Annotated in this window: 89 protein-coding genes and 2 pseudogenes (1 of these 91 running past the window's edge); 29 read left to right on the plus strand and 62 right to left on the minus strand. The window is 73.2% G+C overall.

The annotated features are described in order from the left end of the window. From ACOTKD_RS20280 to ACOTKD_RS20335, 12 genes are all read right to left on the minus strand, one after another. Positions 1-796 carry the 5' portion of an alpha/beta fold hydrolase gene (locus tag ACOTKD_RS20280; RefSeq protein WP_424890381.1) on the minus strand. The gene continues 74 nt to the left of window position 1, outside the view, so the window shows 796 of its 870 coding nt (coding positions 1-796); it begins with the start codon at positions 794-796; its stop codon lies beyond the left edge, outside the window. Next, positions 786-1787: an NAD(P)H-dependent flavin oxidoreductase gene (locus ACOTKD_RS20285; protein WP_424890382.1), complete on the minus strand. Its 1002-nt coding sequence runs from the start codon at positions 1785-1787 to the stop codon at positions 786-788. Before ACOTKD_RS20285 ends, ACOTKD_RS20280 begins: the two co-directional genes overlap by 11 nt. After that, positions 1787-2614 carry a hypothetical protein gene (locus ACOTKD_RS20290; protein WP_424890383.1) on the minus strand — a complete coding sequence of 276 codons (828 nt, stop codon included), beginning with the start codon at positions 2612-2614 and terminating at the stop codon, positions 1787-1789. The genes ACOTKD_RS20285 and ACOTKD_RS20290 overlap by 1 nt, the downstream gene beginning before the upstream one ends. Then, positions 2611-2859, minus strand: coding sequence for an acyl carrier protein (locus ACOTKD_RS20295; RefSeq protein WP_424890384.1), 249 nt, complete (start codon positions 2857-2859; stop codon positions 2611-2613). Before ACOTKD_RS20295 ends, ACOTKD_RS20290 begins: the two co-directional genes overlap by 4 nt. Further along, on the minus strand, positions 2856-3734 hold the full coding sequence (locus tag ACOTKD_RS20300; protein WP_424890385.1) for a diiron oxygenase: 879 nt from the start codon (positions 3732-3734) through the stop codon (positions 2856-2858). Before ACOTKD_RS20300 ends, ACOTKD_RS20295 begins: the two co-directional genes overlap by 4 nt. A gap of 42 nt (positions 3735-3776) precedes the next feature. Next, positions 3777-4706: a hypothetical protein gene (locus ACOTKD_RS20305; protein WP_424890386.1), complete on the minus strand. Its 930-nt coding sequence runs from the start codon at positions 4704-4706 to the stop codon at positions 3777-3779. A 261-nt stretch (positions 4707-4967) separates the two neighbouring features. Continuing rightward, the gene (locus tag ACOTKD_RS20310; RefSeq protein ID WP_424890387.1) at positions 4968-5543 is read right to left on the minus strand and encodes a hypothetical protein; all 576 of its coding nucleotides are present in this window, start codon (positions 5541-5543) and stop codon (positions 4968-4970) included. Further along, positions 5543-6661: an ROK family glucokinase gene (locus ACOTKD_RS20315; protein ID WP_424890388.1), complete on the minus strand. Its 1119-nt coding sequence runs from the start codon at positions 6659-6661 to the stop codon at positions 5543-5545. The genes ACOTKD_RS20310 and ACOTKD_RS20315 overlap by 1 nt, the downstream gene beginning before the upstream one ends. A gap of 202 nt (positions 6662-6863) precedes the next feature. Then, entirely contained in the window at positions 6864-7727 is an 864-nt protein-coding gene (locus ACOTKD_RS20320) for an ATP-binding cassette domain-containing protein (RefSeq protein WP_424890389.1), read from the minus strand. Beyond that, positions 7724-8776, minus strand: a complete 1053-nt coding sequence (locus ACOTKD_RS20325; RefSeq protein WP_302865807.1) for an ABC transporter permease — start codon at positions 8774-8776, stop codon at positions 7724-7726. The genes ACOTKD_RS20320 and ACOTKD_RS20325 overlap by 4 nt, the downstream gene beginning before the upstream one ends. Next, a complete protein-coding gene (locus tag ACOTKD_RS20330) occupies positions 8773-9753 on the minus strand; it encodes a sugar ABC transporter substrate-binding protein (protein ID WP_424890390.1) in 981 nt (326 codons plus the stop codon). The genes ACOTKD_RS20325 and ACOTKD_RS20330 overlap by 4 nt, the downstream gene beginning before the upstream one ends. 281 nt (positions 9754-10034) lie before the next feature. After that, complete coding sequence (locus ACOTKD_RS20335; protein ID WP_424890502.1) at positions 10035-10754, minus strand: GntR family transcriptional regulator; 720 nt, start codon at positions 10752-10754, stop codon at positions 10035-10037. Between the two features lie 255 nt (positions 10755-11009). Here ACOTKD_RS20335 and ACOTKD_RS20340 point away from each other — a divergent pair, with 255 nt between their 5' ends. Both ACOTKD_RS20340 and ACOTKD_RS20345 read left to right on the plus strand, forming a co-directional pair. Next, a complete protein-coding gene (locus ACOTKD_RS20340) occupies positions 11010-11639 on the plus strand; it encodes a LysE family translocator (RefSeq protein WP_424890391.1) in 630 nt (209 codons plus the stop codon). A 124-nt stretch (positions 11640-11763) separates the two neighbouring features. Then, on the plus strand, positions 11764-12441 hold the full coding sequence (locus ACOTKD_RS20345; RefSeq protein ID WP_424890392.1) for a DUF6875 domain-containing protein: 678 nt from the start codon (positions 11764-11766) through the stop codon (positions 12439-12441). 84 nt (positions 12442-12525) lie between these two features. On the opposite strand, the gene ACOTKD_RS20350 is transcribed toward ACOTKD_RS20345, so the two are convergent. The 3 genes from ACOTKD_RS20350 to ACOTKD_RS20360 form a co-directional block, all read right to left on the minus strand. Continuing rightward, on the minus strand, positions 12526-13731 hold the full coding sequence (locus ACOTKD_RS20350) for a cytochrome P450 family protein (RefSeq protein WP_424890393.1): 1206 nt from the start codon (positions 13729-13731) through the stop codon (positions 12526-12528). A 148-nt stretch (positions 13732-13879) separates the two neighbouring features. Beyond that, positions 13880-15676 carry a coagulation factor 5/8 type domain-containing protein gene (locus tag ACOTKD_RS20355; RefSeq protein WP_424890394.1) on the minus strand — a complete coding sequence of 599 codons (1797 nt, stop codon included), beginning with the start codon at positions 15674-15676 and terminating at the stop codon, positions 13880-13882. Between the two features lie 143 nt (positions 15677-15819). Next, positions 15820-16275: a ribonuclease domain-containing protein gene (locus ACOTKD_RS20360; RefSeq protein ID WP_424890395.1), complete on the minus strand. Its 456-nt coding sequence runs from the start codon at positions 16273-16275 to the stop codon at positions 15820-15822. 171 nt (positions 16276-16446) lie between these two features. On the opposite strand from ACOTKD_RS20360, the gene ACOTKD_RS20365 reads away from it, so the two are divergent. From ACOTKD_RS20365 to ACOTKD_RS20380, 4 genes are all read left to right on the plus strand, one after another. Continuing rightward, positions 16447-17073, plus strand: a complete 627-nt coding sequence (locus ACOTKD_RS20365) for a helix-turn-helix domain-containing protein (RefSeq protein ID WP_424890396.1) — start codon at positions 16447-16449, stop codon at positions 17071-17073. Further along, positions 17070-17288, plus strand: coding sequence for a DUF6126 family protein (locus tag ACOTKD_RS20370; protein ID WP_424890397.1), 219 nt, complete (start codon positions 17070-17072; stop codon positions 17286-17288). The genes ACOTKD_RS20365 and ACOTKD_RS20370 overlap by 4 nt, the downstream gene beginning before the upstream one ends. A gap of 118 nt (positions 17289-17406) precedes the next feature. Next, positions 17407-18066, plus strand: a complete 660-nt coding sequence (locus ACOTKD_RS20375) for a transcriptional regulator (protein ID WP_424890398.1) — start codon at positions 17407-17409, stop codon at positions 18064-18066. A 178-nt stretch (positions 18067-18244) separates the two neighbouring features. After that, on the plus strand, positions 18245-18619 hold the full coding sequence (locus tag ACOTKD_RS20380) for a GNAT family N-acetyltransferase (protein WP_424890399.1): 375 nt from the start codon (positions 18245-18247) through the stop codon (positions 18617-18619). On the opposite strand, the gene alc is transcribed toward ACOTKD_RS20380, so the two are convergent. Together alc and allB are read right to left on the minus strand one after the other, a co-directional pair. Then, a complete protein-coding gene (gene alc / locus ACOTKD_RS20385; protein ID WP_424890400.1) occupies positions 18600-19748 on the minus strand; it encodes an allantoicase in 1149 nt (382 codons plus the stop codon). The genes ACOTKD_RS20380 and alc overlap by 20 nt on opposite strands. After that, on the minus strand, positions 19745-21091 hold the full coding sequence (gene allB / locus ACOTKD_RS20390) for an allantoinase AllB (protein WP_424890401.1): 1347 nt from the start codon (positions 21089-21091) through the stop codon (positions 19745-19747). The genes alc and allB overlap by 4 nt, the downstream gene beginning before the upstream one ends. A 154-nt stretch (positions 21092-21245) precedes the next feature. Between allB and ACOTKD_RS20395 the strand changes: the two genes are divergently transcribed. Next, positions 21246-22037: an IclR family transcriptional regulator gene (locus tag ACOTKD_RS20395; protein ID WP_106675468.1), complete on the plus strand. Its 792-nt coding sequence runs from the start codon at positions 21246-21248 to the stop codon at positions 22035-22037. A gap of 271 nt (positions 22038-22308) precedes the next feature. On the opposite strand, the gene ACOTKD_RS20400 is transcribed toward ACOTKD_RS20395, so the two are convergent. Further along, the gene (locus ACOTKD_RS20400; RefSeq protein WP_424890402.1) at positions 22309-22659 is read right to left on the minus strand and encodes a DUF5955 family protein; all 351 of its coding nucleotides are present in this window, start codon (positions 22657-22659) and stop codon (positions 22309-22311) included. Between the two features lie 154 nt (positions 22660-22813). Here ACOTKD_RS20400 and ACOTKD_RS20405 point away from each other — a divergent pair, with 154 nt between their 5' ends. After that, complete coding sequence (locus ACOTKD_RS20405) at positions 22814-23452, plus strand: nucleotidyltransferase family protein (RefSeq protein ID WP_424890403.1); 639 nt, start codon at positions 22814-22816, stop codon at positions 23450-23452. 107 nt (positions 23453-23559) lie between these two features. Then, on the plus strand, positions 23560-25179 hold the full coding sequence (gene aceB, locus ACOTKD_RS20410) for a malate synthase A (RefSeq protein ID WP_424890404.1): 1620 nt from the start codon (positions 23560-23562) through the stop codon (positions 25177-25179). Positions 25180-25181: 2 nt separating this feature from the next. Here aceB and ACOTKD_RS20415 read toward each other — a convergent pair. The 8 genes and pseudogenes from ACOTKD_RS20415 to ACOTKD_RS20450 form a co-directional block, all read right to left on the minus strand. After that, positions 25182-26712, minus strand: a pseudogene (locus tag ACOTKD_RS20415) (YfcC family protein). 69 nt (positions 26713-26781) lie between these two features. After that, positions 26782-28182 carry a nucleobase:cation symporter-2 family protein gene (locus tag ACOTKD_RS20420; RefSeq protein WP_424890405.1) on the minus strand — a complete coding sequence of 467 codons (1401 nt, stop codon included), beginning with the start codon at positions 28180-28182 and terminating at the stop codon, positions 26782-26784. Positions 28183-28572: 390 nt separating this feature from the next. Continuing rightward, complete coding sequence (locus tag ACOTKD_RS20425; protein ID WP_424890406.1) at positions 28573-29979, minus strand: 8-oxoguanine deaminase; 1407 nt, start codon at positions 29977-29979, stop codon at positions 28573-28575. A 20-nt stretch (positions 29980-29999) separates the two neighbouring features. Then, positions 30000-30902: a factor-independent urate hydroxylase gene (gene pucL, locus ACOTKD_RS20430; protein ID WP_424890407.1), complete on the minus strand. Its 903-nt coding sequence runs from the start codon at positions 30900-30902 to the stop codon at positions 30000-30002. An 8-nt stretch (positions 30903-30910) separates the two neighbouring features. Then, positions 30911-31246 (minus strand): hydroxyisourate hydrolase, encoded by a 336-nt coding sequence (gene uraH / locus ACOTKD_RS20435; protein ID WP_424890409.1) that lies wholly within the window; start codon positions 31244-31246, stop codon positions 30911-30913. Continuing rightward, on the minus strand, positions 31243-31782 hold the full coding sequence (uraD, locus tag ACOTKD_RS20440) for a 2-oxo-4-hydroxy-4-carboxy-5-ureidoimidazoline decarboxylase (protein WP_424890410.1): 540 nt from the start codon (positions 31780-31782) through the stop codon (positions 31243-31245). The genes uraH and uraD overlap by 4 nt, the downstream gene beginning before the upstream one ends. A 101-nt stretch (positions 31783-31883) precedes the next feature. Then, positions 31884-32204, minus strand: a complete 321-nt coding sequence (locus tag ACOTKD_RS20445) for a helix-turn-helix domain-containing protein (protein WP_424890503.1) — start codon at positions 32202-32204, stop codon at positions 31884-31886. Between the two features lie 56 nt (positions 32205-32260). Further along, the gene (locus ACOTKD_RS20450) at positions 32261-32527 is read right to left on the minus strand and encodes a hypothetical protein (protein ID WP_424890411.1); all 267 of its coding nucleotides are present in this window, start codon (positions 32525-32527) and stop codon (positions 32261-32263) included. 97 nt (positions 32528-32624) lie between these two features. Between ACOTKD_RS20450 and ACOTKD_RS20455 the strand changes: the two genes are divergently transcribed. The 4 genes from ACOTKD_RS20455 (at position 32625) to ACOTKD_RS20470 (ending at position 37199) form a co-directional block, all read left to right on the plus strand. Beyond that, entirely contained in the window at positions 32625-33455 is an 831-nt protein-coding gene (locus ACOTKD_RS20455) for a TIM barrel protein (RefSeq protein WP_424890412.1), read from the plus strand. A 250-nt stretch (positions 33456-33705) separates the two neighbouring features. Beyond that, positions 33706-34620, plus strand: a complete 915-nt coding sequence (locus tag ACOTKD_RS20460) for a 2-hydroxy-3-oxopropionate reductase (RefSeq protein WP_424890413.1) — start codon at positions 33706-33708, stop codon at positions 34618-34620. Beyond that, complete coding sequence (gene gcl, locus ACOTKD_RS20465; RefSeq protein WP_424890414.1) at positions 34617-36350, plus strand: glyoxylate carboligase; 1734 nt, start codon at positions 34617-34619, stop codon at positions 36348-36350. Before ACOTKD_RS20460 ends, gcl begins: the two co-directional genes overlap by 4 nt. 153 nt (positions 36351-36503) lie before the next feature. Beyond that, on the plus strand, positions 36504-37199 hold the full coding sequence (locus tag ACOTKD_RS20470; RefSeq protein ID WP_424890415.1) for a hypothetical protein: 696 nt from the start codon (positions 36504-36506) through the stop codon (positions 37197-37199). A 166-nt stretch (positions 37200-37365) separates the two neighbouring features. Here ACOTKD_RS20470 and ACOTKD_RS20475 read toward each other — a convergent pair whose 3' ends face one another. Continuing rightward, positions 37366-39009, minus strand: coding sequence for an AMP-binding protein (locus tag ACOTKD_RS20475; protein ID WP_424890416.1), 1644 nt, complete (start codon positions 39007-39009; stop codon positions 37366-37368). Then, the gene (locus ACOTKD_RS20480; protein ID WP_424890417.1) at positions 39006-40808 is read right to left on the minus strand and encodes an AMP-binding protein; all 1803 of its coding nucleotides are present in this window, start codon (positions 40806-40808) and stop codon (positions 39006-39008) included. The genes ACOTKD_RS20475 and ACOTKD_RS20480 overlap by 4 nt, the downstream gene beginning before the upstream one ends. A gap of 146 nt (positions 40809-40954) precedes the next feature. On the opposite strand from ACOTKD_RS20480, the gene ACOTKD_RS20485 reads away from it, so the two are divergent. From ACOTKD_RS20485 to lysA, 3 genes are all read left to right on the plus strand, one after another. Then, a complete protein-coding gene (locus tag ACOTKD_RS20485; RefSeq protein ID WP_424890418.1) occupies positions 40955-41797 on the plus strand; it encodes a response regulator transcription factor in 843 nt (280 codons plus the stop codon). Positions 41798-41994: 197 nt separating this feature from the next. After that, the gene (locus ACOTKD_RS20490) at positions 41995-42399 is read left to right on the plus strand and encodes an SAV_915 family protein (protein WP_424890419.1); all 405 of its coding nucleotides are present in this window, start codon (positions 41995-41997) and stop codon (positions 42397-42399) included. A 424-nt stretch (positions 42400-42823) separates the two neighbouring features. Beyond that, complete coding sequence (gene lysA, locus ACOTKD_RS20495) at positions 42824-44161, plus strand: diaminopimelate decarboxylase (RefSeq protein ID WP_424890504.1); 1338 nt, start codon at positions 42824-42826, stop codon at positions 44159-44161. A 24-nt stretch (positions 44162-44185) separates the two neighbouring features. Here lysA and ACOTKD_RS20500 read toward each other — a convergent pair whose 3' ends face one another. From ACOTKD_RS20500 to fabF, 6 genes are all read right to left on the minus strand, one after another. Continuing rightward, positions 44186-45631 carry a class I adenylate-forming enzyme family protein gene (locus ACOTKD_RS20500; protein WP_424890420.1) on the minus strand — a complete coding sequence of 482 codons (1446 nt, stop codon included), beginning with the start codon at positions 45629-45631 and terminating at the stop codon, positions 44186-44188. Then, positions 45624-46664 carry an agmatinase gene (gene speB, locus ACOTKD_RS20505; protein WP_424890421.1) on the minus strand — a complete coding sequence of 347 codons (1041 nt, stop codon included), beginning with the start codon at positions 46662-46664 and terminating at the stop codon, positions 45624-45626. The genes ACOTKD_RS20500 and speB overlap by 8 nt, the downstream gene beginning before the upstream one ends. Position 46665: 1 nt before the next feature. Beyond that, complete coding sequence (gene fabI / locus ACOTKD_RS20510; protein ID WP_424890422.1) at positions 46666-47436, minus strand: enoyl-ACP reductase FabI; 771 nt, start codon at positions 47434-47436, stop codon at positions 46666-46668. 464 nt (positions 47437-47900) lie between these two features. Continuing rightward, positions 47901-50486: a class III lanthionine synthetase LanKC gene (gene lanKC / locus ACOTKD_RS20515; protein ID WP_424890423.1), complete on the minus strand. Its 2586-nt coding sequence runs from the start codon at positions 50484-50486 to the stop codon at positions 47901-47903. Continuing rightward, positions 50483-51196 (minus strand): GNAT family N-acetyltransferase, encoded by a 714-nt coding sequence (locus tag ACOTKD_RS20520; RefSeq protein WP_424890424.1) that lies wholly within the window; start codon positions 51194-51196, stop codon positions 50483-50485. The genes lanKC and ACOTKD_RS20520 overlap by 4 nt, the downstream gene beginning before the upstream one ends. Next, entirely contained in the window at positions 51193-52491 is a 1299-nt protein-coding gene (fabF, locus tag ACOTKD_RS20525; protein ID WP_424890425.1) for a beta-ketoacyl-ACP synthase II, read from the minus strand. The genes ACOTKD_RS20520 and fabF overlap by 4 nt, the downstream gene beginning before the upstream one ends. A 252-nt stretch (positions 52492-52743) precedes the next feature. Here fabF and ACOTKD_RS20530 point away from each other — a divergent pair, with 252 nt between their 5' ends. Further along, positions 52744-53691 carry a ribonucleotide-diphosphate reductase subunit beta gene (locus ACOTKD_RS20530; protein WP_424890426.1) on the plus strand — a complete coding sequence of 316 codons (948 nt, stop codon included), beginning with the start codon at positions 52744-52746 and terminating at the stop codon, positions 53689-53691. Between the two features lie 85 nt (positions 53692-53776). Beyond that, positions 53777-54016 carry an acyl carrier protein gene (locus tag ACOTKD_RS20535; RefSeq protein WP_424890427.1) on the plus strand — a complete coding sequence of 80 codons (240 nt, stop codon included), beginning with the start codon at positions 53777-53779 and terminating at the stop codon, positions 54014-54016. A gap of 320 nt (positions 54017-54336) precedes the next feature. Here ACOTKD_RS20535 and ACOTKD_RS20540 read toward each other — a convergent pair. From ACOTKD_RS20540 to ACOTKD_RS20560, 5 genes and pseudogenes are all read right to left on the minus strand, one after another. After that, positions 54337-55617, minus strand: a pseudogene (locus tag ACOTKD_RS20540) (MFS transporter); the annotation flags it as partial. After that, positions 55614-56516 carry an ACP S-malonyltransferase gene (locus tag ACOTKD_RS20545; RefSeq protein WP_424890428.1) on the minus strand — a complete coding sequence of 301 codons (903 nt, stop codon included), beginning with the start codon at positions 56514-56516 and terminating at the stop codon, positions 55614-55616. The pseudogene ACOTKD_RS20540 and the gene ACOTKD_RS20545, both read right to left, overlap by 4 nt. Positions 56517-56536: 20 nt before the next feature. After that, positions 56537-58246 carry a thiamine pyrophosphate-binding protein gene (locus tag ACOTKD_RS20550; protein ID WP_424890429.1) on the minus strand — a complete coding sequence of 570 codons (1710 nt, stop codon included), beginning with the start codon at positions 58244-58246 and terminating at the stop codon, positions 56537-56539. After that, on the minus strand, positions 58243-59484 hold the full coding sequence (locus ACOTKD_RS20555) for an aldehyde dehydrogenase family protein (RefSeq protein WP_424890430.1): 1242 nt from the start codon (positions 59482-59484) through the stop codon (positions 58243-58245). The genes ACOTKD_RS20550 and ACOTKD_RS20555 overlap by 4 nt, the downstream gene beginning before the upstream one ends. 84 nt (positions 59485-59568) lie before the next feature. Further along, positions 59569-60804: an MFS transporter gene (locus ACOTKD_RS20560; protein ID WP_424890431.1), complete on the minus strand. Its 1236-nt coding sequence runs from the start codon at positions 60802-60804 to the stop codon at positions 59569-59571. Between the two features lie 152 nt (positions 60805-60956). Between ACOTKD_RS20560 and ACOTKD_RS20565 the strand changes: the two genes are divergently transcribed. After that, the gene (locus ACOTKD_RS20565; protein WP_424890432.1) at positions 60957-62234 is read left to right on the plus strand and encodes a helix-turn-helix domain-containing protein; all 1278 of its coding nucleotides are present in this window, start codon (positions 60957-60959) and stop codon (positions 62232-62234) included. Here ACOTKD_RS20565 and ACOTKD_RS20570 read toward each other — a convergent pair. The 7 genes from ACOTKD_RS20570 to fabG form a co-directional block, all read right to left on the minus strand. After that, positions 62224-62904 (minus strand): 4'-phosphopantetheinyl transferase superfamily protein, encoded by a 681-nt coding sequence (locus ACOTKD_RS20570; protein WP_424890433.1) that lies wholly within the window; start codon positions 62902-62904, stop codon positions 62224-62226. The genes ACOTKD_RS20565 and ACOTKD_RS20570 overlap by 11 nt on opposite strands. A 238-nt stretch (positions 62905-63142) precedes the next feature. After that, positions 63143-65032 carry an FAD/NAD(P)-binding protein gene (locus tag ACOTKD_RS20575; protein ID WP_424890434.1) on the minus strand — a complete coding sequence of 630 codons (1890 nt, stop codon included), beginning with the start codon at positions 65030-65032 and terminating at the stop codon, positions 63143-63145. A 57-nt stretch (positions 65033-65089) separates the two neighbouring features. Then, positions 65090-66289 carry a macrolide family glycosyltransferase gene (locus tag ACOTKD_RS20580; protein WP_424890435.1) on the minus strand — a complete coding sequence of 400 codons (1200 nt, stop codon included), beginning with the start codon at positions 66287-66289 and terminating at the stop codon, positions 65090-65092. Further along, complete coding sequence (gene rfbB, locus ACOTKD_RS20585) at positions 66265-67281, minus strand: dTDP-glucose 4,6-dehydratase (protein ID WP_424890436.1); 1017 nt, start codon at positions 67279-67281, stop codon at positions 66265-66267. The genes ACOTKD_RS20580 and rfbB overlap by 25 nt, the downstream gene beginning before the upstream one ends. A 73-nt stretch (positions 67282-67354) precedes the next feature. Next, on the minus strand, positions 67355-68116 hold the full coding sequence (locus tag ACOTKD_RS20590) for an NAD-dependent epimerase/dehydratase family protein (RefSeq protein ID WP_424890437.1): 762 nt from the start codon (positions 68114-68116) through the stop codon (positions 67355-67357). 26 nt (positions 68117-68142) lie between these two features. After that, a complete protein-coding gene (locus tag ACOTKD_RS20595) occupies positions 68143-69210 on the minus strand; it encodes a glucose-1-phosphate thymidylyltransferase (protein WP_424890438.1) in 1068 nt (355 codons plus the stop codon). Positions 69211-69271: 61 nt separating this feature from the next. Next, a complete protein-coding gene (fabG, locus tag ACOTKD_RS20600; protein ID WP_424890439.1) occupies positions 69272-69976 on the minus strand; it encodes a 3-oxoacyl-ACP reductase FabG in 705 nt (234 codons plus the stop codon). A gap of 239 nt (positions 69977-70215) precedes the next feature. Here fabG and ACOTKD_RS20605 point away from each other — a divergent pair, with 239 nt between their 5' ends. From ACOTKD_RS20605 to ACOTKD_RS20620, 4 genes are all read left to right on the plus strand, one after another. Then, a complete protein-coding gene (locus tag ACOTKD_RS20605) occupies positions 70216-70419 on the plus strand; it encodes a DUF5708 family protein (protein WP_398384458.1) in 204 nt (67 codons plus the stop codon). A gap of 107 nt (positions 70420-70526) precedes the next feature. Beyond that, the gene (locus tag ACOTKD_RS20610; RefSeq protein WP_424890440.1) at positions 70527-71159 is read left to right on the plus strand and encodes a hypothetical protein; all 633 of its coding nucleotides are present in this window, start codon (positions 70527-70529) and stop codon (positions 71157-71159) included. After that, a complete protein-coding gene (locus tag ACOTKD_RS20615) occupies positions 71152-72288 on the plus strand; it encodes a beta-ketoacyl synthase N-terminal-like domain-containing protein (RefSeq protein WP_424890441.1) in 1137 nt (378 codons plus the stop codon). Before ACOTKD_RS20610 ends, ACOTKD_RS20615 begins: the two co-directional genes overlap by 8 nt. A gap of 119 nt (positions 72289-72407) precedes the next feature. Continuing rightward, positions 72408-73598 (plus strand): magnesium and cobalt transport protein CorA, encoded by a 1191-nt coding sequence (locus tag ACOTKD_RS20620; protein ID WP_424890442.1) that lies wholly within the window; start codon positions 72408-72410, stop codon positions 73596-73598. Between the two features lie 48 nt (positions 73599-73646). Here the strand turns inward: ACOTKD_RS20620 and ACOTKD_RS20625 are convergent, their stop codons facing one another. From ACOTKD_RS20625 to ACOTKD_RS20665, 9 genes are all read right to left on the minus strand, one after another. Further along, complete coding sequence (locus ACOTKD_RS20625) at positions 73647-74900, minus strand: CynX/NimT family MFS transporter (protein ID WP_424890443.1); 1254 nt, start codon at positions 74898-74900, stop codon at positions 73647-73649. 41 nt (positions 74901-74941) lie between these two features. Beyond that, the gene (locus tag ACOTKD_RS20630; protein ID WP_424890444.1) at positions 74942-75730 is read right to left on the minus strand and encodes an MBL fold metallo-hydrolase; all 789 of its coding nucleotides are present in this window, start codon (positions 75728-75730) and stop codon (positions 74942-74944) included. 28 nt (positions 75731-75758) lie between these two features. Next, positions 75759-77216, minus strand: a complete 1458-nt coding sequence (locus tag ACOTKD_RS20635) for a catalase (RefSeq protein ID WP_424890445.1) — start codon at positions 77214-77216, stop codon at positions 75759-75761. A 113-nt stretch (positions 77217-77329) separates the two neighbouring features. After that, the gene (locus ACOTKD_RS20640; protein WP_424890446.1) at positions 77330-78148 is read right to left on the minus strand and encodes a class I SAM-dependent methyltransferase; all 819 of its coding nucleotides are present in this window, start codon (positions 78146-78148) and stop codon (positions 77330-77332) included. A gap of 35 nt (positions 78149-78183) precedes the next feature. Next, positions 78184-78654, minus strand: a complete 471-nt coding sequence (locus tag ACOTKD_RS20645; protein ID WP_424890447.1) for a MaoC family dehydratase — start codon at positions 78652-78654, stop codon at positions 78184-78186. Next, complete coding sequence (locus tag ACOTKD_RS20650) at positions 78654-78893, minus strand: phosphopantetheine-binding protein (RefSeq protein WP_030367940.1); 240 nt, start codon at positions 78891-78893, stop codon at positions 78654-78656. The genes ACOTKD_RS20645 and ACOTKD_RS20650 overlap by 1 nt, the downstream gene beginning before the upstream one ends. After that, on the minus strand, positions 78865-79353 hold the full coding sequence (locus tag ACOTKD_RS20655) for a holo-ACP synthase (RefSeq protein ID WP_424890448.1): 489 nt from the start codon (positions 79351-79353) through the stop codon (positions 78865-78867). The genes ACOTKD_RS20650 and ACOTKD_RS20655 overlap by 29 nt, the downstream gene beginning before the upstream one ends. Continuing rightward, on the minus strand, positions 79350-80183 hold the full coding sequence (locus tag ACOTKD_RS20660) for an aminoacyl--tRNA ligase-related protein (RefSeq protein ID WP_424890449.1): 834 nt from the start codon (positions 80181-80183) through the stop codon (positions 79350-79352). The genes ACOTKD_RS20655 and ACOTKD_RS20660 overlap by 4 nt, the downstream gene beginning before the upstream one ends. After that, a complete protein-coding gene (locus ACOTKD_RS20665; RefSeq protein WP_424890450.1) occupies positions 80180-81100 on the minus strand; it encodes a diiron oxygenase in 921 nt (306 codons plus the stop codon). The genes ACOTKD_RS20660 and ACOTKD_RS20665 overlap by 4 nt, the downstream gene beginning before the upstream one ends. 468 nt (positions 81101-81568) lie before the next feature. Here ACOTKD_RS20665 and ACOTKD_RS20670 point away from each other — a divergent pair, with 468 nt between their 5' ends. Together ACOTKD_RS20670 and ACOTKD_RS20675 are read left to right on the plus strand one after the other, a co-directional pair. Further along, on the plus strand, positions 81569-82540 hold the full coding sequence (locus ACOTKD_RS20670) for a LysR family transcriptional regulator (RefSeq protein WP_424890451.1): 972 nt from the start codon (positions 81569-81571) through the stop codon (positions 82538-82540). Between the two features lie 121 nt (positions 82541-82661). Beyond that, positions 82662-82949, plus strand: a complete 288-nt coding sequence (locus tag ACOTKD_RS20675) for a DUF2180 family protein (RefSeq protein ID WP_424890452.1) — start codon at positions 82662-82664, stop codon at positions 82947-82949. Here ACOTKD_RS20675 and ACOTKD_RS20680 read toward each other — a convergent pair. The 4 genes from ACOTKD_RS20680 to ACOTKD_RS20695 all read right to left on the minus strand — a co-directional run bounded on the left by ACOTKD_RS20680 (position 82942) and on the right by ACOTKD_RS20695 (position 89195). Beyond that, positions 82942-85815 carry an NHLP bacteriocin export ABC transporter permease/ATPase subunit gene (locus tag ACOTKD_RS20680; RefSeq protein ID WP_424890453.1) on the minus strand — a complete coding sequence of 958 codons (2874 nt, stop codon included), beginning with the start codon at positions 85813-85815 and terminating at the stop codon, positions 82942-82944. The genes ACOTKD_RS20675 and ACOTKD_RS20680 overlap by 8 nt on opposite strands. A 1-nt stretch (position 85816) precedes the next feature. Continuing rightward, positions 85817-87931: an NHLP family bacteriocin export ABC transporter peptidase/permease/ATPase subunit gene (locus ACOTKD_RS20685; RefSeq protein ID WP_424890505.1), complete on the minus strand. Its 2115-nt coding sequence runs from the start codon at positions 87929-87931 to the stop codon at positions 85817-85819. Positions 87932-88011: 80 nt separating this feature from the next. Further along, on the minus strand, positions 88012-88818 hold the full coding sequence (locus tag ACOTKD_RS20690) for a hypothetical protein (RefSeq protein ID WP_424890454.1): 807 nt from the start codon (positions 88816-88818) through the stop codon (positions 88012-88014). Between the two features lie 158 nt (positions 88819-88976). Continuing rightward, on the minus strand, positions 88977-89195 hold the full coding sequence (locus ACOTKD_RS20695) for a hypothetical protein (protein WP_424890455.1): 219 nt from the start codon (positions 89193-89195) through the stop codon (positions 88977-88979). Positions 89196-89688: 493 nt separating this feature from the next. Between ACOTKD_RS20695 and ACOTKD_RS20700 the strand changes: the two genes are divergently transcribed. Then, positions 89689-90585, plus strand: a complete 897-nt coding sequence (locus ACOTKD_RS20700) for an NAD(P)-dependent oxidoreductase (protein WP_424890456.1) — start codon at positions 89689-89691, stop codon at positions 90583-90585. On the opposite strand, the gene ACOTKD_RS20705 is transcribed toward ACOTKD_RS20700, so the two are convergent. Together ACOTKD_RS20705 and mgtA are read right to left on the minus strand one after the other, a co-directional pair. Continuing rightward, positions 90572-91366 (minus strand): MgtC/SapB family protein, encoded by a 795-nt coding sequence (locus tag ACOTKD_RS20705; protein ID WP_424890457.1) that lies wholly within the window; start codon positions 91364-91366, stop codon positions 90572-90574. The two genes, ACOTKD_RS20700 and ACOTKD_RS20705, sit on opposite strands and share 14 nt — an antisense overlap. A gap of 35 nt (positions 91367-91401) precedes the next feature. Beyond that, complete coding sequence (gene mgtA / locus ACOTKD_RS20710; protein ID WP_424890458.1) at positions 91402-94173, minus strand: magnesium-translocating P-type ATPase; 2772 nt, start codon at positions 94171-94173, stop codon at positions 91402-91404. A 489-nt stretch (positions 94174-94662) separates the two neighbouring features. Between mgtA and ACOTKD_RS20715 the strand changes: the two genes are divergently transcribed. After that, positions 94663-95661 (plus strand): endonuclease/exonuclease/phosphatase family protein, encoded by a 999-nt coding sequence (locus ACOTKD_RS20715; protein WP_424890459.1) that lies wholly within the window; start codon positions 94663-94665, stop codon positions 95659-95661. A 9-nt stretch (positions 95662-95670) separates the two neighbouring features. Here ACOTKD_RS20715 and ACOTKD_RS20720 read toward each other — a convergent pair whose 3' ends face one another. Beyond that, positions 95671-96060, minus strand: a complete 390-nt coding sequence (locus ACOTKD_RS20720) for a DUF6415 family natural product biosynthesis protein (protein WP_424890460.1) — start codon at positions 96058-96060, stop codon at positions 95671-95673. A gap of 198 nt (positions 96061-96258) precedes the next feature. Here ACOTKD_RS20720 and ACOTKD_RS20725 point away from each other — a divergent pair, with 198 nt between their 5' ends. Next, entirely contained in the window at positions 96259-97536 is a 1278-nt protein-coding gene (locus ACOTKD_RS20725; protein ID WP_424890461.1) for a hypothetical protein, read from the plus strand. Between the two features lie 14 nt (positions 97537-97550). Continuing rightward, positions 97551-98090, plus strand: a complete 540-nt coding sequence (locus ACOTKD_RS20730) for a GNAT family N-acetyltransferase (protein ID WP_424890462.1) — start codon at positions 97551-97553, stop codon at positions 98088-98090. Positions 98091-98158: the final 68 nt, after the last annotated feature.

Genomic DNA, 98158 nt, shown 5'->3' on the forward strand with positions numbered 1-98158 from the left:
GCACGTGGCCGGCCTTCGGCATGATCGCGCAGCGGCCGTTCGGGAACAGCGCGGCGAGCTCGTGGCCCGCCGTCGGGCCGAGCAGGATGTCGTCGTCGCCCAGGGCGATCAGCGTCGGCGCCTGGATGCGGGTCAGCAGCTCGGAGCTGGGGTCGCCCTGCTGGGCCAGCGTCAGGCCGTTGTTGAGCTCCTCGGGCGTCGACATGGCCAGGAAGCTCTCCCGGAGGCCGAGGAAGCCCGGGACGCCGTACTCCTCGATCATCGCCGTGCTGACGAACTCGGGGTACATGTGGCTGAACAGCACGGGGATGTCGTGGCTGTTCAGCGTCCGCAGCCAGGCGCGCTGGAGCATCCGGTGGCGCCGCATCTGCGGGCCGACGACCGGTCCGGCCAGCACCAGACCCCGGACCCGGTCCGGGTACGCGAGGGCCACGTCGCGGGCGAGCTGGGTGGAGGCCGACGAGGCGAGCAGATACGTCGAGCCGATCTCCAGGGCGTCGAGCAGCCCGACCAGGTCCGCGGCGTGCTCCTCCCAGGTCGGCTCCTCCTCCAGGCGCGTGGAGCGGCCGTGGTTGCACAGGTCGTAGCTCACTACGCGGTGGTGCTTGGCGAGTACGTCGGTGTAGTCCCGCCAGAACGGGGCGGTGAAGAAGAAGTTGTTGAGCGTCGTGATGGCAAGGCCCTCACCTGCGGACTCGCAGTAGAGCTCGACGCCCTCCCTGGTGCGGATCAGCGGGGCGTCCTCGCGGTAGCTCAGGTCGTGGTAGTACTCGTCGTGCACTGCGTCAGCCGACATAACCTTCCGCCTTCTCTTGGGTGTTGACGATCTCGGCCCCCGAAAGGACCCGTGCGTATGCGGCGACGACATCGGCCGCCGAGACTTCTTCGGAGATCTCGCCGCAGGACCGGCCGCAGTACAGCGCCATCTCCTCGATGCGGCCGCTGGTCGCCTCGGTGGGCACCGCCGCGCTGAAGCGCGGCACCAGGTACGGCTTTCCTTCGACCATCGTCTTGCCGATGAACTTCGCGGGCTGCTCCGGGTCGGCGGTGACGGGCGTGGCGAGCACGCGGTGCCGCCGGCCCGGCCACCCGATCGTGTACACATCGGTGATCACGGTGTCGGTCTCGTCCGCAACGGTCACCGCCGACTTGAAGCGGGCGTGGGCCCGCGATTCGTGGGCGACGACGAAGGCGGTGCCGAGCAGCACCCCGTCGGCGCCGACGGCCAGTGCCCGTGCGGCCTCCTCGGGCGAGCCGATGCCGCCCGAGGCGACCAGACAGGCGTCGGGCGCCAGTGTCCGCAGTGCGCCCACCAGGTCGTCACGCCGCGACGTACCGAGCAGGTGACCGCCCGCCTCGGTTCCCTGCGCCACCACCACGGCGCCCCGCGCGGCCGCACGGACACCGTCCTCGACGGTCCCGACCTGCACCACCAGCTGCCGGCCCGCCGCGGTGACCCGGTCGAACACCGCGTCGCCGGGCATGCCGAAGAAGGACAGGTGCACACGGTCCGGCGTCTCGTCGAGCACCTGCGCCACTTGCCGGTCGAGCTCGTCCGGCCCGACCACTTCCGGGATCAGGTTCACGCCGACGGGCCGGTCGGTGCCCGAGGTCAGCCGGGCCAGCATGGCCGACAGCAGGCCGCCGGACAGCTTGTAGCCGCCGGCGCAGCCCGCGGCGCCCGCGTCGGACACCGCGCAGGCCAGCTCCGACCCCGCGACACCGCCCATGCCCGACTGCAGCAGACTCACGTCGAGGCCGAGCACTCCGGCCACCGTGGATCGCATCAGGTCAGGCTCTCGACTGCGGACGCGGCGGCGTCGGCGCTGCCGAACCGCTCGGTCAGGGCGTGCACCCAGCGCTCCAGGCCGAAGGCGAGGCAGCTGGTGTGCGCCGTGTCCTCGCCGGCCAGGATGCCGCACCGCTCGCCGAAGAAGTTCCGGTGGTAGTTGACCGAGCCGATCGCCAGGCCGCCCACGACGAACTCCTCCTTCACGGGGAACAGCCGCTGCATCTTCGCCTTGCCGCTGTTCTTGTCGAAGAACGGGTCGGTGGCGACCTCGAGACGGACGTCCAGGCCGAGTTCGGCGCACAGGGCCGTCACGGCGTCCTTGGCGCGGAGCAGGTGGTTCTTCGCCGCGTCCTCCGGCGCCACGCAGACGATCTCCCGCATGGAGAAGCCGAGCAGCCGCTGCAGGCCCTCGTAGTGGGTCTCGTTGCGGAAGCAGGTGCCGACCGTGGTCCGCATCGTCCCCTCGGCGGGCAGCGTGGCCCCCGCCAGGTCGGCGTAGATCGCGTAGCAGGACGCCGAGGGCAGCGCGAACGCGGTCGGCTCCATCACCTCGGCCGGTATCCGCTCGACCGGCCGCTCCGTCTCCTTCAGCAGGCCGCCGAGGCGTTCCGGGTCGAGCCGGGTCGCCGCGAGGCCCAGGTGCGGGAAGTTGTCGTAGTAGTCGAAGGAGTCGAGGTCCTTGCAGCGCATCAGGAACGGGTACCGGAACTCCGGCGCGTCCCAGCCGTCGGCCAGGCGCCGGAACACCGCGTCGATCGCCCGCAGCACCCGCAGCTGGCCGCCGTCGAGAACTCCCAGGCCGTTGTCGGTCACTGTGGTCATCGGGCTGCTTCCTCCTTGAAGAACCGGGCGTTCAGCGCGCTGAGGGTGCGGAAGTCGTTGAGGTCCAGGTCCTCCGGATCGATCGGCTCTCCGGTCAGCTCCTCCAGCAGGAAGATGAACTCGACGAAGGCCAGCGAGTTGATGGCGCGGCTGTCGATGAGGTCCAGATCGTCGGACAGCTGGTCGAGGTTGGGGTTGCGGCCGACGATGAACTCCCGGACCGCCTTCATCGGTTCGGTCGTCACTTGATCAGCTCCCGGCCCACGCCCGCCTTCGACAGGAACTTCCTCGTCCGCTTCAGCACCTGCTCGTGCGCCTCCAGGCGGGCGGGGTGTTCCATCGCCCGCCGCCGCAGCGCGAGCGCGTCCGGGATGTTCGCGTCGCGGTAGGCGGCCGGGTTGTAGAGGGTGCCGATGCTGTACTGCAAGTAGTTCTCGAGGTACTCGGCGACCAGCGGCACCTCGTCCGGGTCGCGCTCGGCGACCTGGCCGAGCAGGTTGGTGAAGATCATCCGCCCGAACGCGACGTGCCGGCTCTCGTCCTGGTGGTGCACCCGGTTGATCTCGCGGGCGATGTCCGGCAGCGACTGGTCGGTCGCCATGTTCGCGTTGTAGTAGTCGACGATCTCCTCGAAGATCAGGATGCGCGCGAACACGATCAGTTCACGGGCCACCTTCGAGAGGTGGTCCACCGAGTCGGCCTGCAGCGTCGGCTGCGCCGGGTACAGCTTGCCGCCGTAGCGCAGGCAGAACTGCGCGAAGAACCACATGTGCTCGTTTTCCTCACCGATGAAGTGGTGCAGGAACTCCGAGACGTCCGCATAGGTCCGGTCGTGGATGCGCATCACGACTTCACTCAGCAACTCGCGGATGCCGTGGATGTTGAGACTGAAGAAGTTGATCGCCTCGTATTTGGTCAGCGCGATCTGCTGCTCGCGGGACAGCTCGTCCCACATCGGGGTGCCGGCCAGCGTGGTCAGGTTCTCGCTCATCCACGGCAGGTCCGGCTCAAGGGTTTCGGGCCAGTCGAACATCACATACGGGTTGTAGTAGCCGGATTCGGCCAGGTTCTCCAGCCGGTTCAAGTCCAGCACAACCGGCTCGATTTCTCGTACCGCCATTTCACTCACCCTTCCGAAACGAAGTGGTGCAAAAATTCAGCTTCAACGCAGCGATCGGATGTCCGCACGCACCTGGACCGGCAGCTGCGAGCCGCATTCGTGATAAGCGAAGGACGCATTGCCGGAAGCGGTGGACGGAATCACCTTGTTGTAGACCGACCCGAGGCACAGTTCCTGGAAGTCCCCGGTGTCCGGCGACAGGCGTGCCGCCAGCTGCGCCTTGGCGATGTCGACGGTCTTGAGAGCGCCGTCCTCGTCCTCGACCTCCACGCACGCGTGCGGCAGGTCGAGCGCACCGCCGAGCACGCCGCAGAACCAGCCCCGTTTCGCCTCGGCCCGGTACCCGGCCGCACGGAAGCGCTCGGCGAGGAGCAGGCTCGCCGCGATGCAGCTCGTCGCGCCCAGATCGTGCACCAGCTCGTAGTCGGCCTGCATGGCGACGGGGATCATCTGCCAGCGGTAGCCGGCGTCGAGGTACTCACGGGTCAGCCGCCGCAACTCGGTGGAGACCAAGGGGGTTCGCGCGCCGACCGTGGTGACCGTCGCCGCGTACGCGGCCGATCCCGCGCTCGCCTCCGGCGCCGCCCCGCCCTCGACGCGCCCGCCGAACCGGGCGGCATCGGGCGCTTCGAAACGCCAGGCTGCCACCCCTTCGCAGGCGACACAGTCCAACCGGACCTGGAAGTCCCATGACTTCTCGCGCAGCAGATCGCCGACCGGACGGCCGGCGAAGCGGAACAGCATACGAAATGCCAGCTCCGGCTGCGTATTCGTTCTACCCGAATACATGCCGAGGTTGTACAGGTCGCTCACGTCGAAGTAGCGCACGCCCGACCGGAGCTCGAACGGCAGACCCGCATCGGCAAGCCTGTCGATCTCCGCCGGACCGCACCTCAGCATTTCCTGTGCCGTCGATTCGGACTGAGTCTTGTCGGAATACTGGGCGGGTATGAACTCGATGGAATTCGCCACCGCTTCCCAGGGTGTATCCGGGGTGACAGTTTGACGCAGCACAGACTATCCCTCCAGGAAAAACGACCTCGCCGCCGACTCCCGGTCCGAATCCGCGGAACTATCCAGACGCTAGCCGCCGGAGGATGCCGCGCGGAATGGTGTTTTCACATGCGCGCTCATGCGTTTCGCATACCGGGACGGGAGAAGCGGGTACGGGTCGCCCGAAGCCGGAGGAGACGGCGGCGGCGCTTGGAGGGCGGGCCGGTTCCCGAAGGGCGATCAGGGCGTGGTCGTGGACACCACGAAGACCCGCGGGTACTTCGGGTCGTCGAGGTTGGCGGTGATCTCCAGGTTGGGCTTGGGCTTGTCCTGCTCGACGGTGGTGCCCGCCCAGTGGTGGCCCTCGCCCAGGTTCCAGCCGACCTCGGCGGCCTCGTCCTCGTCGATGGTGACCTCGCCGGCCTCCAGATCGGCGGGGCTGGAGCCCACGTCGGAGAGCCACTTGTCGAACTTCTCGCGCGTGGTGGTGAACTGCAGGAAGAGCGAGCTCGCCTTCCACGCGTTGGTCTCGTAGGAGGCGACGTCCTCCGCGTAGGGCGGGACGGTCACCTCGTAGAGGCGGCGCTGGAGCCGGGTCGGCCAGCCCTCCTCCAGGCCGGAGGCGGCGGCCTGCTCCTTCTTGGACTCGCTGCCGCCGCGGCTCTGCATCGCGGAGATGTAGAGGTAGCCGGCGGGGATCGCGACGAGCAGGAAGACGATCACGGCCTTGAGGCAGCGGCGGCCGAAGCCGCCGCCCGCCGGCGAGAGGCCGGGCGGCAGGGCCGTGCGCTCGGCGGGGTGCTCCGTGGTGGTCATCAAGCGCGGCCCGCCCTCGCGTAGCGCTCGTAGCGCTCGACGCGGCGCCGGTTGGCGCGGCGGAAGCGGCGGGCGACGAGCCGGGCCAGGTCCGCGGCGCCGACCATGCCGGCCTCGGGGCCGAGCTGGGCCTTGACGATGCGCGCCTCGGGGCGGTAGCCGCGGCCGGTCAGGTGACGGCGGAAGGCGTCCCGGGCGGGGGCGATCAGCAGGTCGTCGGCGGCGCTGACGCCGCCGCCGATGACGAAGCAGGAGGGGTCGAGGGCGGCGGCGAGGTTGGCGATGCCGACGCCGAGCCACTGGCCGATGTCCTGCAGCAGCTCGACGCACATGGCGTCGCCGGAGCGGGCCAGCTCGGTGATGAGGGGGCCGGTGATCTCGTGGATGTTGCCGCCGACGCGGTCGATGATCCCGTACGCGACGGGGGACTCGGCGGCGGCCAGCTCGCGGGCCTCGCGCACGAGGGCGTTGCCGGAGCTGTACTGCTCCCAGCAGCCGCGGTTGCCGCAGGGGCAGCGGTGGCCGCCGGGGACGACCTGCATATGGCCGAATTCGCCGGCGACGCCGAACTTGCCGCGCTTGACCTGGCCGTCCTCCAGGATCGCGCCGCCGATGCCCGTACCGAGGGTGATCATGACGAGGTGGTCCTCGCCCCGGCCGGCGCCGAAGCGCCACTCGGCCCAGGCGGCGGTGTTGGCGTCGTTGTCGACCATGACGGGGACGGCGAGGCGGCCGGCGAGGCGGTCGCGCAGCGGCTCGTTGCGCCAGGACAGGTGCGGGGCGAACAGGACGCGGTTGCGGTCGGCGTCGACCCAGCCGGCCGCGCCGATGCCCACGGCGTGCACGTCGTGCCGGTCGGAGAGGTCGAGGACGAGCTCGACGATGGTGTCCTCGACGACCTTGGGGCTCTTGGACTTGTCCGGCGTCTCGGTGCGGACCTTCTCCAGGATGGTGCCGTCGGCGTCGACGACGCCCGCCATGACCTTGGTGCCGCCGATGTCGATGCCGACGGTGGGGACGCGCGGGGCGGTCAGGTGCGAGCGGCGCTCGCGCGTGCCGACGGTGCGCAGCACGGTGGCTCTGGCGGCGCCCCGGTGGAGCTCGCGGTACATGCTCATGACGCCACCGCCACGGCGTGGAGCTGGGCGGATGTACGGTCGCTCCGGCTGCGTACTCGCAAGAGTCGTCGTCCCTGCGGTGGTCTCGGGAGGCGTCTGCCTCGTGGATACGGTCGTGGCCGATTGTGCCTCAAGGAAGCGTTCCGTACCGCATCGCCGGTGGCGGGCCCACCCCTGGCGGGCCCGCCTGTTGAGATCTCCGTCACTCTCCGCCGGAGCCGACGTGCCTGCCGCCGATCACGTCCGGGGCGGGGGCCCGCTCCAGCTCGTGGCTGAGCTGGTCGAGCTCGCTGCCGCCCGCCATCTGGCGGGTGAGCTCGTCCAGGGCGATCTCCGACTTGGCGTGGCTGCCGGCCATCGCGCCGCGCTTCAGCAGCACGAAGCGGTCACCGACCAGATACGCGTGGTGCGGATTGTGGGTGATCAACACCACGCCCAGGCCGGCGTCGCGCGCGGCCGCCACGTACTTCAGGACGACGCCGGACTGCTTGACGCCGAGCGCCGCGGTCGGCTCGTCGAGGACGAGCACCTTCGCGCCGAAGTGGACGGCCCGGGCGATGGCGACGCACTGGCGCTCGCCGCCGGAGAGCGTGCCGATGGGCTGGTCGACGTCGCGCAGGTCGATGCCCATGCGCAGCAGCTCGCTGCGCGTGGTCTCGCGCATCTGCTCGACGTCGAGCCGCTTGAAGGGGCCGGCGCCCTTCGTCGGCTCGGAGCCGAGGAAGAAGTTCCGCCAGACCGGCATCAGGGGGACGACCGCGAGGTCCTGGTAGACCGTGGCGATGCCGCGGTCGAGGGCCTCGCGGGGGGAGGCCAGCTTCGTCTCCTCGCCCTCGATCTCGAAGGTGCCGGCGTCGTGCTGGTGCAGCCCGGCGATGATCTTGATGAGGGTGGACTTGCCGGCGCCGTTGTCGCCCAGGACACAGGTGATCTCGCCCGCGTGGACCTCCAGGGAGACCCCTTCGAGGGCGCGGATGTTCCCGTAGAACTTGCTGACGCCGGTCAGCCGGACCAGAGCGGCCGCCTCCCGGCCCGCTTCCTGCCCGGCCTCTGCACTCGCACTCACTTGCTGGCCTCCGCACGCTTACGGACCCAGGCGTTGAGCAGCGTCGCGAGCAGCAGCATCGCGCCCAGGAAGAACTTGAACCAGTCCGGGTTCCACTGCGCGTAGACGATGCCCTTGCTGGCCATGCCGAAGATGAACGCGCCGACCGCGGAGCCGATGGCCGACCCGTAGCCGCCGGTCATCAGGCAGCCGCCGATGACGGCCGCGATGATGTAGAGGAGCTCGTTGCCGACGCCCTCGCCGGACTGCACCACGTCGTACGACATCAGCAGGTGCTGGCCCGAGATCCAGGCGCAGAACGCCACGGCCATGTAGAGGCCGATCTTGGTGCGCCGGACGGGGACGCCGACGGCGCGGGCCGCGTCCGCGCCGCCGCCGACCGCGAAGATCCAGTTGCCCACGCGGGTGCGGAGCAGGACCCAGGTCGCCAGGGCCACGAGGCCGAGCCACCACAGGATGGTGACCTGGACGTCCACGCCGCCGATGGTGAAGTGGGAGGCGAAGACCGCCCGGGCCGACTCGAAGCCCTCCATGTCACCGATCGTCTTGGTGGAGACGGTGCCGCTGATGAGCTTGGTGAAGCCGAGGTTGAGCCCGGTGAGCATCAGGAACGTGGCGAGCGTGATGATGAAGCTGGGGAGCTTGGTCCGGGTGAAGACGAAGCCGTTGAAGAAGCCGACCGCCAGGGTGGCCAGGAGCGACACCCCCACGCCGACCCAGACGTTCGCCGTCATCTGGTAGCTGAACATCGACGAGATCAGCGCCGAGGTGGTGACCATGACGCCGGCCGACAGGTCGAACTCGCCGCCGATCATCAGCAGCGCCACCGGCACCGCCATGATGCCGATCGTGGAGGACGCGTAGAGCACCGTGGACAGGCTGGAGGCCTGCAGGAAGCTGTCGGCGACGAACGAGAAGAAGACGAAGACGGCGGCGGCGCCGACGACCGCGCCCAGCTCGGGGCGGCCGAGGAGGCGGCGCAGGTACGAGCGGTGCACCAGCCGTTCGTCGGGGGCGTCCTGGACGGGGGCCGTTGCGGGGGCGCTCATCGGGTGCCCCGCTTGGTGTACTCGGCGAGCGTCTTGGCGTCGTCCTTGGTGACGATCTGCGGGCCGGTCAGGACCGGGCGGCCGCCGCCGAGCATGTCGCGGTTGTAGCGGTAGAGCCACAGCAGGTCGACGGCCTCGTAGCCCTGCAGGTACGGGTCCTGGTCGACGGCGAAGCCGAGCTTGCCGGCCTGCAGGGCCTCGGCGACCTTGGCGTTGAGGTCGAAGGTGTCGACCTCGGCCTTGCTGCCGGCCTGCTCGGCGGCCTTGACCGCGGTGGGCGCGAAGGGGGCGCCGAGGGTGACGACGGCGTCGATGTCCTTGTCGGACTGCAGCTTCGCCTCGATCGAGGACTGCACGTTCGGCATGTTGGTGCCCTCGACGTAGAGGTTCTGCACCTCGCCCTTGAAGGACTTCTTCACGCCGTCGCAGCGCTGCTCGTGGCCGACGTTGCCCTGCTCGTGCAGGACGCACACGGCCTTCTTCCTGCCGCGCTCGTTGAGCTGCTCGCCGACGGCCTCGCCGGCGATGACCTCGTCCTGGCCGATGTGGGTGAGGGCGCCGAACTCCTTGGACTTGTCGGAGCCCGAGTTCACGGTGATCACCGGGATCCCGGCCTTGCGCGCCTTCTCGACCACGTCCTTCATGGCGTCGGGCTTGGCGAGCGTGACGATCAGGCCGTCGACCTTCTGGTCGATCATGGCCTGGACGTTCTGCGCCTGCTTGTTGCCCTCGACGTCATGGGCGTAGAGGAATTTGATGTTGTCCTTCGCGGCCGCCTGCTTGGCACCGCTCTGGACGATGTCCCAGAAGGTGTCGCCATCGCCCGAGTGGGTGACCATCGCGAAGGTCCAGCGCGGCGTGTCGACCGCGGCGCGGCCCTGGGCGGCCTTGGCGGCCCGCTCCTCCGCGCGCTTGCCGCCGGTAGCGCTGCATCCCGCCAAGGTGGCGCCGAGCACCGCTGCCAGCACGGCGCTCACCGCACGTACGCCTGTCCGAACCCTTGCCACGAGGAGTTGCCCTTCTCACTGTCTGTCACGGTGCGGCCGGTCCCGTTCCACGGGCCCGGCCGCCCAAGTATCCGTCACCATCCGTCACCGCCGACCGCGGGGGCTTCGGGGATCCTGCCGAGGGCTGCTGCATGTGGGTGGAGTTCTAGTGGCGGGCGCCCCACCACGTCAAGACTTTGTCCGAACATTCTGACGGCCTGACGTACGGGCTCACCCGCCCGCCTTCCCCGATGCCTTCCCCGAAGTCTTCCCTAGGGGCGGACCAGCAGCTGGAACTCGAAGGAGTAGCGCGACGCCCGGTAGACGTGCGAGCCGAACTCGACGGCGCGCCCCGTGTCGTCGTACGTCGTCCGCTCCATCGTCAGCAGCGGCGCGCCCTCGGGCTCGGCCAGCCGCGCGCCCTCCTCGGCGGTGGCGGCGCGGGCGCCGACCGTCTGGCGGGCGCTGTGCAGCGTGATGCCCGCGGCGCGGATGAGCCGGTACAGGCCGGTCTCCTCGAGCCGTGCCGGATCGGCGTCGATGAGGCCCACGGGGAGGTGGTTGCGCAGGTGGGCCATGGGCTCGCCGTGCGCGAGGCGCAGCCGCTCGACGAACAGCACCTCGCTGCCCTCGGGGACGCCGAGGGCGGCGGCGACACGGGCCGTGGCGGGCTCCGTCTCGTGGCGCAGCACCCGGGTGGCGGGGTGCTGGCCGGCCGCTTCGAGGTCGTCGTAGAGGCTGCTGAGCTCCAGGGGTCGCCTGACCTGGCTGTGCAGCACCTGGGTACCGACGCCGCGGCGGCGGACGAGCAGGCCCTTGTCCACCAGCGACTGGATGGCCTGCCGGACGGTGGGCCGGGACAGCCCGAGCCGCGCGGCGAGGTCGATCTCGTTGCCGAGCAGGCTGCCGGGGGCGAGCCTGCCCTGTTCGATCGCCGCTTCGAGCTGCTGGGAAAGCTGGTAGTAGAGGGGGACGGGGCTGCTGCGGTCCAGGCTGAACTGGAGGGGTGGATGGTTCGCCACGCAGGGAGCCTAGCTTCGTGACCGGATGACGGGAAGTTCGTAGGTCAGATTGTCCGGACATGCAACGGTGCGTATGCGCGTTACCGATACGAGTGACCGCGCCGTCAACCGCGTGCCCCCGACATGCGTCTTGTGCAATACAGATGGCAGGACTGACATCTCAACACATCTACTGATTTCACCCGCGCCGCGTGCGCGGGCGGGTGAGGGGAGACGGGCGACGCCGTGGAAGAGCTGGCACTGGGGGTGGCGCTCGGCTTCAGCGCGGGGATCAGCCCGGGCCCGCTGCTCGCGCTGGTGCTGTCAGGGACCCTGCGCGGGGGGCTCGGCGTCGGGCTGCGGGTGGCGGCCGTCCCGCTGCTCACCGACCTGCCCGTGATCGTGCTGTCCGTGACCGTGCTCGCCGTGCTGCCCGAACGGGCGATCGCGGCGGGCGGCGTGCTGGGCGGGCTCTTCCTCGCCTGGCTGGCCGTCACGACGCTGCGCGAGGCCCGGACGGCCGAGGTGCCCGAGGCCCGCGACAGCGCGGAGGCCCGGCTCCAGGCGCGGCGGACGCTGTGGCAGGGCGCGCTCGTCAACCTCCTCAGCCCGCACCCGTGGATGTTCTGGCTCACGACGGGGGCGCCCCTGCTCGTGGCCGCCTGGCGCGACAGCCCGCCCGGGGCGGGTGGCTTCCTCCTCGGCTTCTACGGGCTGCTGGTCGGCAGCAAGGCCGCGCTCGCGGTCGTGGTCTCCCGGGCCCGGCACCGGATCAGCACCCGCGGCTACCGGATGCTGCTCGGCGGCGCCGGCGTACTGCTCCTGGCGGCCTCCGCCCTCCTCCTGGCGGAGTTCGGCTCGGCACTGACGGCGTAGTCGTTCTGGTCACGACGACTGTCCGGTAACGCCACAATCAAGGTATTTTGCCCATTTCCCTCAACCCCACTCGCGTTCCTGCGGTTTTTCCGGTCATCAGACACCGTGACCGGGGGGACCACCCATGAACCACGGAAAGGCAGCGGCGGACCTCGACCGCATCCGGCTGTACGACCAGCAGGAGGCCGCCGCCCACGAACTGCTCCGGCCCGTCGCCGACTGGATATCCGGGCACGTCGCCCGGCCCCATCCCGACCTCGGCCGCCGCGGCGCGGTCTGCCCGTTCGTCCCGCTCGCGCAGCGGCTCGGACTGGTCCGCTTCGCCCTCGCCGATCCGCCCGTGCGCGACGAGGAGGGGCTCGTGGCCGCCGTCGCCGCGCTCAAGGCGCACTGGCTGGCCATGGAGCCGCGCAGCGGCCAGCACACCATCGACAAGACCATCGTCCTCGTCCTGCCCGGGGCGGCCGCGGCGGCCGTCGTCCGCGTCCACGACCGCCTCAAGCCGGAGTTCGTGGCCGACGGGCTGATGCTCGGGGAGTTCTACCCCGGGCACCCGGGGCCGGGGCTGCACAACCCCGGCTTCCGCCCGCTGCACAGCGACGTCCCGCTGCTCGTCGCCCGCAGCATGGTCGGCAACGACCTGCCGTTCCTCACCGAGCGGCGCTACCCGCCGGCCCGGCGCGCGGGCTTCGTCGAGTCCTTCCTGCGGCACCAGACGGGCGCGGGCACCGTCACCAGGGAGCGGGCCCGCGCCGAGCTCGAACACGCCCGCGACGAGCTGGGGCACCCGGAGCCGGAGTGAGCCGCCCGGAAGGTGCGGGGGCCCGCGGACGGGCAGCCGGACCGGAGCCGGCCGGCGGCCTGCCGGAGCCGGGGCCGGACCGGCTCAGAATCGGACCGGCAGGTGGTGCGGGCCCCGGATGAGGAGGCCGTCGCGCCAGGTGAGGGCGTCCGGGTGGACGTCCAGGGCGAGCTCCGGGCAGCGCTCCAGCAGGGAGCCGATGGCGATCCGGGCCTCCAGCCGGGCCAGCGGCGCGCCGAGGCAGTAGTGGATGCCGTGGCCGAAGGCCACGTGGCCGCGGGCGTCGCGCCGGATGTCGAACCGTCCGGCGTCCGGGAAGCGGGCCGGATCGCGGTCGGCGTCGGCCAGCACGGGCAGCACGAGCTCGCCCCCGCCGGGTATGAGCGTGCCGCCGATCTCGATCGGCTCGGTGGTGAAGCGGTACGTGGGGGTCTCCAGCGGCCCGTCGTAGCGCAGCATCTCCTCGACGGCGTTGTCCAGCAGGCCGGGGTCGGCGCGCAGGGCGGCCAGCTGGCCGGGGTGCTGCAGGAGGGCGAGGACGCCGTTCGAGATCAGATTCACCGTGGTCTCGTGGCCGGCGACCAGGAGCAGCCACGCGGTGCCGAGGAGCTCCTCGGGCGAGAGCCGGTCGCCGTCCTCGTCCGCGGTGCTGATCAGGGCGCTCATCAGATCGTCACCGGGCTCCTGCCGCTTGGCGGCAATGAGGGTGGTCAGGTAGGCGGTGACCTCGCGGGAGACGACCGCCTTCTCCTCGGCCGGCCCCGCGCCGAGGCTGGTGTTCGACCAGTGACGGAAGGCCGCGCGGTCGAGGGACGGCACGCCGAGCAGGTCGCAGATGACGCTCATGGGCAGCGGGAAGGACAGGGCCTCGACCAGGTCGGCGCGGCGGCCGGGCGCGGCCAGCATGGCGTCGAGCAGCTCGTCCGTCATCCGCTGCACCTGTGGCGCCATCTCCTCGACGCGCCGCGGCGTGAACTCCTTGGCGACGAGCTTGCGCAGCCGGGTGTGGTCCGGTGCGTCCTGGACCAGCATGTTCGGCCCGGCGGAGGCCCGGATCAGGCTGATGTCCGAGGAGGCCTTCGCCCACTCCTTCGTCAGCCGGGGGTCGTTGAGCGCGGCGCGCACCTCGTCGTAGCCGACGACGAGCCAGGCCTCGGCGCCCTCGGGCATGCGCACCCGGTGCACCGGGCCTCTCTCGCGCAGTCCGGCGTAGACGCGGTGCGGGTGCCGGGTGAACTCCTCCCCCATTGCCGCGAGATCGACGACTGCACCTGCTCCGGCCACTGCCATGGCGTTCCCCCTCGCTCCGGAAAGATCATGATGATTGACGGAGAGTGATCGACTCAAGGGCGATTTCCGGACAGCAGTTCGGAACGGACGTCCGCGGCATCGCCGCTCTTGGGCACCACTGCCCCGGTCGCCGCTGTCCGGCCGTCCCTCACGGCCAGGAACGGAGCGTGGCGACCCTGGTCCCGGCGTCGGCCGGGCCGCCGCTGCCGCCGGCGACGTGGCGGTAGGCGCAGTCGCCGGCGAGCGAGACGGCGACCATGCTGTGCAGCCGCACGCCGGGACGGCGCGGCGCCTCGAAGGCGTGGTCGGTCGCGAGGCCGGTCGCGGAGGTGAAGTGGCAGTAGCTGCCCAGGCCCCAGGCCTCGTGCCGGGTCACGGACGGGGCGACCCGGTAGGCGGGCCTGCCCGCGCTGCCGCCCTCGCTCCAGGCGGCGCGGCCGGGCGGGTCGTAGGGCAGCTCGTTCTGGAAGAAGTACGTACGGCCGCCGTCGCCGTTCCAGAGGACCTGGTCCCGTTGGTAGTGCTCCGCGAAGAGCCCGTACATGGTGACGTCCCGGCCGTCGACGACGAGCCCGTCGGCCGCCGGGTTGACGGCCCATCCGACGCCGCTGCCGTGGTCGGCCCGCCACAGCCACAGGTTGTCGCCGATGACGTCCGCGCTGTGCACCACGAGGCTCCTGACGGCCCGTGCGGGGCCGGCGCCGCCCACGCGGAAGGAGACGTCGTGCAGCGAGACGGGGTCGGCGGCGTGGCGCCGCCGGGCGCCGGGCGGTCCGATCTCCATCAGCGCGGGCGAGGCCGCCGGGCCCGCGTCGGCCAGCAGGCCCGCGATGCGCACGCCGTCGACGTCGGCGACGGTCAGGGCGGCGGTGCCGCGGTCCGGGACGAGCGTGGCGAGCCCCAGGCCGAGGACGACGGTGCCGGGGCGGGTGACGCGCAGCGGCCGGTCCAGGTGGTGCACCCCGGGCGTGATCAGCAGGTCCTTGCCGGCCGCGAGCGCCTGGTTGACGCGGGCGGCGGGGGTGCCGGGCCGGACGACGAAGAAGCGGCCGAGCGGGCGGGAGCCGCCGGGTGGCACGGCCCCGCCGGACCACGTGGTGCCCTGCGCGGCCCTGCGGAGGGCGGGGACGAAGACGCGGTAGGCGCCCGACCGGTCGACGTAGAGGAAGGGCTTCTCGCGTACGACGGGGGTGCGGTCGACGCTCGTGCGGGGCGGGTCGGGGAAGGTCGTCGGCGGGGCGTTGCGGACCCCGGCGAACACCATGTTCCAGGTGGCGCCCGACCAGCCGCCGCGCAGTTCGCTGTTGCGCGTGAGCCACTGCTGCTGGGTTCCGGACAGCACCTTCCCGTCGATCAGCGAGTCGGCGATGAAGCCGCCGCTGGACCAGCCGCCGTCGTCCAGGCGGAGGTCGCCGCGCAGGTGCACGCGGCGGTACGGGGCGGCCTGGGAGACGGCCCAGCGGTCGGCGCCGGAGGCGGGGGTCACGGAGAGGTTCTCGGCCGCGCGCCAGAAGTTCTGCGTGGCGTTGCCCTTCAGCCAGTCGGCCTCGGCGTGCACCGCGCCCCTGACGGTGACGTCGTCGGGGTGCAGGCCCAGGCCCGCGACCTGGGTGTAGAAGCCGACGTTGACGTCCGCGTCGTAGGTGCCCGGTTTGAAGAGCAGCGCCTCGCGGCCGGGGCCGAACTGGGCGCTCTCCTGGCGCCGGAAGACCGCGTCCAGTGTGCGCTGGATCCGCTCGCGGGGCATCGACGGGTCGAAGACGTGGACCCCCGGTCCGAGGTCGGGGGCGCCGGGCGCGGCCGGTGCGGCGAGCGGTGCGGGCGGTCGCTCCGGGGCGCAGCCGAGGGCGAGGCCGACGGTGGCCGCGGCGGCGAGGGCGGCGGCGCCGAGGCGGGCTCGGCGCCCCGCGGGCCGGTGCCCCGGCAAGGGCCGGGTTCTGGACAAGGGCCGGTCTCCTCACGCGTCGGTCGGCTGCCCGGTGATCGGCTGCCCGATGACCGGATCAACTCGTTTCCGAGCGTGAGGAGACGCTTGGCGGGCGGATTCCGCCCGGATGGCGCTTGGGTGACGATCGATCAGGCGATCGGTCAGCAGGTGAAGTCGATCAGGTTGAACGTCGCGTAGTGGTCGCCGGTGTAGTAGTCCTCGTGGTCGCCCTGACCGGCGACGATGCGGCGGGCGCCGCGGTCGGGCGAGCCGGGGGTGATGACCGTGTACTCGTGGTAGTAGCCCGAGGACTGCTTGGGCAGGACGCCCTCGCGGTTGGAGAAGACGGTGCCGTCCTTCGGGTACGGGAAGGGGCCGCCCTCGTCGATCAGGCGCAGGGTGTCGCCGGCCTGGGAGGGCAGACCGGACTTGCAGACGCTGCCGGTGGCCTTCTTGACGGCCGGGGCGTGGGCGGTGGCGGCGACGGGCGCCGCCTGGGCGGTGAGGGGCGCGGCGACGGCCGTGCCGCCGGCGAACAGGGCCGAGGTCAGCGCGGCGAGGACGGCCGTGCGGGCGAAGCGCGAAGAACGCGCCGGGCGATGGGGGGTTGCCTTCATGACGCCAGCATGACGCGCGTAGCTCATGTCATGTCAATGACAATCCTGACTGTTTTCCTGGTGTTAACCGGGGGCGCGTTCCAGCCAGACGGAACCTTTGCTTCAGCAGGGGTTTTTGCCTCGCAGGCAAAACTTTTGCCTTTAGGGCAGGCCCGGCCCTATACCGGAAGCATGACACCGCTGCCCGACGAGCCCGCGGCCGACCTGCCCACGGTGGCTCCCCGCCTGCGTGACCTGCGCACGCGCAGCGGGCTGACCCTGGAGGCCGCCGCCGGCCGCGTCGGCCTGTCCCCCGCCCACCTGTCCCGGCTGGAGACCGGCCGGCGGACGCCGTCGCTGCCGATGCTGCTCGCCCTGGCCCGCACCTACGGAACGACGGTATCCGACCTGCTGGGCGAGGCGGCGCCGGAGCGCGACCCCATCGTGCGCGCGAGCCACATGGAGCCGCAGCTCGCCGGGGGCTGGACGTACTGGCGGGCCGGCGGCTCGGGCCGCGCCATGCAGGCCCTGCGGCTGCACGTGCCGCCGGAAGCCGGCGGCCAGGCCGAGCTGGTCCGCGTCCACCCGGGCGAGGAGTGGCTGTACGTCACGGGCGGGCGACTGCGCCTCACGCTGGGCGGGAGCACGCACCTCCTGGACCCCGGGGACGCCGCCCACTTCGACTCGCTCACCCCGCACCGCATCGCCGCCGCGTCGCGCGGCGGGGCCGACCTGCTGTTCATGCACACGCTGCTGCAGAGCGGCGCGACCGAGCTGTGCCTCGGGGGCGCCGCACCCACCCGGAGGGGAATGCCGTGAACGACGCCCTGCACCACCCCGTGAACGACGCGTCCGCACGCGCCGCGAAGCCCATGACCGCAAAGCCCATGACCGCCAAGCCCATGGCCGCCAAGCGCAGGGACGAAGAGGACCGGGCCCCGATGGGCATGACCGTCCGCGTCGTCATCTACCTCGTGGCCGTCCACTTCTTCGCCGCCTTCCTGTTCCTCCTCTTCTTCCTCGCCGGGGGCTGATTCCTGCGGGACTCCCCTTCCTCCCCGAGGGCCGGTTCCTGCGGGGTCCGGGCGGTCCCCGGCGCTACGATCGCGGGAGGCGGCTCAGGGGCCCGTCACGGGCCGGGAAGGCGGAGCGATGACCCGTACGGCCCAGGAAGTGCTGGCGGACGCGGTGCGGGGCCTCGCGCCCGCCGAGGGCGCCAACCGGCTCGTCCCGCGGATCGCCGCCGGCGAGGCACCGCGGGAGGTGTTCGCCGCGTTCGCGCTGGAGCAGCACCGGATCATCACGAGCGACCGCCTCAGCTTCGCGCACCTCGCCGGGCGCGCGGCCGGCGATCCGGCCGCGGCCCGGTTCTTCGAATCCCTCGCCCAGGGCGAGGACCTGGCCCTGCCCCTGCTGGAGCCGCTGGCGCTCGCGTGCGGGCTGGACGAGGAGGACCTCCGCTCCCACGAGCCGCGCCCGGCCTGCCAGGCCTACCCGTCGTACGTGGCCTGGCTCGCGCTCAACGCCGAGCCCGTGGACGCCGCGGTCGCCCTGACCGCCAACTTCGCGGCATGGGGCGGCTACTGCGCCGCCGTCGGCGCGGCCCTGCGCGAGCGGTACGGCTTCGACAACCCCGCCTGCGGCTTCTTCGACTTCTTCGCCGGGCCCGCGCCCGAGGTGGAGGAGCGGTCCGTCGAGGCCGTGGAGGCCGGCCTGGCGAACGGGCGGCTTTCCGAACCGCTGGCCCACCGCTACGGACGCATGCTCCAGGCCTACGAGTCGATGTTCTGGGACGGACTCGCTGTACGGTGAAACCACGTCTTCCGCCGCGCAGCCCGCAGCCGTCGTCTACCGCCCCGCCCTCCCCGGCGAGCACACCGCGGCCGAGGCGATCGACAACTCCTTCACCACTTCGGCCGTCCTCGAAGTCACCGCGTCGGACGAGGGGTTCCGGCTCCGGGAGACACCCGTCGACCCGCCCCTGCGCAAGGTGTACCCCGAAGAGGAGGAAGCCGAGGGAGGCGACGAGGGCGTGCACGTCATCGTGGCCCGCGCCGGGGACGCCCTGTGCGGTGCCATCAGCCTCGCCCACTCGGCCTGGAACAACCGGCTGGTGATCGCCGACCTGCGGGTGGCGCCCGGGCACCGCGGCCGCGGCATCGGCCCCGCCCTCATGGAGCGCGGCCTGGCGCACGGCCGGGAGCTCGGCGCCCGCACCGCCTGGCTGGAGGTCACGAACGTCAACGCGCCGGCCGTACGGGTCTACCGCCGGATGGGGTTCGCACTGTGCGGTCTGGACACGTCCCTCTACCGGGGGACGGCGTCGGAGGGCGAGACGGCCCTGTTCATGAGCCGCTCGTTGTGAGGCTCCGCGCCCCCGCCTCCGTCAGCGAGCCGTGCACGCGCAGCCGGGCCACGCCGCCGTCCGGGTGGATGTCGACGCGCACGTGCGTCGCCACCGGGGCGCCCTCCAGGGGGAACCGGTGCACGGTGTCGGGCTGGAGGCGGGTGCGGGGCAGGACCACCGTCCAGCCGGCGGCACCGGCCGGGTCGGCGCCGGTGGCGGCGTCCAGGACGGACACCTCGGCCCAGCCCGCCGAGTTGCCCTTGTAGCAGCCGGTGTCGATCTCCAGGGCGCGCAGGACGGCCTGCGCGGTGAGGCGGTAGCGGACCCAGTCGTGCCCGTCGTCGCGGCGGCGGCGCGTCTCCCAGCCGTCGTCCATCTTCTGTGACCGCCCCGGCAGGACGCTGTTGAGCGGGGGCGAGTAGAAGCGGTCCGAGGCGTCCTCGGGGCGGCCGCCGTTCTCCAGTGCGGCGAGGTCGAAGGTGCCGACGGCGGCGAGCCAGTCGGGGTCGGGGCGCACCTCGCCGTGCACCCTGAGCCGGGCGATGCCCCCGTCGGGGTACTGGCTCAGCCTCAGATGGGTGAAGCGCTCCTCCGCGTGCACGGCGAAGCCGTTGGCCGCGTGGCCGCCGACGGGGGTGCGCGGCACGAGGACCGTCCACTTCACCCCGTCGGCGAGCAGTTCCCCGGGCGAGGGCGTGCCCGGCAGGCAGGCGGCCTCGACGGCCACGGACTGCGGGTGGTTGCCGCGGAAGTGGGCGGTGTCGACCACGATGCCGCGGATCATCCCGGGGGCGCCCAGGCGGACGAGCGCCCAGTCGTGGTCGCCGTCGGCCGGATGCGGGTGAGCGGCGTCGGCACCGCGTCTGCGGCGCGTCTCCCAGCCGTCCATGACTTTGCCCTTGTGGCCGAACAGGCGGGGGTCGAAGTGCGCGGGGGCGGGAGTGAGGAGATTCTCGCGGTCGGCGAAGAACTCGTCGTTGGCGGCGACGACGCTGCCGCCGAGACGGCGGTCGGCGAGGTCGGGGAGATCGGCGAAGGGGAGGTTTGCGGAGCGGTAGTCGGCATACGGATCGCCGCCCGCGTACGGTGCGGCGCCGCCTGTGAAGGAGGGTATGCCGCCGGAGTCGTTGTCCGGGGTGCCGGTCATGCGCTGCCCTGCCTTTCGAGGAGGAGGCCGGCGGGCGGCCCGGCGAGAACGCCGTCGTGGGCGATCCTGCGGCCGCGCAGCCAGGTGGACCGTACGACGCCGTGGAGGGTGCGGCCGGCGTAGGCGGTGACGTGGTTGCGGTGGTGGAGGGCGGCCGGGTCGACGGTGAAGGCCGCCTCGGGGTCGAGGACGGTGAAGTCGGCGTCGCGGCCGGGCTCGACGGCGCCCTTGCGGCGCAGGCCCGCGAGGGCCGCGGGACCGGCGGACATCCAGCGGGCGACGTCGGCGAGGGTGTGCCCGCGGCGGCGGGCCGCGGTCCACACCGCCGGGAGGCCGAGTTGCAGGGAGGAGATGCCGCCCCAGGCGGCGCCGAAGTCGGGGACCTTGAGGTCGGTGGTGCAGGGCGAGTGGTCGGAGACGACGCAGTCGAGGGTCCCGTCGGCCAGGGCCGCCCACAGGGCGTCCTGGTTGGCGGCCTCCCGGATGGGCGGGCAGCACTTGAACTCGGTGGCCCCGTCCGGGACTTCCTCGGCGGTCAGCGTCAGGAAGTGCGGGCAGGTCTCCGCGGTGACGGGCACGCCGTCCGCCTTCGCCGCGGCGATCGCGGGGAGGGCGTCCGAGGACGACAGGTGCAGGATGTGCACGCGGGTGCCCAGGCGCCGCGACACGGAGACGAGCCGGTGCACGGCCTCGTTCTCGGCGGCGCGGGGGCGGGAGGCGAGGAAGTCGGCGTAGCGGGGGCCGCCGCGCTGCGGGGCGCGCTCCAGGCGGGCGGGGTCCTCGGCGTGCACGATCAGCAGGCCGTCCAGCTCGGCGATGCGGGCCGCGGCGGTCTCCAGGTCGCCCGGGGCGAGGGCGGGGAACTCGTCGACGCCCGACGGCGACAGGAACGCCTTGAAACCGAAGACGCCCGCGTCGTGCAGGGGGCGCAGGTCCGCCGTGTTCGAGGGCAGGGCGCCGCCCCAGAAGCCGACGTCGACGTGGGCGGCGGGGCGGGCCACGCCCTGCTTCACCCGCAGGTGGGCGACAGTGGTGGTGGGCGGGATGCTGTTGAGCGGCATGTCGAGGAGCGTGGTGACGCCGCCGGCCGCGGCGGCGCGCGTCGCCGTGCGGAAGCCCTCCCAGGCGGTGCGGCCGGGGTCGTTCACGTGCACGTGGGTGTCCACGAGGCCGGGGAGCAGGGCGTCGTTGCCCAGGTCCGTCACGGCCGCGCCGGGCGGCGGCGCCGCCCCGTACGGGCCGACCGCGGTGATCGTGCCTCCCGTGACGGTCACGGCGGCCGGGCGGGTGCCCTCCGGGGTGACGACGCGCGTCGAACGCAGGACCAGCGTTCCCGTGGACATGCCGGACACGCCCCCTCCCGGAAATTCAACGTTCTGTTGAACGGCGTGGGGGCAGTCTTCTGTCGCTCCCCTCACCCGTCAAGACCTCCGGCGGCGGAGCCGCACGGTGGGAGCCCGGTAGGCTGCTCCCACCCCGTACCCGAAAGGACCCGCCGTGCCCCCGTCCGCCGAGCCCCGCACCCCCTCTCCCAGTGGAGGCGTCCAGTCCCTGGAGCGCGCCTTCGACCTGCTGGAGCGGATGGCCGACGCGGGCGGCGAGGTCGGGCTGAGCGAGCTCGCCACGAGCAGCGGGCTGCCGCTGCCGACGATCCACCGGCTCATGCGCACGCTCGTCGCCTGCGGGTACGTCCGCCAGCAGCCCAACCGGCGGTACGCGCTCGGGCCGCGGCTGATCCGGCTCGGCGAGAGCGCCTCCCGGCTGCTGGGCACGTGGGCCCGGCCGCACCTGGCGCGGCTGGTCGAGGAGACCGGCGAGACGGCGAACATGGCGCTGCTCGACGGCGACGAGGTCGTCTACGTCGCCCAGGTGCCCTCGCGGCACTCCGTGCGGATGTTCACCGAGGTGGGGCGGCGGGTGCTGCCGCACACCACCGGCGTGGGCAAGGCGCTGCTGGCGCAGAGCCCCGACGACGAGGTGCGCTCGATCCTCGCCCGTACGGGGATGCCGGCCGCGACCGAGAAGACCATCACCACGCCCGAGGGCTTCCTGGAGGCGCTGGGGCGCGTGCGCGAGCACGGCTACGCGGTGGACGACAACGAGCAGGAGATCGGGGTGCGGTGCCTGGCGGTGCCGGTGCCGGACTCCCCCACAGTGGCGGCCATCTCCATCTCCGGCCCCGCGGGCCGGGTCACGGACGCGGCCACGGAGCGGATCGTCCCCCTCCTGAAGGAGGTCGCCGCGGCCCTCTCGGCGGACCTCGCCGGCGCGGCGGCCGGCTCCGCCTGAGGCTTCCAGCCCGGTCCGGGGTTCCCGCGCTTCCGGCAGCCCGGCGGCGCCGGGAAGCACGGCACCGCCGGACCGGCTGACGGTGGCTGATCGCCGTCGCGGCGGGAGGAATGTGCCGACCCGGCATCCTCCTGTGCCGACGGCACCGCCCGGACGGCGATACGGCGCCGCGCATGTGCCCGCGTGCGCCGCGACCCCTTCTTCCGCCGCCGCGGTGGAAGGAATGTGCGGCCCGGCACCCTCCCGGAGAGTGCCGGCACGGCCCGGCCGTCTACTCAGGCGCTCTCGGGGGCGGGACGGAGTCGTCCGTCGGGGGTGCGAAGTTGTCGACCGCCCGGTGGACGGCCGCCAGGGACGGAGACAGGGCGCTCACCGATCCCACGGCGCCGGCGACCAGCAGCAGGGACCGCCGCAGGCGCGACAACTCGGGGTCGCCCGCGCGGGCCATCGCGTCGAGCGCCGCGAGCTCCTCCTCGGCCGCATCGCGGTCGGGTAACGGCGCGGGGTGGCCCGCGAGCGCCCGGCGGAGGCGGGAGACCGCTCCCCGCAGCTCGCTCACCCTCGGATCCTCGGCCACGCGGCCCACCCGCTGCTCGTCCGCCACTACGGCGCCTTCCGCCACGACACTCCCCCTCCCACGCGCTCGCGCGGATCAGTTAACGCCACTTTCCGTACAGAGCGCCATACGCTCGGCGAAATCAGGTCCGGGCGTCGCACGCACGGGTGATGGGCCGCCGTCCGCCCCACCGTCGTCAGCGATGCGATATGCAGGGGCCATGACACTTACCACGGACAGCGCGCCCGGCACGCCGGTTCCGCACTCACCCGTCGCGGGCCTGCTGCTCGCCGCGGGCGGCGGAAGGCGCCTGGGCGGGCGCCCCAAGGCCCTGCTCGGGTTCCGCGGCCGCCCGCTCGTGGAGCACGCGGCGCGGGCCCTGTCCGACGGCGGTTGCGCGCCGGTGTACGTGGTGCTGGGCGCGGCCGCCGCGGAGGTGCGCGTACACGCCGATCTCGCCCACTGCACCTTGGTGGACAACCCCGGCTGGCCGGACGGCATGGGGTCGTCCCTGCGCGCCGGCCTCGCGGCGCTGGCCGCGACGGACGCCGGGGCGGTCCTCGTCTCGCTCGTCGACCAGCCGGGCGTCGGCGCCGCCGCGGTGTCCCGCCTGCTGGCCGCCCACCGCGCGGGCGCCGGACTGGCTGCGGCCTCGTACGGGGGCGAGCGCGGCCACCCGGTGCTGTTCGCGCGCGAGCACTGGGAGGGCGTGGCCCGGTCGGCCGCGGGCGACCGGGGCGCCCGCGCGTACCTCCGGGCGCACGCCTCCGCCGTCACGCTCGTGGAGTGTGCGGACGTCGCCGATCCGCAGGACGTCGACGTTCCGGACGATCTCGGCCTGCTGGGCCGGCCGGACTGACACTGCGGGCCCGCCCACCCCATTGAACTTCCGCAATAAGGAAACTATTCTCCGAAAAAGACCATCGCTGCGGCACCCTGTGCCGTCGTCCCGAGGGAGTGACGCCCATGTCCGCACCCGCTCCGTCCTCGCCGGCCACCGTCACCGCCCGGCCGCTGGAGCGGCAGGAGGAGGTCCTCACACGGCCCGCGCTCGCGTTCGTCGCCGAGCTGCACCGCCGGTTCACCCCCCGCCGCGACGAGCTCCTCGCCCGCCGGGCCGAACGCAGGGCCGGGATCGCCCGTACGGGCCGGCTGGACTTCCTGCCCGGCACGGCCGCCGTCCGCGAGGACCCGTCCTGGCGCGTCGCGCCCGCCCCGCCCGCCCTGGAGGACCGCCGGGTGGAGATCACCGGGCCGACGGACCGCAAGATGACCGTCAACGCCCTCAACTCAGGCGCCCGCGTCTGGCTCGCGGACTTCGAGGACGCCTCCGCGCCCACCTGGGAGAACGTCGTCCTGGGCCAGCTGAACCTGATCGACGCGTTCGAGCGGCGCATCGACTTCACCGACGCCCGGGGCAAGCGCTACGCCCTGCGGCCCGCCGAGGAGCTCGCGACCGTCGTCGTGCGCCCCCGCGGCTGGCACCTGGACGAGCGCCACGTGACCGTCGACGGCCGCGCCGTGCCCGGCGCGCTGGTCGACTTCGGCCTGTACTTCTTCCACAACGCCCACCGGCTGATCGCCCTCGGCAAGGGCCCGTACTTCTACCTCCCCAAGACCGAGTCGCACCTGGAGGCCCGCCTCTGGAACGACGTCTTCGTCTTCGCGCAGGAGTACGCGGGCCTGCCCCGGGGCACCGTCCGCGCCACCGTGCTGATCGAGACGATCACCGCCGCGTACGAGATGGAGGAGATCCTCCACGAGCTCCGCGAGCACGCCTCGGGCCTCAACGCCGGCCGCTGGGACTACCTCTTCTCGATCATCAAGAACTTCCGCGACGGCGGCCCCCGCTTCGTCCTGCCCGACCGCAACGCCGTGACCATGACGGCGCCGTTCATGCGCGCCTACACCGAGCTGCTGGTGCGCACGTGCCACAAGCGCGGTGCGCACGCGATCGGCGGGATGGCCGCGTTCATCCCCTCCCGCAAGGACCCCGCGGTCAACGAGGCGGCCTTCGAGAAGGTGAAGGCGGACAAGGACCGCGAGGCGCGGGACGGCTTCGACGGCTCCTGGGTCGCCCACCCCGACCTCGTGCCCGTCGCCCGCGCCTCCTTCGACGCGGTCCTCGGCGACCGCCCGCACCAGAAGGACCGGCTGCGCGAGGACGTCCGCGTGACGGCGGACCAGCTCACCGCCGTGGACTCGCTGGAGGCACGCCCGACCTCCGCCGGGCTGCGCAACGCCGTGGCCGTCGCCACCCGTTACATCGAGGCGTGGCTGCGCGGCCTGGGCGCGGTCGCCATCTTCAACCTGATGGAGGACGCGGCGACCGCCGAGATCTCCCGCTCGCAGATCTGGCAGTGGACCGCCGCCGGCGTCGTCCTCGACGACGGCGAGAAGGTCACGGCCGAGCTCGTGCGCGCGGTCGCCGCAGAGGAACTCGCCGCGATCCGCTCCGAGCTGGGCGAGGAGGCGTACGCGGCGGGCCGCTGGCAGCAGGCCCACGACCTGCTGCTGAAGGTCGCCCTGGACGAGGACCACGCGGAGTTCCTCACCCTGCCCGCCTACGAGCTGCTGCCCGACTGACCTCACATCAGGGCGCCCAGGGCCACGAAGCCGCAGATCAGCACCGACAGGAGCAACAGCAGCGGCCAGACGAACCGCACGTACTTGTCGTAGCCGACCTTCGCCAGCGCCACGCCGCCCATGACGACGGCGGTGGTCGGCACCCACAGGTTCATCACCCCGCTCGCGGACTGCCAGGCCGTCACCGCCACGGCGCGCGGGACGCCCGCGAAGTCCGAGCGGGGCGAGCAGGGGCATGGCGAGCGTGGCGTGGCCGGAGGTCGAGGGGATCAGGAAGGCCAGCGGCAGGTTGACGATGTAGACGAGGATCGCGAAGACCACGGCCGGCGTGCCCGACACCGTGCTCTCCACGGCGTGCAGCACCGTATCGATGATCTTCGCGTTGGTCATGATGACGGTGACCCCGCGGGCGAGGACGATCACCAGCGCGGGGGCCATGAAGTCCGCCGCCCCCTGCACGAGCGTGGCGCTCAGCCGCTGCTCCCCCAGCCGGGCCAGCACCCCGATCAGCACGGCGGCCACGATGAACAGCGCGGCGAGCTGGGCGAAGGACCAGCCCAGCTCCCAGCCGTACGGCGTGGCGTCGGCCTTGCCGGTGAGCGCGCTCGCCCACGGGATGACCGAGAAGATCATGAAGGCGAAGACCAGGGCCACCGCCACGAGCACGAGCTTCTGCAGCCGCGTCAGCACCGGCGGCTCCGCGGCGGCCTCCGCCGCCAGCTCCCGGTCCCCCGGCAGGAAGCCGGTCAGGGAGCGGCCCGGGGCGGCGCGCATCCGGCGGGCGTAGCGCAGCACGTAGCCGATGGTGACGGCCGTGAGGACGATCCACATCGCGAAGCGCAGCGCGATGCCGTCCCCCAGCGAGATGCCGGCGGCCGCGGAGGCCACGCCCGTGGCGAACGGGTTCACCGTCGAGGCGAGCACGCCGACGCCCGCGCCGAGGATGATCGTGCCGGTGGCGACCATGCGGTCGTAGCCGAGGGCGAGCATCAGGGGCACGATCAGCCCGTAGAAGCCGAGGGTCTCCTCGGCGAAGCCCTCGACGGTGCCGAGCAGCGAGAAGACGGTCATGATGCCCGCGATCAGCAGGGCGCCGCGGGTGCGCAGCCGGTGGGCGAGGCGCTCGATGCCGCGGTCCAGGGCGCCGGTGGCGAAGACGACCGTGATGAACGCGCCGATCGCGAGGACGAAGAGGAAGACGGCGGCGGCGCCGTAGAGCACGCCGGTCGCGTCGGGCGCCACCTCGCCGGTGGCCGTGTCGCGCACTCCGTAGAGGCCGTTGACGGGGGCGAGGAAGAGGTCGCCGAGCCGGTGCACGAAGCCGCCGGGCGCCGGCTCCTGGTGGTAGGTGCCCTGCAGGGGGCGGCCGTCAGCGCTGCGCTCGTACGCGCCGGAGGGGATGACGAAGGTGAGGATCCAGACGGCGACGGTCACGGCCGCGAGGACGGTCAGCGCGCTGGGGAAGACGAAGCGGCGGCGCCCGCCCGGCGCTCCGGGGCCGCCGGCTGCTGCGTTCTCGGCTTCGGCGTCCACGACGGGGCCCCTCTCCGCACTGAGGGTGGGTCACTTTGCCCCTATTGTCACTAATTGCGGGGGCGCTCCCTAGCCGCCACGCCTCTGGCCACCGCGGCTCCGGACGGCGCGCCTGCCCACATGGTTGAACGCGAGGTTCAGCAGCACCGCCGTCAGGCACCCCGCGCTCACCCCCGAGTCCAGGAGCGTCCGCAGCGTCTCGGGGACGCCCGCGCCGTCGTAGAACGTCCGGGACACCACCGGGATCATGCCGACGCCCAGCGAGGCCGCCGCCACCAGCAGGTTGTCGCCCCGGTCCAGGCCCGCCCCCAGCAGCACCTGGATGCCGCTGGCCGCCACCGTCCCGAACAGCACGATGCCCGCCCCGCCGAGCACCGGCCGCGGCACGACCGCGATGAGGGACGCGAACGCGGGGCTCAGGCCGAGCACGACGAACATCGCCCCGCACGCGGCCACGACGTAGCGGCTGCGCACGCGGGTGATCGCCACCAGGCCGATGTTCTGCGCGAAGGCGCTGTTGGCGAAGCCGTTGAAGAACGGGCTGACGGCCGTGCCGAGCGTGTCGGCGCGCAGGCCCGCCGCGATGGTCCGCTCGTCCGCCGGGCGGCCCACGACCTGTCCGAGCGCGAGCATGTCGGCGGTGCTCTCCGTCATGCAGACCAGCATCAGCACGCACATCGACACGATCGCGGACAGCGTGAAGTGCGGGGCGCCGAAGTGGAACGGCGCCGGGAAGCCGAGGGGGCCCGCGCGCTCGACCGGGCCGAAGTCGACCGCCCCGGCCGGTATCGCGATCAGGGTGCCGGCGACCAGGCCCAGCAGGATCGCGATCTGCCGCAGGAAACCGCGCAGGACGCGGCGCAGGACGAGCACGGTCGCGAGCGTGGCCGCGGCCAGGCCCAGACCCGTCGGGGAGGCCGGGCGGCCCGGCGTGCCGCCCTGTATCCAGCCGAACGCCACCGGCAGCAGGGTGAGGCCTATCAGGGTGATGACGGTGCCGCTCACCAGCGGCGGGAAGAAGCGGACGAGCTTGCAGAACCAGGGCGCGAGGAGGAAACCCAGCGCCCCGGCCACCATCACGGCGCCGAAGATGACGGGCAGGGCGTCGCTCTTGTCGGCCTGCGTGCCGACGACCGCGGTCATCGGCGCGACCCCCGCGAAGGACACGCCGTTGACGAACGGCATCCTCGCCCCCACCTTCCAGAACCCGATCGTCTGGAGCAGGGTCGCGATGCCCGCCGTGAAGAGGGCGGCGCCGACGAGGAACGTCGTCTCCGCCGGCGAGAGGCCGATGGCCGCGGCGAGCACCAGCGGCGGGGCGACGACGCCGGCGTAGCTCGCGGCGACGTGCTGCAACCCGCCGGCCAGCAGCCGGCCCGGCCGGAGCACCTCGTCGACGGGGTGCGGGGCGCCGCGGGCGGCGGTGGCGGTACGGACGGTGCGGGTGGCTTCGACGTCGTCTGCGGCCACGGCGTGCCTCCTTCGTTTCTGAAGCCGCCGCGACGGCGATCAGCCTCTGCGGCGGGGCCGGAAGCACCTGCGGTGGGCTCGGCACCGCCGGCAGGTCGTCGGTGGCCGGTCACCGCTGCGGCGGAGACAAGTCGGCCGGGGCGGATTTCCCGAGCCCCGCCCCCGCCTCCGCCGCGACGGCGAGCAACCCCCGCAGCGCAGTCCGGCGGTGCCCGGACCACCCCGGGCAGGCTCGGCACCGCCGGGCAGGTCGTCGGTGGCCGATCGCCATCGCGGCGGAGACGAGTTGCCCGGGGCGGAATTTCCCGAGCCCCGCCCCCGCCTCCGCCGCGACGGCCGCCGGCCCCGCGGGCCGGGACCGGCCGAGGGCCGTCCCCCTCGGCCGGCGTTTCAGGCGCCTTCTGCCAGGCGGGCGAGGCGCCGCGCCTCCGCGCGGGCGCCGCGGGCGATGTCGTCCTCGTCCGCGGTCACGAGCCGGCCGTGTTCGACGACGGGGCGGCCGTTCACCAGGGAGAGGGTGACGGGAGCGGGCGCGCCCAGGACGAGCGCGGCGACCGGGTCGGCGATGGTCGAGTGGCCGAGGCCGTCGAGCTTCCACAGCACCAGGTCGGCGAGTTTGCCGGGTTCCAGCGAGCCGATGCCGTCCGTCCGCCCGAGCACCTGCGCGCCGCCGTACGTGCCGAGCCGCAGCGCCTGGCGTACGTTCAGCGCCTTCTCGCCGCCGGCCAGCCGGTGGACGAGGAGCGCGTTGCGCAGCTCGGTGTGGAGCTCGCCGGACTCGTTGGAGGCGGTGCCGTCGACGCCGAGGCCGACGGGCACGCCGGCCCGGAGCAGGTCGGGCACGCGGGCGGTGCCGGCGGCGATCCGGGCGTTGGAGGAGGGGCAGTGGGCGACGCCCGTGCCCGTACGGGCGAAGGCGGCGATGTCGGCGTCGGTCATGTGGATGCAGTGGGCCATCCACACGTCGTCGCCGAGCCAGCCCGTGGACTCGAAGTAGTCCGTGGGGCCCATGCCGAACTTCTCCTTGCAGTACTGCTCCTCCTCGACGGTCTCGGCGCCGTGCGTGTGCAGGCGCACGCCCTTGCGACGGGCCAGCGCCGCGGCCTCGCGCAGCAGTTCGGTGGTGACGGAGAAGGGGGAGCAGGGTGCGACGCCGATGCGCAGCATGGAGTCGAACGCCGGGTCGTGGTGGGTGTCGACGGCCTCTTCGGTGGCGGCGAGCGCGGCTTCGGTGCTCTCGACGGCGAAGTCCGGCGGCAGGCCGCCGGCGGACTTCCCGAGGTCCATCGAGCCGCGCGTGGGGTGGAAGCGGACGCCCAGCTCGCGGGCCGCGCGGATCTCGGCGCCGAGGAGGTCGCCCGCGCCCTCGGGGAAGACGTAGTGGTGGTCCATGGCGGTGGTGACGCCGCCGCGGGCCATCATCGCGAGGGAGCCGCGCGCGGCCTCGTACACCATGGGTTCGTCGATGCGGGCCCAGGTGGGGTAGAGGGCGACGAGCCAGTCGAAGAGGTTGCAGTCCTGGGCGAGGCCGCGGGTGATCCACTGGTAGAAGTGGTGGTGGGTGTTGACCAGGCCGGGCGTGGCCAGGTGGCCGGTGCCGTCGACGCGCCGGACGACGCCGGCGAGCCCGGCGGGCGCGGGCCCGGGGCCGACGGATTCGATGCGGTTGCCGGCGACGACGACGTGGCCCGAGGCGTACTCGGTGTCGCCGGCGTCGACGGTGGCGATCGCGCAGTTCTCGATGACGAGGCGTTCGGTGCTGCCGGCGCCGGCGGCCGGTGCGGGGGGTGCGACCACGGTGATTCCTCGCTGTCGGTTCAGGGAAGGTTCGTCAGGTCCACCGGGACGGCCGCCGTCGCGCCGTCGCGCAGGACGGTGGCCTCGATGAGGCCGTAGGGGCGGTCGGCCGCGAAGTACACCTCGTTGTCGTTGTCGAGCCCGAAGGGGCGGAGGTCGGCCAGGAAGTGGTGCTTGTTGGGCAGCGAGAGGCGGATCTCGTCGATGCCGGGCTCCTGGTCGACGACGCGGGAGCCCATGGCGTAGAGGGTCTGCTGGAGGGAGAGGGAGTAGGTGCCGGCGAAGGCGGCCAGCAGGTGGCCGCGCGCCCGCTCGTAGGACGCGTCCCAGTCCGGCTGCTCCCCCTCGGGCCGGCCGGCGTGCCGCCAGCAGGCGTTGACCTCGGTGGCGAGGATCCGGTCGCGGGTCTCGGGGAGGGTGGTGTAGCGGTCCTTCACGTAGCCGTGGAACTCGGAGTCGGTGGTGTTCATGACGACGAGGCCCTTGAGGCCGGAGAGGACCTGCCGGCGTTCGCCGTCCCCGTGGTAGGTGACCTGCGCGGTGCGGGTCTCCTGGCCGCGGCGGACGAAGGAGTGCGCGGTGACGCCGGCGGCCGGGATCCGGTCCCAGCCGTACTCCTCGACGCGGATCCGGGCGGTGTGGATCGTCTCCTGCTGGGAGACGAAGTGGCGCGCCAGCCGCTCGGCGAAGTCCTCGGCGGAGGCTATGCCGTGCTCCTTGGCGAAGGCGAACACGGTGTTCTTGGTGGTGTCCGTCGGCAGGACGCCGGCGTTGGAGCCCCGGGTGTGGACGTCGTCCATGGCGCCGGAGAGGGCGATGGAGACGTTGAGGTCCCTGATGTGGTGGACGGGACCTTCGCGGGTGACCCGGACGACGCGGGTTTCGGCTTTGCCGTACTGGTTCTGGCCGAGAACGGTGGGCATGGTGGGTGCTAGCTCCCTCGGTACACGGAATAGCCGAACGGACTGAGCAGCAGCGGTACGTGGTGGTGCTCACCGGGGGCGACCGCGAAGGCCACGGCCACCTCCGGGAAGAACGGGGTGTGCTTCGCGACGGTGAACCGGAGCCGGACGTGCGCCGTCCCTTCCGGCGGGGCCGGGAGCCCGGTGCACCGCCCGTCCGTGTCCGTCACGGCGGTGCCGCACACCGACCAGGGCCCGTCGTCGCCGCTGCGCGCCGCGAGTTCGACGGCGACGCCCTCGGCGGGGCGGCCGGCGGCGGTGTCCAGGACGTGCGTGGACACGGTGGCGGTGGTGGTGGGGTTCACGCCGGGTCCTCCATCAGCCGGGCCAGCCTGATGCGGTTGATCCTGCCGAGTTCCGTGCGCACGATCTCGCGCTCGCGTTCCGGCGTGTTGCCGATCCGCCGGCGGATCGCGTCGAGCAGCTGTGCGGCGTCGAGCCCGGTGGCGCAGATCAGGAAGACGTGCCCGAACTTCTGCTGGTAGGCCAGGTTGAACTCCAGCATCTCGGACCGGAGCCCGGGCGGGGCCTGCGCCATGCCGCGCTGCTCGCGCGCGGACGCCGGATCGCCGGGTCGCGGGCGCCCGATGGGCGGGTGCGCCGCCATGGCCTCGGCCAGGTCGGCCGCGGAGAGGGCGGCCGTGGCGGCGTCGCTCGCGGCGAGGAGGGCTTCGGCGGCGGGGTAGGGGCGCCGGGCGAGGAGCGCGTCCGCCCACGCACGACTGGCGCAGATCGCGTGCAGGGCGGCGCGGGCAGCGCCTTCCTCGGTTGCGTTGAACCGGGCGAGGCCCGGCGGCGAGCTCGGAGTCACGGGCGCCTCCGTGGCGGTGACGGGCTGCATGACGGGCTGCGGTGACGAGCCGCGCGAGCTGACGACTGCGCATAGCTAACGCCCCGGCGAACGCCGCGTCAACAGTTTGTTGAAGAAGTCGCCGAAGTCGCTCAGGGGCTCCCCGAACCGTCCGCCCGGTTCAGGTAGTTGTAAATGGTGAACCGGCTGACGCCGAGCGCCGCGGCCACGGTCTCCACGCCGTGCCGCAGGGAGAAGGCACCGCGCTCCTCCAGCGCGCGCACGACCGACTGCTTGGTCCTGCGGTCGAGTTCGGCCAGGGGCCTGCCGTGCCGCCGCTCCAGGTCGGCCAGCATGTGGCCGAGCGAGGCCGACAGACGCGGCAGCCGCACGGCGACGACCTCGCGGCCCTCCCAGGACAGCACCACGTCGCCGTCCGCGGCGCGCTCCGGGTCGATCATCTCTCCGCCCATGGCGTCGACCAGGGGCGCGACCGCCGCCCGGAAGGGGTGGGCGGCCGCCTCGCCGGTCACGGCGCGCCCTCCGCCGACCCGTCCTCGCCGACCACGCTGACCTGCAGCGACACCCGGGTGGCCCCCGCCTCCAGCGAGGCGCTGAGCACCTGCCGGACGGCGTCGAGCACGGCGGCTCGGGCGCCCTCCGCGGTGTTCCCGAAGGGGCCGACGTCCACGGCGTCGAGGGCGGCGCCCTGCAGGGCGTCCCGGGCGGCCTCGGCGTGGGGCGGCACCCGGTCGAGGTCGAACGGTTCGGTCGTGAACTCCACTCGCAATCGCACGACGGTCAACCTACCCGCCTTGACAGGCGGCGGGAACGACAGCACGATTCCGTACAGCAGAATGTATTTTCCGTTATATGGAAGGAGGGTGGATGGGATGCCCGATGGGACGCCCTTCCCCCGGCACCGCTTCGCCGTCAACCTGTCCATGCTCTTCACCGGGCTGCCACTCCTGGAACGGCCCGCCGCCGCGGCGGCGGCGGGCTTCGACGCCGTCGAGATGTGGTGGCCCTGGCCCGCGACACCGACCCCGTCCGACCGCGAACTCGGCGCCCTGCGCCGGGCGCTGGACGACGCCGGCACGCGGCTGGTGGGCCTGAACTTCTACGCCGGGCAGCTCCCCGGGCCCGACCGGGGCGCCCTCTCCGTGCCCGGCGCGGAGTCCGCCCGTTTCCGCGCCAACCTCGCGGTGGCGGCCGGGTTCGCGGCCTCGCTGGGGTGCACGGCGCTCAACGCCCTGTACGGCAACCGCGTCGCGGGCGCGGATCCGCGGGTCCAGGACGCGCTCGCGCTGGAGAACCTCGTACGGGCCGCGGAGGCGGCGGACCGGGTGGGCGCGCAGGTGCTCGTCGAGGCGCTCAACCCCGTCGAGTCCCCCGCGTACCCGGTGACCGGGTCGGCGGCGGCCGTCGCGCTCACGGAGCGGGTCAACGAGGCCACCGGGCTCGGCAACGCCCGCTTCCTGATGGACCTTTACCACCTGGCGACGGCGGGCGAGGACGTGGCCGCGGCGATCAGCGCGTACGGGAAGACGTGCGGGCACGTCCAGCTGGCGGACGCGCCGGGGCGCGGCGCGCCCGGCACCGGCGTCCTGGACGTCCCGGGCCTGCTGGCCCGGCTCGACGGGGCGGGCTATGCGGGGTGGGTGGGCCTGGAGTATCGCGCGGCCCCCGGCGCGGACGCCTTCGGCTGGCTGGACGAGTCGTGATGACGGCCGGTCCGGCACCGCCGAGATCCGCCGCGGTGGCTGCTCGCCGCCGCGGCGGAAGAAAGGCGCCCGGCGCCGGCGCGGCCGGGGCCGGCACCGCCCCAGTACCGCTCCACCCCGTCCCGCACCGCCGGAACCCGCCACGGTAGTTGCCCGCCGCCGCGGCGGACCAAAGGCGCCCGGCGCCGGAGCCTTCCTTCGGCCCGTCCGCTTCGCGGACCAGCCCTCCCCTCCCCGAAAGGACTCCCCCATGCCCGCTTCCCCTCCCCTCCCCCGCGTCGCCTGGATCGGGCTCGGGGTCATGGGATCGCCCATGGCCTCGAATCTGCTCAAGGCCGGGTACGACGTCACCGGTCACACCCTCGAACAGGCCGGCCTCGACCGGCTGGCCGCCGCGGGCGGCACGCCCGCCCCCTCCGTCGCGGCCGCCGTCCGCGGGGCGGACGTCGTCGTCACGATGGTTCCCGCCTCGCCCGACGTGGAGGCCGTCGCGTACGGCGAGCACGGGGTCCTCGCGCACGCCGCGCCCGGCACGCTCTTCGCCGACATGTCGTCCGTCACCCCCCGCACGTCCGTCGAGCTCGCCGGAGCCGCCGCCCGCAAGGGCATCCGCGTCCTGGACGCGCCCGTCTCCGGCGGCGAGGCCGGTGCCGTCGAAGGCGTCCTGTCGATCATGGTGGGCGGGGAGCAGGCCGACTTCGAGCGGGCCCGGCCGCTCTTCGGGGCGCTCGGCACGACGGTCGTGCACTGCGGCCCGCACGGGGCCGGCCAGACCGTGAAGGCCGCCAACCAGCTGATCGTGGCCGCGAACATCCAGGCGTGCGCCGAGGCCGTGGTCTTCCTGGAGAAGTCCGGCGTGGACCTGGAGGCCGCCCTCGACGTGCTCGGCGGCGGGCTCGCGGGCTCCGCCGTGCTCAGCCGCAAGCGGCACAACTTCCTCTCCCGGCACTACCCCCCGGGCTTCCGCATCGACCTGCACCACAAGGACATGGGCATCGTCACGGAAGCCGCCCGCGCGGTCGGCGCGGCCGTACCCGTGGGCTCCCTCGTCGCGAGCCTGGTCGCCGCGGCCCGCGCCCAGGGCGACGGCGGGCTCGACCACTCGGCCCTCCTGCGCGGCGTCGAGCGGCTCTCCGGCATCGGGGCGGGGAGGGCCCGGCGATGACGACGACGCCCGCGACGATGCCGGCCATGCACGCCGCCGTCCACATCCTCAAGGACGAGGGCGTCGACATCGCCTTCGGCTGCCCCGGCGCTGCCGTCCTCCCGCTCTACCAGGCACTGCAAGCAGTGGGCGGCATCGAGCATCTGATCGTGCGTCATGAGGCGGGTGCCGCGCACATGGCCGACGGCTGGGCCCGGACGAACGGCAGGACCGGCGTCGCGATCGCCACCTCGGGCCCGGGCGGCACCAACTTCGTCACCGGTCTCTACACCGCGTACGCCGACTCCGTGCCGATGCTGTGCGTCACCGGGCAGGCGGTCTCCACCAAGCTCCACCAGGAGGCGTTCCAGGCCGTCGGCATCGTGGAGATCGTCCGGCCGGTGACCAAGTGGGCCGTGCAGATCAAGGAGGCGGCGCAGATACCGTGGGCGTTCCGGGAGGCGTTCCGGATCGCGAGGTCGGGGCGCCCGGGGCCGGTGCTGATCGACATCCCCGTCGACATCGCGCGCCGCGAGATCCGTTACGACCCGGCCCTGGACGCGCCCCTGCCGGTGCCCGTCGCCGCCCCGCACCCGCCGCGCGTGGAGGCCGCGCTGGACCTCCTCCTCGCCGCCGAGCGGCCGCTCGTGCTGGCCGGCGGCGGAGTGATCCTCTCCGGGGCGGAGGCCGAACTGCGCGAACTGGTGGAGCTGCTGGAGGTGCCGTTCCAGGTGACGCTCATGGGCAAGGGGGCCGTCGAGGACGACCACGAGCTCCACATGGGCACCACCGGCATCCAGACCTCGCAGCGCTACGCCAACGCCTCGTTCCTGGAGTCGGACTTCGTCCTCGCCGTCGGCGCCCGCTTCGGCGACCGGCACACGGGGGCGGACCTCTCCGTCTACCGGGGGCGGCGGGCCTTCGTGCACGTCGATGTCGAACCGTCTCAGCTGGGCCGGGTCTTCGAGCCGGACCTGGGCGTCGTCTCGGACGCGAGACTGTTCCTGGCCGCGCTGCTGGCGGCGGCGAAGGCCCGGGGCGCCGGCCCCCGGCACCGTGCGTGGGCCGCCCGCTGCCGCGGCCTCAAGAGGACCCTCACCCGCCGCGACGACTACGACGCCGTCCCCGTCAAGGCGCCCCGCGTCTACCGGGAGATCAACGAGGCCTTCGGGGCGGACACGTGGTTCGTCACGGCCATCGGCCTGTACCAGATCTGGGGCGGCCAGCACCAGAAGGCCCACAAGCCCCGCCACTACCAGGTCTGCGGGCAGGCCGGGCCGCTCGGCTGGGAGGTGCCGGCCGCGATCGGCGTCAAGAAGGCGCTGCAGGGCATGGGGCGGGGCGGGGAGGAAGTGGTCGGCGTGGTCGGCGACTACGGCTTCCAGTTCACGGCCGAGGAGCTCGCGGTCGCCGCGCAGTACGACGTCCCCTTCGTACTGATCATGCTGAACAACGAGTACCTGGGGCTGATCCGGCAGGCCTCGGCCGGCTACGGCATGAACTACCAGGTGGACGTCCACTACGACGAGACGGGCACGGACAACGTCAAGCTCATGGAGGCGTACGGCTGTTCGGGACGGCGGGTGACGGCGCCCTCGGACATCCGCCCCGCGATCGAGTGGGCGCGCAAGGAGGCCGTGGCGACCTCGCGGCCGGTGCTGGTCGAGGTGCTGATCGAGCGCGAGGCGGACACCCCGCACGGCCCGGACATCGACGCCGTCCGCGAGACCGAGCCCGTGCCGGAGCGCTAGCGCACGACGGGCGCGTGCGCCCTCGCGCTCGGCGGCGACACGAGAGGCGCGTGGGGCGCGCCCGCCCTCTTCGGCATTCGCTCCCCCGGCGCGCCCGCATCGTGGACGATGGGCCCGTACTCATACCTCACGGACCCGTTGCTGGAGCCGAATATGGCCAAGAGCGTGCCGGTTCACTGCCCGACGTGCCGTCGCGAGCACTCCTTCACCCCGCCCACCTTCCCCTGCGCGTGCGGCAGGCCGCTCACGCTGCCGGTCCAGACGGACGCCTCCCCCGAACCCGTGGCGCACCGCACCTGGCGCGACGCGTGGGTGGCCGTGCGCTGTCCCTCCTGCGACCGGCAGGACCAGTGGCCGCGGCCGGAGTTCGGCTGCTCGTGCGGCACGGTGATGCGGCTGCCCGTCCGGCCTCCCGAGCCCGGGGACGGCGGGCCCGGTGCCGGGGACGGGACCGTCCGGGCGCTGCGCCCCGCTTTCCGGCCGGTCGCCATCCGCACCGCGGGCGACGCGGTCGTGGCCGCCGAACGCTATCTGGCGTGGCTCGGGTACGGGGGCGTGACCCGGCCCGGCGATCCGCAGGAGGAAGGCGTCGACCTGCGCGCGGCCGGGCTCGTCGCCCGGGTGGACCCGTCCACCGTGCCGACCTCGCTGCGGGACGTGGAGTGCCTGTGGCTGCACGGGCTGGCGGACGGTGCGTGCGGGGTGTTCTTCTCCCTCGCCGGGTATGCCCGCGAGGCCCGCTCCCGCGCGGACGACCTGCGGGTTCCGCTGTTCGTGATGGACCTCACCGGCACTCCGCAGCCGCTGAACGCCCCGGCGGACGAGCTCGTCGAGCGGGGGCCCGTGTGAGCCGCCCGCACCGCCAAGCTCAATTTTTCCTCTGAACACCGCCCGGACGATGGCGGGTTGGGGACCGGCGGGCGGAGACTTCGTTCCGGGCCCGCGAATCACATACGGGGGATCGCGGGCCCCTCCATCCTACCGGGGGGGGGATGACCGGCCGGCGGTGCCCCGCTCAGCCCGCCGGCACGGCCCCGGAGTCCGCGGGACTCCCCGCCGCCGCGAGCTCGCGCAGCTCCACCTTCCGCACCTTGCCGCTGACGGTCATGGGGAAGGCGTCCAGGATCCGCAGGTAGCGCGGGATCTTGTAGTGCGCGAGGCGGCCGCGGCAGAAGCGCGTGAGCTCGTCGAGGCCCAGCGGCCGGGCCGGGTCGCGGAGGATCACGCAGGCCATGATCTCCTCGCCGTACTTCTCGTCGGGCACCCCGACGACCTGCACGTCGGAGATCTTGGGGTGGGTGTAGAGGAACTCCTCGATCTCCCGCGGGTAGACGTTCTCCCCGCCCCTGATGATCATGTCCTTGATGCGGCCGACGATGCGGACGTAGCCGTCCTCCGCCATCACCGCGAGGTCACCGGTGTGCATCCAGCGCTCGCCGTCCACGGCTTCGGCGGTGCGCTCCGGCTCGTCCCAGTAGCCGAGCATCACCGAATAGCCGCGCGTGCACAGCTCGCCGGGCTCGCCCCGGCCGACGGTCTCCCCCGTATCCGGGTCGATGACCTTCACCTCGATGTGCGGCAGCACCCGGCCGACGGTGCCGGTGCGGCGGGCGACGTCGTCGTCGCGCCGGGTCTGGGTGGAGACCGGCGACGTCTCGGTCATCCCGTAGCAGATGGAGACCTCGGACATGTGCATCTCGCCCATGACCCGCTTCATCACCTCGGTCGGGCACGGCGAGCCCGCCATGATGCCCGTCCGCAGCGAGGAGAGGTCGTAGGTGGCGAAGTCCGGCAGGTCCAGCTCGGCGATGAACATGGTGGGCACGCCGTAGAGGGAGGTGCAGCGCTCGCGCTCGACGGCGTGCAGCGTGGCGGTGGGGTCGAAGGCCGGGGCCGGGATGACGGCGCAGGCGCCGTGGCTGGTGACGGCGAGGTTGCCCATGACCATGCCGAAGCAGTGGTAGAAGGGCACGGGCAGGCAGACCCGGTCGGCCTCGGTGTAGCCCAGCGTCTCCCCCACGAAGTAGCCGTTGTTGAGGATGTTGTGGTGGGAGAGGGTGGCTCCCTTGGCGAAGCCCGTGGTGCCGGACGTGTACTGGATGTTGACCGGGTCGTGGCAGCTCAGCTGCGCCTCGCGCTCGGCGAGCCGCTCGCGGGGCACGCCCTCCCCGGCCGTGATCAGGCCGGTCCAGGTGGGGTCGTCGATGTGGACGACGTCGCGCAGCGCCGGGCAGTCGGCGCGGACCTCTTCGACCATGCTCCGGTAGTCGCTGCTCTTGTGCGCGACGGAGGCGACGAGCAGGCCGACGCCGGCCTGGCGCAGCACGTAGCGGAGTTCGTGGACGCGGTAGGCCGGATTGATGTTGACCATGATCGCGCCGATGCGGGCGGTGGCGTACTGGACCATGACCCACTCGGGGCAGTTGACCGCCCAGATGCCCACCCTGTCGCCCTTGGCCACCCCCTTGGCCAGCAGGCCGAGCGCGATCTCCTCGACGGCCCGGCCGAACTCGGCGTAGGTCCAGCGGCGGCCGCTGGGGACGTCGACGAGGGCGTCGCGGTCGCCGAAGCGCTCCACGGTGAACGCGAGATCGGCGCCGATGGTGTCGTCGATCAGCGGGACGGAGTGGCTTCCGGCCTCGTACGAGGGTGTGGTCACCGGTGGTCTTCCTCTCGGTACTCGTCTCCGCCGCCCGACAGCTCGCCGCGCGCGGTGCGTTCGCGCAGCTCGATGCGGCGGATCTTGCCGGACACGGTCTTGGGCAGCTCGGCGAACTCCAGGCGCCGGATGCGCTTGAAGGGCGCGAGGACGGCCCGGGAGTGGGCGAAGAGGGCCTTCGCGGTGCCGGGGCCGGGCTCCCAGCCCTCGGCGAGGACGACGTACGCCTTGGGCACGGAGAGCCGCAGCGGGTCGGGGGCGGGGACGACGGCCGCCTCGGCCACGGCCTCGTGTTCGAGCAGGGCGCTCTCCAGCTCGAACGGGCTCACCTTGTAGTCGCTCGACTTGAAGACGTCGTCGCTCCGGCCCACATAGGTGAGGTACCCGTCGGTGTCGCGGGAGGCGATGTCGCCGGTGCGGTAGTAGCCGCCGGCCATGGCCTCCGCCGTGCGCTCGGGGTCGCCCGCGTAGCCCCTCATCACGCCCACGGGACGGTCGGAGAGATCGAGGGCGATCTCTCCCTCGTCGGCCGGCTCGCCCGTGAGGGGGTCGAGGAGGACGACGGTGAAGCCGGGGCCGGGGCGGCCCATGGAGCCGGTCTTCACCGGCTGGCCGGGCGGGTTGGCGATCTGCACGGTCGTCTCGGTCTGCCCGAAGCCGTCGCGGATCGTCACGCCCCAGGCCCTCCGGACGGTCTCGATGACCTCGGGGTTGAGCGGCTCGCCGGCGGCGACGGCCTCGCGGGGCGGGGTGCGCAGCGCGCGCAGGTCGGCCTGGATGAGCATGCGCCACACGGTGGGCGGCGCGCAGAAGCTCGTCACGCCCGCCCGGTCCATGCCGGCCATGAGGCGGGCGGCGTCGAAGCGGGTGTAGTTGTGCACGAAGACGGTGGCTTCGGCGTTCCAGGGGGCGAAGAGGCTGGACCAGGCGTGCTTGGCCCAGCCGGGCGAGGAGATGTTGAGGTGGACGTCGCCCGGCCGGAGCCCGATCCAGTACATGGTCGTCAGATGACCGACGGGGTACGAGGTGTGGGTGTGCTCGACGAGCTTGGGGCGGGCGGTGGTGCCGGAGGTGAAGTAGAGCAGCAGGGGGTCGTCGGCGCGGGTGGGGCCGTCGGGGGTGAAGGTGTCGGCGGCGTGCGCGGAGTCGGCGTAGTCATGCCAGGTGGCCGTGCGGCCCGCACGACCGGGGGCGCCCGCCTCGCCCGGTTCCGCACCGCCGGTTCCCGCGCCGTCCGCTTCCGCACCGCCGGCCCTGCCGCCCACCGCGATCCGCGTGTAGTCGCCCGGCACCCCGTTGAACTTGCCGGTGTCCTCGGCCCGTACCACCACGTGGGCGGCCCGGCCGCGCTCCACGCGGTCGGCCAGGTCGGCCGTGCCGAGCAGCGGGGTGGCCGGGATGACCACGGCGCGCAGCTTCATCGCGGCGAGGGCGGTCTCCCACAGCTCGGCCTGGTTGCCGAGCATGACGACGACGCGGTCCCCGGCGCGCACGCCCCGCTCGCGCAGCCAGTTGGCGACCTGGTTCGAGCGGCGGCGCAGGGCGTCGAAGGAGTACGCGGCCTCGGTGCCGTCCTCCTCGGCGATCCTCAGGGCGGTGCGGGTGTTGCCCTCGGCCATGGTGTCGAACCAGTCCAGCGCCCAGTTGAACTCCGCCGGGCGGGGCCAGACGAAGCCCTCGCGGGCCGCCCGCCAGTCCTCGCGGTGGGCGAGGAGGAAGTCCCGGGCCGCGCGGAATGCGGCGGCGGGAGCGGGCGTTGCACCGGTGTTCTCGGCGGCTCGCGGCCTCGATGGCGTCACTTGTCCTCCAGATTGCGGGGCACGTCGCCGGCCCGCATGGTTAGCATCGTGCGACGGTGATCTGAGTCTCACCACCCCCGAACGGGGGTGGCCGCATTTCAGGGATACGGAGATTCCACCTCCGGATCCGGGACGGGGAGGCAGCGATGGGAGACCCGGGCGGAACGGCCGAGGTACGGGCGGCGCTGATGCGGATGCGCAGGGGGGCCGGACTGCCGGTCGCCTTCGGCGGTCTGCTCACGGGCACCCGGCAGTTCCGAATATCGGACATGACGGGAACGACGACACCGGTCCTGCGCGGACTGGCCATCCGCACGGGCAGCGGGCTGGGCGGCAAGGCGGCCGCCCTGACCAGGCCGCTGTCCGTGACCGACTACCAGTCCTCGCACGTCATCACGCACGAGTACGACGCGGCGGTGGCGGCCGAGGGCCTGCGCTCCGTGCTCGCGGTGCCCGTCGTCGTACGGGGCCGGGTGCGCGGCGTGCTCTACGGCGCCCTGCGGCGCCCGCTCACCCTGGGGGACCGCTCGCTGACCGCCGCCGTCGACGCGGCGCGCGAGCTCGAACAGGCCCTCGCCGTCCAGGACGAGGTCCAGCGGCTGCTGTCGGTGGCCCATCAGCCGACCACCGCCGACCCGGCGATGTGGGAGGAGGTCCGCGAGGCGCACTTCGAGTTGCGCGCCCTGGCACAGCGTGTCACCGACCCCCTGCTCCGGCAGGAGCTCCTCGCGGCGTGCGGACGCCTCGCCGCAGCGTCCTCCGCGGACCCCGCGGCCCGGCGCGCGGGCCCGGACGTCGGCCTGTCCCCGCGCGAGGTGGACGTCCTCGCCTGCGTGGCCTCCGGCGCGACGAACGCCACCGCGGCGGAACGGCTGGGCCTGCGCCCGGAAACGGTCAAGAGCTACCTCCGGTCGAGCATGCGGAAGCTGGGCGTGCACACGCGCCTGGAGGCCGTGGTCGCGGCGCGGCGGGCGGGGCTGCTGCCGTGAGGGCAGGGCCGGTGCGGTGACCCCCGCGGACCGTTCACGGACCCGTCAACGAGGCGTCAAAGGAGTGGCACTGAGGGTCAACAGGCTGTCAAGGAGGAGCTCGGCGGGGTTCGGTGCGGGCATAGCGTGAACGGCGGCGCCACGGCGCCGTCAGCGACGCTCCCATCCGACACCTCCCGAGCTTCTTGAGGACCGTCATGCACCTGAGCCGTACCCCCGCCGAAGCCGCCGCAGTCGCAGCCGTCGAGAGCGCGACCGGTGGCGAGGAACCCGCCGAACCCTCCGAACCCTCACATCCCTCGGGGCGCGCCCCCGCCGAGCCGCTGTACGTCCCCGTACGGCGCTGCGCGTGCGGCTTCGCCCTGCGGGTCTTCCGCTCGCCCCTCGGCGCGCGGACCGCCGTCGCCTTCACCACGGAGCGGCGGCTTTCGGACGTTCTCGGCCCCGATCAGCCCGCCATCCGCCTGGCCCTCCCCGCGGTACGGGCCCTGGCCGCGCCCCTCGGCGTCGACCTCGTCTCCGTCGACCCCCAGCTGACGGCTCCGGCGGTCCGCACGGACCCGGACCCGGCGGGCCCGCCGATGACGGCCCTCGCCGGCTGAGCGGCCGCCCTCCGGGCCGGCGGGGCACGTCGGCGACCGGGCCGGCCGGGTGCGTGCCGTGGCGGCCTGACCGGCTCGGACACCGCCGGTCCGCGCCACGGGGGTGCTCGCCGTCGCGGCGGAGAGATCTTGCCTGCCGGCACGTCACGCCCACCCGGGCAGTCCGGCCCGACGGCCCCTGGCAGAGGAATCCCGACGGCCCCTGACAGAAGATTCCGCCGCAACGGCGACCAGCCGCAACGGCACGATCCGGCGGTGCCGGAGCCGGCCCGGGCCCCCGGCACCGCCGACAGGCTCCCCCCCTTGCCGCAGGCGAGATGAAACCCGCCGCAACGGCGGACACCCCCCGCGGCGCGACCCGGCGGTGCCGAGAACCGGTCCAACCACCGCGTACCGCAATCCCTCCGAAGGAGACCCCGTGGCCATGCCGACCGCCCCCGTATCCCCGCCCCGTCCGCAGGACGCACCGGCGGCGCCCGTGTGGCCCGCGTCCGCCCGGGAGGTGCCGGGCGGCGGGCTCGCCGTCGGCGGGGTGCCGCTGGCCGAAGTCGCCGACCGGTTCGGCACGCCCGTCTACGTCCTGGACGAGGACGAGGTGCGGGCCCGCGCCCGCGCCTGGCGGGCCGCCCTGCCCGGCGCCGACGTCGCCTACGCCGGCAAGGCGTTCCTCTCCCGCGCCATGATCCGCTGGATCGAGGAGGAGGGCCTGTCCCTGGACGTCTGCTCCGCGGGCGAGCTGGAACTCGCCGTGCACAGCGGCTTCCCCGCCGAGCGGATCGTGCTGCACGGCAACGCCAAGAGCCCCGACGACGTGCGGACCGCGCTGCGCCTGGGCGTGGGCCGGATCGTCATCGACGGCACGGGCGAGATCGCCCGGCTCGCCGCCCTCGTGCCGCCGGGCGCCCGCCAGCGGGTGCTGCTGCGGGTCGTGCCGGGGGTGACGGCGGGGGCGCACGCGGCGGTGCGGACCGGGATGGACGGCCAGAAGTTCGGCCTGTCGGTGGCGGGCGGCGAGGCGGAGGAGGCGGTGGCGCGGCTCCTCGGGCAGCCCCGGCTGGAGCTGGTGGGCCTGCACTGCCACCTCGGTTCGCAGATCGCGGGCCTCGGCCCGTACGTGACCGCCGTGCGCCGGCTCGTCCCGCTGCTGGCCCGGATCCGCGACCGGCACGGGGTGACCTTCCCCGAGCTGGACCTGGGCGGCGGCTTCGCCATCGCCTACCGCGAGGGCGACCCGGCCGTGGACCCGCGCACCTACGCCCAGCAGGTCACGGGCGAACTCGCCCTGGAGTGCGGACGCTTCGGGCTGCCGCTGCCCCGGCTGACGGTGGAGCCGGGGCGGTGGATAGCCGGGCCGGCGGGCGTCGCGCTGTACCGGGTGCTGTCGGTGAAGTCCACCGGCGGCCGGACGTTCGTGGCCGTCGACGGCGGCATGAGCGACAACCCGCGCCCGGCGCTGTACGGGGTGCGCTACACGGTCCGCCTCGCGGGCCGCTCCTCGACCGCGCCCGGCCGCGCCGTGACGGTGGTGGGGCGGCACTGCGAGGCGGGCGACGTCCTCGCCGACGACGTGGAGCTGCCCGCCGACCTGCGGCCGGGCGACGTGCTGGCCGTACCGGCGTCGGGCGCGTACCACCTGTCGATGGCCTCGGCCTACAACCTGGTCGGCCGGCCGCCCGTGGCCGCGGTGACCGGGGGCCGCGCCCGGCTGCTCGTCCGCCGCGAGACGCTGGACGACCTGCGCAGCCGCGACGTCGGCGCGTAGGGAGGCACGGGCGGCCACGACTGGTCAGGCGGCCGGGGCGGCCGCCAGCCCGAGCGTCTCCCGCAGGGCCCGCGCGTCCACCTTGCCGTTCGCGCTCAGGGGGAAACTCCCCACGACGTGGACGGCGTTGGGCTGTTCGTACGCGGCGAGGTGCGGGGCCAGCAGGGTGCGCCAGTGCCTGGGGGGCAGGGCCTCGGGGTCCTCGACGACGAAGTGGAGGGCGCAGCCGCGGCGGGCGTCGTCGACGGCGAGGACCTTGACCTGGCGGCCGCAGGCCTCCGCCTTCTTCGCCAGGCCCTCCGGGTAGAGGGTGAAGCCCGCGCGGTGCACCGCCTGGTTGCGGCCCACGACGTGGACGTTGCCGTCGCCGTCGATGCGGCCCAGGTCGGCCGTGCGGTACCAGAGGTCCCGGGGCACGGGGCGGAGGGTGCCCCCGGCGTCGAGGTAGCCCTCCATGAGGCCGGGCGAGCGGACCTCGATCTCACCGGTCTCACCGGGGGCGAGCGGGGTGCCGTCGGGACCGACGACGCGCAGCCCGACGCCGGGCAGCGGACGGCCGCAGCCGACGGGCGCCCCGGGGGTGGCCAGGGCGACGTTGCCGAGTTCGGTGAGGCCGTAGCCGTCGAGGAGCGGCCGCCCCATCGCCTCTTCGAACGCGGTGGCGAGCGGCGCGGGCAGGGGGGCGCCGCCCACGCCCCAGATGCGGACCGCGGACAGGCCGGTGCGCAGCTCGGGCCGGCGGCGGAGGAGCCCCAGCAGCAGGTCGTAGGTGGAGGGGGCGGCGTCCACGGCGGTGGCGCCCGCCGCGACGGCCTTCGCGACGGCGGTGTCGAGGCGCTGGTAGGGCGTGACGACCAGGGTGCAGCGGGCGAGCCACCAGAGGAGGATCACGGAGAGCCCGTACTGGTGGGAGAAGGGGAGGAGCGGGGCGAGGACGTCGCGCTCGTGGTAGCCCATGGCGCGGATGGTGCGCACGGTGTTGTCGTGGACGGCGCGCCCGGACTTGACGATGCCCTTGGGGCGCCCGGTGGTGCCGGAGGACCACAGCACCAGCGCATCGGGGCGCGCGAACCAGGCGGTGAGGTCGACGTCGCCGCCGGCCTCCCCGCCGCGCGTCCCCGCGCCGGGGAAGTGCAGCACCCGGTCCGCGGGGAAGTGGTCCGCGCCGCCGCTCTCGCACAGCAGCCAGCGGGCCGCCGCGCGCTCGGCGGCGGCGCGGTTCTCCGCCGCGGGCTGGCGGTGGTCGACGGGGACCAGCGAGGTGTCGAGGTGCATCAGGGCGAGCAGGGCGACGACGTAGTCGGCGGAGTTGTCGCCCTGCACGAGGACGCGGTCACCCGGCCGGATGCCGCGGCCGTGGAACTCCCGCGCCGCGGCGAGCACGCGGCGGGTGAGCGCCTCGCCGTCGAGGCCAGCGGGGCCGCCGGCGAGCCGGGGGGCGGCCTGCGACGGCGCCATCAGGTCAGTCATGTGATCCTCCTGCCCGCTGCGCCGGGCGTACGGGGCGTTCCAGCAGGGGTGTGCGCGGGTCCCACGGCCCGTCCTGCGCGTCGCGGCGGCGCCGTGCGATGCCGGACAGGGCCTCCAGCACGACGCGGTTGCCGAGGTAGGCCGTGATCTCGGCGTGGTCGTACGGCGGGGAGACCTCGACGACCTCGACGCCGACGACGGGGAGCTCGTAGGCCGCGCGGCGCACGGCGTCCAGGAGCTGACGGGAGGTCAGCCCGCCGGGCTCGGGGGTGCCCGTGCCCGGCGCGTGCCCGGGGTCGACCACGTCGACGTCGACCGAGAGGTAGACGCCGTCGCAGTCGTCCATGGCGGTGGCGAACGCCTCGGTCAGGCAGGCGTCCAGGCCGCGGGCGGTGATCTCGCTCATCTCGTAGGAGCGCATGCCCTGCCCGGCCATCCACTCCAGCGTCTCGGGCTCGGGGTAGTAGCCGCGCAGCCCGATCTGCAGGAAGCGGTCGCCGCGCACCGCGCCCGACTCGATGAGCTGGCGCATGGGCTTGCCGTGCCCGTAGAGGGGCCCGGACTCCACGTCGCCGGTGTCGGCGTGGGCGTCGAAGTGCAGCATCGCGATCCGGCCGTAGCCGTGGTGGGCGGCGACGCCGCGCATGTCGGGCAGGGCGACGGTGTGGTCGCCGCCGAGGACGACGGGGATCGCGCCGAGCGAGGCGACCATGCGCACGGCGGCCTCGATCTGCCGGATGCCGCGGGCGACCTCGCCGGGGTAGCAGGGGACGTCCCCCGCGTCGTAGACCCGCAGCTCCGTCAGCGGGTCCACGCCGAGCGCCAGGCTGCGGCGGACGCCGTTCTGCGGCAGGTAGCAGGCCTGGCGGATCGCGCTCGGGCCGAAGCGGGCGCCCGGCCGGTGCGAGGTGCCGCCGTCCAGCGGGGCGCCGAGGATCACCACGTCGGGGTGGTCCGGCGGGCTGGAGAGGTCCAGCCGCTCGACGCCGAGGAAGGTGATGTCGGGGCCGAACTGCGCACCCAGGTGCTGCACGTCAGCTCCCCACCATGTGATGCCCGCCGTCCACGTGGACGATCTCGCCGGTGGTGGCGGGGAACCAGTCGGACAGCAGGGCGAGGCAGGCGCGGGCCGTCGGCCCGGCGTCGGACGCGTCCCAGCCCAGGGGGGCGCGCACCGCCCAGTCGCGTTCGAAGCCGGCGCCGTCGCCGCCGATCGCCCGCGCGGCGAGGGTGCGCAGCGGGCCCGCCGCGACGAGGTTGACGCGCACTCCCTCGGGTCCGAGGTCGCGGGCCAGGTAGCGGGCGCACGACTCCAGGCCGGCCTTGGCCACGCCCATCCAGTCGTAGCCGGGCCAGGCGCGCGAGGCGTCGAAGTCGATGCCCACGAGGGCGGAGCCGGGGCGCAGCAGCGGGCGGCAGGCCACCGCGAGGGCCTTGAGGGAGTACGTCGAGGTGTGCAGGGCCGAGGCCACGTCGGCCCAGGGCGCGTCGAGGAACCCGCCGTCCAGGCAGCTCGCGGGGGCGTGGGCGACGGCGTGCAGGACGCCGTCGAGGCCGTCGAGGTGGGTGCCGACGCGGTCGGCGAGCGAGGCCAGCTGGGCCTCGTCGGTGACGTCGAGATCGACGACGGGGGCCTCGTGCGGCAGGCGCCGGGCGAGTCGCTGGACCAGGGAGGGCCGGCCGTAGGCGGTGAGCACGACGTGCGCGCCCTGTTCCTGGGCGAGCCGGGCCACGGAGAATGCGATCGAACTCTCGCTGATCACACCGGTGATCAGCAGTCTCTTGCCGTCGAGCAGGCCGCTCATCCGGTCTCCTTCGTCCTGTTCGGTGGTACTGGCCGGTCCGTGGACCGGGCGCGCGCTGGGCGGGCCCGGTACACGGCGCGGCTGGTTCAGCAGCTGTTGCTGATGGTGCTGCTGAGTCGGTCGGCCTCCTCGGCCGGGATCTCGAGACCCTGCAGGTCAAGAACGATCGCCATGATGTGTGCCTCCCCTCCGGGTGAGTGATGGGCACGGGCGCCCGCAACGAGAGCGGGCACCCGTGCACGGCAACGACCGCGTCAGCAGCCGTTGCTGATGGTGCTGCCCAGCAGCTCGGCCTCCGCGGCCGGGACCTCAAGACCCTGCAGGTCAAGAACGATCGCCATGATGTGTGCCTCCTCTCCGTGTTCTACGGGCCGGCCCGTCGGTGTCGGGCGCGGCGGGGTGACCGGTCGGCCGTCGGCCGGCCGGAGTCCAGGGGTGCGCGTGCGGCGCGGTGTGCGGGGCCCCTAGCGGGCGGGGCCGGGCGACAGGAAGGGCAGGAACGCCCTGCGGCCGTCGAGCGCCGCGGAGAGCGCCAGCAGGATGCCCGCGTTGCCGGTGGCGACGTCCATCGAGAGCCTGCGCAGTTGCTCGCCGGGGAAGGCGACGTGCCCGCGGAAGGCCATGGCGTGCCAGTGGAGCCGGGACAGGTGCCGGGCCACGCCGGGGTCCGTGCCCGTCCCGCCGGTGCGCCGTCCGCGGAGCGCCGCGAGCGTGGCCAGCAGGCCGGCGCGGCCGCCGAACAGGTGCGGTTCGATGACGAACTCCGGTTCCGCGGCGCGGGCCAGGGCGGTGACGGCTTCCGTCAGCCGCTCGTCGTCGCGGTGCGCCAGCACCTCGTCGGCCACCACGGCGATGCCCGCGCCGCCGACCTCCAGGTAGGGCAGCAGCCGGTAGCCGCCGTCGACCTGCAGCGATCCGTCCGTGCCGGGCCGGCACAGGTCGAGGTCGCGGTGGAGCGCGGTGACCGCGAGGTCGAGGTGGCCGGGGTCGCCGGTGTCCTCGTACAGCCGCAGGAAGAACAGCGCGGGGCCGCTCCAGCCGCGGAGCAGTCCGGCGCGGGTGCCGTGGTCGCGCCCGCGGACGATGCCCGGCGCGGTGCCCGCGCGGACGGCGTCGGCCGTGCGTTCCGCCAGCTCCAGGGCCGCCTGCCGGTGGGCGTCGTCCCCCGTGCGCCGGGCGAGGTGCAGCAGGTTGAGCCCGACCCCCGCCGTCCCGCGGAAGAGACTGACGTCGCGCATCCCGTCCAGGGTGTCCCGGCAGGCGTCGACCGTGCGCAGCGCGGCCTCGCGGTGCCCGAACTCCTCCAGGACGTGGGCGATGCCGTGCCGTCCGTCGTAGAAGCCGGCGTGCGGTGCGCTCGCGCGCCCGGCGGCCGTCAGCAGCCACTGCTCCAGCTCCGGGTGGCGTCCCGCGCCGCTCGTGTGCAGCGCCCACAGGACGCCGGCCGCGCCGTAGGCGAAGTTGAGGCCGTCCGTGTGGAACTGCCGCACGTCGCCGGGGAAGAGCCGGTCGGTGCGCTCCGGGGTGGCGCTGAGCAGCACCGCCTCGGCCATGGACTTGCGGACGACGTCCCAGTCCGGGGCGGCGGTGTCCGGCCCGGGCTCGCGCAGGGCGGCCGGGACCTTCTCCAGGGCGGCCGGGTCGGGCGCCAGTTCGCGCCGTACGGCGTCCAGGGTGCCGGGGGCGAGGCCGAAGCGGCGCTCCGCCTCGTCGACCTGGCGCACGGGGCGGCCGGGGTCCAGCTCGGAGAGCTGGGTGAGCGGGAAGAGCACCCACAGGCGCAGGGCGGCGAGCGCGTGGCGGTCGATGGCGAAGCCGGTCTTGCCGCGCGCCATGAAGCCGGGGTGGCCCAGGCCGAGCCGCTGCGCCTCCCCCACGGGAACGGCCAGTTCGAAGTCGACGAGCGCGACCTCGTCCTCCTCGCCGACGAGGATGTTCGCCGGGTGGAGGTCGCCGAAGACCACGCCGCGGGCGTGGACGCCGGCGACGAGCCGCTCGATGCGGTCCACCAGCGCCATCGCCCGGCGGGCGTAGTCCGCGAGCTTCTCGTCGGTGGCGTCGGCCTTCGTCAGCGGGTAGGTGCGGGCCAGCCAGGTCTGCAGGGTGTCGCCCGCCATGTGTTCCACGGCGAGGAAGTGGTGCTCCCACACGAGGTGGTGGCCGTACAGGGCGGGCACGCCGGGGACGCCGGCGAGCAGTTCCATGGCGCGCCGCTCGCGCTGCAGGCGGGCGACGGCGTCCACGCCGCGGCCGTCGAGGCCGGCGTGCGGGCGGGCTTCCTTGAGGACCACGCGGCGCCCGTCGGTGTGCCGGGCCTCGTACACCCCTCCGCCGTTGGAGAAGTGCAGGGCCCGCTCCACCCGGTAGGGGAAGCCGGCGTCCTGGCCGGAGGACTGGCGTGCGGCGAGGTGCGGGGCGAGGAAGTCCGGGAGCTCCACCCAGTCGGGCACCTCGAACACCGGGCGCCGGCGGTCCGGGACGAGCACGCCGTCGGGCCGCTCGATCGCGGGCACGGGGGTGCCGTCGGTGTCGGCGCAGTACCGGGTGACGAAGCCGCCGTAGCGCACGTGCAGGGGGCCGTCGCCCCACCGCAGGTCGGTGAGGATGTAGGGGCCCGGCTCACCGTCGAGCGCGGGGGCCAGCTCCTGCAGGACGCGGTGCAGCTGCGCCTCGTCCTCGGGGTAGACGGTCACGAGCTTGCCGCTCGCCGAGCGGGGCGCGTACTTGAGGCTGTGGGCGGTGACGACGGAGCGGCTGCGGAGGAACTTGAAGGGCACGCCGAGCCGGGTGCAGTGCTCGAAGGCGATGTCGACGACGCGCTGCGCGTTGTCCGGGAGGCCCGAGATGTGGATCTTCCACCCCTGCCGGGGCATGACGTGCCCGGCCGGCAGGTACACCACCCACACGTCACGGTCGCGCCGCTCCCAGCCGGCGGGTACGACGGCGTGGGTCTGGGTGAACGCGGAGGCGTCGGCACCGCCGCGGCTGCCCGTGTCGTAGAAGACCGGGTCGGCCTGGCAGTAGGCCTCGGCCGGTGGCCTGGAGTTCATCGTTTCCCTCCCTCGTCCGGGGCGCCCTCGCCGCGGCCTTCCTCGTCCCGGCCCTCCTCGTCCAGCAGCAGCTGGAAGGAGGTCTCGGCGCCCGGGCGGCGCAGGTGTCTGCGGAGCAGCTCGCGGGCCTCGGCCTTGTCCTCCTCGGGGATCAGGTCGGGGCCGACGAAGGTGGGCGACACCCGGGTGAGGATGTCGACGGCTTCGTAGTACTCGTGCCGCAGCAGCGACCAGACGGCGGCGTGGTGGTAGCGGCCGTCGAGGAAGAAGTAGTCCCGCAGGACGCCTTCGAGGACGAAGCCCGCGCGCGTCGCCAGCCGGAGGACGGACTTGTTGTACAGGGCCGTCGTGAACTGCATCCGGTGGGCGTTGAGGGAGTGGAAGAGGTGGTCCAGGAGGAGGTCGAACGCCTCCGCGCCCAGGCCGCGCTGCCACATGTCGGGCCGGCCGATGGCGCCGCCGATGATGAAGTTGCCGGCGGGCCCGGACTGCCGGTAGTTGACCGTGCCGACGGTCACCCCGTCCTGGTCGCGGACCGCGAACTGCCGGATGCGCCCGGAGTTGTTGAGCTGCTTGAGGTCCTCGGGGGTGGCGTACTCGTTGGTGTCGGCGGTCAGGACGGCCGTCGGGGACGCCGGGCCCAGCCAGTCGGCCATCATGGCGTAGTCGGCGTCGGTGGGCCGGTCGAGGCTGACCAGTCTGCCCTTCATCGCTCCCCCTCCTTGTCGTGCGCGGCCTGCGCGGTGGCGGCCCGCGGCCATTCCCGGGCCACGAGGACGGCGTTGTGGCCGCCGAAGCCGAACGAGTTGCTCATGGCGATGCGGGTGCGCCAGGGGCGCGCCCGGTGCGGTACGTAGTCCAGGCCGGGGTCCTCGGGGTCGTCGCAGTTGACGGTCGGCGGCAGCAGGCCGGTGCGGATCGCCTGCACGGTGGCGATGAGCTCGACCGCGCCGGCCGCGCCGATCATGTGCCCCGTCATGGACTTGACCGAGCTGACCGGCACCCGCGGGGCGTGCTCGCCGAACACCTCGCGGACCGCCGCGCTCTCGATGCTGTCGTTGAGCGGGGTGCTGGTGCCGTGCGCGCAGATGTAGTCGATGTCTTCGGGCCGCAGGCCGGCGTCGGCCAGCGCGTCGGTCATCGCCCGCTTGGCGGCGATGCCCTCCGGGTGCGGGTGGGTGGAGTGGTAGGCGTCGGTGGTGACGCCGTACCCGGCGAGCTCGGCGAGGATCGCCGCGCCGCGCCGCTCGGCGTGCCCGGCGGACTCCAGGACGACCACCCCGGCGCCGGCTCCCATGACGAACCCGTCGCGGGCCCGGTCGAAGGGGCGGCTGGCGCGCGCGGGGTCCGTGCTGCGCGAGAGGGCGCCGACGTTGGCGGCGGCCGCGAGGTCGAGGGGGTTGACCGCGTCGTCGGAGCCGCCCGCGATGACCACGTCGGCGTAGCCGTGGCGGATGAGCCGCAGGCCGTCGCCGATGGTGGTGGCGCCGGTCGCGCAGGCGGTGACCATCGCGCCGGACGGGCCGCGGGCGCCGAAGTGGCCGGCGATCTCGGCCGCGGCGCTGTCCATCGAGCCGCCGGAGGCCAGGTAGGGGGTCATCGCGCGGCGGCCGCCCCGGTCGAGGTCGAGCACCCCGGTCTGGGTCATCTGCCCCGGCCCGTAGCCGGATCCGACCAGCACCGCGGTGCGCGGGGCGAGCTCCTCGCCGATCTCCAGCCCGGCCTGGTCCATCGCCTCCAGGGCGGCGGCCAGCGCGAACTGGGCGAAGCGGTCGAGGCGCCGGGCGGTCCTGTTGGGCATGTACGCCCGGGGCTCGAAGCCGACGACCTCGCCGGCCAGGGGCGTGGGCAGGGCGTCCGCGTCGTAGCGCGAGATGCGCCGGATGCCGCTGCGGCCCTCGGTCAGTGCGGCCCAGAACTCCGGGGCCGTGTGCCCGACCGGGGAGATCACCCCGGTGCCGGTGACCACCACGCGTCGGTCGCCCTGGTGCGTCTGCCTGAACACCGTGTCGAGCCCTCCTCCCTGAGCGGATCCACTCCCCCGCGGCGGTCCGCCGCGGCCGCCGGTTCGCTCCGGCCACCGAACCTTGACTCACGATCGGTCAGCTTGTCAAGAAACATGACTCCGAAGAATCCGGATCCCCCACAGCATTGACGCGGCCGAACCTGTTCGGCATTGACGATGCAGCCCAGATGCTATTCACTGCTCCCATCATGGATAGTCACACTCTTTACCCACTAGTCATGGAGAGCTGACATGACGCGCTGGAGCACCCTGCTGCTCGACGACGCGTCGCTCGCGCAGATGCCGGACCTCCCGGTCGACCACGTGCTGCACCACGCCGACGTGGTCACGGCCCAGCAGCCCAAGCCGCAGGCGCTGTACGAGCGCTGGGAGAAACAGCAGTGGAACGCGCAGGCGATCGATCTCGAACAGGACCGACTCGACTACGAGAAGCGGCTCCCCAAGTCCGCCCGCAAGGCCCTTGAGGAGTCCATCGCCACCTTCATCATCGGCGAGTACACGGGCCTCGACCTGCTCGGCCCGATCCTCACCGGCGCCCCCGACGAGCTGGACCACCTCTACCTCGGCACGCAGATCGCCGACGAGACCCGCCACACGCAGCTGATGCTGCGGCTGGGCGAGGAGGTGCTGGGCCTGGACGCCGACCCCAAGCGGATGCTGGTGCAGGCCTGGAACATGTGCACCCCGCCGCACCGCGAGCTGAGCCGGCTGGAGACGGAGGTCATCCGGGAGATCCAGGAACGGCCCTCGGACTACGGCCGCTGGCTGCGCACCGTGGCCCTGTTCCACCTCATCTCCGAAGGCGTCCTGGCCCTCGTCGGGCAGCGCGCCATCGTCCAGTCCCTGCACAACGTGCCGATGCTGCCCGGCGTGAAGGCCGGCTTCACCGCGATGTGCCGGGACGAGTCGCGCCACGTCAGCTTCGGCCTGCACGCCCTGCGCCAGGGCGTGCGCGAGGGCTACGCCGACGACATCTGCGACATGATCGAGCAGGCGGCGCCCATCGCCCTGCGCATCGAAGAGGGCGGCAACGTCGAGGACGCGCCCGAAGGCACCACCATGCGCGAGCTCGGCATCGAGAGCCTGCGCCGGCAGCTGCGCCTCATCGGCATCGACGACGCCTTCACCGACCACGTCGTCGGCCTGACCGAACGGCCCGCGCCCGCGGGCGACCGCTGAGCACACCCGGCCTCCGGGCGGCGCCCGCGCCCGCCCCACCGCCGGGCACACCACCCACCGCACCACGACACACCCGGGAGCACCCATGACGCGCGAAGAGATCATCGCCGGCCTCGCCGAGATCCTCAACGAGGTGGCCGACGTCGAGCCCGCGAACGTGACCGAGGAGAAGTCCTTCATCGAGGACCTCGACGTCGACTCGCTGGCCATGGTGGAGGTCATCGTCTCCACCGAGGAGCGCTTCGGCGTCCGCCTGCCGGAGGAGGAGCTCAAGGAGCTGCGCCTGGTGTCCGACGTGGTCACCCGGATCGAGAAGCAGCTCTGAGACGCCCCGCACGCGCCGCCGCGCCCGGTGCCGGTCCGCGTGGACCGGTGCCGGGCGCGCTCGCTGGAGCGGGCGGCAAGAAGCAGGAGCGAGGGGCGGCCGTGCCGCCCCTCGCTCCTCCGGGTCCCTTCCCCCGGGCACTTCTCCCGGGGGAAGACCGTGTACGACCACGACCAGAGCGTGTCGACAACGTAGACGGTCAGCCACGTTTTGCCGAGCCATTCCGGCGCGCCGAAGCCCCACAACGCCGCCTGCCCCAGCGCGAAGACGGCCGTGTGCACGTACCAGCCCCGGCGCTCGTTCCGGGCCCGTTCGGCCGCCGGGGTTCCGTCCCGCGCCTCGCCCGGAACCGCCTCCGCCGCTTCCCGGGCCTTCTCTTCCTGCACCGCCTCCCCCTCTTCCCGGGGCGCCGGTGCGGCGAGCTCCGGCAGGCCGAGCACGCGGATCGCGTACGGCGCCACGACCGCCCCGGCCAGGGAGGCGCCCGCCGCCGCGGTGCAGGCCGCGGTCCAGCCCCACGCCTCGTACAGCGCGCCCAGCGCCGCCGTGCCGGCCATGACCCCCGTCAGCCGGGCGGCCTCGTACAGTCCCATGCCGCGGCCGGGCCTGCCGCCCGCGGCGGCCGCGACCGTCGCCTGCTCCACGGGGATCTGTGCCGCGAAGCAGACGGCCGCCAGGGCCCACAGGACGGCGATCCCCGTGGGCGTGGGCACCACGACGAGGCCGCCGGCGAACAGGGCCCCGGCGACGAAGGCCGCCACCATGGCGGGCGTGCGGCCCAGCCGCGCCGTGACGTGGTGCGCGTGCTCGGGCAGCAGCACGAAGACGAGGAGGCCGGGGGCGAAGACCGTCATGATCTCCCCGGGTGACAGGCCGTCACCCTGCAGGCGCAGCAGCAGGATCAGCCACAGACCCGCCTCGCCCGCCGCCGTGACGGAGGCCACCGCCATCAGCGGAAGCAGGGCGCGGCCCGGCCGGGGCCGGTCCGCGGGCGTGCCCCGCGCGGGCACCGGCATCCCCGCCCCCGTTCGCGCGGGCGTTCCCGTTCCCCGGAGCAGCAGCGCCGCCGCCACGGCGCACGCCGCGCAGCCCGCCCAGAACACCGCCCGGTAGCCGGTGTTCTGCAGGAGCAGGAACGCGAGGACGTAGCCGGCGAGGGCTCCGCGGCCCTCGGCCGCCAGCAGCGCGCCGTAGGCGCCGGTGCGCTCGCCCTCCCCGTCGCCGGTCCAGCTGCGCACGGCGACCCAGAACAGCGCGCCGCCGGCCCCGCCCACCGCCGCCGCGGCGAACGCCCAGGGCGCCGAGTCCGCGAGGGCGTACCCGGCGAAGGACAGGGCGTACGCGAGCGCGCCGGCGGCGGCCACCCGCCGCCGGTCGAAGCGGTCGGCGAGCTCGCCCGCCACGGGGCGGACGAGGAGGGAGAGCACCGCCTCGGTCGCCACCAGCGCTCCGGCCGTGGCCGGGCCCGCGTGCAGCGTCGCGGCCGCCCACAGCGGCAGCAGGAAGTCGAGGACCTCCACCGGGGCGTTGGCGAGCGCGGCCGCCCGCAGGACCCGGCGCTCGCCGGGGCGGGCGGCCGGCGGGAGCGGTGCACCGCTCATGCGCCCAGGGCCGTCTTGGGAGTGATCACCTTGGTGGGGAAGGCGTTGTTGGTGATGCGGGCGAACATGCTGCGCGGGCCGGGGATCCACACCTCGCTCGCTCCGCCCGCCCTCATGCCGCGCAGCACCGTCTCCCAGTGCACGGGCGTCGTCCAGCCGTCGAGGAGGTCCTGCTTGATCTCCTCGGGGTCGGTCAGCAGCCGCCCGTCGACGTCGGAGAGGAAGGGGACGGTCGCCTCGTTCCACTCGATGGTGCCGTAGACCTCGTCGTGCAGCCGCTGCCGCAGCCCGCCGACGGCGGAGCAGTGCTCGGCCCGGTTCATCGTGTAGAAGGGGAAGCCGCCCTCCTCGCGGACGCGCTGCTCGAAGCGTTCCAGGGTGGCCAGTTCCGCCGAGACGGCGTGCACCTGCTCGTCGAGGATCACCGACAGCTCGACCCATTCGCCCCGGGCGCGGAACTCCGCCAGCAGGGCGTCGACGGTCGCGTGCGGCAGCCGGTAGAAGAAGTGGCAGCCGAGCGGCTTGTCGAGGGACTCGAAGTAGTCGGTCTCCACCACGACGCTGCGGCGGACCAGCGTCAGGGCCTGCGGATAGCTCAGCGCCCCGGAGCGCACGGCCGCCATGAACGAGCCGAAGCTCTGGCCGCCGCACAGCGCCGGGCTGCCGCCGAACCGTTCCTCCGCCCAGTCCGCGAGCGCGAGGGTCAGCGCCATGTACCCGGTCTCGTACACCTCCCACTCGTAGATCGAGGCCTCGCGGTAGGCCTCGGCGAGCGAGTAGCCGAGGACCTCGTCGGCCTCGGCGAACCGCCGCCTGGCGTGCTCGCTGCCCGTCACGAAGTCCTTGATGGCGTCGTAACGGCTGGGCACGAGGCCCGGGAAGAACATCACTACGGACACGTGTGGTCCCTTTCTCGCGGTCAGGCGTCCTCGCGCGCGGGGAAGTCCCCCGCGGCCCCGTCCATGCCGGGCGGGAAGTCGGCGAGCGAGACGCTCACCTCGACCACGGCGGCGGTGCCGGCCGCGCAGGTCCGCCAGGCCTCGGCCAGGACGCGGTCGAGGTCGTCCCGGTCCGTGACGGACCAGTGGCCGAGGCCGTGGGCGCGGGCGAGGCCCTCGGTGCCGGTGGGGCGCCGGGTGGTGAACGCGAAGCGCGAGTCCTCGCCGGAGACCCGGTCGAGGTTGGTCTGCAGCCATCCGTAACCGCCGTTGTCCAGCACGACGTAGAGGACGGCGGCCCCGCAGTCGGCGAGGGTGGGCAGCTCGCCGCGGAAGATGTTGAACGCGCCGTCCCCGACCACGGCGACGACGGGCCGCTCCGGCAGGGCCAGGCGGACGCCGACGGCCGCGGCGGCGCCGAAGCCCAGCGGCGTCTGCTCGCTCGGCACCACGGAACCGCCCGTGGCGCCGCACGAGTAGTGCGGGTAGAAGTACGACCACATGTCCTGCAGGCCGTTCTCCTGCACCAGGACCCGGTCGGCGGGGACGGCCCGGTCGAGCGCGCCCAGCACCTGGGCCACGGTCGGGCCGGTGCCGGTGACCGCCTGCTCCGCCTCGCGCGCCCGCAGCGCGGCCCGCTCGGCCTGCCCGGCCTTCGCCCGGCGCACGCGCGCCTCCCACTGCTCCGGTCGCTCGTGCCCGGCGAGCAGCTCCGTCCAGCCGGCCACCGTACGGGCCGCGTCACCCAGCACGTGGGCGCCCGGGCGGCCGGTGACCACGGAGTCCTCCCCGCTGACGACCTGGACGACGGGCAGGTCCGCGGGCGCGGGCCAGCCGAACGTCGCCGTCTCCTCCAGCCTGCTGCCGAGGGCGACGACCAGGTCCGCCTCGCGCCACAGGTCGCTGGCGGGCGCGACCGTGTAGAGGCCCGAGACGCCGCAGAAGAGGGGGTGGTCCTCGTCGACCGTGCCGCGCCCGGAGGCCGTGGTGAAGACGCCGGCCCCGAGCAGTTCGGCGAACGCCTCCACGGACCGGTCCGCGTTGCGGTGCCGGGCCCCGCCGCCCACCAGCAGCAGCGGCCGGCGGGCCGCCGAGATCAGCTCGGCGGTGGCGCGCAGCACGCCGGCGTCCGGGGCGGTCCGCTGCGGGGTGCCGGGCCGCCACGGGGTGACGGCGGTGACGGGCTCCAGGGCGATCTGTTCGGGGATCTCCACGTAGACGGGGCCGGGCGTGCCGTTGACGGCGACGGCGACGGCCTTGTCCAGGACGGCGGGCAGCCGTTCGGCGCTGTCGACGCGCACGGCCCACTTGGTGAACGGGCGGACCGCGGTGAGCTGGTCGAGCTCCTGGAACGCGCCGGTGCCCAGGCTCTCCAGCCGGGTGCCGCCGGCGACGAGCAGGACGGGCGCGGCGGCGGACCGGGCCTCCAGGAGCCCGGTGAGGGTGTTGGTGAGGGCCGGCCCCTTGCCGACGGCGCACACGGCGGGGCGCCCGGAGGCGAGGGCGTACCCCGTCGCCATGTGGACGGCGTTGCGCTGGTCGCGGCAGAGCACCACGTCGGTGGTGGTGCCCTCCAGGGCGCCGAGCAGGTCCATGTCGTCGCCGGGCAGGCCGAAGACGGCGCCGGCGCCGAGGTGCCCGAGGTGGTCGGCGACCGCCGCCCAGGCGGTGGGGTAGGTGCGCGCGCTCATCGTGCCGCCTCCGGGAAGTGTTCGGCGACGGCCTTGGAGATGAGGACCGGCTCGGCCCGCAACTGCTCGCCCGTGCTGATGTAGTTGGCCATGCGGCCGTAGCCGCCGAAGGGCGCGTTGCCGTCGTCGATGGACATCAGGGTCGTGTCGACGGTCACGGTGGTGCGCCGGCGCAGCGCCTCGACGAGGTCCGGTGCGTGTCCGTAGACGCTGGAGCCGAGGGCGCGTTCGGTGAACACGCCCGTGGTGAGGGTCGCGGCGAGGGCGTCGGCGTCGCGGTAGCCCACGACGTTGAAGACCGGCGCGAAGAACTCCGGGACCTGGAAGCGGGGCGTGACCTCGCCGCCGACGACGACGGCGGGCTCGATGCGGCGGGTGCGGAAGTCGACGCCGCCGCCGTGCACGATGCGCCGGCGGTTGCGCGCCAGGTACAGCGCGGCCTCCTCCAGGGCTCCCTCGTAGAAGATGGGGCCGTAGTCGGCGTCCGGGTCGGTGTACGGCCCGTAGCGCAGGGCCGCGACCTCGGCGACCAGGGCGTCGACGAAGGGGTCCAGCAGGTCCTCGTGGACGCAGAACAGGTCGGGGCCCAGGCAGTCCTGGCCGGAGTTCAGCACCCGGATCTCGACGGCGTCCCGTACGGCCTGCGCGACGTCGGCGCCGGGGGCGACGACGAAGGGGTTGACGCCGGAGCCGAGGAAGAGGAAGAGCTGCTCGGGGCGGAGCCGGGCCCGGATCTCCTCGGCGTTGGCGTAGGCGCCGGTGAACACGACGGCCTCGGCGGGCAGCACGTGGTCGTTCAGGAAGTCCCGCTGGCTGGCCGTGGTGAGTTCGACGGGCAGGCGGTGCCGGGCGGCCAGCATCTCGTGCAGCCGTCGCATCTGGTCCTTGACCTGGCTGGACGGCCGGAAGACGAGCCGCTCGGCGTAGAGCGAGGGGACCAGCAGGTAGAGGACGTACGAATAGAGCAGGACGTTGGACGGCATGAAGACCGCGAGCCGCGGCACCCGGCCCGGACGGTACTTCTCCGCTTCGGCGAGCGCGCCGTCCAGCGTCTTGACGGCCGCTTCGATCTCATAGGCCGCGGCGCGGTGGGTGGAGATCTCGCAGAGCAGCTCGTGCACGGGGCCGGGGTCCTCGGCGAGGAATCCGCGGACTCTTTGCAGGGCCTCCAGGCGGTCGGCGAAGGGGACGCCCTCCACCGCGGCCACCGCCCCCGACCGGTCGAGAACATGTGTCATAAATCCCCCTCAGGATGATGTCCTTGAAGAAGTAGCGTCAACATCCTGTCATCTGTTGTCAAATAAAGTCACGAACTCGGCCGGTCATATTCCGCGGAGCCCCGGCGCCGCCCAGCAGCACGCGACCACCAGGAGGTAGGCCGCCGCGATCAGGAGGATCGTCCAGGCCAGTCCCACCCCGCCGACGAGCGCGACGGCGGCGGACGCGCCCAGCGGCACGGCGGTCATGGCGACGGTGTCCACGGCCGCCGTCACCCGGCCGTACTGCTCCTCCTGCACGTGCCGCTGGAGGGCCGCGGTGCGGATCGGGCCCACGGGGGCCGCCACGGCCCCGAGGACGGCCAGCAGCGCGGCCCCCGCCGGGAGCGGCGGCAGGGCGGCGAGCGGGAGGAGCAGGAGGCCGGCCAGCAGGCTCGACCGGAGGTAGACCTCGCGCCGGCCGAACCGGTGCCCCACCGCGGCGAACCCCAGGGTTCCGGCCACCGTCCCCAGGCCGAACGCGGTGAGCAGCACGCCGAGGCCGGCCGCGCTGCCCAGGTGCTGGTAGGCGTACGTCACGAGGACCACTCCGGAGATCCCGCTGTCCAGCGCGTTGAACGCCGCCGAGGAGGCGGTCAGGGTGCGCAGGAGGCGGTGCCGGCGCAGGGTCCGCAGCCCGGCGCGCAGCCCCGCGAGGTAGCTCTCGGCGGAGCCGGAGCGGGTGCTGCGCGCCGGGGCCGCCACGCAGCAGGCGATGACGACGGCCGCCAGGCCGCAGGCCCCCGCGTCGATCAGCAGAACGCCCTCGGTGCCGAGCAGGGCCGCGGCGCCGCCGCCCAGCGGCGGCCCGCACAGCTGGGCCGTCTGGTACACCCCTCCCAGCAGGGCGTTCGCCCGCTCCAGCGGCATGCGGGCCGCCTCCGCGAGGCCCGGCACGAGGCCGGTGACGGCCGCCGCTCCCGGCATGTCGAGCAGGCTCGCCGCGAGGACCAGCGCGACGAGGGCGGGGAACCCGAGCCGGCCGGAGGCGTAGCACAGGGGGATGAGGGCCGCGGCGGTGCCGCCCACGAGGTAGGAGGCGACGGCCATGACCTTGAATCCCCAGCGGTCCACCAGGGGCCCGGCGGCGAAACCGGCGACCGCCACGCCGACGGCGACCACGGCGACGATCAGCCCGGTGCGGGCCACGCTGCCGGTGGTCCGCAGCACGAACCACGGGACGGCCACCACCATCATGGCCTCCCCCACCGCGCCGATCGCCACGGCGCACAGCAGGGCGTACATGCCCCGACGCCGCCCCCGCCGCCCTCCCTTTTCGGTCACATCTATCGACTCATGCATGACTCGATTATGACTAGGGGAACGTTCAAAGTGCGGTCAAGGAAGCGGCGAACAGGGGCTGGAACCGGGCATCACACCCCGTTGCCGCCGGTAGACTGCGGCGACATGGTCAGAGTCGGGTACGGCAAACTTCACAACAGCGAGCGATAACCTTGACGGTCGAACAACCAGAGTTCGGAAGGCGGGTGCGGGAGGTCCGCCGCGCGCGCGGCCTGTCCCAGACGGACATCGCCGGGGACGGAATGTCCCCCAGCTACATCTCCCTCGTCGAGAGCGGACACCGCACCCCCAGTCCCAAGGTGGTGCGCGCCATCGCGGAGCGCCTCGGCATCCCGCTCGACGAGCTCTCCTCCCCCGAAACCCCGCGCGAGCAACAGCGCACGCACCGCCTCGAACTGGTGGGCCGCCTGGTCGCCGCGCGGTCGTACCAGCGCGCCGGGGACCACGGGGCCGCGCGTGACGTGCTTCTGGACGTCATCCGCCAGGCCTCCGGTTCCGGCATGGAGGAAGCCCTGTGGGAGGCCCGCTGGGAGCTGGCCGCCACCCACGGCAGGCTGGGGGACGAGGCCGCCCGCGAGGAGACGCTGCGCCTGCTGCTGGCCGACCCCCTCACCGGCGCCGCCCCGCAGCTGCGCGCCCGCGTCGCCGTGGAGACGGCCGACCTGCTGCGGGGCTCGGGCAAGCTCTCCGAGAGCGTCCGCCTGTCCGAGGAGGCGCTGCGCGCCCTCCCGGCCGCCGAGGCGGGCGCCCCCGAGCGCCTCCAGGCGCAGGTGAGCCTGCTGTCCGGCTGGCTGGAGAGCGGCGAGTGGCAGCGCGGCGAAGAACTCTGCGACGACGTCGTGCGGTCCGCGGACGCCCTGCCCGCGGGCCAGTTGCGGGCCACCGCCCTGTGGGCGGCGGCCGAGTACCACTACGTCGCCGGGCGGCCCGAGCCGGCCCTCGGCCTTCTGGAGCGGGCCCTCGAGCTGACCGGCCCCGAGGCCGACGCGAAGGTGCGGGTGCGGATGCTGTGGGCCGCGGCCCTGCTCCACCTCGCCGCCGACCGCCCGGACACCGCCGGCGCCCTGGTGGAACGCTTCGGCCGGGCGGTGGAGGTCCTCGGCACGCCCGCGGACGCCACCCGCCTCGCGATGCTCCGCACGCTCGCCGAGCTGCGCCACGACGCGGAACGGGCCCTGGAGCGGGCCCGGGAGGCCGAGCGCGGCCGGGCGGAGCTGCCTCCGGTGGACCGGGCGCGCTGCACCGTGGCCCTGGCCCGCGCCTACCGGGCCGCCGGCCGCGCCGAGGAGGCGGAGGCCGAGTACAAGGCCGCGGCCGCCCTCTGCGAGGCGGCCGGGGCCTACCGCTTCGCGGCGGCGGTCTGGCGGGAGCTCAGCGTTCCCGGAGCCCCCGCCGGCACCGCCGACCACTGCGCCGTCGTCACGCCATGACCGCCTCCGGAGCCGTACACCCGGCCTGCCACGTGCGGACGGTGCGCAGCGGCCCGGAGGTGGCCGCCGACACCACCCGGTCCGGCACGGCCGTCGGCAGATCGACGACGTAGGCGCGGCGGAGGGCGTGCCCGCTCCCCGGCACGGGGCCGGGGACGAGTACCGCGCCGCCTCGTCCCCCGGGCAGGGCGTTCACCTCGTCCGCCAGCGACAGCCGGCCGGGGCCCCACAGCCGCAGGGCGGCCTCTTTACGGGCCCACAACCGGGCCAGCAGCCAGGGCTGCTGGGGCTCCTGCACCGAGTCCACCACCTGCCGCTCGCGCGGGGTGAACGGCAGGAACGCCGCGCCCGAGAACACCTCGGGCACGCAGTGCGCGCTGACGGCCACCGTCATGCGGTGCGCCAGCGCGACGATCAGGCGGCCGTCGTCGCGGCACACGCACAGCCCGATCGGCAGCCCCTCCAGCCGCGGCCGCCCGTACTGGTCGCGGACGAGCGGCACTTCCTCGGCGGGGCGGCCGAGCAACCTGCCCAGCAGGGCCCGCAACCACCCCGGACCGGCTTCCTCGCGGCGCGTTCCCCACCCGCCGGCGAGGCCGGGGCCGGCCCCGCCCCCCTCCTCTTGCGTACCCTCGTCGAAGGAGAGGACATGCAGTTCCCCGTCCTCCATCGACCAGGCGGCTCCTGGTTCCCATGTCCCCCGCTCACCAACTGTGGACTGCACTGTTCCCCCTTCGCAGCACCGGGTCAATGGGCTGCTTTCCTGCTGTGTGTCAAAGGGCTCGCCCGGCCCGCCGGACACCTGCGAGCCACTGCGCGACAGCCGTGCCCCCCTGCACGGGCAGCGACGGTCCGGCCACCCAATTGGGTGGTTACTGCGCGTTCCTGTGGTCGATGACAGGTTATCTCTACCCGCGTTGAACGATCACTCGCCGCCGGTTAATTCCTAGGTCGCTCACGGGCGTTGCCGGTCCCCCGGCGAGGGCGTGCCGGGCGATCACGTCGTTCTGGCGGAAGAACGCCGCGTCGGTGCCGGGCCGGGGGAACTGGGCGGGGCCCGCCACGGCCCGGTCCCGGTGCACCCGGCCGTCCGCCCCGACGGGGTGCATGGCGGGCCCGGACAGCCGCAGCATCCCGGTCCCGGCCGCCCCCGCCCGCTCCTCGACCAGCTCACCGCGGGCCAGCAGGGCGCGGACCAGCGGGTTGCCGACGCGCTCCGGGGCCGGCTGCTCCAGCCGCGCGTCCAGGAGCACGCGCGCCTCGTGCACGGCGGGGACGGCCGGGCTGGAGGCCCGTACGACGCCCCGGTCCGCGTCCGTCTCCACCGTCATGCCGGGGCCGGCGAACGTCACGATCCCCGCCTCGGCCAGCGCCAGCAGCTGCTCGGCGCGCAGCGGCGGCGGGCCGGAGCTCAGGAACGCGCCGAAGGCGAACCGCTCCAGCGCCTCCGCCACGGCCTGCGGCGCCATCTCGCCGGCCCGCCACAGCTCCTCGACGACGGCGCCCGTCGACGCCAGGGCGGCGACCAGGGCGGGCTCCGCGGTGTTCCGCGGGTCGCGCCGCCGGCGCAGCGACTCCGCCAGGTGGCCTCGGACGTGCTGCTGGAGGTCTTCGGCGTCCGCGAAGCTCAGCCCCGCCAGGGGCGCTTCGAGGCGGGCCAGGTCGAGCCGGTCGTCCGGGTCGGGGACGGCCGCGCAGATCAGCTGCTCGCGCCGGGCGCCGTCCGCCGGGCGGCTGCGGAACCGGGCGTCGAACTCCGGCCAGTCCATGGTGGTGCGTCCGGGGTGCCGCGAGAACAGCTCGTGGTAGTGGCTCCACGTCAGGTCCGCGACGACCAGCGGCCACACGTCGCGGGTGAAGGAGGCTCCCGGGCGGCCGAGGATCTCGCGGCAGGCGTCGAGGGTGGCGAACTGCGGCGGCCCGGGCGGGGCGGCCGCCGTCGCCGCGGGGCGCGGCGGGAGGGGCACCCCGCGCCGGGAGCCGGCGATCAGGTGCGGCTCCCGCCCGGACGGCAGGTAGCGCAGGCGGCCGTCCTCCCGGGCGAACCGCCCTCCGCGGCCCTCGGTCAGCAGCGCGAGGCAGTCGGTGAAGACCAGCCCCAGGCCGCGGACGACGACGGCCGCCCCGGGCGGGATCCCGTCCAGCCGCCGCGGGTCGGCGGGGCCGGGTCCGATCCGGGTGATCCCGGCGGGCGCCGGGTCCGGCCGGGCGCCCAGGTGGCCCGGGGCGATGACGACCTGGTCCGCGTCGACCGGCGGCAGCCCGCCGTCGAGCACGACGCGCTGGCCGCCGCCGGCGGCGGGGCGCCGCAGGTCCACCGCCCGGGCCCGGTGGACGAACAGCCGTACGCCGGGCGGCAGGTCGCGCGTGACCGTTTCGAAGAACCAGCGCAGGTAGCGCCCTTGGTCGGCGCGGGAGGCGTAGGCGCCGTCGTGGAACGGCCCGGCGAGCCACTGCCCGGTGGCCGGCCCGGGCCGCGCGGGGCCCTCGCAGGTGACGGAGGCGCCGGGGAACATGGTGACCTGGTCGGCCGCGGAGTTCATCCAGAGCAGCCGCGGCTGGTCTGTCCGCCAGGTGCGCCCGGCGCCCGGCGGGAAGGGATCGACCACGTGCAGGTCCAGGCGGCGGCCCCCGAGGAGGCCGGGGGCGTTGGCGAGGATCCGCTCGACGACCGACGTGCCGCGCGGGCCGCAGCCGATGACGCAGATCCGGTGGGTGCCCGGTGCGCCCCGGGGCACCGGTTCGTGGTGTGGACAGTGCCCGTGCCCCTCGCGGGCCGGTGCGTCGGCGACCGTCATGTCTCCCCCGTCTTTCCTTTCCTTCGGTCTCTTTCCTTTGCGTGGTGCCGCGGGTGGTCAGCCCGCGGCGCGCGGGGCGGCGGCCCGGAGGGCCAGGTCCGCCTCGATGCGGTCGGCGGCCGCCGCCGCGCCGCCCGCCGCGCGGGTCACGTCCCGCATCCGGGTCAGGGCGTCCCGCACGCCCGGGTCCCCGGCGACCTTCAGCACGGTCTCGCGCAGCGTCGCGGCGTCGAGCGCGCCCGGGTCGAGGCGGGCCCCGAGCCCGAGGTCCGCGATCCGGGCCGCCACGGCCTCCTGCTCGTGCATCTGGGGGACGGCGACCATCGGCGTGGCGTGGGTCAGGGCCTCCATGGCGCTGCCCATGCCGGCGTGGGTGACGAAGGCGGCGGCGTGCGGGAGGACGTCGAGGTAGGGGACGTAGGGGTGCGCCTCGACGTTGGCGGGCAGTTCGCCGAGTCCGGCGGGGTCGATCCGCGAGCCGTAGGACAGCACCACGTGCCAGGGAAGGTCCCGGAAGGCCTCGCCGCACGTCCTGAAGAAATCGGGCCGGTCGTTGTACGAGGTGCCGAGGGAGATCAGCAGGACCGGCCGGCCGTCGGCCGGCGGCCGCCACTGCCGCTGCCGGGTGCGGTCCCTCGTGCTCAGGCAGGGGCCCACGAAGGCGAAGGAGTCGTCGAAGGTCTCGCCGCGGAACTGGAAGGCGCGCGGGAAGAAGGCCAGCCGCACCCGCTCGGTGTGGGCGAGGAAGCGGCTCACCGGCGTCCGGGCGAGGCCGTGCTCGGCCAGGAAGGAGGCCATCCCGCGGGCGAAGGCCAGCAGTTCGGCGTCGACCGGGTGGCCGGCGAGGAACTCGGCCTCCAGCGAGAAGTGCTCGTTGGACACGAACGAGGGCCACATCTCCACGCCCGGCAGCCGCCACTTGGCGGCGAGGACCCGGCCCGCCCAGGCGAGCCCGTCGTACGCGACGGCGTCGGGGCGGTCCCCGCCCCAGGCCTCCTCGATCACGGGCAGGGTGGCCCGGGCCTCCATCAGGAACTCGGCCGGGGCGACGGAGGGGACGTCGTCGTCCGGGTACTCGGGCAGCGTGAACGCGTAGCTGACGGGCTCGGCCCCCACCGCCCGGACCCGGCCGGCGAACTCCTCCGTCACCGCCCAGCTGACCCGGTGCCCGCGCCGGACGAGCTCCTCGGTCACGGCGAGCGGCGGGTTCATGTGGCCGTCTCCGGAGACGCCTACGAACGCGATGTGGAACGGCATGTCATTCCTTCCTTGAGGGGCTCCCACCACGTGCGGTGCGCCCGGTACCAGGCGACGGTCTCGGCCAGTCCGCTCGCGAAGTCCCTGCGCGGCCGGTAGCCGAGTTCGGTGCGGATCTTCGTGCAGTCGACGGAGTACCGGGCGTCGTGCGCCTTGCGGTCCGGCACGTGCTCGACGGAGTCCCAGCCGGCGCCGCACGCTTCGAGGACGAGGCCGGTCAGTTCCTTGTTGGTCAGTTCGGTGCCTCCCCCGATGTGGTAGACCTCGCCCGGCCGGCCGCCCGTGCGGACGAGCTCGATGCCCTGGACGTGGTCGTCGACGTGGAGCCAGTCGCGGACGTGGCTGCCGTCGCCGTACAGCGGTACGGGGCGGCCGTCGAGGAGGTGGGTGACGAAGAGCGGGATCACCTTCTCGGGGTGCTGGTGGGTGCCGTAGTTGTTGGAGCAGCGGGTCACCCGCACGTCGAGGCCGTGGGTGCGGTGGAAGGCGAGCGCGATCAGGTCGCCCGCCGCCTTCGTGGCCGCGTACGGCGAGTTGGGGCGCAGCGGCTCGTCCTCGGCCCAGGAGCCCGCGCCGATGGAGCCGTACACCTCGTCCGTGGAGACGTGGACGAGCGTCCTGCCGCCGTGCCGCACGAGGGCGTCCAGCAGCGTCTGCGTCCCCAGCACGTTGGTGCGGGAGAACTCGGCGGCGCCGGCGATGGACCGGTCGACGTGGGACTCGGCGGCGAAGTGGACGACCTGGTCGTGCGCGGCGACGAGCCGGTCGATCAGCCCGGCGTCGCACACGTCGCCGTGGACGAAGGCGAACCGCGGGTCGTCGCGGACGGCCGCGAGGTTGGCGGGGTTGCCCGCGTAGGTGAGCCGGTCCAGCACCGTCAGGCGGACCTCCGCCGGGCCGCCGGGGCCCAGCAGGCTCCGCACGTAGTGCGAACCGATGAATCCCGCGCCTCCGGTCACCAGGATGCGCAGGGGAACGTTGCCGTGATGCATGAAGGGATCCGCACCTCATCGCGGTCGTGACGGTCTGTCGGGCCAGGGGATCCGGCGGATCCCGGGAGGGGTTTCACGCGCCGGGGGCCGGGGGGAGCGCGTAGCCGGGGACGTAGCGGTCGAGGACGTCGCGGTAGGGGGCGGCCGGGGCGGTGCCCGGGGCCCGGCCCAGCATCCGGTCGAGCTTGCGCACCGAGACCCGGTGCCCGTGGTCGCGCCGGACGTACTCGCGCTCCGGCTCCCTGCCCAGGAGCGCGCCGATGTGCGTGACCATGTCCTCGACGGGGACCGGGACGCCCGAGGCGACGTTGACGACCTCGCGGGACGCCCCCGCCGCCAGCAGGGAGTCGGTCGCGTCCAGGAAGTCGCGGACGTCCAGGATGTCCCGGCACGCTCCGCGGTAGACGTGCACGCGGCCGCCGAGGATCTGCCGGGTGAGGGCGGGGACGAGCTGGTGCGGGGCCTGGCCCGGTCCGACGACGTGGCTCAGCCGCAGGATCAGCCAGTCGCACCCCGCCTCGCGGACGATCCCCTCCATCATGCGCTTGTGCCGGCCGTACGGCGTGGTGGCGGGGTGGGCGCACTCCTCGGTGCCCGTGCAGCCGGGCGCGCCGTAGACCGAGGCGGAGGCGGTGGAGAAGAACAGCAGTTTCCTGCCCCGCCGCTTGCACTGCGCGGCCGTTCCGGCGACGAGGCGGGCCTCCCGCCGGAAGTCCCGGACGGGGTCGGCGCCCGCGATGTCGGAGACCCCGGCGGCGAGGGCGACGACGCCCTCGTGCCGTGCGGAGATCCGCCGCAGGCTCCCCGCGAGGAATCCGGTGCCGATGACTTCCATGAGCTGCTCCGGCTGTGACTGGGCGGTCAGGGGACGATCTGGACCCGGCTGTGGTCGCCGAGCACGAGGCGGTGGGCGCGGGGTGTGCGCCCGGCCCGGCGGACCTGCACGTTCCGGCCGATGACGGAGGCCTCGATGCGCCCCACGCCCTCGATGCGGGAGCCGTCGAGGACGATGGAGAACTCCACCTCGCTGTTGTCGATGGCGCAGTGGCCGGCGATCGAGGTCGAGGGGCCCACGTAGGAGTCGGTGACGGTGGTGTGGGCGCCGACCAGGGCCGGGCCGACGATGCGGGAGCGCACCACGCGGGCGCCCTCGCCGATGTGCACGCGGCCGATGATCTCGCTCGCGGCGTCCACCGCGCCCTCGACGCCGCTCTCCACGGACTCCAGCACCGAGCGGTTCACTTCGAGCAGGTCGTCGACGTTGCCGGTGTCCTTCCAGTAGCCGCTGACCACCGTGGGCCGTACGGTGCGGCCCTGGTCGATCAGCCACTGGAGGGCGTCGGTGATCTCCAGCTCGCCCCGTTTGGAGGGGCCGATGGCGCGCACCGCCTCGTGCACGGCCGGCGTGAACAGGTAGACCCCGATCAGGGCCAGGTCGCTGCGCGGTTCCTCCGGCTTCTCCTCCAGCCGCAGAACGCCGCCGTCGGGGCCGAGTTCGGCGATGCCGAACTCCCGGGGGCGCGCGACCCGGGTGAGGAGGATGCCGGCGTCGGGCCGCTCCTCGGCGAAGCGGGCGACCAGTGCGCTGATCCCGCCGACGAGGAAGTTGTCGCCGAGGTACATGACGAAGTCGTCGTCGCCCAGGAACTCGCGGGCGACGAGCACGGCGTGGGCGAGGCCGAGCGGCTGCTGCTGGCGGATGTAGGTGATGGCGGCGCCGAACCGGGCGCCGTCGCCGAGCGCGGCGTGGATCTCCTCCTCGGTCTCGCCGACGATCACGCCGATGTCGGTGATGCCGGCTTCGACGAGGGACTCGATCCCGTAGAAGAGGATGGGCTTGTTGGCCACGGGCACGAGTTGTTTGGCCCCGGTGTGGGTGAGGGGCCGCAGTCTGCTGCCGGTGCCGCCGGCGAGGACGAGTGCTTTCATTCCGGTCCTGTCAACGTAAGCGGGTGGGGTGGGGTGGAGGGAAGGGCGGGACGGGCGGGGCTCAGTGGCCCATGCCCGCACCGCCGTCCACCGGCAGGACGGCGCCCGTGACGTAGCCCGCGCCGGGGCCGGCGAGGAAGGCGACGGCCGCCGCCACTTCCTCGGGCCGGGCCATGCGCCCCAGCGGGACACCGGCGAGGATCGCCTCCCTGCGGGCCTCAAGGAGGGCGGCGGCCATGTCCGTGTCGGTGAGCCCGGGAGCGACCACGTTCACGGTGATGCCGCGGCTTCCCACTTCACGGGCCAGCGAGCGGGCGAACCCGATCAGGCCCGCCTTCGAGGCCGCGTAGTTGGCCTGGCCGGCCTCTCCCGAGAGGGCGACCTGCGAGGAGAGGAGGACGATCCGCCCCCACCGGGCGCGCACCATGCCGCGCAGCCCTTGCCTGACGGCCCGGTGGGCACCGGTCAGATTGGTGTGCAGCGCGGCGGTGAAATCGTCCTCCGACATCGTGAGCAAGAGCCGGTCGCGGGTAATTCCGGCATTCACGACGAGCACTTCCACGGGGCCGTGCTCGGCCTCGGCCCGAGCAAAGGCCTGCTGCACGCTGTCAAGCTTTGTGACATCACACGGCACCCCGAACAGACCATCCGGCGCAGGGCCGTTCCGGTAGGTGACCGCCACCCGGTTCCCGTCCGCGGCGAGCCGCTGCGCGACCGCCCGTCCGATGCCCCGGTTCCCTCCGATGACCAACGCGGAGCGTGACACCGCCCCTCCCCCCTCAACTGCCGTCCGCAAGGGCCCGGCTCCGGCTCTCCCCGTGCACGCCCGGCCGGCCGTCTCCTCCGGGTGGAGGATGAGGCGGCGGGCCCGCGGGTCCGTCGATCGATGTGGTACCAACTCATCCGGTGGACGGAGGACCGCCGTTCACCTGCTGACCTAACCTGACTCGTGGGCACGGGGCCCGCCCGCCCACCCCGCACCGACACGCAAGGAGACCGATCACCGTGGCTTCCCCCGCAAAGAACGTCAGCGAAGGCGCCATCTGCTTCGTCATCGGCCTCGCCCTCCGGCTGTTCACCGAGGACGTCCACATTCCCGTCTTCACCCTCACCAAGGTGGGCGTGGTGCTGATGGCTATCGGCGGCATACAGCTCCTCTACGGGGTGTACCAGTCGGTGAGCAACCGGAACGGCAAGACCAGTTCCTGACAAGAGACTGCCACGCTCTCCGCTGAATTGACAGTTTATTGACTGGCTATGACTGTTGATGCAAGATACCCCACAGGACCGTGGCACGGACGAGGGGTGAGGGCCGCATGGGGGAACACCGCGACGACTCGGGGAGCGCTCTCCCCCTGATCTCCCTCGCGGCCGGCGGCCCCGCCGTGCCGGACACCGCGCTCGCCGCCGCGGCGGCCGCGGCCGGGCCGGAGGCGCTGCTCGGCGAGCCGTCCGTGCACACCAAGCCCGTGGCCGCCGTGAGCGCCGCGCTCGGCGCCGCGCTCTCCGCCCTGCCCGGGCCGCTGCGCACCACCGCCCCGCTGTACGTCCTGTGCGACGACTACAGCGTCCTGGCCGCCCGCCGCCTCGCCGCGCGCTGCCTGGACACCGGCCGCCGGCTGCGCCCGTCGGACTCCGTCGCGGCGGAGACCTCCGAGCTGGTGCGCCCGTACCTCACGGAAACCGGCCACCGCGGGCGGTGCTACCTCCTCGCGGGGACGACCGCGCCCGCGGCGCTGCGGCTGGCGGCTCCGGGGAGCAGGCCCGCCACCGTCGTCTGCGAGTTCGCCCTGCTGCCCGGCGAGGACCCGCACGCCCCCGGCGTCCTGGCCGTGGCCGCCGTGTGGGGAGCCGGGTCGCCCCCCGCCGCGCCGCGGACCGCGGAGCACCCCGTCCCGTCGGCGCTCCTCGACGCGCTCGCCCAGGAAAGGCACACAGCCCATGTCTGACGTCGTCATCAGCGGACTCGGACTGCTCACGCCCTTCGGGCGCGGCGTCGGCACCTACTGGCGCCGCCTCCTCGCCGGGCACAGCGCCCTCGCCCCCGCCCGGCGCTTCGCCGCCGGACCCTACCGGGGCGAACCCATCGGCGAGGTGCCGGAGGCGCCGGAGCCCGGCCCCGGCGCCTCCGGCAGCCACCAGCAGGCCTACGCCTCGGCCGCCGTCGAGGACGCCCTGCGGGCGGCCCGGCTGCCGCGGGTGCCCGACGACGCCCTCGTGATCCTCGTCGGCCAGTCCCCCCTGCCCGCGGCCGGCTCCCCCCTCGACTCCCCCCTCGACGCGGAGGAGCGGGAGTTCCTGGGGCCCGGCGCGACCGGCCTCCTCGCGCACGGCCGCGCCGTGCACCTGACCCACGCCTGCGCCTCGGCCCTGTTCGCCGTCGCCTTCGCCCGCGAGGCGCTGCGCGCGGGAGCGGCCCCGCTGGCGGTCGTGGCGGGCGCCACGGCGCTCAACCACTACGAATACGCCAGCATGGACGTGGTCCGGGCGCTGGACCGGGCGGCGGCCCGGCCCTTCGACACCGCCCGGGAGGGCATCTCCCTGGGCGAGGGCGGCGGCGCCCTGGTGCTGGAGCCCGCCGGGCGCGCCCGCGCCCGCGGACTGGAGCCGGACGTCGTCGTCGCCGGCACGGGCTGCCGGGTCGCGGCCGGCAAACCCGTCGCGTCGGACGGGGGCTCCGTCGCCGACTGCCTGCGCGAGGCGCTCGACGAGGCCCGCACCGACCGCCTCGACTACGTGCACGCGCACGCCACCGGCACCCCCCAGGGCGACACCGCCGAACTGCAGGCCGTCGAGGCGGTGGCCGGGGAGCACGCCTGGGAAGGGCTCCCGGTCAGCTCCCACAAGGGAGCGATCGGGCACCTGCTGCACATCTCCGGCGCCGCCGGCGTGGCCGCCGCGGCCATGGCGCTGCGCACCGGGGTCGCCCCGCCGACCGCGGGGCTGCGCACGCCCGAGGAGACCCGGCGCGTGCGGCTGCCGATGACACCGCTGGAGATCCCCGGGGCCTCGGTCGCGGCCGTGAACAGCTTCGGCTTCGGCGGGAACAACGCGACGGTGATCCTGCGCCGCGCGTAGCGGCCGCGCGCAGCGGGGGCCGCCGGGCGGCCGGGCCCGGAGGGTGACCGAACCTCGCGGCCGAATTCGGCACGTATATCCTCTTCGCTGGTCCAGCGAAGAGCGAGAGGGAGTCCCCCGTGTCCGAAAACCCTCCGCGCCGCCGGCGCCCCACGCCCGGGAACGCCCCCGGCAGCACCCCCCGGAAGCACTCCTGGCTCCGCCCGCCGAACGGCCGCGCGGACGACGGTGCCGCCACCCCGCCCGCCGCGCCCGCGGCCGGATCCGGGGGCGGGCCCGGGGGCGGCGCGGGCAGCGTCGTGCACGCCGCGGTCTACCGCGACGGCCGGCGCGTCGCCACGCCGGACTCCCTGGCGGATACGTACCGCCGCCTGCGCGAACAGCCCGAGGGCATGGCGTGGATCGGCCTCCAGCGCCCCAGCGAGAGCGAACTCCTCTCCCTCGCCGAGGAGTTCGGCCTGCACCAGCTCGCGGTCGAGGACGCCCTGGAGGCCCACCAGCGCCCGAAGCTGGAACGCTACGGCGACACGCTGTTCGTGGTCCTGCGGGCGGCCCGCTACCTGGACGCCCCGGAAGAAGTCGACTTCGGCGAGCTCCACCTCTTCGTGGGCCCCGACTTCGTGATCACCGTCCGGCACGGCGCCGCCCCCGACCTGTCGGCCGTACGCCGCCGCATGGAGGCCACCCCGGAACTGCTGTCCCTGGGCCCGGAGGCGGTGCTGTACGCGATCCTCGACGCCGTGGTCGACGGCTACGCCCCCGTCGTCGCGGGCGTGCAGAACGACATCGACGAGATCGAGACCGAGGTCTTCAGCGGCGACCCCGCGGTCTCCCGCCGCATCTACGAACTCGCCCGCGAAATGGTGGAGTTCCAGCGCGCGACCCGCCCCCTGGTCGGCATGCTGCACGGCCTGATGGCCGGCTTCGCCAAATACGGCACCGACGACGAACTCCAGCGCTACCTCCGCGACGTCGCCGACCACGTCACCCACACCAGCGAGCGCGTCGACGGCTTCCGCTCGGCCCTCACGGACATCCTCCAGGTCAACGCCACCCTCGTCACCCAGCAGCAGAACGCGGAGATGCGCGCCCTGGCGGAGGCGGGCTTCGAACAGAACGAGGAGATCAAGAAGATCTCGTCGTGGGCGGCGATCCTGTTCGCTCCCACGCTGGTGGGAACGATCTACGGCATGAACTTCGACGCCATGCCCGAGCTGCACTGGGCGTTCGGCTACCCGTTCGCGATCCTGCTGATGGCAGCGGTGTGCACGAGCCTGTACTTCATCTTCAAGCGGCGGGACTGGCTCTGAGGCGGCGGGGACGGGGCGGGGTGCGGTGCGGGTCGCACCCCGCCGTTCCTAGCGGGTGACCTGGCCGCCGCGGCCGGCGAGGGCGCCGGTGATGCCCATCGGGACCGCCAGGACCACCAGGGCGATCAGCCCCGCGGTCCAGGCGCCGGTCAGGTCGCGGGCGGCGCCGAAGGCCGTGGGGCCCAGGGCCGCCAGCAAGTAGCCCACGCACTGGGACATCGCGGACAGCAGGCCCGCGTCGTGCGTGGTGCGGGCGCACATCGACATGTACGCGATGCCGAGCGAGAGCACCGCCCCGAGGCCGAGGCCCAGGACGACGGCCCACAGCACCGCCGCACCGGTCGGCGCCGCGATCAGGCCGGCGAAGGCGGCCATGCACAGCACGGTGCCGATCACCGCCAGGTAGCTCTGCCGCCGGGACCGCTGCGCCCACACCGGCACCAGCAGCGAGGTGACCATGGCGGAGCCCATGCAGACCGCCAGCAGCACGCCGGCGCCGCCCTCGCTCCAGCCGTGGTCGATGTAGAACGACGGCAGCCAGGTGGTCGCGGTGTAGTAGAGCAGCGACTGGAAGGCGTAGAAGAGGGCGACCGCCCAGGCCAGGCGGCTCCGCCAGATCGAGCCGCCCGCCTGCGCCGCCACCGGCGGCTGCGCACGGTCCCGGCGCAGCTTCGGTGCCCACACCAGCAGTGCCGCCAGGGCGAGCACGCCCCAGACGGCCAGGCCGCCGGCCCAGGTCAGCGACAGCGCGTCGCGCAGCGGCACGGTCGCCGCGGCCGTGACGGCGCCGCCGCCGACGAGCATGGTGGTGTGCAGGCCGGACATCAGCCCGACCTGCTGCGGGAAGTCCCGTTTGATCAGCGCGGTGATGACCACGTTGGCGATCGCCACCGCGGTGCCGACCAGGAACGTCCCGGCGAACAGGGGGAACAGCTCCGGGGCGAGCCGCACCGCGCTGCCGGCCAGCAGCACGGCCAGCACCGCGACCAGGGTGCGCTCCATGCCCCAGCGGCGGGCCAGCCGGGGCGCGAGCGGGGCGAAGATGCCGAAGCAGATCAGCGGCAGCGTCGACAGCGCGCCGGCGCCGCCGTTGGACAGGCCGGTGACGTGCCGGATCTCGTCCAGCAGCGGCGAAACGGCCACGATGGCGGGCCGCATGTTGATCCCGACCAGCAGCACCGCCAGCGCGTACCAGAGCAGGCGGCGGCTCCCCGGAGCGCCGCGGGCGGGACCGGGCCCTGGCTCGTCCGCCGTCCCGCGGGGCGGTGAAACCGTGGTTTCCGATTCAGGGGGTGGGGTCACGAACCATCCTTCCGGTTCTGGTCGGGCAGCGGTGTCCGCGGTCAGGCAGCGGCGGCGGCAGCGAACGGCACGGGCTTCCCGTCGCCGGGGGCGATGCCGTTGATGCCCCGGGCCGCGGCGGCCCGCAGGAACCGCCCGCGCACGTCGTGCTGTTCGGTGTAGTAGGGCGGGTTGTTGAAGAGGTCGTAGTGGATCGCGCAGGCGGTCGACGCCCCCAGCACGACCGCCGCCTCGACGGCCTGCTCCGGGGTGAGCGTGGCGGGCTGGTTGGTGGGCGTGATGCCCTCGCGGCGGGCCATCACCCCGGCGATGGGCAGGAACGCGACGTCGAAGGGACCGTACTCGCGCGCGATCTCCCACCATTTTCCGTGCCAGATGGTGTCGCCGAAGTGGATGACGCGCAGCCCGGGGGCCTCCACGATCCACGCGACCTGGTCGTCGCCGCGCCAGTCGTGGGAGGGCACGGGGATGGTGGTGAAGGGCCCGATCCGGCGGCGCTCGCCCATGTCCTGTGCGACGGCGGCCACCCCCATCTTCCCGAGGGCGTCCACGATCGGGGTGTGGCAGCCCACGGTGCAGCCCTCGGTGGCGGCGAACTCCGCGAGCAGCAGCCGGTCGCAGTGGTCGGGGTGGAGGTGGGTGACGAAGGCGTGGGTCCGTACGCCCGGGGGCGCCTCGATGCCGGGCAGGGGACGCCGGGGCATGCCCTGGAACCCCGCGAGGTCCGCGGGGTTCTTGAGCGCGTCGATGACGATCCGGTCGTCCCCGGAGGCCACTTCGACGCCGGCCCAGGCGAGACGCCGCAGGGTGACGGTCTCGGCCGAACTCATGGTGTGCTCCTCGTGCCGCTGTCGGTGATCACTGCCCGGTGACGCCGAGGCCCCGGGAGACCCGGTCGCCCAGGTCCTTGTGGACGCTGCGCCAGTAGTCGACGACGCGCTCCTTGGTCCCGGTGCGCACCTCGGGGGCCGAGGCGTGCGCGACGATGTTGGCCACCAGGTGGTCGCGGTCGGTGTCGGTCATGACCTTCTCCCACAGGGCGCGGGCCTGGCCGAAGTCGTCGTCCTCGGCGTGCAGCCGGTGCGCGCTGCGCACGATCTCGCCGGCGACCTCGTAGTGCTCGCCGGCGAGCAGGAGCGGGTCGGCGACCGGGCCGGCGAAGCTGTTGGGCGCGTAGACGGGGTCGCCCGGGTTGTCGTACCGCATGGAGCCGTCGCGGTTGTACGAGTGGACCGCGTTCTTGGGCCGGTTGACCGGCAGCTGCAGGTAGTTGGCGCCGATGCGGTAGCGGTGGGTGTCGGGGTAGCTGAACAGCCGTCCCTGCAGCATCTTGTCCGGGGAGGCCCCGACCCCCGGGACCAGGTTCGACGGTTCGAAGGCGGCCTGCTCGACCTCGGCGAAGTAGTTCTCCGGGTTGCGGTGGAGCGTGAGCGTGCCGATGTCGAGGGGCGGGTAGTCCTCGTGCGGCCAGATCTTGGTCAGGTCGAACGGGTTGAAGCGGTAGTCCGCGGCGTCCTCGAAGGGCATGACCTGAACCTGGAGGGTCCAGGTCGGGTGGTCGCCCTTCCGGATCGCCTCGTGGAGGTCGCGGATGTGGAAGTCGGGGTCCTCGGCACCGGCGGCCGCGGCCTCGGCGTTGGTGAAGTTCCTGATGCCCTGGTCGGTCTTGAAGTGGTACTTCACCCAGAACTTCTCGCGGGCGGCGTTGTACCACAGGAAGGTGTGGCTGCCGTAGCCGTTCATGTGCCGCCAGGAGTACGGGGTGCCGCGGTCTGACATCAGGATCGTGACCTGGTGCGCCGACTCGGGCGAGAGCGTCCAGAAGTCCCACTGCATGTTGTTGTCGTGCAGGTGGTTGTCGGCGCGCCGCTTCTGCGAGTGGATGAAGTCGGGGAACTTCTGCGGGTCGCGGATGAAGAAGATCGGGGTGTTGTTCCCGACGATGTCGTAGTTGCCCTCTTCGGTGTAGAGCTTGACCGCGAAACCGCGCGGGTCGCGGGCGGTGTCCGCGAAGCCGAGCTCGCCGGCGACCGTGGAGAAGCGCAGGAACAGCTCGGTGCGCTTGCCGCGCCGGAAGACGTCGGCCTTGGTGAACTGGCTGACGTCCTCGGTGATCTCCAGGGTCCCGTAGGCGCCGCCGCCCTTGGCGTGCACGACCCGCTCGGGCACGCGCTCGCGGTCGAAGTGCGCGAGCTTCTGGATGAGGTAGTGGTCCTGCAGCAGCAGGGGCCCGTCGGCCCCCACGGACTGCGAGAACTCGTCGCTCGGTACCGGGATACCGCTGTCCGTGGTCGTCACGGGACGACTCTCGGTCATGGCACGTTCCCTTCGCTTGACGGTTGGCGGTCGATCTGGTGCGGCGGACGCCGGCACAACGCCCCGGAGCGGCACAGCCCGTGGAGGCTGCGCCGCTGGGGGTGGGGACGCGACTAGGCGAGTTCCGCGCGGAGCAGCCAGTTGCGCGCCGCTCCCCTGACCTCGCGGGGCTGGACGGCGTACGGCCAGCGGCCCTCGCCGGCGCCGGGCTCGCCCGGCTCCTTGAGCTCGCGCACGGTCCAGCCGGTGCCGGCCATGAACTCCTCGGGCTCGTCGGTCCCGAAGAGCCAGGGGATCCCGTCCTCGTTGAGGGAGGACAGGAAGATCTGGGTGGCCGGGCTGCGCAGGAGCGCCTTGCTGAGGATGTCCACCGCGACCTCGCTGCCGGGGGCGGAGTTGGCCGCGAAGGTGCGCATCAGCGTGGCGGACTGTTCCTCGGTCAGGAAGAAGAGCAGGGCCTCGGGGATCCAGAGGGTGGGCTGCGCGGGGTCGAAGTCGGTGGCGCGCAGCGCCGCGGACCAGTCCCCGGCGAGGTCCGCCCCGACCCGCTGCAGGTTCACGGTCGGCGCCGGGGACCCCAGCTGGGCGAGGCGCTTCTCCTTCTCGTCGATCAGGGCCTGGTGGTCGACCTCGAAGACGCGGACGTCCTGCGGGAGCGTCAGCCGGTAGGCCCGGGTGTCCATGCCGGCCGCGATCAGCACGACCTGCCGGATCCCCTTCTTCACCGCGTCGTTGATGGCGTCGTCGAGGTAGCGGGTGCGGACGGCCACGAACTCGACGAGTCCGCCGCCGCCGTAGTGGTCGAGCAGCTCGAACCCCTTGGGCTCGGCGAGCGCGCGGGCCAGCGGGTCGACGAAGAGGGCGTCGCTCCGCTCGCTCTCCAGGGCGCGGGCGGCCGCGGTCCACTGCGACGTGTAGGACACGGTCTCCATGACGGGCTCCGTTCTCGGGATCGGGAAGGATCTGGTCAGGCGTGCTTGGGACGGCACCGGAAGCGGGCGTTGAGGATCAGCGTCAGGACCTCGTCCCCGTCCGCGTTCACCAGGCGTCCGCGGTTGCGGACGATGCGGAAGTCGGGCGCGGAGAGGGAGGGGAGGACGGCGGCGATCTCGCAGGTGCCGGTGAGCACGTCGCCCGGGCGGACCGGCTGCAGGAAGCGCACCTCGTCGACGCCGGGCGAGCCCTCGACGGTGCCCTCGGCCGCGGCGTCGGGCAGCAGCGTCGTCACGTACAGGCGCATCCAGATCGCGGCGGTGTTCCACCCGCTGGCGATGAGGCCGCCGAAGGCGGAGGCGCGCCCCGCCTCCTCGTCGAGGTGGTACGGCTGCGGGTCGTAGGTGCGGCCGAAGGCGGTGATCTCCTCGGCCGTCACCTTGTGCGACCCGAGGTCGAAGCTGCTGCCGATGGTGTAGTCCTCGGCGTGGACCAGACGGTCCATCAGAAGTACTTCCGCTCGATGGCCTCCAGCGTGCGGAAGTCCTCGAGGTCGATGGCCTCGTGGTCGATCTCCACGCCGCTGGCCTCCTCGACCGTCAGGACGAACTCGACGAAGGAGAGCGAGTCGACGAGACGGGCCTTGATGAGGTCCTCGTCCGCGGCGATGGAGGTGCGCTCGGGGTGCTTGGCCAGCAGCCAGTTCCGCACGGTGTCAAGGTTGGACGAGGTGGTGCTCGGCATGGGTTTCCTCCTTGTGCGGGTGCATGTGCGGGTACGTGTGCGTGTGCGTGGGCGTGTGCGGGTGCCCGGGGCGTGCCGCCGCCGTGGCTGCGACGGCGACGGCGAACAGTTCTTCGTGGGAGATGCTGACGTCGACGGCTTCGATTCCGGCGTCGGCGGCCCAGCGGTGCGCGGGCCCGGTGAGCCGGACGAACGGCCACTCGCCGGGGCTCTTGAGGATCTCGATGGACTGCCAGGGGAGCGGCCGGCCGGGGACGTGGAGCACCTTGAACACCGCTTCCTTCGCCGCGAGGCGGCCGGCGACTCCGTGGAGGTCCCAGCCGCCGGGGAAGCGGCTCAGAGCGATCTCCGCGGGGGTGAGCATCCGGTGCAGCCGGGCGTCGTCGCCGGCGTCCGTCATGGCCCGCACCCGGGTCAGGGGGACGAGGTCCACGCCGACCCGGATCGCGGCGCCGCTCACGCGGCCGCGGCGTTGACGGCGGCGCGGGCCTCCTGCAGGTCGCCGCCGAACCGGTCGCCGAGGACCGCCAGCCACCGTTCGAGGCCGAAGGCCACGCACCCGGTGAAGGCGTGCTCGCCGGTGCCGTCGACGGTGATGGCGCACCGTTCGCCGAAGAAGTTGCGGTGGGTGTTGACGGAGGCGATGGCCAGTCCGTCGGCCTGGAACTCGTGCTTGACGGGGCTGAGCCGCTGCAGGAGGGCCCGGCCGCCGTCCCGTTCGAAGAACGGGTCGGAGGCCGCCTCCTTGTGCAGCTCCAGGCCGAGTTCCTTGGCGAACCGCTCGATCCGGTCGGCGAAGCGGGCGATGACGTCCTGGGTGTGCTCGAACGTTCCGATGGCCACGATCTCGCGCATCTGGAAGCTGAGCAGCCGCCTCAGCCCTTCGTACTTCTCCTCGTTGCGGAAGCACCGGTTGATGAGGGTGATGGTGGTGTCGGGGGCCACCGACTGCCGCTCGAAGTAGAGGTAGGCGCCGTAGCAGCTGGAGTGCGGCAGCCCGAGGAACGGGGGGTCGACGTCGCGGCTGGCGAAGGCGCCTCCCACCGGTGCCGGCGGGGCACCGGTGACGTCCAGCGGGCCGCCGACGAACTGCAGGTGCGGGAAGTTGGCGTAGACGTCGAACTTCTCCAGGTCGCGCAGCGGGTAGACGGGCGGCGGCATGATCTCCCGCGCGCCGGCCTCGGCGGCCCAGCCGGTGAGGGTGCGGTCCAGGTCGCGCAGCAGGTCGGTCTGGTCGGGGCCGAGGATGGTGAGCGCACCGCCCTGGGCCGTCGAGAGCGTCGTGGTCACGCCTGCCCCCGTCCCACGGGCGTCCGGGCGGAACCGAGGTCCCGGTCGGGCAGGATCCCGGTCTTGACGAGGTAGTTGAGCGGCTTGCGGAAGACCTGCTGCTGGAACTCCGCGCTGCGCGGGGAGGCCAGCAGGCGCCGCCGCACGGCGAACGGTTCGGGAATGCCGGCGTCCCGGTAGACGTGCGGGTTGAACAGGGACTCGAAGCTGTAGTTCAGGTAGCGCCGGATGTACGCCCTGACCCGGTCGAGCTCCTCCTCGGAGGCGCTCGCCGTCAGGTCCTTGAAGAGCAGGGAGACCAGTTCGCGGCCGAAGGCGATGTGCCGGGACTCGTCCTGGTGGTGAATCCGGTTGACCGCCCGGATGGTGTCGTGGAGCCGCTCGTCGGCCGCCATCGTGCTGTTGAAGTGGTCGACCAGCTCCTCGAAGAGGAGGATGCGCAGGAACACCAGGAAGCTGGCGGCCTCGCCGGACCACGCCTCCCCGTCCCCGGCCGGCTCCAGCTGGCGGTAGATCTTGTTGCCGTACCGCAGGCAGAACTCGGCGAAGAACCACATGTGCTCGTTCTCCTCACCGATGAAATGGTGGAAGAACTCGGACGGTATCTCGAAGCCCCGTGTGTGAATGCGCCTGGTCACTTCGACAATGAGCTCGCGAATGCCGTCCACATTCAGGCTGTAGAAGTTGATGCTCTCGAACCGGGACAGCCGGTAGAGCTGTTCCTCGCTCAGTTCGGAGGCGATATCGGTCCCGAAGGTGGTCGTGAGCTCGGGGCTCATCCACCACCGGTGTTCCGGCAGGGAATCCGGCCAGTCGAACATCCGGTAAGGGTTGTAGTAGTCCTCGACCGACTTGCGGTTGAGGCGCTCCAGGATCTCCTGGAATCGATCGTCCTTGCTGATCAGCTCGCTGATCATCCTACCTCCTGCATCCGAGGGGGGTCACTCCGGGGGCGACTGGACGGACAGGACGGCTCAGAGTCCGGACACAAAGGAAGTACTGCTCTCATCGAATTCGGCCGGCATTCGTTCGCCGGTTTTCGATGACCGTTTGCGACAGCGACGTTTCCATGCGGCGCCCCGGCAGTCCAATAAAGTTGATCTATGGACGCATAGACGATCACTAACGCCGCAGGTCATACGCCCTCTGCAGCACCTTTTGAGTGGCGCGGATCACAAACCGGATGGCCCGCCTTTTATTTGACGCCCCGTCGGCCGAAGGGCCCGCCGGCGGACGAAGTGCCTGCTGAGGCGTTGACCGGGCTTCCACTTGCGTTGCTACACTCGCGAAGCACCCGGAAAGTAAACTTTCGTAATGGGAATAACCCTGGCGGGAGGTCGCACGTGCGGGGAGACCAGGAGCCTTTACTCAGCCTCTCCGGTCTATTGCGCCGCCTGGAGTACTTCGTCGTCGTGGCCGACGAACTCCATCTGGGAAGAGCGGCACAGCGCTGCGGGGTGAGCCAGCCCACCCTCTCACATCAGCTGAAGGTGCTGGAAAAGGAACTGGGGGCCCAGCTGCTGAGCCGCGGCAGCCGCCGGATGTCACTGACTCCGCCGGGCCGGGCCCTGCAGGAGGAGGCGCCGCAGCTGCTGCAGCGCACGTACTCGATCAAGGCCCGGATCAGGGAGGCCGCCGCGGGGCCCGGCCGGCCGGTGCGGGTCGCCTTCAGCCGCTCCGGGCACGCCCTGCGCCAGCGGGAGATGGTGGCGGAGTTCCGGGCGCGCGACGCCCTCCCGGTCTCCGTGGAGTCCGGCTGGTCGGAACGGAACATCGACCAAGTGCGGGCGGGGCGGGTCGACTTCGCCTTCGTCAGACCGCCCATCGAGGCGGACGACCTGCGGATGGCCGTCGTGGGAGAGGTGGAGCTGGTCGAACTCCTCCCGGGCGACGGCGCGTCCGGCCGCACGGCGGAGGATCGCGCCGCCGGGGAGTACACCGCCGGGGAGCGCACCGCCGAGGACCTCCCGCTCATCATGTGGCCGCGCTCGCTCGCCCCCGGGCTCCACGACAAGATCCTCTCCATCGTCCGGCAGGAGCGGTCTCCGCGGGGGCTGTCCTCGTACGTCGCGTGGGAGGAGCCCGACTACATCGAGGAGCCCGACTACATCAACGTGGCGGCGGCCGTGGCCTCCGGCGCGGGCGTGTCGTACATGGACCGCGACATCGCCGAATGGATGAGCCTCAGCCTGGACCTGCGCTTGCGCCCGCTGGGTGCGCCCGGGCCGCGGACGGACGTCGCCGTGGTCTGGCGCGAGGACCAGGACCCCGGCCTGGCGTCGCGGTTCGTCGCGGCGTGCTGCGGGGTCGGCTACCCCGGCGGCGCGGCAGCGGAATGCGGCTGTCTGGTGCAGTAGCCCGTTCCTGACGCAGTAGCCGGCTTCTGACGCAGTAGCCCGCTTGCCCGTGCGGCAGCCCGCTGTCCGGGGCAGCAGCCCGCCACGCCCGGCCCGGAACCCGACTCGAAGGGGAACTCCTATGAACTGCTACGACTGCCACGCCTCGGAGGGCGCCGCCACCGCCGCGGTCGCCGTGTGCCACGGCTGCAACTCCGGCCTGTGCCCCGGCCACCTCCGCATCACCCGCCCGGTGGTCCACCGGGTGAACGGCACGGGCGTCTCCCACAGCCCCGCCCCGGCCCGGCAGGTGCTCTGCGCCACCTGCCACGCCGCCGCCCAGGGCGTCGTCCTGCCCGCCCCGCCGGCGGAGCGAGCGGACCGGGCGGAGCGAGCGGACCGGGCCGCGAAGCGCAGCCCCGTCACCTGAGCTGGCGGCGGACCAGGTCGTGGAAGAGCCCGCCCGCGTCGGCGAGCAGTGCGGCGGGCGGGCCCTGCTGGACGACCCGGCCCTCCGCCATGACGACCACCCGGTCGGCGTCCATGACCGTGGACAGCCGGTGGGCGATCACGATGCGGGTGGCGCGCAGGGCGCGGGTGGACTCGATGACCACGCGCTGGGCCTCGTTGTCCAGCGCGCTGGTGGCCTCGTCCAGGAAGAGGACGCGCGGCTTGCGGACGAGGGCCTGGGCGATCATCAGCCGCTGGCGCTGGCCGCCGGAGACGGTGCCGCCGCCGTCGGACAGCATGGTGTGCATGCCCATGGGCATGGCCTTGATGTCCTCGGCCAGGCCCGCCATGGCGGCGGCTTCCCACGCCTCCTCCAGGGTGAAGGTCCCGGCGCCGCAGATGCAGTCGAGGATCGAGCCGGAGAACGGCTGGGCGTTCTGCAGGACGACGCCGCACTGCCGGCGGACGGCGGCCTGGTCGAGCGCGGCGAGGTCCTGGCCGTCGTAGAGCACGCTGCCGGAGGCCGGCTTGTCGAAGCCGATGAGCAGGCGCAGCAGGGTCGACTTGCCGCAGCCGCTGGCCCCGACGACCGCGACGAACTCCCCCGGCCGCGCGGCGAACGACACGTCGTCCAGGACGAGCGGCCCGTCGTCGGCGTACCGGTAGGACAGGCCCGCGGCCTCCACGGCGCCGCCGAGTTCGCCCGGCTGGACGTCGGAGCCGCGCACCTCCGGGGCGGCCTCCAGGACCGGCTTGATCTGTTCGAACATCGGCTGCACGGCGGCCGCTGAGAGGAGCGCGCCGGTGAGCTGGGTGACGGAGGACAGCAGCATCGTCACGGCGGTGCTGAAGGTGAGGAAGTCCGCGGCGGACATGCTGCCCCGGGCGGGCCCGGCCAGCAGCATGAACATCACGAGCGTGCACAGCGGCAGGGCGACGGCGTTGAGCACGGTGACGACGTTCTTGATGCGGCCGGTGCGCTGCTGCAGCTCGCGCGTGCGGGCGAACTCCCGGGCCCAGGCGGCGTAGGCGAAGCTCTCGGCCGCCGCCACGCGCAGCTTGGGCAGCCCGCGCAGGGTCTGGAACGCCTGGTTGTCGAGCTTGTTGCCGAGCCTGACCAGTTGCCGCTGGTAGCGCAGCTGCCACAGCCCGAGGCCCAGGAAGACCGCGGCGATGCCGAGCAGCATGGCGATTGCCGCCAGGGCGAGCGGCACGCTGTAGGCGAGCAGCAGGGCCAGGTTCACCGCGCCGACGGTGCCCGCCTGCAGCACGACGGGCGCGGTGCCGGACAGGACGCGGCGGACGGCGCTGACGCCCATGGCCGCGCCCGCCAGTTCGCCCGTGGAGCGGCCGGTGAAGAACTTCGCCGGCAGCCGCAGCAGCCGGTCCCACACCGCGGGCTGCAGGGTGGCCTCGATGCGGCCCTCCATGCGCAGGATCGCGATGTTCTGCAGCAGCATGAAGACGGCCGAGACGACGCTCGTGGCCGCGAGGGCCACGGCCGTCTGCACGATGAGGCCGCTCTCGGCCTCGGGCACGTACCGGCCGAGCACCTTGCCGGTGGCGACGGGCACGAGCGCGCCCAGGGCGACCGTGACGAGCCCGCCCAGGGCGAGGCTGCGCAGTTCCCGGCCGGTGCCGCGCAGGGTGAAGCGCAGCAGGGGCAGCAGGCGCGGCTTCCCGGGCGGCAGAGGGCGGTAGAGCATGACGGCGCGCGGTTCGTACGCGTCCTCGCTGTCCTTGCCGAGGCGCTCGCGCCTGCCGGTGGCGGGGTCGACGGCCTCGTACCGTCCGCGCCGCCACAGGAGCGCGACGGGCGCCCCGTCCTCGGCCCGCCGGCCGACCAGGGGGCCGCTGTCGTCGCGCCACCAGCGGCCGCTGAGCCCGACGGTGCGGGTGCGGATGCGCGAGGCGAGCGCGATGCGTTCGACGGGGTCCGTCCGGTCGTCGGCGGCGCCCGCTCCGGCCGGCTCGGTCAGGGCGATGCGGGCCTCCTCGGCGACCAGGCGGCACGCGGCGAACGTCGCGTCGTCGTCCCGCGCGCCGCGGCGCGGCGCCCGGCCCGAGCGGCCGATGGAGGCCAGGAGCGCCTGGTCCGCCCGGGTGCGCGCGGCCTCGCCGGCCTCGATGCCGGCGGCCGTGCGGTCCTCGTGGGCGCGTTCGGCCTGCTCGATCCAGCGGTCGAGGGCGTACAGCAGCCGGTACTGCTGGTCGACCATGCCCTGCCACATCGCCGGGTCGACGAGCAGGCTCCCGGCCGTGCAGCCCTCGTACGGGGCGCCGTACTGCACGCTGCCGGGGGTGATCTGCATCCACAGGACGTCCTCGTCGGCACCGCCCGGGCCCTGGGCGGCACGGTTCTCCAGGGGTGCCTGGTAGAGGACGCGCAGGCCGCGCCCGATGCCGAGGGCGAAGGCGTTCTCCAGGGGGCCGAGCGTCCCGCCGGGGGCGCCGTTCTGCCACGGTTCGGCGTACTGCCAGGAGTCGCCGTACTGCCAGGGGTCGCCGTGCCAGGTGCCCGGGTGCTCCTGCCGGTGCAGTTCGTGGAGGTCGATGCGGCGCAGCGCGCAGCCTTGCAAGGGCCGGCCGAGCAGGGTGTGTTCGGGGCCGTCGGCCGGGCCCAGGAGCAGCGTGCCCGGGGCCAGCCGGCCCAGGAAGTGCCAGTGCCCGGCCCGGGCGGCGTCGACGGCGAACAGGTCGAGCTCGCCGTCCACGACGAGCCACAGGACGAGCGGGCCCTCCAGGTCCAGGCTGCGCAGGCCCGTGCAGTCGACGGGCGTGCCGAGCGCGCCGAGGGCCGCCACGACCGGGTCGGTGACGGTGGAGACGGGGTACGGGGTGGTCACCTCAGTGCTCCCTGACCAGTTCGGCGTACGGGCCCCCGGCCGCGGCCAGGTGCTCGTGGCGCCCGCGTTCGACGACCGTGCCGCGGTCGAGGACGAGGATCTCGTCGCTGTCGCGCACGGTGCTCAGCCGGTGGGCGATGACGACGCAGGCGCAGCCGCGGCGGCGCAGGTTGTCCATGACGGTCTGCTCGGTGACCGCGTCGAGGGCGCTGGTCACCTCGTCCAGGACCAGCACGCTGGGGCGGCGCACCAGCGCGCGGGCGATCTCCAGGCGCTGGCGCTGGCCGCCGGAGAAGTTGCGGCCGTCCTGCTCGACGCGGCTGTGGATGCCGCCGGGGCGGCGGGCGACCACGTCGTACACGGCGGCGTCCCGCAGCGCGGCGACGACGGCGTCGTCGGGGACGGAGGGGTCCCACAGGGCGACGTTGTCGCGCACGGTGCCCTCGAAGAGGAAGACGTCCTGGTCGACGAAGGAGACGGAGGCGGCGAGCGCGCCGCGCGGGATGTCCTCCAGGCGCATCCCGTCGATGCGGACGGTGCCCTCCCAGGGGGCGTAGAGGCCGGATATGAGGCGGGAGACGGTGGACTTGCCGCTGCCGGAGCCGCCGACGAGGGCGATCTGCTGCCCGGGGCCGGCGGAGAGCGAGAAGTCTTTGAGCAGCGGGGCGTCGAGGGGGCTGTAGCCGAAGGTGATGCCGTCCAGTTCCACGTGGCCCTTGAGGCGGCGGGTGGCGGCGGAGTCGCGGCGCGCGTGGACCGGGTCGACGGGGAAGTTCTCGACGTCCTTGAGGCGGGCGACGTCGGCGGCGAAGTCCTGGATCCGCCCGGCCACGCCGTTGAGCCGGGTGATCGGTGCGGTGAAGCCGGTCACGAGGGCCTGGAAGGCGACGAGGAGGCCGACGGAGAGGTGTCCCTCGACGGCCCGCAGGCCGCCGATCGCGAGGATCAGCGCGCTGTTGAGGGCGGCGAGGGCGGGTGCGGCGACCGCCAGCCAGGCGCTGGGCACGCCGAGCTGCTGCTGCACGTCGAGGGTGACGGCGTGCCGGCCCGCCCAGCGGCGGAAGAAGCCGTTCTCGCCGCCGGTGGCCTTCATCGTCTCGATGAGCTGCAGGCCGCTGTAGGAGGTGTTGGTGAGCCGGGCGCTCTCGGCGCGCAGCTTCTGGGTGCCGGTGGCCCGCACGCGGACCACGACGCGCAGGGCGACGACGTTGAGCAGCGCGATGCCGATGCCGACGACGGTGAGCTGCGGGTCGTACGTCCACAGCAGCACGGCGTAGAGGACGACGACCACCGCGTCGACTCCCGCCGCGGCGAGGTCCCGTGCCAGGGTCTCGGCGACCGCGTCGTTGGAGCGCAGGCGCTGGACCAGGTCGGCGGGGTTGCGCTGGGCGTAGAAGGTGACCGGGAGCCTGAGGAGGTGGCGCAGGAAGCGGGCGCTGCCCAGGGTGGAGGAGATGATGCGGCCGCGCAGCAGGTTGGCCTGCTGCAGCGCGGTGAGCGTGGCGGTGAGCACGAGGGCGGTCGCCATCGATGCGAAGAGCACGCCCAGCAGGGAGGTCCGGCCGCCGATCAGGAACGTGTCGATGTACGTGCGGCTGAGCGCGGGCACCGCCGCGCCGACGGCCACCAGGAGGAGGCTGGAGAGGACGGCGGCGAGCATGGTGCCGGACGTGCCGCGCAGCCGGGCGGGCATCGCGCCCATGACGCCGGGGCGGCGGCCGGCGCGGCGGAAGTCCGGGCCGGGTTCGAAGGTGAGCACGACGCCGGTGAAGGCGGAGTCGAACTCCTCCATGGGCACGAACCGGCGGCCCTTGGCGGGGTCGTTGACGTGGACGCCGCGGCGGCCGAACCGGCGGCCCGTGCCGTCGTAGACGACGTAGTGGTTGAACTCCCAGAACAGGACGGCGGGGGCGCGCACCCCGGCGAGGGCGGCCAGGTCCATCTGCATGCCCTTGGCCGTCAGCCCGTAACTGCGGGCGGCCTTGAGGAGGTTGCTGGCGCGGGAGCCGTCGCGGGAGACGCCGCAGGCGATGCGGAGCTCTTCGAGGGGGACGTGGCGGCCGTGGTGGCCGAGCACCATGGCGAGCGCGGCGGCGCCGCACTCGACGGCCTCCATCTGCAGGACGGTGGGGGTGCGTACGGTCTTCTGCCGCCCGGCGGGGGGCGCGGGTGCGGTCCGGCGGCGGCGCGCGGCGGTCACGGCAGCAGCCAGTCGACGGGCCGCTGGTCGGCGAGGCGGACGGCGCCGGTGACGGGCGTCGTGGAGTCGACGGCGTACGGGGGCCCGCTCGCGACGGACCAGCGGTAGCCGGACGTCGTGGCGGACGAGCGCTCCAGCCGTACGAGCACGGCGACGGGGTTGCCCTGCCGGGTGAACCGGTCGGCGAGCCGGTTGTCGCCGAGGAAGCCGGCGATCTGCGCCGTGGTCCGAGGTGCGCGGCCGACGGCCTGGACACGTCCGCGCAGCACGCCGAACTTCTCCCGGGGGACGGACTCGACGCTGAGGTCGACGGAGGCGCCCACGGGGATCGCGCCGCCGCTCCCGCCCGGCACGTACAGCATGGCCACCAGCGGGTCGTCGGGGTTCGTCACCCGTTCCACGGTCGCCACGTCCGCGCCGGTCGTCACGACCGCGCCCGTCCTGGCGACCAGGGACGTCACGCGTCCCCCGGCCACGACGCTCACGGTCCGCTCGCCCCGGTCCGTGCTCACCCGCAGCAGGGGCGCGCCCGGGGCGAGCAACTGGCCCTCCCGGGCGAGGACTCCGGTGACCTGGCCCGCGTACGGGCTCTGCAGCAGATAACTGCCCTCGGCGCGCGTGAGAATGCCCGGCGCGCTCAGCCGTGATGTCACGGACCCGGTGAACGCCCAGAAAGCCGCGAAAGCGACGACGGCAAGCGTGACGGCCAGCACGAGCCGCCCCTGGGGGCGCGCGAACCGTACCGGCAGATCGAGTTCTTCGGGCGATTGCAGCTTGGAAAGCGCCTGCTGGCGAAACTGCACGGACTATTCCTTCGACTGCATTCGTGACACTACGGGCACCACGGGCACTGACTTATGCGGTGGAAATTCGGGCAGCCGTGAACCCCGGAACAGGGGAGGAGTTCCGGGATTCACAGGCGGCGTATTTCTCAGAGGTTCTCGGAGATTCTCAGAGGCTCTCAGAGACCGGCGACGCCGGCCTGCACGCCGACGATGCCCTCGACCTGACCGACCGTGCCGGGGACGGCCTGAACGGTGTCGAGCGAGGTCACGGTACCCAGGACGTTGTGAACGTCGCCGGTCACGGCGCCGAGCAGGCCACCGGAAATGCTCACACCGCCGGAGACGGCGTCCAGCTCGGCGTCGGCGATCTCACGGGTCTCGAGGTTGTCACGCATGATGGCGCACCCTTCGTTCGTCTGAATGTTTCTCAGTGTTTCTCAATTGCCGCGCCGGCCCGGCCTGATCGGCCACCGTTCAAAGAGCCGGCTGCGGTGCCGCAGATATAAGCACGCGAACGGGTGGCACGGCCAACCGTGTTGCCGCTCCAACACCTTTCCCGAGGACCGGCTTTCGGATTCCTTCGCGGGATCATCACAAGTCCTCCACAAGATCGAGTAACAGATACAAGGGGACCAAGATCCTCGCGGAACATAAATGGACACACGCCCACCAAGCGCGTCGGGCATAACCGGCATATCGAGGTGCGGCACCGGGGGGCTACCGCGGGTACTCGGATGATGTGGAGATTTGCCGAAACGACGGTGGGTGACGCGTCCGGCACCGACCGCGATGACCTGCAGGTAACCACTTACTTCCAAGTGCGTACTTGAGGACTCCCCGCTCCGCGGACGACGCTCATGAGGACCACCCCGAACGAACGGAACCGCAATGACCGACACCCCTGCCGACACACCCGTCACCGTCATCGGCCTGGGACCCATGGGCCGGGCCCTGGCCGGTGCCTTCCTGACGGCGGGTCATCCCACGACCGTCTGGAACCGCTCGGCCGGCAAGGCCGCCGCCCTGGTGGAACGGGGCGCGGTGCTCGCCCCGACGGCGGCCGAGGCCGTCGCCGCCTCTCCCCTGGTCGTCGCCTGCGTCATCGACTACGACGCCGTCCACACGGTCCTCGGCCCGGCGGCGGACGCCCTCCGGGGCCGGACCCTGGTGAACCTCACCGCCGACACCCCCGCGAAGGCGCGCGAGGCGGCCGCGTGGGCCGCCGGGCACGGCATCGGCTACCTCGACGGCGCGATCATGACCCCGGCCTACACCATCGGCGGACCCTCCGCCCTCGTGCTCTACAGCGGCCCGGAGGCCCTCCACGAGACCCACCGGCCCACCCTGGCCGCCCTGGGCGGCAGCGGCGTGCACCTCGGCACCGACCCCGGCCGGGCCGCGGCCCACGACGTGGCGCTGCTCGACGTCTTCTGGACGGCCATGAGCGGCGTCGCCCACGCCTTCGCCCTCGCGAAGGCGGAGGGCATCGCGGCGAAGGACCTGGCGCCGTTCGCCCGCGGCATCGGCGACCTGCTCGCCGGCACCATGTCCGACTACGCGGAGCAGGTCGACGCGGGCTCCTACCCCGGCCACGTCTCCAGCATCGACTCGGCGGCGGCCGGCATGGACCACGTCATCGACGCGGCGGAGCAGCGCGGGATCGACACGGCCCTCCTCAGGGCCGCCAGGGCCACCGCCCGCCGCGCCGTCGAGGAGGGCCACGGCGCCGAAGGCTTCTCCCGCCTGACGGAGGTCCTCGGCCGGCCCGGGGTCACCGCCCCGTGAAGAAGTCCCGGACCCGGCGGCGGCCGCGGCGCTCCGCCGCGTAGTCGTCGTCCGCGTCCTCGTCGGGAGCCTGCAGGACCGTCCAGCTGACGGCCGAGACCGCGGGTTCCAGGGAGAGGCGGCTGACGGCCTCCTCCAGGAGGCTGTCGTCGCGGCGTTCCGTGGTGAGGTCGGCCGAGACGGTGACCTTGCCGGGGGCCTCGGCGTCCGCGCTGTAGACCGAGCGCAGGCGGAAGCCGGGGCGGGCGACGGACTGGACGACGAGGGTGCGGACGTGGGCCTCCTCGGGCTCGGTGCACACGACCTCGAAGTGGTAGTCCGTGGCCACTTCCGCGCCGCCGTGCGGGCCCCGGTCCAGGCCGCGGGCCAGCGGCCGCAGGAGGGTGTTGGCACCGACGACGCCCACGGTGCCGAGCGCGGCCACCACGTACAGCCCGGTCCCGGCGAGGGCGCCGACCGCTGCCGAGCACCACAGGGTGGCTGCGGTGTTGAGGCCGCGCACGCTCAGCCCGTCCCGCATGATGACGCCCGCGCCGAGGAAGCCGATGCCGGAGACGATCTGCGCGGCCACGCGGGAGCCGTCGTAGCCCGTGGTGCTCGTCGCGGCGGCGAAACCGTACTGCGAGAGGAGGACGAAGAGGGCGGATCCGGCCGCGACCAGCGCGTTGGTCCGCAGGCCCGCCATCCGGGCCCGCCACTGGCGCTCCAGTCCGATGATCGCACCGAAGCCCAGGCCGGCCGCGATGTTGGCCGCCAGGTGCCATTCGTTGACCACAACCATGATCCGCCTTCCTCGTCGGTATCCCTATCGGCCGGTCACAGCCAGGTGTTGAATCGCCGGACGTACCAGGCCTTGACCGCCTGGGTCAGCGCGCAGTACGCGAGCAGGATCGCGATCAGCCACGGGAAGTAGCTCATCGGCAGCGCCTCCATCGACAGCGCCGGGGCCAGCGGCGAGAACGGCAGGAGGAGGCCGAACGCCATCACCACGGCGGTCATCACCATCACCGGCGCCGAGGCCCGGGAGCCGATGAACGGCACCTTTCGGGTGCGGATCATGTGGACGATGAGGGTCTGGGACAGCAGCCCCTCGACGAACCACCCGGACTGGAACAGCGTCTGACTCGCCTCGCTGTCCGCCCCGAACACGTTCCACAGCACCAGGAAGGTGGTGATGTCGAAGACCGAGCTGACCGGCCCGACGAAGAGCATGAACCGGGCGATGCCCTTGGCGTCCCACGTGCGCGGCTCGCGCAGGTACTCCGGGTCCATCCGGTCCCAGGGCGTGGCGAGCTGCGAGACGTCGTAGGCGAGGTTCTGCACCAGCAGGTGGATCGCCAGCATCGGCTGGAAGGGGATGAAGGCGCTGGCCACCAGGACCGAGAAGACGTTCCCGAAGTTCGAGCTCGCCGTCATCTTGATGTACTTGATGGTGTTGCCGAAGGTGGTGCGGCCCTGCTCGACGCCCTGTTCCAGGACCATCAGGTCCTTCTCCAGCAGGATGATGTCGGCCGACTCCTTGGCGATGTCGACGGCCGTGTCGACGGAGATGCCGACGTCGGCGTCGCGCAGCGCGGCGGCGTCGTTGATGCCGTCGCCCAGGAAGCCGACGGTGTGGCCCTCGGCCTGCAGCGCCCGGACGATGCGCGCCTTCTGGACCGGGTTGGTCTTGGCGAAGACCGTCGTGGCGAGGACCAGGGTGCGCAGCTCCGCGTCGTCCAGGGCGTCGATGTCCGCCCCGGTGACGACGGCGCCCACGTCGATGCCGACGCCGGCGCAGACGCGCGCCGCGACGAGCTCGTTGTCGCCGGTGACGACCTTGACGGCCACGCCCTTGTCGGCGAGGGCCCGCAGGGCCGCCGCGGCGTCCGCCTTCGGCGGGTCGAGGAAGGCGAGGAAGCCGACGAGGGTCAGGCCGTCCTCGTCCGCGACCGTGTAGGCGACGGGGGCACCGCCCATGCCGTTCGGGCTATGGGGGAGGCCGGCGGGGAAGGTGCGGGTCGCGACGGCCAGCACGCGCAGGCCCTGACGGTTGCTGTCCTCGGCGGTGCGGGTCACGCGGCGGCGCAGCCCGGCGTCGAGCTCGACGCGGCGGCCGCCGTCGTTCACGTGCGTGCACAGCGCGAGGACTTCCTCGACGGCGCCTTTGGTGATGAGGACGTGCTCCGCCGCTCCCTCGGGGCTGTGGAGGTCGTTGCGGCTCAGGACCACCGACATCCGGCGGCGGGCGAAGTCGAAGGGGATCTCGTCGACCTTGGTGAAGCGGGCGTCGACGACAACCTCCTCGGCCTCAAGCACGCGGTCGATGACCGCCCGGTCCATGAGGTTGCGCAGCCCCGTCTGGAAGTGGCTGTTGAGGTAGGCGTATTCGAGGACTTCGGTGTCCTCCCGGCCGTGCGCGTCGAGGTAGCGGTCGAGGACGATGCGGTCCTCGGTGAGCGTGCCGGTCTTGTCCGTGCACAGCACGTCCATGGCGCCCAGGTTCTGGATGGCGTTGAGCCGCTTGACGACCACCTTGCGCTTCGCCATGGCGACGGCGCCGCGCGCGAGGTTCGTGGTGACGACCATGGGCAGCATCTCGGGCGTGAGGCCGACGGCCACGGCGACGGCGAACATGAACGCCTCGCCCCAGTCCCCCTTGGTGAAGCCGTTGACGGCGAACACGAGCGGCACCATGACGAGCATGAACCGGATCAGCAGGAAGCTGACCTTCTTCACGCCGGCGTCGAAGCTGGTCTCGGGGCGCTCGCCGACGAGCGAGCCGGCCATCGACCCGAAGTAGGTGTCCGCGCCGGTGGCCACAACGACGCCGGTGGCGGTGCCGGAGGTCACCGAGGTGCCCATGAGGCAGAGGTTGTCGGCCTCTACGGGGTCGGTGGTCGCCGACTGGCCGTAGTCGTGGGTACGGGTATCGGCCTTGGCGACCGGCAGCGACTCGCCCGACAGCGCCGCCTGACTGACCATCAGGTCCTTGGCGGTGAGCAGGCGCAGGTCCGCCGGGACGAGGTCGCCCGCGGCGAGGTGGACGATGTCGCCGACGACGACCTGGTCCATGGGGATCTCGGCGGTGGCCGGCGCCGCGTTGCGGTCGGCGCGGCGCTGGACGGCGGTGGTCGTGGTGACGAGGGCGCGCAGCGCGGCCGCGGCGCCCGCCGAGCGGCGCTCCTGCCAGAACCGCAGCAGGCCGCTGACCAGCACCATCGCCCCGATGATGGGGATCTTGGGGTCGAAGGGCTCCTCGTCGGCGACCTGCAGCCACTGCACGTACATGACCGCCAGGAGGGCGACCAGGATGCCGATGAACGGGTTCCAGAAGGCCTTGGCGAGCTGCGCGTACCAGCGGGGGCCGGTGTCGTGCGCGACGACGTTCGCACCGTCGCGGGCGAGCCGCAGGTCGGCGTCGTCCTGGCGCAGGCCATGCGGGGTGGCGCGGGAGTCCTGCAGGACCTGCGCGGCCGGCCAGCCGCTGATCCGGGCCAGCCGGTCGCCGGCGGCACGCGTACGGGCCTCCAGCTCGGCGGCCTTGCGGTCGCGGCGGGTGCGGCCCGGCGGGGCGGACTTGCGGGGGACGAGGGTGGTGTTGGTCATGGCGGAACCTCTCTCCGGGCGCGACGGCGCAGCGGCGTGACGGCATGGCGGCATGGCGGCGCGGCCGGGCCGTGGGCACGGAAAAGCCGGTGGTGCTATGGAGTCGCTACGGCTGTCGCAGGGCAGGCGAAAGCCTCGTGGGCACGCCCGGAATCGACGGTGCGGACAGCCCGGACGGCGACCGGGAAAAGGCCTGGCACAGGCCTGCAAAAGGGGAAATGCTCGCCACAGCGCCGGGGCGCACGGCCCCATGGGTCAGCTCGGCGGACCGCTCAGTGCATCAGAGCGCTGCACGAGCAGATACGCACGGGCGAGGACTTCCCTCGGGACTCCGACTGGTCATCCCGATCACCTCCTCGCTCGGACGTACACGATGCGGCACCGCGCGAAAACACACGCCAAATGCGGCCGGAGCGGCACCTTCAGCGTCTAGCTTGCCATATGACGTCAAGCCGTCCGCAATCAGAAGGTAATACCGGGGTCAAGACCATGGAGGGGACCGTCCCGGCACCGCCCGGCCCCGAGGAGCCGCCCCCGCACGTGCGCCGGAAGGCCGCCCGCTGGGCCGCGGGCCTGCTCCTGGCGCTGGTCAGCGGGCCGCTGCTGTGCCGGGCCTGCGACGTGGACGGCGTCACGCCGGTCCCTCAACTGCTGGCGTTCCTGCCCTGGTTGCTCGCTCCCGCGGGAGCCGCACTGGTGCTCGCGGCGGGCACGCGATGGGCGGTGGGCTGCGCGTGGGGCCTGGCGGCGGTGCTCGGGACACTGCACTTCCTGTCCCCGTACGCGGCGGGAGGCGCGGCGGCCTCCGGCCCCGAGGTGGCCCGGCTGCGCATCCTGACCGCGAACCTGGAGTTCGGCGGGGCCACGCCGGGCCTGCTGGAGGCCCTGCGGCGCGAGCGGCCGGACCTGGTCTCGGTGCAGGAGTGCTCCCCGGAGGAGTGCGCACCGGCCCTGGACGGCCCGCAGGTGCGGGCCGCGTACCCGTACCGGATCGTCGTGGGCGGGGGCAAAGCGCAGGGCTCGGCGCTCCTCAGCCGGTTCCCCCTGGAGCCGGACGGGTCCGTGCGCGGGACGCTGGCGATGCCCCGGGCGCTGGTGCGGGTGGCGGGGACGCGGCTGCTGTTCCAGGTCGCGCACCCGATGCCGCCGGTGGCGGGCGGGGTGGAGCTGTGGCGCACGGAGCTGGGCCGCGTCCGCGCCATGGCCGCGGCGCGCGGCGAGGCCCCCACCGTCATCGCCGGCGACTTCAACGCCTCGCAGGACCACGCGGCCTTCCGCGCCGTCCTGGACACGGGCGTCCGCGACAGCGCGGCCCTCCTGGGCCGCTCCCGCACCCCCACCTGGCCGTCCCTGACCGCTCCCCCGCTGGGCGCCCAGATCGACCACGTCCTCCTCAGCCCGTCCCTCGCACCCCGCCGCGCCCGCTTCCTGGACCTGACGGGCACGGACCACCGGGGGCTGGTGGTGGATGCGGTGCTGCACGGGTGAGCGGCCGCGTCACGGGCTTCCGGAACAGTGACCGAGCAGGGCCCGGCACACCCGCGCGAGCGCGCACACGTGCTCCGCGGCGGACACCAGCCCGTCGCCGGGGCCCTGCGCGAGGGTCCGCTCCGCGCGGGTGAGCAGGGACCGGCGCGTGGCGTACCCCATCCACGCGGGGTCCATGGCGGCGGCCTGCTCTTCGACGACGGGGGTCAGCCGGCGGATGTGCTCGCGCAGTCGCCGTTCCAGCACGGCGAGCTCCTGGTGTGCGGGGAGCACGGCGTGGCAGTTGAACGCCTGCTCGGTGTCGCGGCCGATCCGGGACACGTCGATCTCCTGGCTGCCCGGCTGCCTCGCGGCAGGAGAGCAGGCGCTGACGTCGCCGTCCGGTGACTTCGTGTGCATGAGAGTCCCTGAGTGCTGGGTGGCTGAGGCGGCACTGACGCTACGGGCGCCGTGTGCGCACGCTCGATGGCTCGGCGATGCAACTCCGATGCAATTACGCGGCCTCAGGAGATCTCGTCGGCCGATCGGCACCGCCAGGGCGGGCTGTCGGCGCTACGGTCGGCGAGCGAACAGTCGCCGAAGCCAGGGGGCGAGGGGATGGCCGGTCAGAAGGTGCCCAACCCGAAGATCAGGGCCGTCCGGGAGGAGCGGTTCCATATGAGCCGCTCGGAGTTCGCCCGCCTGGTCAACCAGCAGGGCACTCGGATGGGCGAGAACACCGGATGCACGTCCCGCGTAGTCGCCACGTGGGAGGACGGTGATGTGAGCTGCCCGCGCCCCGTGTACCGGCGGATCCTGGTTGCGCTCACCGGAGAGAGCCTCCTCGCCCTCGGCTTCTCTTCCGCGCAAAGCCCGGTGCGGCGTACGGTCTTCACGTCGGATCAGGTCGACGACCAGGAGCAGGGAGTGGACCGGCGAAGTTTCGTCTCGGGGCTCGCGGCTCTGGGATTCTGCCCCGAGCGCGGTACGCCCCGGAAGATCGGAGCGACCGAGGTGAGGACCGTCCGGCAGACGGTGCGCAAGCTCAAGCAGCTCGATGAACGCATGGGCGGAGACAACCTCAGCGTGGACGCCCGCCGCGCCTTGGGAGCACTCAACCGGCTCATCAACACCGCCCGGTATACGGAGTCGACCGGCAGGAAACTGCGCTCGGTGTACGGCGACTTGGCCGTGCTCACCGGGTGGCTGAGCTATGACGCCGGCCGTGTCGAGGACGCCTGGGCCTACTACAACCAGTCGCTGTACCAGGCCCGCATGGCGGAGGACCCCGAGGTGGAGGTCCACGCCTACGCACAGATGTCCATGGCCGCGGCGCGGAACGGGATGCCTCGTGACGCCGTGGACCTGGCCAGGATGGGGCAGCGCGTGAGCGCCCGCCACGTGCCGCCGCGGCTGATGTCGCTCCTGACGCTGCGCGAGGCCTGGGGCTGGGCCATGCTGGGGGACTCCAAGGAGTGCCGGTCGGCGCTCGCGCGGGCGTACAGGTCGTTCGACCACGGCGCTTCGGACGAAGACCCTCCGTGGATCGACTTCTATTCGCTGGCGGAGCTGGACGGGCTCGCCGCCACGTGCCACGCCGAGCTCGGCGAAACCGCCGTGGCCCAGCGGCTGGCCGAGCGGACGCTGGCGACCATGAGCCGCAGATACGGCCGCAACCGGGCCTGGTACACGGTGGTACTGGCCGAGCTGCACATGCAGAAGGGCGATGTCCACGATGCCTGCGAGGTGGCCCGGAGCGCGCTTCCGCTGATCGCGGATGTCTCCTCGGCACGTACCACGGCCCGGCTCGCGGCGTTCCGCAGCAGCGTGGCCATGCACAAGGGCGACGTTCCGGTGCGGGACTTCCTGACGGAATCCCGGCCCCTCGTGGCATGAGAGAAGGGAGAGGCATGGCTGACCTGAAGCTGCGTCGGCTGAGCGGAAAGGAAGCCGACGGCGAGCGGGAGGTACTGGCCGACGTCTACGAGGAGGCCTACGCCGAGAAGCTGGACGGCGCCTTCCGCTCACGACCGGCCTTCCTGGACCGGCTCTCTGCCTACGTGCAGCGCCCGGGCTTCGAACTGGTGGCGTCGGAGGACGGCAGCGCACTCGTCGGGTACGTCTTCGGCTTCGCCATCGCTCCCGCCGGGTCCTGGTGGGGCGGCTTCCGCGGGGAACTCCCCGAAGAGGTGCGCCGACTGACCGAGCAGGGCAAGGTCTTCGCGATCTCGGAGCTGATGGTCCGACCGGCTTGGCGCCGCCGGGGCATTGCCCGTCTGCTGCACGACAGACTGATCGCGAGTCGTACTGAGGAGCTCGGGACCATCCTGGTCGACCCGAAGAACATCCCGGCCCGCTCCGCCTACTACGCGTGGGGCTGGGAGAAGCTGGGCGATATCCAGCCCTTCGACAACTCCCCCGTGTTCGAGTCGCTCGTCAAGCGGATCTGACCGGCTGACCCGGCTCGCTCGGCGGGTTTGGGGGCCCCGGGCCCACAACCCCCCGCGCCCAGCGCGGC

The sequence above is a fragment of the Streptomyces sp. XH2 genome, from assembly GCF_049725035.1.
GTDB lineage: Bacteria > Actinomycetota > Actinomycetes > Streptomycetales > Streptomycetaceae > Streptomyces > Streptomyces roseoverticillatus.

Excerpts from the sequence above, each read along its gene's own strand:
- ACOTKD_RS20285 (WP_424890382.1), bottom strand. The coding sequence starts at position 1,787 with ATGCGATCCACGGTGGCCGGAGTGCTCGGCCTCGACGTGAGTCTGCTG.
- ACOTKD_RS20290 (WP_424890383.1), bottom strand. The coding sequence starts at position 2,614 with ATGACCACAGTGACCGACAACGGCCTGGGAGTTCTCGACGGCGGCCAG.
- ACOTKD_RS20300 (WP_424890385.1), bottom strand. The coding sequence starts at position 3,734 with ATGGCGGTACGAGAAATCGAGCCGGTTGTGCTGGACTTGAACCGGCTG.
- ACOTKD_RS20310 (WP_424890387.1), bottom strand. The coding sequence starts at position 5,543 with ATGACCACCACGGAGCACCCCGCCGAGCGCACGGCCCTGCCGCCCGGC.
- ACOTKD_RS20315 (WP_424890388.1), bottom strand. The coding sequence starts at position 6,661 with ATGAGCATGTACCGCGAGCTCCACCGGGGCGCCGCCAGAGCCACCGTG.
- ACOTKD_RS20325 (WP_302865807.1), bottom strand. The coding sequence starts at position 8,776 with ATGAGCGCCCCCGCAACGGCCCCCGTCCAGGACGCCCCCGACGAACGG.
- ACOTKD_RS20345 (WP_424890392.1), top strand. The coding sequence starts at position 11,764 with ATGAACCACGGAAAGGCAGCGGCGGACCTCGACCGCATCCGGCTGTAC.
- ACOTKD_RS20350 (WP_424890393.1), bottom strand. The coding sequence starts at position 13,731 with ATGGCAGTGGCCGGAGCAGGTGCAGTCGTCGATCTCGCGGCAATGGGG.
- ACOTKD_RS20360 (WP_424890395.1), bottom strand. The coding sequence starts at position 16,275 with ATGAAGGCAACCCCCCATCGCCCGGCGCGTTCTTCGCGCTTCGCCCGC.
- ACOTKD_RS20365 (WP_424890396.1), top strand. The coding sequence starts at position 16,447 with ATGACACCGCTGCCCGACGAGCCCGCGGCCGACCTGCCCACGGTGGCT.
- ACOTKD_RS20375 (WP_424890398.1), top strand. The coding sequence starts at position 17,407 with ATGACCCGTACGGCCCAGGAAGTGCTGGCGGACGCGGTGCGGGGCCTC.
- alc (WP_424890400.1), bottom strand. The coding sequence starts at position 19,748 with ATGACCGGCACCCCGGACAACGACTCCGGCGGCATACCCTCCTTCACA.
- allB (WP_424890401.1), bottom strand. The coding sequence starts at position 21,091 with ATGTCCACGGGAACGCTGGTCCTGCGTTCGACGCGCGTCGTCACCCCG.
- ACOTKD_RS20405 (WP_424890403.1), top strand. The coding sequence starts at position 22,814 with ATGACACTTACCACGGACAGCGCGCCCGGCACGCCGGTTCCGCACTCA.
- aceB (WP_424890404.1), top strand. The coding sequence starts at position 23,560 with ATGTCCGCACCCGCTCCGTCCTCGCCGGCCACCGTCACCGCCCGGCCG.
- pucL (WP_424890407.1), bottom strand. The coding sequence starts at position 30,902 with ATGCCCACCGTTCTCGGCCAGAACCAGTACGGCAAAGCCGAAACCCGC.
- uraD (WP_424890410.1), bottom strand. The coding sequence starts at position 31,782 with ATGCAGCCCGTCACCGCCACGGAGGCGCCCGTGACTCCGAGCTCGCCG.
- ACOTKD_RS20445 (WP_424890503.1), bottom strand. The coding sequence starts at position 32,204 with ATGGGCGGAGAGATGATCGACCCGGAGCGCGCCGCGGACGGCGACGTG.
- ACOTKD_RS20455 (WP_424890412.1), top strand. The coding sequence starts at position 32,625 with ATGCCCGATGGGACGCCCTTCCCCCGGCACCGCTTCGCCGTCAACCTG.
- ACOTKD_RS20460 (WP_424890413.1), top strand. The coding sequence starts at position 33,706 with ATGCCCGCTTCCCCTCCCCTCCCCCGCGTCGCCTGGATCGGGCTCGGG.
- gcl (WP_424890414.1), top strand. The coding sequence starts at position 34,617 with ATGACGACGACGCCCGCGACGATGCCGGCCATGCACGCCGCCGTCCAC.
- ACOTKD_RS20470 (WP_424890415.1), top strand. The coding sequence starts at position 36,504 with ATGGCCAAGAGCGTGCCGGTTCACTGCCCGACGTGCCGTCGCGAGCAC.
- ACOTKD_RS20485 (WP_424890418.1), top strand. The coding sequence starts at position 40,955 with ATGGGAGACCCGGGCGGAACGGCCGAGGTACGGGCGGCGCTGATGCGG.
- ACOTKD_RS20490 (WP_424890419.1), top strand. The coding sequence starts at position 41,995 with ATGCACCTGAGCCGTACCCCCGCCGAAGCCGCCGCAGTCGCAGCCGTC.
- lysA (WP_424890504.1), top strand. The coding sequence starts at position 42,824 with ATGCCGACCGCCCCCGTATCCCCGCCCCGTCCGCAGGACGCACCGGCG.
- ACOTKD_RS20500 (WP_424890420.1), bottom strand. The coding sequence starts at position 45,631 with ATGACTGACCTGATGGCGCCGTCGCAGGCCGCCCCCCGGCTCGCCGGC.
- fabI (WP_424890422.1), bottom strand. The coding sequence starts at position 47,436 with ATGAGCGGCCTGCTCGACGGCAAGAGACTGCTGATCACCGGTGTGATC.
- lanKC (WP_424890423.1), bottom strand. The coding sequence starts at position 50,486 with ATGAACTCCAGGCCACCGGCCGAGGCCTACTGCCAGGCCGACCCGGTC.
- ACOTKD_RS20520 (WP_424890424.1), bottom strand. The coding sequence starts at position 51,196 with ATGAAGGGCAGACTGGTCAGCCTCGACCGGCCCACCGACGCCGACTAC.
- ACOTKD_RS20530 (WP_424890426.1), top strand. The coding sequence starts at position 52,744 with ATGACGCGCTGGAGCACCCTGCTGCTCGACGACGCGTCGCTCGCGCAG.
- ACOTKD_RS20535 (WP_424890427.1), top strand. The coding sequence starts at position 53,777 with ATGACGCGCGAAGAGATCATCGCCGGCCTCGCCGAGATCCTCAACGAG.
- ACOTKD_RS20550 (WP_424890429.1), bottom strand. The coding sequence starts at position 58,246 with ATGAGCGCGCGCACCTACCCCACCGCCTGGGCGGCGGTCGCCGACCAC.
- ACOTKD_RS20555 (WP_424890430.1), bottom strand. The coding sequence starts at position 59,484 with ATGACACATGTTCTCGACCGGTCGGGGGCGGTGGCCGCGGTGGAGGGC.
- ACOTKD_RS20560 (WP_424890431.1), bottom strand. The coding sequence starts at position 60,804 with ATGCATGAGTCGATAGATGTGACCGAAAAGGGAGGGCGGCGGGGGCGG.
- ACOTKD_RS20570 (WP_424890433.1), bottom strand. The coding sequence starts at position 62,904 with ATGGAGGACGGGGAACTGCATGTCCTCTCCTTCGACGAGGGTACGCAA.
- ACOTKD_RS20575 (WP_424890434.1), bottom strand. The coding sequence starts at position 65,032 with ATGACGGTCGCCGACGCACCGGCCCGCGAGGGGCACGGGCACTGTCCA.
- ACOTKD_RS20580 (WP_424890435.1), bottom strand. The coding sequence starts at position 66,289 with ATGCCGTTCCACATCGCGTTCGTAGGCGTCTCCGGAGACGGCCACATG.
- rfbB (WP_424890436.1), bottom strand. The coding sequence starts at position 67,281 with ATGCATCACGGCAACGTTCCCCTGCGCATCCTGGTGACCGGAGGCGCG.
- ACOTKD_RS20590 (WP_424890437.1), bottom strand. The coding sequence starts at position 68,116 with ATGGAAGTCATCGGCACCGGATTCCTCGCGGGGAGCCTGCGGCGGATC.
- ACOTKD_RS20595 (WP_424890438.1), bottom strand. The coding sequence starts at position 69,210 with ATGAAAGCACTCGTCCTCGCCGGCGGCACCGGCAGCAGACTGCGGCCC.
- ACOTKD_RS20610 (WP_424890440.1), top strand. The coding sequence starts at position 70,527 with ATGGGGGAACACCGCGACGACTCGGGGAGCGCTCTCCCCCTGATCTCC.
- ACOTKD_RS20615 (WP_424890441.1), top strand. The coding sequence starts at position 71,152 with ATGTCTGACGTCGTCATCAGCGGACTCGGACTGCTCACGCCCTTCGGG.
- ACOTKD_RS20630 (WP_424890444.1), bottom strand. The coding sequence starts at position 75,730 with ATGAGTTCGGCCGAGACCGTCACCCTGCGGCGTCTCGCCTGGGCCGGC.
- ACOTKD_RS20635 (WP_424890445.1), bottom strand. The coding sequence starts at position 77,216 with ATGACCGAGAGTCGTCCCGTGACGACCACGGACAGCGGTATCCCGGTA.
- ACOTKD_RS20640 (WP_424890446.1), bottom strand. The coding sequence starts at position 78,148 with ATGGAGACCGTGTCCTACACGTCGCAGTGGACCGCGGCCGCCCGCGCC.
- ACOTKD_RS20645 (WP_424890447.1), bottom strand. The coding sequence starts at position 78,654 with ATGGACCGTCTGGTCCACGCCGAGGACTACACCATCGGCAGCAGCTTC.
- ACOTKD_RS20650 (WP_030367940.1), bottom strand. The coding sequence starts at position 78,893 with ATGCCGAGCACCACCTCGTCCAACCTTGACACCGTGCGGAACTGGCTG.
- ACOTKD_RS20665 (WP_424890450.1), bottom strand. The coding sequence starts at position 81,100 with ATGATCAGCGAGCTGATCAGCAAGGACGATCGATTCCAGGAGATCCTG.
- ACOTKD_RS20675 (WP_424890452.1), top strand. The coding sequence starts at position 82,662 with ATGAACTGCTACGACTGCCACGCCTCGGAGGGCGCCGCCACCGCCGCG.
- ACOTKD_RS20685 (WP_424890505.1), bottom strand. The coding sequence starts at position 87,931 with ATGGAGGCCGTCGAGTGCGGCGCCGCCGCGCTCGCCATGGTGCTCGGC.
- ACOTKD_RS20695 (WP_424890455.1), bottom strand. The coding sequence starts at position 89,195 with ATGCGTGACAACCTCGAGACCCGTGAGATCGCCGACGCCGAGCTGGAC.
- ACOTKD_RS20700 (WP_424890456.1), top strand. The coding sequence starts at position 89,689 with ATGACCGACACCCCTGCCGACACACCCGTCACCGTCATCGGCCTGGGA.
- ACOTKD_RS20705 (WP_424890457.1), bottom strand. The coding sequence starts at position 91,366 with ATGGTTGTGGTCAACGAATGGCACCTGGCGGCCAACATCGCGGCCGGC.
- mgtA (WP_424890458.1), bottom strand. The coding sequence starts at position 94,173 with ATGACCAACACCACCCTCGTCCCCCGCAAGTCCGCCCCGCCGGGCCGC.
- ACOTKD_RS20715 (WP_424890459.1), top strand. The coding sequence starts at position 94,663 with ATGGAGGGGACCGTCCCGGCACCGCCCGGCCCCGAGGAGCCGCCCCCG.
- ACOTKD_RS20720 (WP_424890460.1), bottom strand. The coding sequence starts at position 96,060 with ATGCACACGAAGTCACCGGACGGCGACGTCAGCGCCTGCTCTCCTGCC.
- ACOTKD_RS20725 (WP_424890461.1), top strand. The coding sequence starts at position 96,259 with ATGGCCGGTCAGAAGGTGCCCAACCCGAAGATCAGGGCCGTCCGGGAG.
- ACOTKD_RS20730 (WP_424890462.1), top strand. The coding sequence starts at position 97,551 with ATGGCTGACCTGAAGCTGCGTCGGCTGAGCGGAAAGGAAGCCGACGGC.